We start from the raw sequence: 115,343 nt of genomic DNA, 5'->3' as shown, positions 1-115,343 counted from the left end.
AAGAGCACCATCTTCTTCTTCATTCAGATCAAGGATGGCATTACCAAATGAAGCCGTATTGCCATGCGCTTAAGTCGAGAGGCATTCTCCAAAGCATGTCGCGAAAAGGAAATTGTTACGACAACGCCGTCATGGAGAATTTCTTTGGCATTCTCAAGTCAGAGTTTCTGTATTACAAAGAGTTTGAAAATGTGGAACATTTCAAGGAAGAACTGAAAAAATATATTGAATACTACAATACCAAACGGTTGAAGGCAAAATTAAAAATGAGTCCGGTACAGTACCGAACTCATTTAGAGAAAGCTGCCTAATGAAATAACCGTGTCTAACTTTTGGGGGTCACTTCATTCTCCAGACCTGTTTTTTTACATATATTAGAGATTCACTTGTGCTTCTTGAAATGCCTCATAGGTAACATCATCATACTGAACTGTTCCCTCTGGGTAATAGTCTTGAGTAATTAAATCTATTAGTTTTGGATCCATTGCATGATAGCTTTCCTGTGGTATAAAAAGCATAAGCGCCAGAATTTCACTCAGATATATCAGTAAAGGTTTTATAAATATCTCTCCGGCATTCATCGTTTTAAGTTGTCGAATAACAATGAAAAATGATTCACTCATAACAAAACTTTCTGTACTACTTTCATAATTAGTATTAAAATTTTCAAACTCAACTCGTAATTCGTCTTTGGAAGGAGAGAGAATCATCACTTCTAATACTCCATTGTTTAAATGGTAAGTAACCTGTGCACTGGGATCTACCATTGAAATATACTTCATGAGTTTTTCTTTATATCCAGAATATTCATACATCTTTTTTATGTCCATGACATTCTCTCCTGAATTATGTAGTATGTAAAATCTGTAGCTCCCATCTTAACATATGATTTTAAGAACGCGAAAAAGGAGCAGTCCCGCAAGATCTAAGATCTTTTGGGACAGCCCCTTCAATGATTAACCTACAATACCTGTACGCTCCACACTTTCAACGAAATATCTCTGAACGAACAAGTACAAAATGATCAAAGGTCCCATAAGCAGCAGTACCCCTGTGTTTAGCAGCATAGATTGGTACACCAAGTCAGGTTCCGATCCAAGTGCCATCCCCATATCCATAAGCTGTGTAGACAGAACTTTTACCTTGCTTAAGAACAACGAAACATAGTAACTGTCATTCCACTGCCATACGAACGAGAACAATACAACGGTAACAATCGCTGGAACAGCATTCGGAAGCATGATCCGATAGAAGGTTTTAAATACCCCTGCTCCATCCACCAGTGAAGCCTCTTCAATCTCCTTCGGTATCCCTCTAAAAAACTGTCTGAAAATATAGATATACAGACCATTTTTGAGTCCCATTGCAGTTGCTGATGAGAGCAGGAACGGCCAGAACGTATCGATCAGATTCAGGCTGCTCTTACCTGTTAATACCCCAACAATACCGAACAGATCGAAGTAACGATAAGTCAGATAAAGAGGAATCATAATCGTCTGCGGTGGAACAACAATCGTAAAGATGACGAGCCCGAATAACAGTCCACTCCCTCTAAACTTCAATCGTGCAAACGCATAGGCCGCCAAAGCACATGAAGCCAATTGGATCAACGTCGTTCCTGTAGAAATAAGAAACGTATTTAATAAAGATGACCAATAATCCGTCGCACCGATCGCAATTTTTAGATTATCAAGTGTAAAAGTTTTCGGAATCCAGAGAACCGTCGGGTCGTAAATATCTGTTTTACTACGGAAAGCTACAGATAATCTAAGAAACAACGGGAACAAAATAATGAAACAAAATCCAGTGATTAGTACGGTTCGCACCACAATCCACAGCCAATATTTTGCCTTCTCCTGAGGATTGAATTTGTACGAGATGAAATTCGCATATTCAGTTGGCGATTTCATGGTCTCTTCCTCCTCATTAGTCGTAGTAGAATACCTTTCTGGATATAATGGCTGTTGAAATGCCTAGAATTAGTGCGACCACTAAGAAATAGACCCAGGACATCGCAGCGCTTTGACCGAATTCAAACGAACTAAACGCCGTTTGCGAAATAAGTGTGTTAATTGTATTAGAGCCGAAGGAATCAATAATGGAATAAACCACATTCGTCAAAATCAAAGGTGTCATCATCGGAAATGTCACTTTCCAAAAGATTTCATATCCTGTAGCCCCCTCAATCCGCGATGACTCATACAGCGTTGGCGAGACGGACTGCAAGCCTGCTAAGAATATTAAGATCTGCACACCTGACGAACTGATAATTTCATAAATTCGATCGACAGCACCTGTAATATAATCAACCAACACAGGAGCCAGTCCGGATTCCACCAGTAATTTCTCCAACTCGAAGCTTTGCATTAGGCCACCGCCGCCTTCACCGCCTCCAGCGGGAGTCGAGCTGCCGACAAAGCTGCTAATATCCATATTAGCAATAGCTGCAGATGCCAGGATAACCGGCAAGAAGAATATCGCTCTTGCTAGAGCCCGACCTTTAAATTTCTGGTTAAGCAGCACCGCAGCAAACAGACTAAAAATGATGATGATTGGCACATTCACTAACATGTTCGTTACCGACTCGGTTAATCTCCGGGGGAATTCAGGGTTTGTTGTGAACAACTCCGTATAATTCACCGTTCCCAGATAATCAACTGAAAACCCACCTTCGACTAAACGAATCGAACTTAAACTGAATCGAAACGACTGAATCAGAGGCAAGATGAACAGAAGAATCAAACCAATGATGAGCGGTGTGACGAACAACACGCCCATCCATGCTTTTTTCTGTGCGAGCGTAAGTGGTTTTTTGAGCAATTTATTCACCGCCTTCACCTACCTGATAGCTCTGCGGCTCCATATTTACACCATTGACGGATACAGCCACATCGTTGTAATTGATCGTTATTGTTGTTCCATTCTCAAATGTAGTCTGAACCACACCAGGCGATGGACGTTCATGCGAGGCGATGGTTTCTGTGCGTACATTATTCAAGATCTCACTCACTTCGTTATACTGTGAAACGGCCTCTTCGAACCAATCTTTGTAATGAAGTGCATATAAGTGGTCGAACTCCGTATCCTTCACAGTCGAGGAAGGGCTATGGAACCACTGATAATAAATATTCGAACCCGTTTCAAGTGCTTTGAGCAGCGACAAGCGAGGATTATGAACCTCATCCATATTAAATGGAGCGCCTGCCAAATCAAAGTATCCATGAAGTGCGATCTGGTAAAATGGTACATCCTCGTCAGTCAAATTCATTCGGCTGCTTCGCGTCGGGGAATTGACGATAACATTTGCATAAGGCAAGCTATAAGCGTTACCCCCGTTTACCATCAGTGATCCCGCACCCTTTTTCAGCTTCTCCATTTCTTGCTGAATCACACCAAGCGATTCTTGACGAGTCACCGGACGATCTGGATTGAAATCAGAATTGACCTCGTCTCCCATATCCCTTAAAGACAAGCCTGACAGCTCTAATTTTGAATAGTCTTTCATAAAACCATCGATTTGCTTGGATAACTTGGCAGGTGACAAAATATAATGTGAAAAACTCGTAAGGTCTTTACCATAAGTAACCGGATTGTAGTTGTATACTTTTGCTTTTGCACGATCCAAGAAGATGGCTGACCCGGAATCTCCTTTATATTTTTGAAGAAACGCAGCATCAGGATACAGACCAATGTCATTCTGTTTCGTATAATCCAACAGCTCCTGCAAGTCTTTCTTGCCTCCAAGTGCCCCTACGACCTTAATGTCATCCGGAGATGAATGACGGATTCCATCATTAAACCAACCGACGAATCTCAGATCGATATTGGGAACACCCGCCTGCTTCAACTCATCCAGTAAGGATACCGTTTCATTAAACGTTGTTAATGTCTCTGTTGAATTATAAGGAATCCCTAAGAATGACTTGCTTTTTCGAAACGCCCCTTCGACTTCTAGAATAAACGGAGCATTCTTCGTTTTGTCCAGAGGTTGCAGGTTATGCTTTTTTGCCAAATAAGAACGGTAATGACTTGCCATGCCCGTGTAATCCGCAGCTTTTCCCGATAAAAAGCCATATCTTATCTGTAGATCACCATCAAATTTGTTCTTTTGGAACATCGGTACAGAACTGGTCTTTGTACCAGATGATAAAGTATAGAAATCCATTGATGTGATTTTGAATTCACTGCCCACGGAATTATAGGAATCATTTCGTCCACTTACATCAGCTCGTATACTGGACACGGCGTCTCCGCCCTCAATGATTCCAACCATAGCATGATCATTCTTTTTCAGCCCAAATACGGGTAACCGCGTAATTTGATTCCGCTGAATAATATCCTTCACATCGAAAGTACCATCCGTTCCATAGACCGGCAAATTATAAGGCTCTGCACTCGGCTTGCTACTATTGAGATGAATCAGTGCTCCTGATCCGTCAGGAACAAAGATGTAGCCTTCACCTGTCGTATCCGCTGCACCGAAGAACTTCAGTACCTGGATAGATGCGAGCGGATAAGCGTCATTGTATTCAAGCTCCTGTCCGGGAACAGTTACGATTAAATGCTCGCCATCCAGTGAATATTGCAATGGAATCGTAAATTCTGCATTAGCCACCACTGCTTCGTCTGCAAGTCCATTCTCTTGATGGTCTGCAGCAGCGTCTTCTGCTGTATAACCTATTTCTTCGAACAAGGCAGATACTTCTTCCGCAATATAATCCTGTAGCTTACGGACCTCGTAGACCTTTTTCTCCTCATCGAACCGGAACTTGTATTCTACGCTTTCACGCGTTTCTTGGTCCGGTAATTTATCTAGGATTTCAGTCTGAAACCGTTCTTGACTGATTATCTTTGGAATATTCGCAACACTTTGTTTCACATTCCCAATCTGATAGACGACCTTGACTTGATTCTCGCTTACGTCCACCTTGAACTGTTCCTTCGCAACACTATCATCAAAGCTGTTAAACGTGTTGATCTGCCCTTTCTCGTTATAATAGCTAACGAGCACCTGAGCGGATAGCTCCGATTTATACAATGGAGAAGCTATTTGATCATCATCACGGTTGGCAGGATTAGAAAACCAAGCATAACCATCCCGCTTATCTTTGACGGCGATTTCTGAAGTCAGCTTATTAACATATAAGATAAGCGCTTCTGTTTCAGCAACCTTCTCCATTTCACTTAAAGCTTTCAGCTCCTGCGGGCTATTAGAACTTACATTCTTTACTTCGTTTATCTTTACCGATGTATTTAGGGATTTTGTGTTTGCTTTACTTTGCCCTGCTTCTGTATTTTCGCTAGAGTCCTTCACTGCCTGTGCTGCTTCCGCAGAAGCACTATCCACTTTTAAGTTCCCTTGCAGTCCTGCTCCTGCTGCGATGCTAGTCAGGATTAGCAGGCACAGGAGTCCAGCAATCTTTTTCTGTTTTGCGGCCACCTTTTATACCTCCTTTTTTGCCTGCTACAGCCTGAATGAAATTTCATTATAGATGGAACTAACAAAGCTGATCATCTGCTGCAGCATGCTGAAGAACAATACGCCGAGGAATATAATGATGCCCATAACGACGAGCGTTAGTAGCATGGTAGCTACCGTCTTCCCAGCGGTATACTGGTGCACGGTCATCGTTCCCGTAAACAGAAGCCAGCAAGACCACACCAGAGCAATCGCTTCCATCATATAATAGAAGGAACTCTCATCTACGGTAATCACATTGCTGTATAGCATCTGTGGGATATAGATGATGACTAGCGGGAGTAAAGCATAAGCCGTGGCCATCACAATTTCCTTGAACTTACCCTCTCCGTCCATAAGCGTAGTCAGTGACCAGTTAGCCACACACCACAGCAGGAATGGAAGTATGATAAATTTCAATTCATCCAGAGAATTCAGCAGATCAGGATTGTTATAGTTAATAACAAATCCATTGTATTGCCTTTTCACAATCGTCCCGATCACGAGCAAGAACAGAATGACAATTGCGACCTTAATCCTACCTTTTTTCTCGTACTTCATTTCCCAGAAACCATTAAAAGGATGAATCATCGTATAGAATGGATTTCGTATAATACCGAACTCCTGATAGAATTGTCCATCGGCTTTTTTACGACGGGTCAATTTAAAGGCAGCAATAATCACTCCCAGCAGCAATACAATTGCCAGTACAATCGATCCGAAATGCTCCATTACAATTTCTTTGCGATGTCTCTTAAAAGCTTCTGAATAATACTCCCTGCTGTTACCCAGCTTGAAGTAATCCATCGCTTCGCGATTCTTTCCTTCCTTTAAGAGGGATTTACCTATCCCTATGTAAGCGACATCAAAGTTTGTATTCATCTGGAGCACTTTGTGCCAAGCTGCTGTTGCCTTTTCGTTCTCCCCTTGATTCAGTGCAATCACGGCCTCACGAATCAGGCTTCCGTAGTTTGTTGGTTCGAATATAGATAACCGATTGTTATCCTTATCCAAAACCATCATTTTATCATCTAGGATTTCAATGGCTGACGGTGTCCGGAAGTTACTCTGCTGACTTCCTAGGCCGCCGAAAGTATACAGCAAGTTACCGTCTTTATCATAAGTAAAGATTCGACCTCTCTTGGAGTCGAGTGCGCTGAACATGCCGCCTTGATCTGATGTAATATCTATAAATATAGAATTACCTGAGGGGTTTCCCGTTTCCAGGTTCCCTGTATCACCTTTTGGCGGGAAATATCCTTTACTCCTTAAAATATCGACACCGGAAGGATTCAACCGTTTCAGCGGTTTATCGGATTCTTCCTCTGAAGTTGAGGTATACATAAAGCTGTCAGCATCAATGTCAATATTGTTGAACTCGAGCGGAATAAACTGCTGCATTTGTTCTCGCTGGGCCTTCGTTGAAATCCTTTTCCAGAACAAGTCGATCGGACTGAACTTCACTCGATTCGTTCCAATAAAACCAACAAATTCGCCACCAGAATTAAATTCTAATATCCCCTCATAGGAACCACGACTGATGACATATATCCGTTCAGCCTTATCCACTCCTACCTTAATCGGGACATATTGAAAGCCTTTTCGAAGCAGCGTTGATTTCGGTGCCTCAATAACACTTAAGTACTTACCTTTTTGATCAAATTTCACAATTCTATGGTTTTCCGTATCTGCTACAAAAATATTTCCCTGTGCATCCGCGAACACGCCTTCTGGCTGGTTCAATTGATCCTTTTGACCCTCACGTTCAAATTCTGAAATGACATGAGCTAATTCCAACTGTCTGTTCAAGATGACGATCCGGTTATTTCCGGTATCCGCAATATACAATTGTCCCTCTTGACCGGAATATAAATCCTGCGGTGATGACAATGGACCAATGCTCCAGTCTTCACCATACATTACTTTTTGCAGGTTATAAGGACTCGGTGCAGGCACCGGATCACCCCAGAAAGAATAGCTGTAATTATCACCCGCAGAAACTTGAGTAGGGGCAACCGCGCTGGACAGCAGCATAACGATTAGGATAGCGGTGACAAATCTTGTCATCTGTAAGCCCCCCCTGTTATTCCTTCAGACCTGATGTGGACATCGTCTGTATGATACTGCTCTGCGTAATAATAAACACCGTAATTGGAACGAGCATCATCAAGAATGTAACTGCCGCCACGGGTCCTGTTCTTACCAAGCCGCCACTTGCGATTTGACCAAATACATAATCAACCGTCTTCAGCTGTTCACTGTAAATGAACTTATGGCTAGTAACCGAACCGTTGGTCCAAAGATTTTGCAAAGAAAAAATAATGAGAGTTAACCACGCTGGTCTTACAATCGGCATGACAATCTGCCAGAAGATTCTGTATTCACTTGCCCCGTCAATTTTACCCGCTTCGAGAAGTGCGTCCGGGATTTGTTCCATGAACTGCTTCATTAGATAAAGTCCGAGCGTCATACTGAAAGCCGGGAGCAAGATTGCCCAATACGTATTAATCATGCCCAGATAAGAAATGATCATATAATTGGGAACCTGAGTTACGTACGCCGTGAACATGAGCGACATCACAACGATACTGAATAGAATCTTTCTCCCAGGAAACTGAGTTTTAGCGAGCGGATAAGCGGCAGCTGAGGCAAGAAGTACGTGACCAACAGTACCTACGATCGCAATGAAAAATGTATTAAATACATATCTTGAAAATGGAACCCAGGAATCGCTAAAGATTCCGACTAAGTCTGTAAAGTTCTTGAACGTAGGGTTCCGAACAAATAATTTAGGTGGAAATGTAAAGATTTCGTCAAGCGGCTTAAACGCGTTGCTGATCGTAAATACGAGTGGGAGCGACATGAAGACTGCTACTCCGCCAAGCAGCAGAAACAATATCAGATCCACACCCCAGGATCGGTTCAATCTCTTCGGCATCTTAATAACAAATTTCATGGTCTACTCACCTACTTTTCCAAGAAGCTTCTGTATAACCAAATTGCTCGTGAGCATAATGGAAAACAGCACGGTAGCGATCGCGGAAGCGTAACCCATTTCATAACGAATGGTTCCATAATCGACCAAATGTGTAACAATCGTATGAGCCGCGTAATCCACACTTGGGAAACCGACCAAGAAGATGGAGATCTCCGCTACGGAGAAAGCAGAAGCAATTTGGATTACCGCCCCGAACATCAGCTGAGGTCTCATCGCTGGAAGTGTAATGAACCATAACTCCTGCCAGCGGTTGCGAATCCCATCAATACTCCCCGCTTCATACAATGTACGGTCCACATTTTGGAGTCCCGCGATAAAGGCCAAGAATGCTGTACCCAAGCTGAGCCATAGCTGCACCATAATAAGAATCATAAGTACATATTTGGGATCTTGAAGCCACTGAATTGGCTCTTGGATAAAGCCCCAGTTCATTAAGAAAGAATTCGCGTATCCGTACGAATCACTTGCAAACAGAAGCGTCCAGATTAAATATGTATTGCCCGCAATCGATGGTGCGTAAAGGACAAGTGTCAGAAGTGCGCGCAGTTTCGGTGGCAGCTCATTAATAAGCCAGGCAAACAAGAAACAAGCAATATAGCTGATAGGCCCGGTTATGGCTGCGAACAAAATCGTATTCTTCAAGGCGATAAGAAACACATCGTCCTGAACAAACAGTCTCGCGTAGTTCTGCCATCCGATAAAGTTCGGCGTTTCTAACAGATTGAAGTTTGTAAAGCTAAGTACAAGTGATAACAATACGGGTATAACCGTAAAGGTGAAAAACAATAGGAAATATGGTGCCAACAACACGTAAGCATGTTTGTTTTGCTTCATTAAACTAATATTGCGTTTCCATTTACTCCGGAACATCTGATCAAGTTTCCGTTTACCGGGCTTGTGAAGCCCGGGAACGACAGGTTTCTCTGCGATCTGTTGTTTCACTTAGATCCCTCATTTCTCATAGGGAAGATTAAATTCTTTACGCTTCAGCGTAATCTCTTCATTCATGATTCGAACATAGTTTTCAAGTGTTTCCCGTGGGTCCTCACCCTGAACGACCACTCTACGGAAAGCATTGTCAATATTACGACCCGTTAAGTATCCGCCCGGCACTTCTGGAACACCTTTAGCCCACTTCATCTGTTCTTCGAGCTTACGGTAATCCTGTGTCGGCCATGGTAATTCAGCTAATGCTTCCTTATTAGCTGTTGGGTATCTAGCTGCAGTACCCATGCGAATTTCCATTTGGCGACCGAAGGCAACTTGCGTATCTTTCTCAGTCCACCACTTTAAGAAAGTCCACGCGGATTCTTTATCCGCAACATCTTTAAACATGACGGAGGCTGAACCACTGCTTCCCACTTCTCTGTGCAGCTGTCCATCTGGTGTAATGGTTCCCGGTACCGGAGCAAAGGACCATAGTCCTTTAATCTCAGGTGCAAAGGCGTTCAATTTGTTATACATCGTGTAGTCTACAACCCCGATTGGCATCTCTCCTGTACGGAAACGGTTAGCAAAATCAGCCACGATCGGTATTTTGTAATTCACGAAGAAATCCGTCCACTGCTTAAATTGTTTCATCGCAACTTCGGAATCCAAATCCGTAGACATCCCACCGTCTTTGAATATATTGCCGTCATTTTGGTATAAAAACATGACTAGTGCTGGACTAATTGGTAGAGTAGCGATATTCGTATTCGCTGTCTCATTACCTACGGAGTCGAGCGGTCTTTGCGGAAGTCCGAATTGTAAATTATTTTTTTGTAAAATAGGCAGCATTTCATACACATCATCCCAGGTTTGTGGGACTTCTAAATTAAGCTCATCTTCCAGAATGTCTTTTCTGTAGAAAAGCATTGGGAAGGTTTGCGTTTCAGGAAGAGCATAAAATTTCTCTTGGTATTCAAAAGGAACGAGTGCGCTTTCATTAAATCGCTGCTTTACGGTATCAAAGTCACTGAATTCAGATAAATCCTGTAGTGCACTCCGGCTCGCGTAGTTCACCGGTAAGTCACTACCGATCTGAAGCGCAACATCCGGCCCTTTACCAGCAACCGTCGACGGAAGAATGACATCAGCAGCTACAAGTTTAAGATTGACATGAATATCGGTCTTCGCAGTGAATTGATCATCGATCAATTTTTTAATGACCTGAGCCTGGTCTCTTGCGGAAGTAACCCAGACCGTAATACTCTTCTTATCATCCTGATCTGCGGAGAAATCATCATAGTTTTCATAGAAAGAAGCTAAGAATGCTTTGGAGTCAGTTACAAACTTATCCCACTTCCCAGCCTTTGCTTTTGGAAGCTTAGCACCTGGCGAGCTTACAATGAGATAGTCTAGTCCTAGTGGCTGCTCATTAATTGTCAGCATCCATGAACTAAGTGCACCAACATTCGCTTTATATGCTTCTACCCTTGATGGAACCGTTTCGGGATTATCCGCCATATCCTTAAGCTGATATGCGACCGTATTAATAATCGATGTTTTATCATCACTTTTTCCCGAAGGACCCTCTAACACATCCGCTAAGTTGTATAGTCTTTCACTTGTTTCACGGAAAAGCTCTGTCATCTCCGGTATACGCTGCTCCAGATTATAATCCCGGAATGGATCAGGTACGGTACCGGTATAGCTGATGATTGTACGGTACATGGAGTTAAGCTCCAGAATGGTAGATTCGACAGATCTTAAGATCGGTGCCAAATCTCCGAGGGTAACCTCCATTCGAATCGTATGCTTCCCTTTCTCTAGATTAAAGAGGTAAGGCTCTGCATCGCTTTTGCCCACTACGTTCATCTGCCAATCCGCACTATAAGGGAAAGGGTACGATTGGAGTTCTTTAAATGGTACTTCTCCATCGATATACACGGTGCGAAGTGCTGACATTCCTCGCAAGAAATTTTGTTTATTCTTCAGTGCAATCTGGTACAGTCCATCTTCCGGCACTTCAAATTCCCACTCAATCCACTGCCCTGGTAACCTCCAAGCATATCCACCCATCGCGTTATTCCTAAGTTTGGAGACGTGGAAAGGTTCTACGGCAGGATTGGAGCGGTCGTTATAAGGAAGAAGACTTGGTGTTGATTTATACAAAGTCTCTTCAGCCTGCAGCTTTATGAAAACATCATTAGATGTATTCAGGCTGTCCTTCTTATAATTACTCGCTACTTCATCGTACGAAGGCAATTTATCCTCTTTTGTTAATATCAACTGATCGATGACAAGTGGTTCTCTTACGGAAGTTAAAGTCAGGGTGTGCTTGCCTTCCGAAAAGTAAAAGAAGAAAGGATCCTGATAAAAGCCTGTCGCATCCCTAAATGCTTCATTTCTCCACATTTGGGTTTCCACCTGATTGGGAGCGAGATCATTTCCGCGGTCATCACGATCAAATGTATTCTTTTCATTACTCCAGATCCGGTTAAATATGAAACTCCTTGCTTCATTAAAAGGAATTTCTCCATCAATTCTTAACTCACGTTCAATGTCAGAAGATTTGCCTTCCCCGCTGTAAAAATCCATTCTGATATTGTACATTCCAGCTTGTTTAATCTGTACTTCCCAAGTAACAGATCCAGTCTCTTCCGTGTAAAGCATTTTCCCTTCTCTACCCTTGTAATCTTCCAATATGGCGGTCTCCATGTCATCTGTCTTACTGAAGTTTTCCGCTTCAATGACGACATTCTCCACTGAGGAACCTGTGTTTGTGAATTTGCTCAAATATTCCTCATATCCGCCCTTTTTAGGCGTTCCTCTAATGCTTGTTAGATCAAGCTCAGGTGATATTTGAGGATTGCTGTCTGCCACATCACGATTCGCCCCACCTCTAAAGGAAAAAAACAGGCCTGCTGCAATAATCACCAGAAGCAGTGCTAAGCCTGCTTTCATGATCGGTTTCCGCATGGACCCACCCCTTCTCTTTATGAGGTACCCCTACTTCCTAAATGAGGAGCAGGGGTACATATCCAGAGTTTCTATCCTACAATTATTTTGTATCCGAAAGCATTTTCTTGATATTTGCTTCAAATTGCGGCTTCACTTTATCTACTGCAGTAGCTGGTGAAATTTTACCTGTTGTAATATCCTTCACTACACCTTTAAATAGGTCCCCACCATCTGGAATAGCGTAGTAGGAGATATATTCAATACTTTCTGACATTTGAGCACGTGTGTCCAAAGACTCTTTATTCGGATAAGCCGACTCCCAAGACTGTTTGGATAGCTTTCTTCCTTCATCATGAAGAGAAATTTCATCGTAAATTTTAACGGCTACTTCAGCGTTCTTGGAATGCTTAGCAACCATAAACATGTTACCGAATGGTGTATAAGTTACATGCTTCTCTGCTTTCGGTCCTTTCGGGAAGAAAACATAGCCAAGCTCTTGATTTTTCATGTTCTCAAGCAAACCGCCAAGTTCCCAGCTGAATCCACCATACAGCACACCTTTACCAGCAATGAATTCTTTACCTGCATCTTCTGGAACAGGCTGCATGATTGATTTGTCTTTATTGTATAAATCAGAAACGAATTGGAGTGCCTCTATTGCATTTTCACTATCAAGTGAGAACTCGGTTTCACCATTTTCATTCTTATCTACAGTTGCATTATTTGTGTAGACAAATTGCTCTGTCACGAAGTTCATGGTTCCATAACCGCCTGCTACACCATATACATCCGTCTTTCCGTCGCCATTCGTATCCTTAGTAGCTTTTTTAGCGAAATCACGGAATTTATCCCATGTCCATTCACCTTTTTGCTGTAGTTCATAAGGATCTTCCAGACCAAGCTTTTGTACTAATGTCTTGTTATAGAAGAAACCATATGGGGAAGGAGATGCATCTGTCATACCATATTGTTTGCCATTATAAGATCCGCCGTTCTTCATCCAGCTAATGTATTTAGGATCATTTAAATCAAGGAAATCGTCTACAGGTTGTATAAAGTCTTTATTGACCATTTGTGGGAAGGCCCAGAACAGTTCAAGCAGTACGATGTCTGCGAAAGGTGTTCCGGAAAGAGAGGTTGTTGTGAAGTTTTCTACGTATTTACCGTAGTCACCAAATTTCACAAATTCAATCGTGCAGTTGTATTTCGCTTCAGCTTCTTCGATCAGTTTAATTTGCAATTCTTGTGCAGGGCTTTTCTCTTCTGTAACTAACCTTGGATCAGCATTGTCATACCAGACGCCGATTTTAATCGTTTCACCATTAAGGTCGATTGCAGGTTCTTCTTCTGGAGCTGGCTCTGCTTCTTTATTTCCAGGTTCCTCTTTAGGAGTCGTTGTAGCCGGTTCTTGTGTTGTCTTTGTGGTACCGCCGCCGCCAGCACAGCCAGCGATCAAAAAGGTCATCATCATAATAATGAGTAACATTGGAAGCAACCTAAATTTCTTCACTCGTAAAACCCCCATTTTCATTCGAATTAAGTAATAACCTGCATGAAATTTCGTCAAACTATTGTTAGCGGAATACAGTTAAAAATAACTCCCCCTTTTCGTTAAAAATGCACCCTCGGAAGTATGCGCTTACATTAAAAAACAAAAAAATAAAATGGTATATACGTTGATGTTTATGTATTGGGTATATCTAATACACCATTCATAGCTGTTATTATAATTGGATAAATCTTCTTTGTAAATAGTGAATATACTTAATTTAAATTTCGTGTAAGTAATTATATCTTTTAGTTCGTAAGTGCTTTCATTTACAAATAAAAAAGCTGTTCCCACTTGAGTAGGACAGCTTTTAAAGTGCTCTCATTCATTTTGTCTGCTAATTTCCCTTGGGTGAAACTCAAACGATTAAGGGTTGGACAGTAGAATTTCGCTCCACGAGATGAACAGGTATAATAACCTGCTGGGTCTGAACATTAGTCCCCTCTATTTGCTGTACGATCAGTTCGGCTGCCCGGCGTCCGATCTCATTACAATCTTGGGAAATTGTTGTTATCGGAACCTCTACTAAACGAGATATCATGTGATCATCAAATCCGATGATAGATAACTGCTCTGGGATTCGAACGCCCATATCAATTGCACTTCGCAGCAGGTCTACGGCCAGATGATCATGTTCAGCCTGAATCGCTGTAACCCCTATGTTCAATAGATGTGAAACCATAGATTTATAGAACTCATTGCTGTCCTGATGTTTATCGGCCTCTTCATAAAAATCGGTAATGATAAGCTCAGGGTCCACTGGAATGTCATGATCTCTTAATGCTTTACAATATCCTTGATAGCGATCTCTAACCGAACTGCGATACTCAATACTAATGCTTGATACAAATGCAATTCTCTTATGTTCTAGTTCAATCAACTTTCTAGTCGCTAGATAACCACCGTCCAAGTTATCAGATACAACACTTGTAACCGGCAGGCTTTCTATGTATTGATCAATCATAACCATTGGGTAATTATTCCAATAAAGCGCATTCAAAATATCGATGTTAATCATGGTGCTCATCGGATATAATATAATACCTCGTGAACCAATCTTAGGAACTCTTAACAGCAGTTCCTTCTCTTTGTTCTTGTCCCAGTTGCTGTAATGAATGCTCAAATAATATCCTTTCGAATCAAGATAATCGGAAGCCCCTTGAATATATTCAAGCTCATTCGTTGAAGAGTACGGCAAGATCATAGAGATAATGGGATTCGGATTTGAATTCATAGCAGTAAATTCTGGGAGTATATTATCTTTCTCTTGCTTCTTGACGTAGCTGCCGCTACCCCTTTTCCTGTAAATAAGGCCTTCACGTTCCAACTCAATCAGTGCTCGCTTTGATGTGATTCGGCTAACACCGGATTGTTCAGCCAACTCCACTTCCGTAGGAAGCTGTTGATCTGGCTTGAACTCACCGTTCAATATCTTGGTCCTCAGGTCTTCCATAATAACCAAGTATAACGGTTTATTCTTGGATTGCATTATTCTCACTTCCAGTCTGCCCCATTATTCTAATTCATATTGATTATACCAACTTTAACTCTATTTTCAATAAATATACCAAATTAAACATTATAATGTCTATTAAAAAAACAAATATCTATTTCAAAAGTAGCACGTCTATCTACCTATTGTTGTTGTAAGAAATTTATAAAAATAGTAATCTACAGAAAAATAAAAAAGACATCCCATGGGACGCCCTTTTCCTTAAATCATTTTGTGATAATTAAATAATTCCCTCTCGTGATAAAATTTCCTCTGCAACGAGCTGCCCGGATAAGGTTACAATCGGTGTTCCTCCTCCTGGATTCGTCGTTCCCCCCACAAACCAAAGTCTGTCTAACCCATTCAAGAAATTGGATGGACGTGAAAACGTCTGTTTTGCAGAATTAGAAGAAATACCATAGATCGCCCCTTTGAAAGCCGCTGTATCTTTTTCCAACTGCTCTGGAGTGTAGAATAATTTCACTTCGGCTTCTGATACCCTCTCTAACCCATAGTTCTCTAACTTATTAAGCAGAAGTTTGCCATATGCCTCTTTCTTATCTTCCCATCTCCAGGCAGGCGAAGTATATGGCGCGTTTGCAAGTATGAATAAATTACTGCTATTTTTAGGAGCCCTATCTTGCTCAGAATAACCCGAATGACATATATAGATGGTTGGATTAGATGGAGCCCTGCGATGATGAAAGATATCGTCAAATTCTTTTTCATATTGATCTGAGAAAAAAACATTATGATGCAACAGTTGTTCATATTGTCTTTGCACACCAATTAATGAGACAAAGCCAGATAAAGAAGGCTCATAGGCAGAGATTCGAGAATCCGACATGGAAGGACGATCAGTAGCAACAATTAAATCACGACAAATAGACAATACATCTCCATTGGCAATGGTGACATCTGCCGTCATCGAACCCATATCACTATCTATTCCTTTAACTTGATTATCGTGAATGAGTATTTTATTCACTTTAACGCCAGTAACAATCTTTACCCCAAGTTCTAGAGCTAAGCGCTCAAAGGCAGCTGGTATAGCAGCCGTTCCACCCCGAACACCATATACACCTTGATAGCCTTCCAAGTGCGCCATCATAGCGAAAATGGCAGGGGCTTCAAATGGAGAAGATCCTACGTAGGTCGCATATCTCCCATACATTGCCAGTGTATTCGGATGACGAAAATAACGCCGTAGTAACTTTTGCAGCGAAGTCAGCGGTCGAATGCGAAGAAAAGAGGTTATGAGTTGTGGTCGTAGTTTCGTTCTCAAATCTAGAAGCAATGTGTTAAGAAAGTTCTTATTCGCATGATCAAACAGTTCTTTAGATTCCGCTAGAAATGCTTTTAGATGACGCGCATCTTCCGGACTGAACTCTGCAATCTGATCACACATTAAATCCACACAACTGCTCATATCGACAACCGAACCATCCGTAAAAAAATTACGCGTGTAAGGATCCAGTCTATAAAGTTCCAGATAATCCTCCATCCGACGACCCGCAGATAAAAAGACCCTTTCGAAAGCTTCAGGCATAGTAATCGTACTTGGACCTCGATCAAATCGATATCCACCTTGCTCAACATACTGCAGCTTTCCTCCAACAGTATCTTGTTGTTCAAGTACTGTAACCTGATAACCGGAGTATGCTAATCGTATCGCGCAAGATAGACCGCCTAAACCAGCACCGATCACAATGGCTTTTTTCATGAATAATTCCTCCCTTTCCACTGATAGCCCTGATGTGTATAGGCTCCGCGGCAGGAATCCAAAGCAAGAACCAGTAAAATCGTCATGCTGATCGGCAGAAGAACAGACAGCCACACAGATTGTCCATTTCGTAAATCGACCACACATTTTATTCCCATGCCAAGCAGCGTGCAGACGCCCGACCACACGATCCATTCTGCAGCAACGGCTGCATTATCGGGAGAGATAATATACTGGAGTGTAGAAAGAATCAGTATGAAAGGAGGTAGAACATACAGTAACGAATATAACGTTAATATGACCAATAAAAGCGCACTGCTTCTTCCGATACCTGGAAATATATTTTTCCTGTATCCATCCCATACTTCTCTACCATTATGGTACATCCGCATGCTTACCAGCTTATGAACGTCCGCTAAGGTAACCGGTTCTCCTGCTTCTTTCATTCTACGTGCTAATGCGACATCATCCACGAGCTGATTAGCAATAGCTTCATGACCACCACATTTTAGATAACTCTCGCGATGCACAAACATAAAGGCACCATGCGCTGCCACAAATTTAGGATCTTTTAAAGCCCGAACAAACTTCACCGGTAAATGACATGCAACTACAAACGTCATTAAAGGTACTATGAGTCGTTCAAGTGTAGTTTTCACCTTTTGATAAGGGAATCCGGTAATCAACCCGCGACCTTGTTTCATAGCAAATTGCATAGTCGAGGATATACAGGTAGGAGAAAGTCGTGCATCTGCATCCATAAATAACCACCAATCTCCTTTGGCATAACTTGATAATTGATGACATGCAAATACTTTGCCTGCCCATCCACTTCCAAGTTCCCTTCCTTCAATTAACCGTACCCTCACATCATTAATAGCAATCGATTTTACGATTTCTGCGGTTCGATCATCTGATCGATCATTGAGCACAAGAATTTCAATATTAATATAATCACTTTGAAGTACAGCGTTTAAACACTCTCCAATATTGCGCTCTTCATTTCGCGCGGGAATCAGAACAGAAATAAGGGGAGTAGATTCTTGTTTGTTCTCAGACATTGATCTCTTGATCTTGGGAAATTGCCGAACGTTCCAGATGACAAATAAGAGCTGTATCACAAGAGTAATCAGAATCACTTGAAAAAGCTGTTCCAATGCTTCAACCTCCTTTGGGCAGCGTCAAATATATCATTTGTTGAATATCCCGCTCGAAGGATGGGTACAAAAGGATCCACGTTTGTAATCTTCTCCTCTATTACTAAGTTCCGGTGTTTCTCAAGCTGCTTCTCTAGGGAGACGCGTACTCTCTCCACAATGTTTTTTCTCTCCAATTCGTCCCATGCGTCTAACATTGGATCTCCAACCCAAATAGAAGCCTCAGGTTTTTGATGTTGTACCAAAAAAGTTAGCATTGTGACAGGCACCACAGCTGTATTCGGACATTTCGCAAGCAGGTAGCCAATACCGGATTGTAATCGAAGAGGGCGGATATCCTGATGATAAATTTCACCTTGAGGGAACAGCCATACACGACCTTGGTTGCTTAGCAATTTCTCTGCGTAATGAAGTGATTTCCAAATTCCTTTTACTGATGATTTATCGATTGAAAAAGCCCCTATTTTGCGAAAAAAACGATATTTATTCATCTGTTTCTCATCCATCATCATGTAATGATCCCCGGAAGAAGTTTTACGTATGACATGATAGACCAAAAGCCCATCCCACCAACTGCTATGATTCATTACATAAATAACAGGCCGTTCCATTTCAAACCAATCCAGTTCTCCCCGAAGCGTGATCTCGTGAAAATAACGTCTTAATAAATAGTGTTCATTATAACGCTGGAACACATATTCAAATCCTTTGCGTTTGTTCGCCTCGATCAAACCACAGCACCCCCTCAGCTACTGCTACACCTATTAGGGAAATGATAAAGGGGATCATCAGACCTTCTTTGACAGCCAAAATTCCAAACATCAGGAGCATTCCCTGGTATAATCTCCCTGACTCCGCCTTAGGTTTCACTCCAGTCTTCCGAAGAGGATACAAGAAAGAGAGCAGATATGCAGTTCCGAACCAAGCCGCGAAGTTCTCCCAGGGTACTCCTGCATATATGCCTTTCCCCTCCCACATCCAAAAACCTCTGGCAAATGCAACGGGATCGAGCACAAGATCGAGCAACAACGCCCAAAAGCCAACCTGCAGCGCTCGAATCCAGTTCGTTGTTGAGGTTGATAAAAGAATGGCTGAAGACATAACACCTACCCATGCAAAACCTATAGCAAATGGCACTCTTTCTCCAAATATACTCAACGTGTTACTGTAATAATAGGATCCAAAGGGATATCCCGTTCGTGTACCGACGGCTTCAAGTATATATGTAACAAGCCCTATCAAAACTGCCCGAATAGCTATAGCATATGTTTTACTGCCTCTTAGACCTTTCTTATTTTGAAATTGATTCTGGTTTACCAACTCAAGCTGTAGTGCATAAATAGCAAAGAACACTAGAAATAATCCGTTAGAAAAATGTAAAAAGTCTGGGACCTTGAAGCTAAGCATTAATATTAACCCTACTGCATACCAACCCCAGAATAAATATCGAAGTATCATGATACAGCGCTACTTTCTTTATTGAACACGGATATACCAAAGCGACGGGCTACCGAAGTAAGTATTGCGGCTTTCTGCAAGTTGCTAACATAAGCTCGTTCAGTATATATGCGATATTGGTTGTGTTTAACAGCATCCAGTATCGCTGCATAAAATCGGGCTGCGAGTTCCACGCTGAATCCGCTTGAGCTTGGATAAGAATCCAGACCACGTAAGCCTAACTCAAACCAGTACCTGGCCAGAGAATCCAGTTCGTGAATAAGATCCTTAAATGGCTTGTTGATTACACCGTCAGCAAACTCCTTCTCGGTATATCCATATTTCTGCATCATTTTCAAAGGAATATACCTTCTTCCCCTTGCCTGATCTTCACCTACGTCCCTTACGATATTAACAATCTGCATCGCTTTACCGAGGTAGATTCCCGATTCTGTAATACTCGCATCAGGTGATTCATGCAAGACTGGCAGAAGCATTTCACCAACCGTACCAGCGACAAGGTAGCAATAGTTTTCTAACTCCTCCATGGTGTTATAGTGTGTCATAACAAAATCACGTCGCTGCCCTTGCATCTGTTTATAAAATGGCTCTTTTGTCAGATTTGGAAACCGACTGAACAGCCAACGAAGTGCCGGCCAGATGAAGTGACCTTCTGCGCGATCTAACTGATCCAGATGCCCTTCCAATTCATCAATTGAGTAAGAAGCCTTATGTGGCTCATCCACAGAATCATCAATCATACGGCAAAATGCGTAAATCACATACACTGCTTCTTTTCGAGGAGAAGGCAGAAAACTGAAAGCTTTATAAAAAGTAGTTGATCCGTCACGAATCATATCCTCACATTTTGTCAAACTGATCGCATGCTGCATGCATTTCTCTCCTTTGTCAGATAGTCTGCCAGAAGACGTGCTCCTTGCATGACGATGGGAACACCGCCTCCAGGATGAACGGAAGCACCTACACTGTATAAGTCCTCGATTTCAGGATAAGGAACGATTTGCGGTCTAAACACAGCGGATTGACTCATGCTGGGAGCAATTCCAAAACTCCCTCCCCGATACATCCCTTCGCGTTCTGCATCATCCGGATTACGTACATCCATCCAGCATATCGCTTCTCTAAGGCCTGGAAATCCGCGCTCTTCCACTTGTTCAAGAACATAATCGACCCATGTACTTTGGACATCCTCCCATACCACATCTCCAGCAGGTGGCACGGGAACAAGCAAATACATAACGCTTTCTCCTTCGGGTGCAGCTTCATGATCAAGCGCAGTTGGATAAAATGAATATATTGCAGGTTCTTCTGGTATTTTCTTATCTACAAATAACTGACGTAACCCTTTATTGAGCGCTTCAGGAAGAAAGAATTGATGAATACCAGCTTTCTCCCAGCGGCGGTTTAGTCCTAAATAGATGAGCAGGCAACCGGATGAAGGTTCAAAGCGCTTCGGACTTCTTCTGCCTGCTCTCCTTCCATGATGCGAATCAAACCGATTATTGAAAGTTTGATATGAGTGATCCAAACGCCTCTCTCCATTAACCTTATCGGGTAGTAACTCAGCCAAATAAGGAAAGTCCCCATTAAATACAATAGAATCATGTTTAAAAAGCTCTCCACGTGAGTAAATTCCTTTGCATGAACCGTTTTGTAGGTATAGTCGATCCACTGGTGAATTGATTTTGATGTTTACTCCTCTAAGCTTAAGCTCCTCATGAAGCAGCTGAACTAGCCATGCATAACCACCACGAAGATACCAAACTCCGAATGCGTGCTCAGCGTATGGAATAAGCGTATATAATGCAGGTGATTTAAACGGTGCACCTCCTATGTAAAGAGTTTGGAGTGAAAAGGCATCTTGGAGCCTTTCATCACTGAAATAATCAGCTGCTAATGCACGTACGCTTTTAAAAGCTTTCATACGAATAAGTAACTTCATGTTATGCCAAGTATAAAAATGGGATTTCTGCATAAAAGGTTTATTTAAAAACGCATCTACTCCGCTATAAAATGCCTTGCCCATATCCTGCATGTATCGTAAATAGCCTTCTTTTTGTCCTGGAAAAACTCGATCCAATTCCTCCAGCTGCTTCTCTTGGTTCCGATACTTCTTAAAGGTGGTTCCATCCGAGTAATGAATAGTATATAGAGGATCACATTCCATAAGAGGCAATCGGGAACGATCGATCCCCCCCTCTTCCAATATCCCTAACAGCATCTCCGGTAGAAGAACGATAGTAGGACCGCGGTCAATCCGATATCGACCTGTTTCATCTACTTGATAAGCTAGACGACCTCCAAGACTGGACACTTTTTCATAAATCGTGACTTTATAACCCCTATTGCTTAGTAACAGCGCCGTTGTTAACCCACCAATGCCAGCTCCAATAATACCTATCTCCATACAGGAACCTCCTTTGGAAATTTGGATGCAGTAGGCAAAATAAAGCCTGCGCGTTGATCCTCTTCCATTAACAAATTCACACTAATTCGTGCAGACTCCCATATCGTCGGTAGTCCGCTTCCTGGATGGGTCCCTCCACCAACGAGCCAGCAGTTTCCCAGCTCTTCAAACCGATTGTGAGGGCGCAGATGCATCATTTGATCAAGCGAATGTGAGAGATTAAAGGTGGCACCTTGATAAACATGAAACCGTTCTTGCCAATCTAAAGGTGTGACCATTTCTTCCATCTCGATGCGAGAAGATATCCCCTTCAATTCCGGCTCACACTCAAGCCGACGCAGAACTTGCTCTCTTACCCTGCTCTTTTCCTCCTGCCAGTTGGTTTCTCCACTCAAGTTAGGGACAGGCATTAAGATATATAGGGCTGTTTTTCCCGGGGGAGCCATCGTCGGATCGCTGATTCCAGGATTATGCACATAAATTGAAGGTTCTTGAGAAAGCACACCAAGCTTGGTGATTTCATTTACATTCTTCTTATAATCATCCGAGAACAGAATGGTATGGTGCGGTATATTCACCGTCCCATCAATACCTAAATACAACATAAAAGTGGAACAAGAGTATTTTTTACTCGCAACACGTTCAGGGGAGTACTTTTTGAGCTCGCCAGGTTCGAAAAATTGTGTCATTGCTGTAGCAAAATCCGCATTAATAACAACGTGATCCGCATCCATTCGCTCTCCGTTCTCTAGTTCCACACCGATTGCTTTACCGTTACGGGTTCGTATTTTTTTTATCCCGTTACTCGTTTCTACCTTGCCTCCATATTCTTGTATAACCTCGGCCATTGCATCACAGATCCGATTCACTCCTCCGATCGGATGAAACAGACCATACTCGTGCTCTAAATAGGATAAGATCGAAAATGTTCCTGGACATTCCCAAGGCGACATCCCCAAATATTTCGCCTGAAATGTAAAAGCATATTTGAGGCGTTCGTCTGTATAATACTTCGACAATCTGCCGTACACCGTATCTAGGGCATTAAGTTTTGGTAAAGCTTTGAACACGTCCGTCCGTATGTAATCTGTCAAACGAGAAATTGGTCGTTTTAAAAGAGGCGCTATACGATCAAATTTCGTTTTTTCATCAATCATGAAACGGCTGTAACCCTCCCCATTTCCAGGGAACTGCTGCTCAATGCGTTCTTTCATCACCTCACGGTTCCGAGTAGCATCAAAGTTTATGTCACCAAATTTAAGTCTATATAAAGGATCAAGTTCAACCATCTCTACGTAATCGTGAAGTGATCGATCTACAGCAGCAAATAATTGTTCTAAAGATTCCGGCATCATAAGAAATGTCGCTCCCCGGTCAAAACGATAGTCACCCATTTCAACACGGGAGGTGCGTCCGCCAATAAAAGGCTGCTTCTCATAGATAGTGACTTCATACTCACTGCCAGCTAGCAGCATACCTGCCGCTAATCCTCCTGGTCCTGCACCTACGATAATAGCTTTCCTTTTGGATGTCATGCAGCCCCTCCACCTTCTATGTATAATTCAAATCTCTATAATTAACCCTACGGTAAATATACAAACATTGTACAATGATGTATATAGTTTGTAAACAGAATCAATTTATTTTACTGATGCGGATATTCATTAAAAAAAAGCTTCTAAACACAAAAAAACAGCCATATGTTTCTTTGGCTGTTTTTTGAATGGTTAACGCATCGATAACTATTTCAAAGCACCCATAATTAAGTGCAAAGCACTCTCCTGTTCATGCGGCTTGAACACGATTAGCTTTTGATTGCGGTTGTAATGAATAGCTGTCTTCTCTGTTCTTATCGTCTTTAAAGCATCCAGGGCAAATTTAACATTACATTTAATCTCGAAAATGTCGTTAGTGGCACTTTCTAAAACAATATTCTCATCCATATATCCATTATCACTCTGACAAGATATCCTAAGGTGATCATTATTTATTTGCATGGTCGTAATGAACCCCATACTGCTATCAGAGATGATCATGGATCTTTCAAGCGAACGTAATAATTTGGGGGTCGATACAACCACTTTGGAGCTTGATTCCATGCTGATCATCTTTTCGATATTAGGATACTTTCCTTCCATAGGAGTTACCGCATAGGTGAGTGATCCTTGTTTGAAAAGCATACGTTGCTCGAGAAAATTGATATGTACAGGTAAATCATCTTTAAGAATATGTTTAATATCAACTAAAGCTTTACCTGATATTATATTCTCTGCAGATACTCCGCTGGCTAACATCACGGTCATTCTTGCTACACGATGTCTGTCACAAGCCGTAAAACAAACCGATTTATCATTCAGTTTAATATGAACACCCGTTAATAAGGGGTTATCTTCGCGAGAAGAAACAGCATAAATAGTTTGGTTAATCAAAACTTTTAAAACCTCTCCATTTAATTCAATCGGTATACCACTATGGTCCAGACGCACTTGAGGATATTCGCCCGCATCCATTCCAACAAGTCTAAAATTCGAATCTCCTGAGACGATATGAACACAATCGTTTTCTAATAACTCTACCTGAATCCAATCCTCGTCCATTTTCTTAATAATTTCAAACAGCTTGTCAATAGGTAAAACAACTGAACCTGATTTCATAAATGTAAACTTATCTTTACTTAGCTCGTATCTCATCATATTATTGGAATCTCCACCGACTAATATCATTAGCTCGGGATCTACCGTAATAAAAACGCCGCTAAGTATAGGTATTGACTTGGAATTAGCTATTTTAGAGATATGCTGCAAGGGTATAAGAATCTCATCTTTCGGAACTTTAAACTTCATGGATTTACCTCCAAATTCTCTGAGAATCCCTTTTTGCTTCCTCTTAATCCCCTATCACTTCATAATGCTCTACCGTTGGAAAAGGATCATAAAAATGATGCAGCATGCTCTTCCACTCTTGATACTCCGCTGAACCCCTAAACCCAATTGTATGATCTTCTAGACTTTCCCACTTTACAAGTAAGATGTATTTATGATCGTCTTCTATACATTCTTGTACTTCATGACTGATATAACCCTTCATGCTGGCTATTATCGCCGATGCTTCTTTGATAGCCTTCTCAAAAGACGGTGTTAAACCTGGTTTAATATTCAAAATGGCAACTTCCAATATCATAAATTTACCCTCCTAAATTAGAGTGGTTATGCTTGTACTATGATATCCAATACTTCATTCGGGTTTTCTGCGATATAATTCGGATGTTCAGATAGCAAAGCTTGTTTTGAATCCATCCCCCAAGTTACCGCAATGACCTCGACATTCATTTTCTTACACGCCTGAATATCCCGCACTTCATCGCCTATGTATAATAAGTCTTTACTAGACAAACGATTAGTTCTCATATACTGTCTGAGCGATTTATCTTTACCGAATAGACCATTCGAGGACTTGACCTGTGTAATGCAGGCTACTCCTTGATGCTCCATGTATTCAATTATGTTGGATTCTGAGTTTGAAGTAATAATCGATATGGTATATCCCTTCTCACTCAATTTATTAATGATTTCTCGCATGCCTTCAAAAAATAGAAGTGACTTTAAATGGAGTTTATACTTGCTCTTAAAATCCCGACTAAACTTTCTAATTAATAGAACTCTAAACATCGGAACATTCAATACCTTAATCTTCTCTCTTAATGAGAGGTTCATCATATTTCGGTATTCGGTTGGATCTATCTTATTAAACTTATACTGGTCGGCAAGCTCATTATAAACTTTCACAACAACTTCAACGGAATTCACTAATGTCCCATCAAAGTCAAATACAATATGCCTTTTCAATTCAATACCTCTTTTATCTTTATTTTTTCGTCATGATGATAATCCCTGTTGACCAATCTAATTTAAGCAGATGAAAATCCTTTCTCTGCTCAAGCTGTTCAATTAATGCTTCGACCTTAGCTTCATGACCATCAGGCCAGTTTGGCTGCTGATTTAAATCATCGATTATGTAGATTCCATTGGGCTGCACCATATCTAACACTTCTTCGAGCAAATAGAACTTACCAGGCCAAGTGTCCGCAAAAATAATATCAAACTTCTTATCACGATTCTCCTCAATAAACACTCCGCCGTCGCATACATGAAAGTCCACTCTAGGATCCTGAATGGATTCTTTTGCAATACTAGCAAATTGTTCATCAAACTCAACGGTAGTAAGGACCGACTGATCGTCCATACCTTCTAAAATCCATGTCGTAGAATAACCGGCACCCGTACCTAATTCCAAAATACGAGCTTTTGATTTTGCCGAAACAAGCATTCTTAATAAGTTACCCGTCAAATTATCACAGGACATGGTGAACCCTTTTTCATTGGCCATAACTTTAATTTTCTCTGCTGTTTCTGGAATGATTATATTTCTTTGATCATCCATAAATTCACCACTTTCATCGGATAGATTTGATACCTTCCTGCGATTAACCGCCAATTATTCAGTGCATGAAATCAATGTTATACGAATTATATATGAATTTGGATTTTCGCAACAGGTCAAATGTTAATAACGATATTGAAAATCCGGCCCTTAGGTTCTGGCAGAAAGTCGAGCAGCCTGCACAATCGGCACAGTAAAAGTTAGCTTTCAACCATCTCATGGAGCGACACGACATGAGGCAAGCCGGTTTATGGAAACTGCCTACTCGTTTATTCGAGCGATAAAATGAAAATAGGGCGCAACAAAAAAGCAGACGATTTTTAAACCGTCTACTTTTTGTTGATTTATGCTATATAATGAGCATTACTCAACACGGCCAGCCTGTGCTTTTCTTATTAACCGCCGGGCAAGATACATATTCAACTTGTATTTTCTTACTCGCTAGTTGATTGTGCTAAGTCAGAAGTTTATTTGGCTTTCCTCGCAGACCGCAGATAACGTAGATAGAATATGATTATGATGAATAATTATTTGCTCCGCAGATAAATTCTCATAATCATATGTACTATGAACATCCGAAGCTAATTCGCAAGTAAAGCCAAGAGAATATGCGCTTTTAACGGTAGCATCTACGCAGTATTCAGTTTGCACACCACAAAAAACCAAATTGGTAATTCCCCTGTTCCGAAGCTCTTTTTCCAAGTCAGTGTTCAAAAACGAATCCGCATGATACTTAATTATTTGTATATCATTTTCATATGGAGCAACCTCTGGATGCACTTGCCATAAAGGTTGATTCTCAGCTCGTGGAGAATCACCTTTCTCAGTATACAAAATATAGAAAACAGGTGCATTGGCCCGCCTAGCCTTTGTAAGCAAATTCTTTGTGTGTTCGATCAGTTCCTGTTCATTACTTAGCGGTTTACCACCATAATCTTTCCAAACAAAAGGCATAATCTGCATGTCAATAACAATAAGTGCTTTTTTCATAATAGCTCCTTTTACTTACAGCCATTCCTTTGGATTATACATCTCGTGTAGTAGCTGTTCATTAAAATTTTCAAGTGGTATCATATTGATTGTTTCTCATGTTCTGTTCACGGTTGACTCCTCCACAACCCATGCTGTGTACAATAGAAATACAAAGTACCACCGTACATTTTAGGGATTCGGATTTCTGGCCCTTGCTCTGGATAGAGCCGTGTTAAGAGCATCTTATCAGGCGTAACATAAGCAATAAAGCTGATGTAATGTGTCCGTGTCATTTCATGAGAAAATGTGATGTAGTAATCAAACTCTATTTCCTCTACATGTAAACAATGCTCTTGATCTGTAGTCTTCGGCTCCAACTTATCGAGTTTTCGCCCACAACAGGATATTTCTGCATCTCCTACAGAAGTCAGGACTCCACCACAATTGGGACAGACAAAAAACTTAGTTCTTTTCATATTTCCTCGATCATCCTCATTTGGCTGCAAATCGCCAGCCAATATTTTTTCAATATTGACACCCAGTATTTCAGAAAGCTCCGGCAAAAGAGAAACATCTGGATTCCCAAGTCCACGCTCCCATTTTGAAACGGCTTTATCACTGATATTCATTCGTGTAGCAAGCTGTAATTGGGTCATGTTCTTTTCCACTCGTAGTGAACGGATCAATTTACCGATTTGACTGCTATCCATCTAGACCACCTCTGGTTTTTATAATGCCGTCCCATATGTAAAAATACAATAAACGCTCCGTAGAGTCTGCTAATGCTCCAAGTAAATATATATTATTTCGAAAAACCTGCAAGCAGGGTAATGGTATATACACTTGCAGACAAAATGCCCACTATATAATATGAATGCAACAACGCCGCCTATTTCTCCAATGGGCGGCGTTGTTGCGATTATTTTCGTTTGATATACGCTTTAAAAATCCACAGGCTTTTCGTTCATCCCAATCTGCTAGCCATTATTACCAAAGCAGGCTAATGGTTAACAAATTAAACAACGCTAATGGAAGGATTGGATTGAATCCTGGATACGGTGGCCGTGGTGGCGGATAGCCTGGATGAAATGGTGGCCGCGGTGGTGGGTAACCAGGGTAAAATCCACGTGTACTTCCTGGATCAATGTTCAAATATACATATTTTGTATCTACACCTACAACAATTCCTTCGATGACTTCATGATCTACCGTCTGCACTCGTACTTTACGATTCATTGCATTTTTCATCGTATGGTGGACGTTTTCCTTGTGTTTAAGCATAGAGTTCGCAATATGTTGGTCGCATTCGTATACGACTTGGTGACTCGGATATGTCGTCATACATTCACTCCTTCGTATTATCCTTGCTCTCACTATATGCGCACGCCCATGAAAGGGTGTATGCCTATTCATGAAGGTTTGACGAACAGAACATACGGGTATAAGTAAATACTAGGTATATCCAAGAGGAGGTTTAGGTTAATGCAAGATATTCAGTCCGAACAAGGACGTTTTTTCATAGGTGAAAATGGAAATACAGTCGCTGAAATTACATATTCGTCTCTAGGTGACCATGTGATTAACATTGACCACACCTTTGTTTCTCCTTCTTTACGAGGCAAAGGAATTGCCGAACAGCTAATTCGAAAAGTAATCGAGTATGCCAGAGCCGAAGGCTTAAAAATTAATCCTTCTTGTTCTTACGCTGCCCATCATTTCAACAAATTTCCCGAAGATCGGGATCTGTTACATTAACAATCTGAGATTTATAGAAACAAAAAAGGATTGTCCTCTGACAGTCATCTTTAGATGATTGTCAGGGGACAACCCTTTAATTCGTTATGAACACCACTAGAAGATTCGATTTGCACCATTATATTTAGGACCCCAATAGGAGCTGTTTAAATTTGCAATCGTAATTCCTTTGCTAGTAGCGGAAATAAATTCATTATTACCAATATAAATACCTACGTGAGATGTCGAAACTTTATTCGTAATAAAGAATACAAGATCTCCTTCTTTCAGATTGCTCTTCGAAACAGGTGTTCCGTGATTTTCGTGCAATGAAATGGAACTGTGAGGCAGACTAACGCCCATTTTTCCATACACATATTTAATAAAACCGGAGCAATCGAATCCTGTGGATGGCGAAGAACCGCCCCATACATATTTAACGCCTAGATGCTTCTTAGCTTCTGCTACAACTTGCTTTCCTTTAGAAGTGCTTGTAGCAGATGCAGTATAAGCAGGTTTATAGGTTTTTCCATCTGTGCTTAACATAGCAATATTGTTCTTCGAATCCCAATTCAACGTGAATCCGAAAACATCGGTTACAAAACGAAGTGGTACAAATGTACGTCCTCCAATAACTCGCATCTTCGTATCCATTTTAACTTCTTTTGAGTTCACAAAAGCACTGCTGGAATTGGATTTCAATACGATCGTTTTGCTGCCTTTTTTAATCGTTACTTTAACTATGTATGAGTTGACCTTCTCATATTTAACTGTAGCTCCTAGCTTATCACCAATCATACGAATCGGTACTTGAGTATATCCATTACTGTCAACGAATGGAGTCTGATCTGGAAAATTAACTAATGAATCATTGATTTGAACTTTGATAGAAGATGTAGCTGCACTAGCAAAATCAGGACTAAGAACAAATGTAGAAGCTACAATCGCCCCAGTTAATAGCATTTTTTTCAGTATGTTATTCATGATGTTATCCTCCCTGTTGCTTCCGAGGTTAGTTGACGGATTCGGGAAGAGGTATTCCCTAGTTTATCGGATAAACATTCACCCCATATAAAGCTCCCCCGTACCAGACGTTATGCTCGACTGGATTCAGCTGTTTGTAGACCAAGTGACTTATATAAAGTTAACATATCTTAAAGGGGAATTTACGTCTAAATTGTGTCCGTTTCGTGAAAATATGAATAGATTGTAACTATTTGAAGTCAATTTGATACTTTTTCGATACCTATTTATGACATGGGAAATATTGAAAAGGTTTTATCTGCAGGTTTACGGTTATCCATCTTGACTTTTACGAATAAAAAAACATATATTAAAGCCATACCCTCTTATAAGGAGAGATTTTGATGTCGGTGAGCGTTCTTAACTAACCAAATTTCATAAGATTGGAAATTCCTTGGTTTGTTCATAGTCCGAAATGGCTATGTCTATTTTCTTATGGATTTTTCCATCTATGCAATTAGTTAAGAACTGCGGATATCAATTGAAGCCCGGGAGGTCTATCCTGTTTTTTGGCGTCTATTCATCCGTGCTGACAGTTCAGCACGGATTTTTTAGGAATATGGCTGATTATTTAGCGCTCAAAGCCTATTTCTATCGTGATGTCGAAAATATAGGATGGCCGATCTAAAGGCAGAGAGTGAACCTAAGGTTCATTCTCTGCCTTTTTTTTGTTTTCCGGGCTGTTTCAAGGAACATACAGATTAAAGAATATTAATAAGGAGCTGGAAATCAATGAATTCATCAACTTTAAAACAACTGCAATACGACAAGGTAAAAAGTGAACTAGAACGTTTCGCTGTCTCTTATCTTGGAAAAGAACACATTCGAAACATGCAGCCACTTACACAGCTTAAAACAATACGTCATCAGCTTGATCAGACCCATGAAGCAGGAGCATTACTCCGTGCCGGTGCTAGTGTGCCTATCCCATCACTGGAAGGAATCGAACCCGTCCTGCAACTGTTAGGAACAGGTTATGTGCTTAGTGAACGAGACTTTTCCCATATTCAACAATTTCTGCGTAGCTGCAAGCAACTGATTCGTTATATGGCTAATAAAAGTGATATCGCTCCTACTATCGCTGCATACGCTTCGTCGATGTATGAGCTTTCGTCCCTTCTATCAGAAATTGAACGATGTATTTACAGTGGCCGTGTAGTCGATGCTGCAAGTAAAGACTTAGCGAAAATCCGCAAAAAAATAATGGTGTCCGAAGAACGCATAAAGCGAAAACTGGATAGCTTGCTCCATAAATACCGCGATATTATGCAGGAAAGTCTAGTTAGTAAACGTAATGGAAGATATGTTCTTCCAATAAAGAAAGAACATCGCAGGCTTGTAAATGGAGTCGTGCTTGATGAATCTGCAAGTGGCCAGACAGTCTACATTGAACCTAACGATGTATCTAGTCTCCAGATGGAACTAAGTTATCTACGTTCGGATGAAGCACGTGAAGAAACTAAAGTTCTTAGTGATCTAACCGCGCTGGCAGAGAAATACGCTCACGAATTAAAATTAAATGCAGATACCGTAGGAATGTACGATTTTATTATGGCAAGAGGAAAATATGCGTTAATGATCGGTGGAAGAGATGTAAAGCTTAATGATCAAGGAATCATCGCTCTCAAACAGGCGACGCATCCCCTGCTCGGTTCAGAAATGGTTCCGCTCGATTTTGAGATTGGCCATGACTATAAGTCCCTTATCATCACCGGACCGAATACAGGTGGTAAGACTTTAACACTAAAAACGGTTGGTCTATTAACGATGATGGTACAATCAGGACTGCTCATTCCTGTAGATGAAGGTAGTGTGTGTAGCGTATTTGAACAAATCTCCGTCGATATCGGTGATGGGCAGAGTATAGAGCATGCCCTAAGCACCTTCTCAGCGCATATCAGAAACGTCAATCATATTTTACAAACTGCAAATGACAAAACATTGATTCTGCTGGATGAAATGGCTTCAGGCACTGACCCAGGGGAAGGGGTCGGACTTTCGATTGCTGTGCTTGAAGAGCTTTATCGACGCAGATCAACGGTCGTGGTAACAACCCACTTTACCGAAATCAAGAACTTTGCTACTGTAACCTCAGGTTTCGAGAACGCACGAATGGAGTTTGATACGGAAACACTTGAACCGAAATATCGATTAAAAATCGGTGAAGCTGGACAAAGTTACGCTTTTGTCATTGCTGAGAAGCTAGGAATTCCAGAAGCCATCATCACTCGTTCTCGCGAAATAGCCGAAGCTGGAAGAAGTCATGAAAGCATCCTCTTCAGACCCGACAGTATATCTGCGGATAAAACAGAATGCCCAGACAAAACGACGCTTCCTGATTCCATACGTGAAGGGCAATATAAGAAGAGTGTGCGTTCAGAGGAGAAAGTGACAAAATCAACGCTTCGAGCGGAAGCAGAACAACAGGAGACTCCTCCTAAGATCACGCCCTCCTATCAACTTGGAGATCTTGTATATGTTTCCTCAATGAAACGGACTGGTATTGTATGTGAAACGATGGATTCTCGAGGTACGATAGGTGTGCTCATTCAGAAGAAAAAATTCAAGATCAATCACAAACGTCTGCGCCTTCATATTGCTGGCAAAGATTTATATCCGGAAGACTATGACCTAGATATTGTTTTTGAAAGCAAAGAGAACCGTAAGAAGCGTAAGCTAATGAACCGTAAACATGTAGAAGGTCTAATCATTGAAACCAAACCAGAATCCTAAGGAGGACATAAATATGATCAGAACAGAACAAGTCCAAGACTACTCTCAAGTCGATAAGCTGCTACGAAATGCATTTAATGGAGATGAAGAGGTTCATATTGTTGAACGTATTCGTGCACAGGGTGATTACGAGCCGAATTTATCCCTTGTTGCTGACAATGACGGAGCTATTACGGGTCACATTATGTTCAGTTACGCCCAGCTTATAGATGGTCAGAAGTCTTACAAAGTCGCTGGACTCGCACCGCTTGCTGTAGATCCTTCTTATCAGCGTAAAGGTATCGGTAGCGCTTTGATCCATGAAGGACTAGAGAGATGTCGTCAGTTTGATATTCCTTTAGTATTTCTTATCGGTCACCCTGAGTACTATTCTCGATTTGATTTCGTTAAAGCGGTGGATTATGGTTTTGAATTAAAGCAATTCGAGGTACCCGATGAAGTATTTATGGTTTATGAAGTTCAAGCAGGAGCTCTGAATCGCTATAAGGGCGAACTCCGTTATTCCAAAGCATTTTTCAACCAGGAATAATGAGGGCCGGAATATCTAAACGCTAGAACTTCAACAAATAAACCTCAAGCAGATGCTGTGGCAATATCCTTAGTAAATGTTGTACAATAAAGCTTAAATGACTATTTGAAGGATGGTTTTCAACATGTATTTAGCTGATGATTGGAAAGATTATGAAGTTATAGATACCGGAGGTGGAGAAAAGCTCGAACGTTGGGGTGATGTCATTCTGCGTCGTCCGGACCCGCAAATTATTTGGCCGCTTCACAATGACAGTGGAATATGGAGAAATGTACATGGCCATTATCACCGCAGCTCGTCAGGTGGCGGGAATTGGGATATGAAGAAGCAGTTGCCTGATCGCTGGAGCATCTCCTATGACCAACTGAAATTCCACATTCGTCCGACAAACTTTAAGCATACTGGCCTTTTCCCGGAACAGGCTGCTAACTGGCGCTGGATGATGGACAAAATTGCTGATGCTGGTCGTCCAATTCGCGTGCTAAATCTGTTCGCTTATACTGGCGGAGCAACTGTAGCGGCTGCATATGCTGGTGCACAAGTCGTTCACGTTGATGCAGCAAAAGGCATGGTGCAATGGGCGAAGGAAAACTTAGCTTTGTCTGGACTCGCAGATCGTCCTGTTCGATTCATTACAGACGATGTGTTCAAATTCGTGCAGCGTGAGCAGCGCCGTGGTAACAAATATGATGCGATCATTATGGATCCCCCTTCTTACGGCCGAGGACCGAGCGGGGAAACATGGAAGCTGGAGCAAAGTTTGTATCCATTCCTTGAGAGCTGCCTTGAAATTTTGTCAGACAATCCTTTGTTTATGCTGATCAACTCCTATACAACTGGAATTTCGCCAACTGTATTGAAAAATATGCTGTCCATGACCATGCAGCCAAGATACGGTGGCAGCATAAGCGCAGGCGAGATTGGACTTCCTATCACTAACTCCGGTCTAAATCTTCCATGCGGAATTTTGGGCCGTTGGGAGTCTTAAGATATGACGTATACGAACGCCAAATATCCTGAGATACCCATTATATATGAGGATAATCACGTCCTTGGCGTCAGCAAACCGGTGAATATTCTATCACAGGAGGATTCATCCGGAGATCCGGATATGCTCACGATTCTCAAGGAAGATATAAAGGTTCGTTACAACAAACCGGGAAATGTATTTCTTGGACTCGTACACCGACTTGATCGCCCTGTCGGAGGTGCTATGGTATTCGCCAAAACCTCTAAAGGGGCCTCTCGTTTGTCCGAAGCCGTTCGTAGCAGGAACTTTAGGAAATTATATGTAGCGGTCGTTCATGGACGACCGAAACAACAGACAGGCCGGCTGATAGATACACTTTACAAGGACAGCCGCAGTAATACTGTCAGCGTTGTTCCTAAAGGAACTGAGGGTGCCAAGGAAGCGATTCTTGATTATTCCGTTCTGGAGACTGCTGGCGGCCTTAGTCTCGTTCTGGTGGAGCTACATACAGGAAGACCCCATCAGATCCGAGTTCAATTAAGCCATGCCGGCTGCCCTCTTTATGGTGATCAAAGATATGGTAAGGGATTCAGCAAATCTGGTCAGCAAATAGCACTATGGTCGGTACTTGTTGGATTTCCACATCCCGTAACCAAAGAAGAAGTACGAATTGAAGTAATTCCTCCGGACGTACATCCATGGAATTTATTCAATTCCGATCGGATTATTAAAGAAATTAAGAACCATCAATAACCCCTTATTGGCCGAGATCCTATCCATGGATTTCGGCTTTTTATTGTCATTTCATCACGTCACACCACTGTCAAAACCTCTTAAAAACCAACAAATTAAAAGATATTCCCCCTAATTTAGACGTAATTCTCCCTTTACTTATTTGAATGATTATTTAAGAATAGTTATTATAAATTCCAATCGATTCCAAACTTGGATGGAATATAGACTCTTTAATAGAGTTTATATAGAATTACCAGCTTCTTTTTATACTTGACGGAGGTGATAGCGCAACAAGAATAACACAGCATTACTTAGCATCATTAGCTAACACTATTTTTCTAAAATCCAAGGAGGTATAGTTAATGACAATTTCTTCAGGACAAAATTACAAGCGCTTACATTTGAATCCGGTCTACATGGTTCTTGGTTTCTCACTAATGTTCTTAGCCGTTATGGCAATCTTCTCAAGTAGCGCATCTGCTCATGGATATATTGAATCTCCTGCAAGCCGAGCTGCGTTATGTAAAAGCGGAGAGAATACAAACTGCGGAAACATCCAATATGAACCTCAATCACTCGAAGCAAAAGGGAATTTTCCCGCTGCAGGACCGGCTGATGGAGAAATTACAGGCGCAGGCGTTTTTCCTGAGTTATATGAGCAAACACCAACCCGCTGGGCGAAAGTAGATATGAATGGCGGAGCAAACACATTCACTTGGAAATTAACTGCAGCACATGCTACGAAAGAATGGAAGTATTACATTACGAAAAAAGGCTGGGATCCAAGCAAACCTCTCGCTCGTGCGGATCTGGAACTGTTCTGCTCTATCGATGATGGTGGAAAAAGACCAGATTTCACAGTATCACACACTTGTAATGTTCCAACAGACCGCAGTGGTTATAACCTGATTCTCGGCGTATGGGAAATTTCAGATACTGGTAATGCATTTTACCAAGTGATTGACGTTAATCTAAACAATAATGATGGTGGAGGCGAAACTCCTGCACCAGATACTCAAGCTCCTACAGCTCCTGCAAACTTGATGTCTACTAGCACTACAGCTACAAGCGTTGCGTTATCATGGAGTGCAGCAAGTGATAATGTTGGTGTAACAGGATACGATATTTATAAGGGATCCACTCTGGCCGGCAGCGTTGCTGGCTCTGTATTAAACTATACGGTGAATGGATTAACTGCAAATACGGCTTATGACTTTACAGTTAAAGCTATAGATGCAGCAGGTAATGTATCGTCCGCTAGTAATGTCGTAACAGTTACAACATCTAACGCAGCAGCAACTTATCCGGATTGGAATGCAGCAACTTCCTATGTGGGTGGTAGCAAAGTTACTTATAACGGTGTAAACTATGAAGCCAAATGGTGGACTTTAGGCGAAACACCTGGTGAGGCTGATGTACTGAAGGTACTTCCTTAATATCATTCTCTTCCTTTACTTAGCTGTGTTAGACTCCCATTGATGAAATAGGAAGAAGAACACACAACAAAATGAAACTGCCAGTTGCCGAAATTCATCGGCGACTGGCAGTTTATTTTCATTAAAAATAATTGAATTATTCCGGTGCTATCCATTTATGATGATTATTTTATATATTCTGAGTGAACATCCTTCATCATCATAGTCAAGGCACTTTTAGACTCAAGCCGGAAAGTGAGTATTTCTGTGCCCTTCAAATTTAGAGATACATTCTCCATCTCCTCACTATCATTAAACAAAACAATCGCAATCGATCCATCTGTATTTTTAAACGCTACCGATCGAATCAACTCACTGCTCGAGGATGAGGATATACGCACAGCTTTCGGTCTTATACATTTACTGAAATGCGCCAACGCATAGTAATCGAGCGTGTAGGTAAGCTCTATAGTTTGCTGGTTTACGGTCACTATACCACGACAGGTGCTATTCCCGAATCCTGGTACAGTTGGTCCATTCTTCTCATCCAAGGCCATATTCCATAGTACATAGGATTTACTATAGTTCCGAAGAATTTCGATCCCCGTACGCATCACATTGGAGAAAGCCTGTTCAAATGGTGGAATCCACTCCCCGCCCGATCCTTCCGTAAAATGAACCTCCTTGTTCGGGAATGCTTCGAATACTTCCGATTGAGCAGACGGTTTGCCTCCATACCAATGCCATGCGACACCATCCACCGCATCACCCGCTTGCTCCAGCACTGTGAGTGGATAGTCTGGTTTATCCCAGTTATGATCATAACAGAGGATTTTCGTGTCGATATTGTTTTTCAGGAATTGCGGCTTCAGATGATTTTTAATAAAATCACTTTGTTCTTCAGGCAGCATGATCATGCCAGGGTAATGTCCTGGTGAATAGAGTGCTTCGTTCTGGGGCGTAACGGCATAGATAAATAGCCCCTTCGTGGCATACCCCTGAATATAACGTACAAAGTAATCAGCATAAACCGAGTAATATTCTTTCTTTAGCTCGCCGCCAATCATCGATCCGCTTGTTTTCATCCAGCCCGGCGGACTCCATGGTGAAGCCATCAGCTTGATTTCAGGATTTATTCGCAGCGCTTCTTGAAGCAGAGGAATAATATCTTCTTCATCATGTGAAATGGAGAAATGCTTCAGCTCTATATCGGACTGGTCCTCCGGCATATCATTATAACTGTAGAAGTTACGAGCATAATCAGATGCGCCCATCGGTTGACGTAAAACAGACAATCCGATCCCTTCTTTCGCATCGAACAACTGTGTCATAAGTTCTGAACGCTGTTCTGCATCCAGGACCTGATGTATCAGATAAGCAGAGGAATCCGTAAAGGAAGCTCCGAAGCCATCCAGTTCTTGAAAAGTCTGCGTTTCATCTATAACAACTGTTTTCAGCTGCGCATCCTGAGATATAGGCGATAGCTGCTCCTTGGTTTTCTGGATGAATAATTCTTCTTCACCATTTGACTGATAGATAGTGATGTCCAGCATGTTGTTTCCCTCCAGTTTTCTTTATTTCTTCCTATCCCCTGGCTTATTTCAGCCCCAGTTTTTCCTTATTCGCTTTCATCTTCTCGTTGCGCACTTCAATGATTTTATCCCAGTTGTTATCGTCCAAAAACTTCTTATATTCATTTAAAAGGCTATCTAATGTAGCATCATCCTTCGACCGAATCATACTTACAAGTGTTGTGTTCCACTTCGTATTGATAGCCGTCAGTGAGCGTGCTTCCGGTGTCCCTTGATCAGGATTGATATTCTCCAAGATAAAGTGCGGTGTCAGCTTTCCTTTGCCCCACTCTTGCATTTGCTTGATAGCTTCCGGGAATGCATCTCCACTGAGGGCTTTATGACGATCATGACCAAAGAACATGAACTCACCCATACGATAATCCTTTTTAAAGGTATCTGGATTGTTTAATTGAAGCTCCTTAACTTCAGGTAAGAACTCCACGGTGCCATCCGCATTGACTTGATAAGTCTCGCCTTCGATACCATAGTTCATTAGCATTTGTCCTTCTTCGCTTAACAAGTACGTAAAGAGCTGAATGGATTTAGCTGGGTCTGCATTGTTTTTCGTAATAAAACTGATCATCCAACCTGTGATACCGGATTGATTCAGGGTAGGAGCATTTCCAGCCGTGCTTTGAGGCCCATCAATCGCAATGTACTCCTTGCCTTTATTGTTACTGTAAAAACTTTGCAGATTACCGCCTTGCTGTGGTGTACCATCCAGCATGATCGTTGCATATTTGCCTGCCTTTACTTTCTCTTCAAAAGTCGTTCCGTCATCAGCAAAGCTGTCATCACTAATAGCTCCGCTGCGGTATACCGAATTCAATGTTTTCACCCAAGTCAGATAATCTTCATCCAGGTTACGGTTGTAGAATCCACCATTCTCGTCATCCAACGGTACGCCGATAAAATCTTGAAACACGTCACCAAGCGATCCAGTTCCTTCCCCAATAGAGTTGAAACCAAATGGAATCAATGCTGGGAATTGCTTTTTGATATCACCGAGAACAGCCTGAAATTCTTCTGTTGTGCCCATGGAAGGTTTACCTAACGCTTCATATACATCCTTACGAATGATAAATGCGGTTTTAGCAGGTATATTTCCACTATCATAATCTTCCTGTGTATTGGAGTAATTCGGATATCCATAGGTTTTTCCATCCTTCAATTGGAACCAGTTGATGGTATCCTGTGCTGCTACTTTATTGAAATAAGGATCATATTTCTCAGCAAGATCATTTAACGGTAGTGCCCATGTGGCTGCTTTTTGAACAACCGGAGAGTTGGAGTCAAACGTTGTGATCAGATCCGGCATCTCTCCGCCAGCAAAAAAAGTATTCAATTTGGTATCGTCGCCCGTAATAAATTTGATATTGATATTCAAATCTTCCTTGATTTTCTTCGTTACAACGTCTTTGCCAAAGTCTGTGTTCCACCAGTCAGCGTTCACGTACCAAGTCAGTTCAGTTGTCTCTTCTTTCTTATCTAATTGCCAAGCCGGTTTCTCCGCGTCCGGTGTATAACGATCTTCAATAGATACCCAATTCTCCTTCTTGGAGCTGGATTTGCCTCCTGATCCACAGCCACTTACTACGAGTACAACAGCCATTAATGCGGTGAAAAGTATGAGTCCTTTTCTTCCAAAAGCTTTGTTCATCTTAACCATTCTGAACCCTCCCTTTTAATTAAAGCGCTTTCTTGAAAGACCTTACCAAACTTGTTTCCTTCTCCTCACTCCCCGGAGCTATATCTCTACTCTTTTACTGCCCCGAGCATCATTCCAGAAATAAAGTACTTTTGCAATATTGGATACATCACAACAATTGGCAGTGTTGTTACGACAATTGTTGCTAGTTGGACCCCTTTGGTGGTCGTTTGGATTGCTACTGAACCGATATTTTGCATCGATTGTGTCTGAGACTGCACAATAATTTCATACAACATCATCTGTAAGGGATATAGCGATTGATCAGTGATATACAATTTGGTCGTCATAAAATCATTCCATTGCCCAACTCCATTAAATAAGGCAATCGTGGCCATTGCCGGCATGGATAGAGGAATAAATATACTCAGAAAAATCCTCCAATCGCCGCCGCCATCGATCTTTGCTGACTCTTCCAGTGAATCTGGTACATTGCGGAAGAAATTCATCAGAATGATGACATCGTAAAAGCTTAAGAGAGCTGGAATAATATAAACCCAGAAACTGTTTAACAGTCCTAAGTCTTTCATCAATAAGTAAGTCGGAATCATCCCACCTGAGAAAAACATAGTGATAACACCCATCGCAACATAGAACTTGCGGCCGCGGACGTACTTCTTGCTCAAGCCATAACCCACCATGGCACAGAAGAACACGTGTGTGATGACCCCGATCACTGTCTTGGCAACTGAGATGAAGAATGCCTGCCATATGTTTTCATCCCTGAACACAGCCTGATAATTTTCAAGAGAGAACTCAGTAGGCCAGAAGATAAACCCACCTTCGGCAAGTGACCTGCCCGAGCTGAAGGATGAAACGATAACGTTCCATAATGGAACAACTATAATGATCGTAAACGTAACCAGTAAAATGATATTGATCGTATCAAACACCCGGCTATCGAGATCCCCTTTTGCTGCTTTCAAATTCACCGTAATACCTCCCTCTGTATGACCTATAGGACGGATTGATTATCGTTTAATTTACTGGTCACCTTATTTGCCGTAACGAGCAAAATAACAGAAATAATGGATACACCTAAACCCACGGCGGTGGCATATGAGAAGTCACCTTGTGTCATACCCATCCGATACACGTAAGAGTTAATCACTTCTGCCTTTTCCCGGTTTTGTGAATTCATCAAAACCAAGGTTTGATCCAAATTTGAGCCCAGTAAACCGCTTACAGTAAGAATCAGATTTAAGCTAATAATCATTTTCATGTTAGGGATCGTGATGTTCCAGATTTGTCTCAGTCGACTTGCACCATCAATTTTTGCTGCTTCGTAATATGTTGGATCAATCTTGGCCATGATCGCCAAGTACAGAATCGTTCCCCAACCTGCCTCTTTCCAAATATCAGATAAGGTCGCAATCCACCAGTACTTACTCGGGTCGAGTAAAATATTTTGAGGTTGTGAAATTATGCCAAGACCTAGCAGAATTTCATTGAATAAGCCAGAAGTTGAGAACCAGGTAATGAGCATTCCACCTAGTACGATCCAGGACAAGAAGTGCGGCAGATACGAAATCGTTTGTACGAACTTTTTAAATCGCCCCATGCCTACCTCATAAATCATAATGGCCAGAATTATTGGAATGACAAAGCCAATTGCTAATTTCAAAAAGCTAATGCCTAATGTATTGATTACGGAATCCCAAAAATATCTGTCAGATAAAATGATTTTAAAATTATCAAAGCCAACCCATGGAGCAGAATCCAATGTATCAATCACCGTGTAATTTCTAAAAGCGATCGTTAAACCATAAATCGGTATGTAGCAGAAAATAAACATAAAAATAACTCCCGGGAGAATCATCGACTGAATCTCCCATTGCCTTTTAAAATCAATTAGGAATTCTTTCACCCTTTGCCCCATCGGCTTTTTACCAGATGGCTGAACTGTACTTTTCCCGGATGACTGAACTGTTGCCGTTTCGCTCACCTTCTTCGCCCCCTTCTCTAACTTCACAGCCAATTAATAAAAACGTTTTTATTTTTTCCGAAAAACCCCCTGTTTTTATTTTAAAAAAACAGATCTGAAATGATCTTGTTATTTAATCCAGATCATTTCGATCGATCTTCACATGACTAGAACCTCGCACAACAAGTTCACCCGTTAATTTTTGAAGCATTCCTTGCTCTTTTTTCTGAATTAAACGAACCAGATGATTAACAGCAAGAATCCCCTGTCTGGCAATCTGATTTCTTACGGTCGTTAAAGGTGGTGTAAAATACTGCGCTATATCAATATCATCAAAGCCCACAACGCTGATATCCTCCGGAACTTCATAGCCGTGGGATTTTAAAGCTCGGATACATCCGATTGCGCTGACATCATTACCGGCTAGAAAAGCATCTGGCACCTTGCCAGGATGTAAGTGAATAAAAGATTTAACGGCATTATAAGTGCCCTCTTCCTCAAAATAACCTTGTAAAATATAATCAGGATCTAACGGGATTTGATGCTCACGAAGTGCCGCTAGGTATCCTTCCCTCCGCTGAACACTGTCAAACATCGTATCTACACCAGCTATATAAGCAATTTTTTTGTGTCCCAGGCTGATTAAGTACTTTGTTGCTTCATAGCCAGCTTCATAAGAGTCGAATATCACACTTCCCATGTTTTCGTTTTGCAAGATCCGATCCAGAAAAACAGCTTTAATTTTATCTTTTTCCATAGCAGCAATGTCGTTATCATCAACTCTTAGCTCTTCGTATATAATGACTCCATCTACACGCCTACCTAGAATATTGCTCATAATGATCTGCTTATCCTTCGTGACAAATACATTCAGTCCGTAGCCAAGACGATCACATTCACGTGACATGGATTCAACAAGTGTATAAAAGTAAGGTCCTGATACACTTGTTGTAAAAAAGCCAAGCATCATGGTCTTCCCGGACTTTAACTGCTTGCCGTTTAAGTTCGGCACATAATTTAATCGCTTCGCCACTTTCAAGACATGTGATTTTGTCTCTGGATTCAGTACATCTACATCGTTCAAAGCATTGGAAACCGTAGAGATGGAAACTCCGGCTTCACGTGCAACATCTTTAATCGTTACTTTCCCCATATCCTTCGCCCTTTTCTATAAAAACGTTTTTACATGATAAAATTACCATAAAAACGTTTTCGATACAATCCTTATTTCAAAAAATAAATTTATACTGCTCTACCTTACTCGAAGTTATCAAACTTCTACTGTGGTGATGTGCTACATAAACAAATCCCATAGAAGAACCTCCATGGGATTATGAATTCATTTTGTATAGGATAATACAATCGTTTTGTGCTTGCTAAAAGGTTTTTAGCCCACTTCCTGCGGAGCAGCACTAACCTTTCCAAGAAGATATACAAGGAGCTGCTGATTATGTAAAGAAATCCGGTTAAGAACATGCGATAAATAATCATCTCTGACCTGCATGCCCCTTAATACTTCCTCACGCCCACGTAATGAGATCGTAACCCATACAATCCGTCTGTCTTTCTCATCCCGCTCCCGAATAATCAAATCATTCTTCTCCATTCGGTCAAGCAGCATCGTTACTGCAGCAGGACTAGTAGCGAGATAAGGAATGAAATCGGAAGGCTTCATCCTCTTCTGCTCCTCCAGAACTTCCAGGACTGTGAGCTGAGCTTCGGTCAATGCAGGTGCAAGACCATTCTCCATATGAAGTTTATAGTCTTTGGCCAACTTGGACCATACTTTAGCGAATTCGTTCGTATGCATGATTTATCCCTTCCTCTCCGAGAAAAATACGAATATTCAGCTTAGAAGATATCAGATGATGTTCCTTGAATTTCCAGTATTTTATATGATTAACTTTCGTCTCAACAGCCTAATTTTCCTGCTAATTCTAATAAAAAATATAATATCCAAACATACGACAAATGCCGATATCCCTTTACTGACAATACTTTCAGCTTCTCTCATACTTTCGACAAGAAACGTGCAGCCCACCTAATAAATCACAATCGACACCGCCGCTCTAACCTGCTTAATATAGAAAAAAGACACCTGATTCCTAGTCCGAAATCAGATGTCTTTCAATAATATTTATAAACCGTGTTACTTATTCTGTAGCATTTTTCTTAAGCTCGGGGGTTAAGAGCAGATCTGTAATTTCACCTTTCTTACCCACATCGGCGAGCAGCTTACCCGTTGATTTGCGTTCGCTGATCGGAGCTTGCTCAGAATTAAATGCAATGGCGGTTCCTTCACGACTATAAGCAATAATACGAAGAGTTTCTCGACAATAAAAAGCACCTGCGATGCTGCTACCATTCGGTTTAACACGCTTGCCTTCCTTGAATTCGAAGGTGACAATACCTTTTCCACCTCTGCTTTGGATAGGATAGTCAAGGAGCAAGGAACGCTTGCCGTATCCAAGATCGGTTATCGTCAATACTTCACCTTCGTCCTCCATAACCCACAGGGCAGCAGTCACTTCATCTCCATCACGAAGCTGGATACCTCTTACGCCACCAGAGACACGTCCCATAGCGTTAACCTCTTGCTCTCGGAAACGAATGCTCATGCCATCTTTGGTAATTAGCATAATATCTTTCGTTCCATCACTTAACACAACGGAGAGAACCTCGTCTTCCGCAGCAACTTTACAAGCTGCCACAGCGCCTGTCCGTTTGGTTGCGTACTCCTTCAGTTCCGTCCGTTTCACTTGCCCTTTACGAGTAACGAATACAAGTGTCTTGCCTTCCTCTTCGAAATTCGATACCGGAATGACAGATACAATCTCATCCTCTTTCGCAAGTTGAATAACGTTTACAATAGCTGTACCGGCATCCTTCCACTTATATTCTGGAATTTGGTGTACCGGAAGAAGGAAATACTGTCCTTTTTGGGTGAAAATGAGCAAATTATCAAGCGTGTTGACCTCTAGCAGGCGAGTTACATAATCGCCTTCCTTCACTCCTGAACTATCAGGCTCCCCACCGGAGCGTGTGAATGACAGCATGCTTGTCCGCTTGATGTAACCGTCATTGGACAATGTGACCAACACGTCCTCTGCTGCAACCAAAACTTCGAGATTCACCTTAATTTCTTCTACTTCTTCTTGAATGAGAGAGCGTCGTTCAATACCGTACTTATCACGGATTTCCATTAGCTCTTTACGGATGACAGAGACCAGTTTCTTATCATTGTCCAGAATCGCACGCAGGCCCTCAATCTTCTTCATCAATTCATCCAGTTCCTTCTGGAGAGAATGAATCTCAAGATTCGTTAACCGATAAAGCTGGAGTGTAAGAATGGAATCTGCCTGGCGCTCTGTAAATCCAAACATCCATTGCAAGTTATTCTGAGCATCTTGGCGGTTTTTAGACGCCTTAATGGCTGCAATCACTTCATCAAGAATATTAAGTGCCTTAACGAGCCCTTCCAGCACGTGTGCACGATCTTCCGCGCGTTCTAGCTCATATTGGGTACGGAAGGTGACAACTTCACGCTGATGCGCTATATAAGCCTCTAGCATCGGTTTCAGACCTAACTGCTGAGGAGCTTTGTTTACAATGGCAACCATATTGAAATTGTATGTGACTTGCAGGTCCGTCTTTTTGAACAGATAAGCGAGAATACCATTCGCATCCGCATCTTTTTTCAGTTCGACAACGATACGAAGACCTTCACGTCCGCTTTCATCACGAACCTCAGCGATACCATCCACCTTTTTCTCAAGACGAATGTTCTCCATTGCTGTAACGAGACGAGATTTAACGACCTGGAATGGAATTTCGGTAATGACGATCTGCTGCTTACCGCCGCGAAGCGATTCAATCTCCGTCTTCGAACGCAAGTATACTCGTCCCTTGCCTGTACGATAAGCATCCTCTATTCCACTACCACCCATAATAATACCACCGGTTGGGAAGTCCGGGCCTTTAATGAAAGTCATAATTTCATGAAGTTCAATATCTGGCTTCTGCATGACAGCGATACAAGCATCGATTACCTCACGTAAATTATGAGGAGGAATCTCTGTAGCGAAACCTGCTGAAATCCCGCTCGTACCGTTAACAAGCAAATTCGGATAACGCGAAGGAAGAACTACCGGCTCTTTTGCCGTATTGTCGAAGTTATCCTTGAAGAGTACTGTCCGTTTCTCGATATCCCGAAGCAATTCCATCGCAATAGGAGACAGTCGTGCTTCGGTATAACGCATTGCTGCAGCTGGATCATCATCCTGGGAACCCCAGTTTCCGTGACCATCTACAAGAACATGTCCCATCTTCCATGGCTGAGCCATACGGACCATCCCCTCGTAAATAGACGAGTCACCGTGAGGGTGGTAGTTACCCATAACATCCCCGACAGTCTTGGCAGATTTACGATACGGTTTATCCGGTGTGTTACCGGAATCATACATCGCGTAAAGAATACGACGCTGTACTGGCTTTAGACCGTCACGCACATCCGGGATTGCACGATCTTGAATAATATATTTAGAGTACCGGCCGAAGCGGTCACCCACCACCTCTTCCAGATAAGCCGGCAAAAATTGTTCTGATAAACTCATGACTTCACCTTCTATTCCTCAAACTCTGCAAAGTTGACATTTTCAACGATCCAGCGCTTCCGGGGATCAACTTTGTCCCCCATCAGTGTTGATACCCGCCGTTCCGCTTTCGCTGCATCCTCAATCTGAACCTGCAGCAAAGTCCGGGTTTCCGGATTCATCGTCGTTTCCCACAATTGATCTGGGTTCATCTCGCCCAGACCTTTATAACGCTGAAGTTCAAATGTTTTGAACTCCTTCAAATAATTCGCCAGCTGTTCTTCGGTCCAAGCATATCTTACGGTCTGCAGTTTGCCTGACTTACTAGAAATTTTATAGAGTGGCGGCTGTGCAATATAGACACGGCCAGCATCAATTAATGGTTTCATGTACCGGTAGAAGAACGTGAGCAGCAACACCTGAATATGTGCTCCATCCGTATCAGCATCGGTCATGATAATAATTTTCGAATAATTGCTGTCTGAAGCCGTAAATTCATTACCAATTCCTGCGCCAATCGCCGCTACAATCGCACGGTATTCATCATTTTTCAGAATATCAGCAAGCTTCGATTTTTCCGGATTCATCGGTTTACCCTTCAGTGGCAGAATCGCTTGAATCTTGGAATCCCGCCCTTGCTTAGCTGATCCTCCAGCAGAGTCACCTTCCACGATGAACAGCTCTGTACGGGAGAAATCCTTGGACTGAGCAGGTGTTAGCTTACCACCAAGGTTGGAGCTTTCACTTCGCTTCTTCCCTGTACGCATTTCATCACGCGCTTTGCGTGCTGCCTCACGAGCCTTGGAAGCTTGAATAGCCTTCTTCAACAAGGTCTGTGCGATCTGCGGGTTTTCCTCTAAGAAAATCTGCATTTTCTCAGTAACGATACTATCCACCGTACTACGTGCTGACGCACTGCCCAGCTGGTCCTTGGTCTGACCAACAAACTCCACCTCGGACATTTTGACACTGATGACAGCCATCATGCCCTCACGCAGGTCATTACCCTCCAAGTTCTTATCTTTCTCTTTCAGGAGATTGTTCTTACGGGCATAATCGTTCATGACACGTGTGTAGGCTGTCTTAAAGCCTGTTTCATGCGTACCCCCGCCACGCGTCGGAATAGAGTTTACGAACGATGCTAACGTCTCTGTATACCCTGCGTTATATTGCAGTGCAATCTCTACTTCAATATCATCTTTTTCCGCATAAAAATGAATTACTTCATGAAGAACGTCTTTCCCTTCGTTCAAAAAAGAAACGAATTGGCTGGCTCCACCTTCATAGAAGAATTCATCATGATTACCGCCGCGTTCATCCTTCAGCACAATCCGCAAACCAGAGTTCAGGAATGCAATTTCCTGAAGCCGCTCTGCTAGTGTGTCGTAATTCAGCTGTATACCTGATGAAAAGACACGGGCATCTGGCTTAAACGTTACCTTTGTGCCTGTCTTGTTCGTATTTCCTAGAACCTCAAGTCCGCTAACCGGCTCACCAACATGCTCGATTCCTTTTTTGTCCAGCCAATACTCAAAACGCTGACGATGAATTTTACCATCACGATAAATTTCAACTTCTAGCCATTCTGACAGAGCATTCGTAACCGAAGCACCTACGCCGTGAAGGCCACCAGACTTCTTGTATCCTGAACCGCCAAACTTACCGCCAGCATGGAGAATGGTGAAGACCACTTGTGGTGTAGGAATACCTGTCTTATGGATACCAGTCGGTATTCCCCTACCATTATCGTATACTGTAACGGAACTGTCTTTGTGTAAAGTTATCTCTATTCTCGAGCAGTACTTCGCAAGATGCTCATCCACCGCATTATCTACGATTTCCCACACCAGATGATGCAGACCTGACGAGCTTGTGCTGCCTATGTACATGCCTGGCCGTTTGCGTACAGCAACGAGGCCCTCGAGCACTTGAATGTCGTCAGCATCGTATCCCGAGCGGCCATTTAAACCGTTCTGTGATGACTCTGCAAACCTATCGATCTGTTCGACCATTCATGCTCCTCCTTCATATTTCTCTTATAACGGGGCTTCAGAACCCCAAAATGCAAACAAATGTTTTGTATACCTCGTCCATTTTAATTCAAGATGTCCCGTTTCGTAAAGACGGTGAATGAAATGATCACAGATATGGCAGCCCAAACGGCCAAAACAGCCAGTGAAAAATTCAATGTCATCCCTTCAATGGGTGGTAATGTTCCCGATAAGTAATCAGTAACTTTTAGATTAACCATAAATAAATATTTTGCGCTATTCCATGCTGAAGCCATATTGGTTAATATGTTTCCAGCTATTAGAGCAGCCATCATGATAACAATGCTTGCAGCCGTGCTCCGTACAAGCACAGACACCATAAATGCAAGCATAGCTACAACCAGGCTGACAAACCAGATCAAGCCGCCTTGCATCCAAATATACTTCCACTGCGGAACTGCATGGACTGCTGACATATCGACATCTGATCCAACGATTGTAAATCCGGTAAATACAGGAAGTTCAAATCCTTTATAACCGAATGCAAGCCCCGAAATCAAGTAAGAAGTAACAAATGTCGCCAAAATAATTAATGAAACGAACATCAGAAGCGCAATTAGCTTGCTAAGCAGTACCTTCCATCTTTTTACTGGCCTTGTCAACAGCATCTTGATCGTACCGGTTGTTCGTTCACCCGACACAATATCAGAAGCAATGGCCATTATGAGTAGCGGAATAAACAAGGACACAGCGTTGTTTAAAAATTCCCGAGTGAAATTGACTCCGTTCGGCTCATTCGGATTAACATCATGTTCGAGATAATACTGCATCTGCTGTATAAATATTTGACGGTATCTTTTCCATTCCTCAGGAACTCTATCACTACCTAGAGAGTTCTCATTGTCAGTAATCCGCTGCTGCAACTCCAGTCGCCAGTCACCGTTAAATTTGCCTTGACTACGTTCTGCTGACTTCATCTGAGCATATGTAAACATCGGTACAAGAACGAGCAATACCAATAGAATAACGTAAAAGCGTTTTTTCTTCACGATTTTAATCGTTTCATTCTTTACAAGCGGCAAAATGCTACTCAATGCTCTCACCTTCCGTCATCTGAAGGAACAACTGTTCCAGCGTAGGGTTGATACGGCTCACACCACGAACTTCAACGCCTGATGCAACTAACTGTTTAACCGCAATGGGTGTGCTCTCTTCTTGAATCCGTGTCACAATCGCCTCAGGAGGCATTCCTGCCAATATGGAATCATCAAGCAGAACCTCTGGGTTGTCCATTACAACACATGAGTCAAGCTTCCGCAATACCGCTTCACCAACATCTGCGGGGGACAAATCCCAGACTACATATCCAGTGCTACCAGCAATCAGTTCGTCAACTCCACCAACTGCAAGTACTTTGCCTCGACTAATGATCGCGACACGATCACAGAGAAGCTGAATTTCACTAAGCAAATGACTGGATACGAATACAGCCAAGCCTTCCCCGGCGAGCCTATGAATAAACTCCCTCATTTCCTTAATCCCTTTCGGATCGAGACCATTTGTTGGCTCATCCAAAATTAGAAGTTTCGGTCTTCCCAAAAGTGCTTGTGCAATACCGAGTCGCTGGCGCATGCCAAGGGAGTAGGTGCTTACTTTATCATGAATTCTCTTATCCATCCGAACAATGTCGACCACTTCGCGTATTCGATCATCATTTATCCCTGGCTGCATTCTCGCAAAATGCTCCAGGTTTTCAAAGCCTGTCAAATAGCTATACATCTCCGGATTCTCAACAATAGATCCGATATAACGGAGCGCCTGCTCCTGCTGCCTGTTTACATCATAACCGCACACTTTAATTGTGCCTTTTGTAGGCTTTATTAGATCAACCAACATACGGATTGTTGTTGTTTTACCTGCGCCGTTTGGCCCGAGAAAGCCAAATATTTCTCCCGCTCGAATGTCAAAACTAACATCCTGTATGATCCATTTTCGTCCGATTTTCTTCTTAACATGCTCCACTGACAGAATAATATCTGATTCTACATCCTTCATCATACCTTCTCCCTTCCTATTAGATTAAAGGATGCCTTGTACAATCCGCTTCGCAATCGCATCATAGCCATTACCATTTGGATGAAAGTGATCCGAGGATAAATAAACGTCCAGTTTTCCTTGAAATAGATCAAATGTAGGAACCATCACCATATTAGGATCTTGGTTGACCGCCAATTGAGCAGCATGATTCCAGGTCGAGACCACGATATTACCAGGCAAGAGCAATTCCTGTAAGTCAGCAAATGGATTATAGAGACCTATATAGATAACTCTCGCCTCCGGATTAATAAGCCTAATATGCTCAAGCACTTGTTTAAGACGCTCTGTGGCTTCAGGTAGTGCTTTCATGAGTTGCTTGGGATCCAGTTCAATATTTCCTTCCTGAACGTTCTCCATCAGACCACTTCCGCGGAACAAGTCATTGGCCCCGATCGACAAAAGGATAAGGTCCGCCTGCTTTAGTGCATATTGAACACCTTTCTCCTCAAGCTTCGGTAACAGCCCCTCAGTGGTCAGACCGTTTATTGCAAGATTATTAAGAAGCTCACTCTTCCGTCCGCTGTCATTCAGCATCTGAATGCTTCTACGAACAAAACCGCTGCCTGTATTGTCTCCAGTCCCTTTCGTTAAAGAATCCCCAATCGCAGTAATCTTCAATTCTTCTGGCAAAGGATGAGTCTCAGTGGGCTCAGTCCCTTGTGAAGGTGTCTGCTCCGGTGTAGTCTCTGTTGATTCTCCTTTATCGCTAGCGGGTCCTGATTCTACTCCAGAAGATGAGGCTGCCTGAGGTGAATTTATGTCTTTAAAGGCATAAATAAAGCCGATAATTAAAATAACGGTTACGATTACAGAGACGGACGCTGTAATTCGCCAAATCCATTTCGATGAATTCATGAGGTCGTGCTCCCCCCAATTAAGTAATTGTATAGCAGTGTATTTTAGCCAACTGGGTGACTGTATGTACATTAACATAAAACTTATATGTAAAATTTGCAAATGAGCCCAACAAAACTACGCAAAAAAGCAGGAGGCATATTCCTCCTGCAGATTTTTCATTATCCAGTTCGATTACTGGCTAATAAATTCTTGAACCCAATATCCGTTGTAATAACCGACACCGATCATTGTAAAGTTAGGGGACAAAATATTTTTACGGTGACCTTCACTATTCATCCAAGAGTTCATCACTTCTTCAGGAGTACGCTGACCCTTCGCAATGTTCTCTCCAGCATACTTATAAGAAATACCATATTGTTTCATCATATCAAATGGAGAACCGTACGTTGGAGAAGTATGGCTGAAATAGTTGTTGTTGCTCATATCCTTCGCTTTATCTAAAGCCATGCTTGTCAATTTTTCATGAACAGTCAAAGGTTTAAGTCCTGCTTTAGCACGTTCTTGATTCACAAGGTCTACAACTTGACTTGCAAAAGTCGATTTATCTGCCGAGCTTGACGAATCATTTGATGTACCATTAGACGGAGTAGATGGCTTGTCCGGTGTTGATGGTTGTTCAGGCTGCGGCTTGGTAACTGGCTTCTGAGTAACCCATTTGAAGTTACCGTCAATTCCTTGGCTTTCTAAAAATTGTTGTATCTTTTGCTGCCAGCTTTGCGCGCTCTCTGTTTGAGAAGCAGCATCTGCGGATGCAGGAAGCATAATACCAATGGATAATACGGCTGCAATACCGCCGCTAACAAACTTCTTCATAAACGATCTATTCATAAATCTCATCCCCTTAACAATAATTAGGTTACAATTTTGTAACTAAAGACAATCACATTGTAACATAATTGATACCTGCATCCATCCTTCAAAAGTTGGAAAAGTGAAAAACACGAAAAAAAAAGACCATCCTAAGCAAATATCGCTTAAGATCGTCTTTTTGAAAGCCTTGTACAGAGTTACACATCATAGTTTACAACATAGTTTTGAAGTTCTGTATTGTAATAACCGATACTGTATTCCTTTACATTTCTTTGATCATCATAGGAATATCGTGATCTTTTCAATAGCTGCTTTCCATTGCTGATTCGGAGTATATCCGCTATATGCTCTGGTGGAGTCGACACATCAAATTCATCTCGTAGTTTGTCGAGTGAAATATTCTGTTCCTCTAACAGTTCATATAGCGATTGGGCATTTAAATCGGATAACTCCAAATCACCAATCGTATCCGTCAAATAATGCGTGTAATAAATATAGGGTACGTCATCCAGAAAATAAACACGTTCAAGACGAATGCAGCGTTCCCCAAATAAACGATAGGACTCAGTATCCACATCGCAAGAAATTGTTTCTGCACGCAACCATTGTTTTTGAATTCGATGACCTTCTTCAACTAAAATTTCGGTAAACCTTTTCCACTTGGACAGCTTGGAAGTCGACGTAATGCGTATCACTTTCGTTCCTTTTCCACTGCCTTTTTCAAGATATCCTTCTTGAACAAGCTCTTGGATTGCATTTCTTACCGTAATCTTGCTTACACCAAACTCTTGCTCCAATTGAGGCTCAGAAGGAATATTGGTACCTAGGGCATACTCACCATAAAGGATGCGATCCTTTATTATATTTTTGATTTGCAAATACAATGGCCTATCTTTGCGCGATAAGCTCACAATACATCCACTACCTTTCTACATCGCCTACGGACTCCGTCATAGCACGGAGAATATCTGCTTCTGATGCCATAGGAGTATCTCCTGACACCGTATGAGCGAGCATACCAGCAACAGCGGCAAATTGTACAGTTTGATTTGGATTTAGCCCTTCCATTTCACCATGGATAATACCGCTTGCAAATGCATCCCCGGCCCCGATCCGATCATAGACCGAGAAAGTAAGCTCATCCGAAAACACGAAATGATCATTCTTGAACAAGAAGCCGCGCAGAGTATGCGTATTATTATGATTAACAGCCCTGTGGGTTCCTGCAATCACTTGAATATGATACCGCTTCGCTACAACAGGAATCAAGTCTATAAGCTGATCTTCACGCTCAATCTTCTCTGTTTCCAGTCCTAAAGTAAATAATGCATCTTTTTCATTCATGATTACGATATCCGCAAGCTTTAACATATCTTCATAATGCGGTTTTGCCTTCGTGTAGCCTTCCTCGCCCCATAGAGAAGGTCGATAGTTGCAGTCAAATATAACCGTTCCTCCGTGCTCTTTCACCGCTTGTGCCAAGGACTTCATATGGCGTCGTACACCATCATTCATGGCCAGTGTGATACCACAGAAATGAACCGCATCTATGCGGCTGGCAATATTAGCATAATCATATTCAGATTCAGGTGCTGTGTTAAAGCTGCTTTCCAAGCGATTGCTATACGTTACACGGCTAGACCTGGCACCAAAACCATTCTCTAAGAAATACATGCCTAAATAATTGCCGCCTCGATGTATAAACGTTGAATCAACACCTAGTTTTCTCAAGTATGCCGCAGCAGCATCGCCAAGTGAATTGCTCGGCAGACGGGAAATAAGATATCCTGTATGCCCATAGCGAGATAGTGCCGATATGACATTAACCCCTGTGCCTGAAAATGTATAGTTTAACGTATTTCCTTGTGAGAGCAGATCATAACCCGGCACCTGCAAACGCATCATGACCTCTCCAAAGGCTGCAATAATTTTAGGCATAATCGTCCGCCAACTTCTTCATAATCGAAACCAATTCACGTACATCTTCAATATTCGTCTTTCCTGTTTCCTTATCAATAATTGACGAGTATACATGAGGAATCACTTGCGGTACGCCTGCCTCTAGAGCGATACGAAGGATAGGCTCAAAATTCTGCATGTCAATTCCACCCGTAGGTTCCAACGCAAATCTTTCCTCCGCGCAGCCCTCTGCAACAGCACGGAATTCATCTTCACGGCTAAGTCCTTGCATCGGGAAATACTTCAAAGCATTGCCCCCCATGTCCCGCACGAGAGCAATTGCTGATCGAATCGGAATAATCGCAGCTTCACTCTGTGCAGCACTATATGGACCTGTCGATATATTCACGAATCCAGGGCGACCTGTAGGAGATACTAAGCTATTAATCCAGCTATCTTGATCACCTAGATTGGCACGGGTTGCTCCTACAGCCGGAAATACCTGATTAATATGACTTCCAGGATAGTGTTTGGCAATTTCTGCGACAACCGCAGCTTGACGATTATCACCTGCGCCGAGTCCGATCGAAACTGCTTCATCTATTTCCTTACCATATAATTTCATAGCTTTAACCGCTTCTTCTACCGTTGCGTAATCTTTGGACAACACTCCTACAATGACGAATCCTTCTGCTGCTTCAAAAATTTCTTTCGCGTTCTCGATGTCCTTAGCTAATACATTTAAAGCGACACGACCTCTGTAAAATCGTTTAGATATATTCGACATGTTAGCGTCCCCCTGCTAATTCACTTATTTTAGATTGGATAACAAGAATATCATCGCCCATTAGCGAACGTGGGTCGATATCAAAATATCCTTGTCTAACTCCATAATCTCGAGTATAGATTGCAATCTCACCAGTCTGAAGCCCCTCTGCTACGTCCCTTGCTGTTATCCCCGTCTTCGCAGAATCAATCTGAATTCTTCCACGATAAATAGCCCGACCTGCTTCATCTTGGACAATGGACACAGATACGCCTGGAATATCATTTAATGGCATCAATTTCTGAAGTTCAGCTTTTTCAAATTCGCTATTGTCACCTTTCACGATATACTCATCAAGCGCTTGTAGTAAGCCAAATGTTGTTTCTTTTCCAACTTTCATGCTGCGTCCAATCCCGTGAAGTTGGACCTTCAACCATTCGATGTAAGCTCGCTTTCCACCCACAATACCGGAGGTAGGACCTTCAATCGCCTTGGAACCACTATAAATTGCAAGATCTGAATACTTCACATATTTATGAATATCTTCTTCTGCTGCAGCATCAACAATGAGCGGAACACCGCGGCGCTGAGCAACCTCCCAAGCTTCTTCCACGGAAATCATGTTCTTCTGAACAGCGTGATGCGATTTCACATAGAGAATTGCTGCTGTCTTATCGGATATGGCATCTTCAATATGCTCAGCTCGCCCCTCATTGGCATAACCCACTTCAAGTAACTCACCACCACCCAAATACACCATCGTTTCGACGGGAGCTCCATACTGCACGTTATGACCTTTTAAAATGATGATTTCATTTTTATAAATAGTGTCCTGGTGCAGACGTTCACTCAACCTTCGATTTCCTTGTGTTACGATCGCTGCAACGGAAAGTGCAATACCGCTCGAAGCAGAGTTCACCACGACAGCAGCCTCTGAACCGAGTATTCGTGCTATGTAATCCCCTGCTTTATCAACCAAATCCGCAATCTCTACATAACTTTGTCCACCCTGCTTCATCGCTTCCATAACGGAATCCGTAGGAGCGGATACACCCAGTATACTCATGCGTCCACTGGCATTGATGACTCGTTTAAGACCGTACTTTGCATTCAATGATTTCCCCATTGACAACCACTCCCTTTGCTTCGATTACTTGATCTGTGACAACGGCTTCGCCTTCAGAATCAATGAGCTCGAAATGTCCTTTTTTAAGTGTAAACAGCGTCAGATTAGCAGGCTCACCCACTTGAATTCGTCCGAGTTCAGGTCTACCTAACCAGTCAGCGGCATTTGTTGTTACAGCCGCAATGATCTCTTCAAGCTTATAACCTAAATATAAAAACTTAGAGAGCACAAGCCCCATACTATATACTGGACCATTCAGACGATTTCCTCTATAAATATCTGTACTGATCGTATGGAACCCAATACCGTGCTCTTTAGCTGCTTCAGCCACTTTAAATGAGAAACTGGCTGTGCCATGCCCAACATCCAGACGAACACCTCTATCGATGGCATCCAAAAGCACTTGAAGCGGCTTACCTTCAGCATCAAACAGATTGTTCTTCTTTCCATTTAGATAATGTGTTATGACATCATCTCGCTCCAATAAAGGTATGACTTCCTCGATATCCGGAGGACCTGATCCAATATGAACCATTAATGGGAGCTTTGTTTCGCTTGAAAGTTCTCGTGCTATTCGTAGTGGTTCCACTCCACTATCGCCAACCACACTTCTACTGATTCTCGCTTTTAATCCAACAATGAAATCTTTATGCGTCCGGGCCGCTTGCAGAACCTTTTGCCGATCAATCCATTCCATGTTCGACAATTCATCAACTCTTGCAAGACCGATCCGCGAAATATTCAAGAACGCATATACGCGGGTCTTGGCCTGCTCGCTGTTCGCAGCCAGATCGGCAATCCGATCTGCACCGCAGCTTCCGGCGTCCACAATCGTTGTTACACCCTGCTTAACACCGATGTCATCCATCTCATCTCCATAAGGATCAAACTCTGGAAAGGCATGAACATGCAGATCGATCCAACCGCTCGATACGTAAGCACCCTTACCATCAAAGACGCGATCTCCCTTGCCCTCCCCGACCTTTGTTAGGCCGGCGATTTTACCTTGTTCAATGATGACATCCATCTCTTCTCCACTCACACGTTTCACGTGAGAAAGTACGATTCTTTCATTCACAGGTATCATCACCTTTTTATAATATAACGTTATAATGTTTAAGGTTATCACGGGTCTAATGCAATGTAAACATAAACATTATAATGTTTGGAGAAACGTCATTATCATAAAATGAAACACCAAAAAAACTTAGACCTCATCTCCTAGGCCTAAGTTTTTAAGGAATATCTCCTTACTTCTTCGCCGCATATTTACGCATATCAAACGCCACGGCAACTACAATAATCAGACCTTTAATAATAAGCTGCCAGTAAGGACTAACCCCGATAAAGGTTAAACCATAATTGATAACAGTAAAAATAAGCACACCCGCCATAACACCAGGAACCGTTCCGATCCCCCCCGTTGTGGATACACCACCTACAACACACGCTGCAATAGCATCAAGCTCATACATATTCCCGTAACTGTTGGTTGCGCCGCCTGTTCTGGCTGCTTCGAGTACTCCAGCTAACCCATAAAGCGATCCAGCAATGGCATAGATGATAATCAAATTACGAGCCACATTGATTCCAGATACACGCGCGGCCTGTATATTACCTCCAATCGCATACATATTCTTACCTAGCCGAGTCTTGTTGAATATGACCCACACTACAAAAGCAACCGCAATCGCAATTAGAACAATATAAGGAATTGTAAAATTCCCCGCTCCAATAAATCCCGTGCCGAGATTTTTAGTGAAATCTGGACGAAGACCGCCGATCGGTTGTGAGTTATTCGGCTCAATGTCAAAATAGAGCGAGTTCACTCCCAGCACGACGACCATTGTCCCGAGTGTAGCGATAAAAGGTGGAACATTAAACTTCGCAACAATTACACCATTGATCAAACCAAATATTAAACCAGCGAGGACAGCCAGGATCACAGGTATAAAGAAGTTCAACTCCGGTAAATCAGGAAAAAAAGGATTAGAATAATCCGATCTTTGTAGCATGGATGCTGAGATAACAGCTGACAACCCAACAATTCTTCCTGCCGACAGGTCCGTACCACCGGTAATCAGAACAAAAGCGACACCGAGCGCAATAATGGCTCTAGTTGAAGACTGTATTAGCACGTCCCTTAGTGACTGTACCGAGAAAAAAGCCGGATCATATAATGTAATACCAAGGATAAGGGCAACCAAAACCATATAAATAGCGTTCTCTGACGCAAAATTCCGCACCTTTAATGTGTTCATATTCTCTCTCCTTCTACCTCTGACTAGTGCTGGGCGGCCAATCGCATAATGACCTCCTCATTCGCTTCGGCACCATCTAAAATTCCAGTCAGTTTGCCTTCAGACATGACAAGAATGCGGTCAGACATGCCTAAGAGCTCAGGCATTTCCGACGAGATCATAATGATGCTTTTCCCTTGCTTGGCCAGATCAGCAATAATGCTGTAGATTTCAAACTTCGCACCAACATCGATACCGCGAGTCGGTTCATCAAGTAGCAATATCTCAGGTTCAGTGAGCAGCCATCGTGCTAATAGAACCTTTTGTTGATTTCCTCCCGATAAATTCATAATCCTCGTTTTCTGGGAAGGAGTTTTAGTCCGCAGCTTCTCGACCATCATTTTGACGTCTACTTTTTTCTTCTTTTCATCCAATAGTACATAGAACTTTCGATAACGCTTTAAATTAGCGACAGCCCCATTCTCGTGAACAGAAAGAACAGGAAATATTCCCGTTGAGCGTCTTTCTTCAGTAAGTAGTGCAATACCATGTTTCTTCGCATCCTCTGGGGATTTGATCTTGACCGGTTTACCATTCAGTATCACGTTACCTGATGCAATATCCCGTAGCCCGAACAACGCTTCAATTAATTCCGTACGCTGTGCGCCTACCAAACCACCAACACCAAGAATTTCTCCTCGCCGTAAGTCAAACGACACATTCTGAAACGATTTGGTAACAACCGAAGACAGATTGCGAACCTCGAGCAGAACATCACCCGGCACATTATCCCTTGAAGGGAAACGCTGCGTTAGATCACGCCCAACCATTTTAGATATAATCAGATCTGTCGTTAAATCTCCTGCCGGCCAAGATCCAATCTTTCTGCCATCCCGCATGATTGTAACTTCATCCGATATTTGCAAGATCTCTTCCATCTTGTGAGAAATATAGATGATTGCTACTCCCCGCTGCTTCAGGTCCCGAATGATTCGGAATAAATGCTCAACCTCAACACCCGTTAAAGATGAAGTCGGTTCATCCATGACAATGACACGTGAGTGATAAGACACTGCCTTCGCAATTTCTATGGACTGAATCTTCGAAACCGATAACTTTCCTACATTGATATCGGGATCAATATCGATGTTAATTTCTTTGAACAACTTCTCAGTATCTCGTCTCATTTTCTTATGATTCACAAATTGGATAGGACCAAGGCCTGAAGTAGGAAACCTGCCGAGCCAGATGTTTTCCATAACACTGCGAAAAGGAATCGGGTGAAGTTCTTGATGGATCATTGATATACCTAGGTGGAGTGCGTCCTTCGAATTTCGGATATCTACTTTCTCTCCATTCAGCCAAATCTCGCCACCATCTGGCGAATACATCCCAAACAAACACTTCATTAGAGTTGATTTACCTGCACCATTCTCACCCATAAGTGCATGTACTGTACCGGGACGAACTTTAAGAGTCACTCCATCCAGTGCCTTAACCCCCGGAAACTCCTTTGTCATCTCGTTCATTTCAAGGATAAACGGATGTTCTGTCATGCTCCTTGCCTCCTTCGTGTCCATACTACGGCTTCATTGAAGCTCTCCATTTGAGCTCCTAAAGCCGCATATGAGCTAAAAGAAAGGAGCGAACTGCTGTCCGCTCCTCATCTGCTGTCCTGACTGGAGACTATTATTTCGCGTCATCCATATTGTCTTTCGTAATTTTTTTATAAGAGATCCAGATATACTGATTGTCAGTAATGTCAAATCCCACATTATCCTTCGTTGGTGTTTCTCCTTTAGCTAGCAAAGAAGCTAGCGTAACAGACGCCTTACCTTGGTTAACCGCATCGTTCAGAACGGTTCCAAGCATCGTTCCGTCTTTCAATGCCTCAAGAGCAGGAGCTGTTGCATCTACACCAACAACCGGCATCGTTTTATCTCCAGTGAAATACCCTGCCGCTTTCAGCGCTTCGATCGCTCCCAGTGCCATATCATCATTGTTCGCAAGCACAGCTTCAATTTTGTCACCATGTGCACCGAGGAAAGCAGCCATCTTTTCTTGCCCTTTCACACGATCCCACATACCGGAGTCCTCAGCGACTTTTTCCACTTTGATCCCGGCGTTTACAATCGCTTCAACGGAAAACTTAGTTCGAAGCTCCGCATCCTGGTGTCCAGGCTCACCCATCAACATGACGTATTGGAGAACGCCATCTCCGTTCTTATCAGCCCCCGGATTGGCTTTCCAGTAATCAACGATCAGCTCACCTGACATCGTTCCGGATTCTTCAGCTTTCGCTCCAACATAATACACCTTATCCCATTTCTTCATATCCTCAGGCAAAGGTTCACGATTAAGAAAGACAACTGGCGTATCTGCTGCCTTCGCCTTATCGATTATGACTCCGGCAGCGGTACGATCGACCGGGTTAATAAGCAGCGCATCTGATTTTTTACTAATAAACAGATCCACCTTATCGTTCTGTGTCGGCTGTGAATTCATACTGTCAACGATATCAACGCTAGCAATGCCTTTGGCATGCTCTTTAATCGAATTCCTGACTCCCGTCATAAAGGTATCATCGAATTTGTATATCGCGACTCCTACTTTAGGTTCTTTCCCTCCGCTTCCTTCCTTCGTTCCATCACTGGAACAGCCAGCAAGTACACCACCGAGCAGCGCACCGGCCAGCAGTACGGACGTAACTTTTTTCATAGACGATGACCTCCTGTTTACTATGTATTTATCGGTATATCCTTTTGCTTACGCTTTCATTATTACGGATTTAAAGACTTAACTTAATACAAAATTCTCACCTGTTTTATTAAAATTCTCATGCTTTTTACTGTACAAACGGAAACAGTTGTTTCTGGTTCTCCGGCCACAACATATTATCCAAATCGATCATTTTGGTTGGAGTTTCAACTCGTTCAGGAACCTTCCGTCCATCGAGCGCCTCAACCGCATGTTGAACGGCAAGATATCCGTTACTGAATGGATTCTGAATCAAGGTTGCTTGAATCGTGCCTTCTTGCAGCAGTTCAATGATCTCAGGTGTACTATCAAAAGTAACAAGTTTTATCTGTCCTCCGAGTCCAAGTTCTTTAACTTTGCGAGCTGCTCCCACCGATGAGACGCTGTTAAGCGTAACAATTCCGTCTAGATTATGAGTTTTAATCATTTTGCCAGTAATATCTGAAGCCAAACTTTCTTCTGAGCCACTATAGCCAACTTCCATCACTTTTATTGCAGGAAACCGTGATATATAGTCCATCAATCCCTCCATCCGTTCGGCTTCATCATAAGCACCTTTAACAAAACTCACTACACCGATTTTCCCAGATTGACCGAGCAAATCGACTAATCGCTGGCCCACCTTCTGCCCGGCTTCGTAATTATTAGCCCCGATCCGAGTTTCGACTCTTGCCGAAGCCACATCCGCATCAAGTGAAATCATAGGAATTCCATTGAATGCTGCTTTGTCTGCAGCTTGTCCAAGTTCCATATAGTCACTTGCAGCAAGCACAATGGCATCCGATTTGTTCGTAATAGCGTCTTCTACCATTTGGATTTGTCCCTCGATATCATCCTCACTGTCTGGAGCCTTGAAGTTCAGCTGGATATTATACTCTTTGGCAGCAACAAGAGCTCCCATCTTTACGGTATTCCAGTAATCTCCACGATGCATCTTCACGATCATATCGATGGTACGTTTTTTATTCTGGGCTTCCTCCTTTGGATGTTCTCCCGAACAGCCAGAGATTCCGAATATCACAACGATGATAAAAACAATTCCTATCCAGCGTCTCACGAGGTTCTCCTCCTATCCGAATCAGGCTGATTCCACACTGCAGGAATTTTGACGGTTACCGTTGTGCCTTCCTCTCGCTCACTTTGGTAATGAAGGCCAAACCTCTGTCCGTAGGCTAAACGTATGCGTTCATTCACGTTCTTAACACCTACTCCTGATCCTTTGCCTCCCTCTGATTCACCCAGCAATATTCCATTCAGTTTCTCTGGAGACATTCCAAGTCCATTATCCGAAATCGTAAATCGGACCGTCTCATTGACCAAGGATGCCTGGATTGTTATCAATCCCGGATCATACTGCTCTTCCAAGCCGTGAATAATCGCATTTTCAACGAGTGGCTGTAAAATCAGCTTCAGAGTTAGGCAGTGAAGCACTTCTTCGTCTGCTCTAATAACAAACTGAAATTTGTTCTTGTACCGGATATTTTGAATGATCAAATAATTACGCACATGCTCAAGCTCATCCCTGACAGTTATGATGTTATTGCCCTTGGCCAGACTGATTCGGAACAATTTCGATAAGGAAGCGATGGTCTTTACAACTTCCTCGTTTTGTCCTCGCTCGGCCAGACGGATTACCGAATTGAGCGTATTGTATAAAAAATGGGGATTAATTTGTGCCTGAAGTACATCCAATTCGCTCTTTCGTTTGGCTTCCTGCTCCAGAATAATCTGCTCCATCAATTCCCCAATTTGTTGGACCATCAGATTAAAACGGTAGGATACCCGCTCAACTTCGACAAATCCTTTTACATCCACAGGCGAGGAGAAATCTCCTCTTTCTACCTGTTTAACGGATTTTTCAAGTCGGAGAATCGGCTGAGCTATTTTTGCAGATACAAATATAGAAATAATGATGACAAAAGCCAGAACTGCGGCAATAAACCATATTAAAAACTCTCCCAAATCCCTCTTCGTTGTGACAATTTCGGCTGGATAGGAAACACCAACAATTTTCCAACCGATCGGCTCGACAGATCTTACCGTAATGTATCGTTCTTCACCTGTTGACATATCGGTATAATTGCCAAAATTATATTTGAGCGCAGGCTCCATATTCTCATATTTCAACCCAGCGTAGATCAGCTGCTGCTGAGGATGGTATACAATGTTACCAACGGAATCGGTTATGTAGGCATAACCTTTTTTACCAAGGCTGACCTGAGAACTAAGTTCTTCAATCGTACGAAAATTAATGTCGACCATTAATACTCCTTTTTTCGTTTCACCGTAGGCTCGATAGGTAATGACTCGACTCATGGAAACGACCCATTTATATTGACCTTGATAAAGGTTCTGAATATGAGGAGCAGAGATCGACAATTCATATGGGTTTCGAACTGAAGTCTCAAACCAGCTCTGTGAAGTAAGCCTAGTATTGTTCATCATTTGCTGTGCCGGTACATTTATAACTGGTTCTCCTTTCAACGTAAATAACGCAATAGACACCAAATCCTCCCTAGTTTCAAGAAGTGTCGTCAACTGACCTCTCAAAGATGAATTGTTGTCCGTTCGCTTTCCATCAAATTGATCTTCCACCACCTTATAAATATCTTGCATTCCCTTTACGTACGTTTCCAAATTACTGTTAACTTGCTCGATAATCTGCTGAATATTTAAATAGGCGTTCTCTTCAGCTGTTCTGGAGAACTTATCGTATAGCATGAAGCTGACGACCAGTACAACAACCATCGTAATGATTGAGAACAGAAATGTGATCATGACCTGAATACTACGTAAGCGAAAGGAGAGCAACCTTGATAAAGAACCAAACTGATGAAAAAAACTCTTAGCCTTTCTTACCAATTAGCTCTCACCCTTCCCCAGAAACCCAGTATTCTTTTGGCGACAGTCCAAAGGTTTTACGAAAACAAAAGCTGAAATAATTCGGATCAGAAAATCCGGTTTTTTCGGCTATTTCAAATGCTTTTAAAGATGTCGTTCGCAGCAATTCCTTTGCTGCATCCATTCGTACCTGCATGAGATAGGTAACAAACGTCATTTTGGTTTCTTTCTTAAAAATAGCGCTGAAATACCCTGTGCTAATGTGCAGCTGCTTACACACCGTACCTATAGATAAGCTGCTGTCCGAGTAATATTTATGTATAAACGCCTTCGCCTCTTCTACAGCGATTCGCGTGCTGGACTTGCGTTCGATTTCGAAATTGCAAGCTAGCTTATCGCATATCGTTTTCAAGCGGTACCTAAGTTCGTCTGGTCCTGAATATGAAGTAATCTCTATTAGCGGATTCATCTCTGATCCGAACAGATCTAGGGGATTTCCACCACTTTCTTTTATCAGTCTAAGGATTACAGCGATAATCTCCAGCCAATAAATCTGATAATCCTGAACGGAGGCAGTCTCCATAATCCGATCTTCAAACAGCGACGAAATTACAAGGCTTCGTTCTTCCTCTGATCCCACTTTAATGCTGCGAATAAGTCTTTGTTCGTTCCGTTCATCAAGTGCCAATACGTAGGGTAAAGACTTTATAGATTCCACATCCTGGATCCAGATGACCCTGTTGTTACCAAGAACAAGCCTATAATCAACAGCTTGTCTTGCTTCACGGTAAGATAAGTACAGACTGTCCGCCCCGCTCCTGATCGCTCCAACACCGATGGTCACCGTTAGCTTCAAAAATCTCTCCACCTTTTCTCGGATGACTTCAAGCAGTTGAAAGGAACGCTTGTTTATGAATTCGGTGTCTTGATTATTCTTCGTAATGACAACAACTTCTTCACCCACTAAAAATACGAAATCACGATCCTCACTATCACTTAGCTCATAAGCAATATTTCGAACGGCAAACAGTTGTAAATTCTTGTTGCTTTTGTTTCGAAGAGACAAGCCCATTCTGGATTCAGCTGATAGATCATCCACTATCGATATGTCCGGCGAAATAACTGCTGTGATATAAGCATCTTCTGTCAGATTTATTCCAAAAGTATCACACTTCGCCCTTATCTCTTCTGAAGCCATTCGGCTTGTCATAAGCTCGGCCAAAAATAGCTCTCTTAATATGGGTAAACTTCGTTGCACATGTTCTTTAAGTTGAACTATATTTTCTTTTTGTGCCATTTCCGCTTCAATCTGTTCCTTTACTTTCAGTAAAATCTCTATCAATTCATGTGATGAGAAAGGCTTCAAAACATACTCATCAATTTGTAATGTTATCGCTTTACGGGCGTACTCAAACTCATCATATCCTGTAAGAATAATGATTTTGGTTAACGGATAGTTTTCTCTAATCCATTCTGCTAGCTGTAAACCGTCCATAAAAGGCATTTGTATATCTGTCACGACGACATCGGGCCTGCTTCGTTCAATCATTTCCATTGCCTCATGACCATTCTCCGCACGATCAGTAACGATGTACCCGTTACTTTCCCAATCAATTCTCTCCATCAAACCTTCTCTAACATCCGCTTCGTCATCGACCAATAATAACTTCAACAACAGACCCACATCCTTTTACTTGTTACGTCCTGACTTTATATAGTTTCTTAGTAAGTAATCACAATTTATGATAGTGATTTCCAAGGTATATTCTGTATGGCAGGTTCTGCTCCCTGCAAAATAAAAAAAGAAACGGCCTATTCTTCAAAATAAAAAGAATAGACCGCTTCTTATGTGTATGTACACTGCCCAAAAAGAGAAACCCGTTCCCATATGTCGGGAGCGGGCTGGAAAAAAGGAATGCTACAGTTCTTTTACGAACTGATAGCGAGCCTTTTTAAATCCAATATGCTCAAAAAATGCATGTGCCGGGTCTTCACCTTCCCGGTTGCCGCTTGTGAGAAACAAGAGGTTGCTTCCTTGCTGCCTTCCCCATTGCTCTGCACCGCTCACCAATCGTTTGCCGATTCCTTGGTAGCGGCAGCTTGAGGTAACAATCAACGAAGTGATTTGAGTGACCATTCCGGTCTTTACGAAGGATTTGACTTGACGAAGCATCATCAGCCCTACTACTTTACCATCAAGCTCTGCAATCATATTGCAGTACAGCGGGTTGGACGCCATCATCTCCATCCGTTCGCGCATTACACTCGGTGTAGTCGGATAATTCAATTCGCGCATCAGAGACGTGACAGATTCCAAATCTTCCTTCTCAAACGTTCGAATCAGCAGTGCAGGCGCAGACAAAACGCTATCCATGCTCATTATACCCTCATGCTTCCCTTCTCCTATGATATCTTCTCCACTCTCTATCTATTTTCGTAGTTTCTGAGAAAGATTGCAAGAGCAATACGACAAATTTCTACCTAATCTATCAAGTTTATTCTACCTGTTTTTACAAAAACTTGTATTGCGCTTCAATTAGCCCGTGATAAGTTCCCTTCAAATTCATAAGCTGGGCATGATTTCCTTCTTCTATAATTTGTCCATGGTCTAGAACTACGATTAAATCAGCATGTCTGATCGTGGATAATCGATGTGCTACAATGAATGACGTTCGACCTTTTAGAAGCACCTTTAAAGCATCCTGAATTTTCAGTTCCGTCTCGGTATCAATACTGGCAGTCGCTTCATCCAAGATAAGAATTCGAGGGTCTGCAAGCAGCGCTCTTGCAAATGATAGCAGCTGTCGTTGCCCCATAGATAACATATTCCCTCGTTCTTCAACTTCCGTATCGTACCCACCAGGCATATTGATTATAAACTCATGGGCATCAACCGCTTTGGCGACTTCTTCTATTTCTTCATCCGTTGCATCCAGTCGACCGAATCTGATGTTGTCACGGATGGTTCCAGAGAATATAAACGTATCCTGCAGCACAATCCCAATTTGATGGCGAAGACTCTCCACCGTAACGTCACGGATATCATGTCCATCAATCGTAATCTTGCCATCCGTTATATCATAGAATCTGCTAAGCAAGTTAATAATCGTACTCTTACCTGATCCTGTATGCCCTACGAGCGCTATCGACTGACCGGCTTTTACGTCTAGGTTGATTCCCTTAAGCGCCTGTCGTCCTTTCTCGTATTCAAACACTACATTTTCAAGTTTGATATCTCCCTTAATTTGTGGGAGTTTCTTAGCATTTGGAGCATTATCAATATTAGGCTTCTCGTCAATAAATTCAAAGATTCTCTCTGACGATGCCATAGCAACTAGCAACTGATTATACATTTGACCTAAGCGGTTAATCGGCTCCCAGAAGTTCCCTACGTAGTTCGAAAAAGCGATGAGAAGACCGATTGTCAATTCACCATTCTGAATTAAGCTAGCTCCTAACCAGAATAGGATCAATGATCCAAAGCCGCCGGTGATTTCAATCAATGGGCCGAACGCCTGGTTCATGGTTGAAGCTTTATCCCAGGATTTTTTGCTGTCCGAGTTCATATGATCGAAAAACTTCATGTTCTCTTCTTCCTGCGTATATGCCTGCGTTACCCGTATCCCTTGAATCGATTCATTCAAGTGAGAGTTGATTCGTGAGTTCTTCATCCGAACTTCCTGCCAAGCTCTGCGGATTTTTATACGCAGTGCCGTTGAAATAAAGAACATAATAGGTACGGTTACGATTACAGCCAGACCTAATTTCCAGTTAATAAAGAGCAAGATGATAACGATACCGAATAATTGAACACAGTCGATCAATAAGTTGACGACACCGTTCGTGAACAAGTCCTGTAATGAGTTAACGTCATTTGTAACCCGTACAAGAACGGATCCAGCAGGTCGTTTGTCGTAAAAGTTAAATGACAAACGCTGAATATGCCGGAATAGATCTGCCCTCAAATCATAAATGACCCGCTGGCCAATAATATTCGTGTATTTAATCCGGAATATGCCTGTAATATACTGAATGATGTAGAGTACCAGTACACCAATAGTAATCTTATACAGCATCTGCAGACTTGCTGCTCCGCTCTCAGGCGCGATCGCTTTATCAATCGCCTGACCCGTCAGGTATGGAACCGTAAGCTTGGTGATCGTACCGATAATCATAAGTATGATAATAAGCGGAATCATCTGTTTTGCATAAGGCTTCATATAAGATATTAGCCGGGTTAACTGCTTCCAGTTAAATGGTTTCTCTATAACATCATCATCTTGATAGACAAAACGTTCTCCCGTTGTAGCTGAATCATTGCTTGAACGAGATACCTTCTGTTTAGGCTTCCTCTCCATATTCAATTCCGCGCTCATGCTTTCACCTGCCCTTCCTCATGCCCTGATGCTGTTCTGCGGGCAATGAGGTCTGCATATTGAATTTTGTACACATCCTGATAAGGACCTTCTTCATGAATCAGATCATTGTGTTTACCACGCTGAACCACTTTACCTTCATTAAGAACAAGGATTTCATCTGCATGACGAAGTGATGAAATACGATGTGCAATGATAAACGTTGTTCTTCCCCTCATAACTTCCTGGAATCCGGATTGAATTTCATGCTCCGTCTCCATATCAACGGCACTCGTAGCATCGTCCAATATAAGAATCTTCGGATCTTTCAGCAACGCCCGGGCAATCGCTATACGCTGTTTCTGTCCACCGGACAGCCCCATACCGCGCTCTCCCACGACCGTATCATATCCTTGTTCCATTTCCATAATGAAATCATGAGCCTTCGCCAGCTTGGCTGCGCGGATAATTTCATCCATAGTTACGTTCTTCATACCATAGGCAATATTGTTACGTATGCTGGAAGAGAACAAGAAAGTTTCCTGGAACACGGTAGCAATTTGACTGCGTAAGCTACGAATCTTTATATCCTTAATATTGATGCCATCAAGCTTAATACTTCCAGAGTTCACATTATAAGCATGCATCAGAAGCTGGATAATCGTTGATTTACCTGAACCCGTTCCCCCAAGAAAACCGATTACGGACCCTGGTGGCGCATTCAGGTTAATATCTTTTACAGCTGCTACTTTATTACCGTAAGCAAAAGTTACACTATCAAACACAACATGACCTTTAACTGTGTTCGGATCAAGTACAATCGCGTTATCACGATCTTCTACATCAATTGGTTGGTTAAGCAATTCCAACACACGCTCACCGGAAGCCTTAGATTGCGTGTAGTTATTAATGTGGAACCCGATGCTCCACATCGGCCCGATGATATACCACATCAAGCTGAAGAAAGCGACCAACTCACCAAGCGAAAGCTCTTTCTTTATAACCATCGTTCCACCTGCAAGAAGTAATACAACTACGCTGATGTTAGCGAACAGTTCCATCAGCGGGAAGAATTTCGCCCACAGGGATGATGCAAAAATTTGATTCGTCTTGTAGCGCTCATTTCTTCCGGAAAACTTCTCCACCTCGTGAGGTTCACGAGCAAAGGATTTAACCGTACGAACCCCAGTAATGTTCTCCTGTACAGCGGTCGTTAACGAGCTAAGCGCCAACCGCATTTCTTGGAAAGCTGGGTGAATCTTGGATTCAAACTTAAGCGCTGTCACAAGAAGGAATGGCATACTAACAAGCGTAATCAACGTAAGCTTCCAGCTGATCGAAAACATCATAATAGATCCAAAAATCACCATGAGACCAAGGTTCAAAATCTGAGCAAAGCCGAAGCCAATAAACATCCGGATCGCTTCGAGATCACCCGTAAGCCTTGACATCAAATCACCAGTCCGTGCTGTGTCATAGTAACGGAATGACAAGAATTGCAGTTTTTCATAACAGGCGTTCCGGAGCCTATATGCTAAGAAGTTACCGAGGCGCCCTCCAAAATAACCGTGTAAAAACTGCATACAAGCTTTCAATGCCACTACCCCTACAACAGTAAGTGCGAGTACAGGTACAATACTATAATTTCCTGGCTGAATTGCATCATCAATCAGCCTTTGCAGCAGGTTAGGATACACGAGTCCAAGTGCGGTCGCGATCGCCAGACACAGTATGGAAAGAAAGAGATAGCTTCGTTTCTCCCAAAAGAAGCCCTGCAGTTGCCTGAGAACATTCATGATTTTCCTCCTTTGGATTATTTACGTTCAGTTATGTAGCATTTATGAAGTTTATCATCGACCTGTATAAGCGGCAAAGAGAATAAAACGTCATAAATGAGCTAATGGGACTTAAACTAGTCAATTAGTGCAACTTTTCCTACTTTCATGATTAAATAGTCGGTAATTCTCGATAATCCTGAGGATATGAAAACAGGTCCGTTTTTCCATATCAGATCGATAAAAATTGTAGTTTTAAAGTCTTTTTGAAGTCATTTATTTGGGATTTTATGTAATTTAATTATGTTATTCATCCTGTATGAACGCTACTTTCAATATAGGATACAAAAAAAGGAATCCGGGATTGATCAGCCCGAATTCCTTTTAAATTGTTTTTAGATGTATCCCTTATCTTTTCCGCTCCATGAGCAAAAGTTCATGAGCCAATGTACGCCAAATATCAGATGACTGTCCGTCCTCTAAGGACACAACCATGGCGCTCAGCGTCTCGTTCAATTGCTCCTGTAAAACGTCTGCATGCATTAAGAGTGATCGCTTAATCTCTTGTTCGTAATGAGATACGAGCTGAGTTTCACGCTGCTTCGCAATAATCGCCACAGATTCTTTTACCTTTGGCTCTGCTGCTTCACGGAGCTTCTGACTTCCGTTTCCTTCAAAGAAGTGTTTCGGATTCTTGAAGTGCGGCCAATAGGAAAGCCAATCCTCACCTAAGGACAGATCGGTTTCTTCCAAACTTGGGGTTGACCATTCTGCATCCTGACGAATAGAAAGCTCTACACCTTCTGTTAAGCTTCTGATAGCATCGGCCGTCTGACGGGCAGCATCCTCGGTCAATTTACGTCCCTTCTGTTCCAATCGAAGCGTAGTTGCCCAAAACTCCTGATCAAGTTCTAGCGAAAGCGTGCGTTCTAAGTCCCGCCCGCAGGCTGCAAATGCCGATTTCAAACTGCCGGCATCCTCTCTAAGTACGGAGGGATGGAACGCTTCTTGAAAGAATCTCCCCATCGCATAATCAAGCCGTTGTCGTACATGAAAGAGCAGCTCCCCGCACTCCTGAGTTATTTCACGTGTCATATCCATTACTTTCAGGGCAGAGAAATATTCCTCCGCTTTTAAACGAACCTTCTCAAGTCCTGAAATTCGCTGTCTCCGGGTATCTTCATCCTGTTCAGCAAGCTCAGCCCACGCTTCTACTCGGCGCCGTGCCGACGATATTTCATCGTAACCAGCTCTCAGGGATAGGCCAGGCAAATCCTCAACAGCAAAACGATCAAGCGCAGTCTCAAATGGGATAAAACCGGAAGCTTCAAGCTCCTGCTCATGACCATTCAGCTTACCTCTCAGTGCAGATAAACTGGAGACCGGATAAATATGCGGGTTAGCAACTCCACTGCGGACAAGATTCGTACGCACGTGGGAGACAACCTCATCCAATTCGTCAGAAGAGGATGCTAAATCAGCAGCGTTTACGACAAAGAACATTTTATCAAGTGTAAAACTGTCTTTTACTCGGCCAAGCTGGGACAAGAACTGTCTGTCAGCTTTGGAGAAAGCGTGATTGTAATAGGTGACGTATACAATTGCATCTGCGTTTTTGATGTAGTTGAACGTGACACCCGTATGACGGGCATGAAGAGAATCCGCTCCCGGTGTGTCTACCAGCACGACTCCCTGCTCTGTTAAGGGACAGCTGTAATATAAATCGATTCCATCAACAAAACAGGATTTGGTCTCATCTGCGACAAAACCACGATATTCCTCCATACCTACCGATTCGATCGTCCCGAGCTTTGTATTCATGCCTTCCCACCCAGCTGCCGCAGCTTTCAGGAAGCCGTAATGCGGCAGTCCAGCAGGATGCACACCTTCCGGTGTCAGAGCCTCTGCGGTCTTCCTCCAGCTCCCTTCATTCGGCTCCGGTAAGCCCAGCACACTAAAGGAATACTTGAGATCATCCCACCAGATATCTTTCGTCTTCATACGGACAGCAGCTGTTCCGTGAGGATACTCTTCTGTCGGTACGACGATCCGGTTCACCGCCGCCGTAGTTGGATGCGGTGATACCGGTAATACCGATTCGCCAAGCAAAGCGTTGGCGAATGAGGACTTGCCCGCGCTAAACGCTCCAAATAGCGCGAGCGTGAACGAGCCGCCCGCTAGCGCATCCGCGCGGGCGTGCAAATCCCGCGCGGGCGACGCCAGCGCGGGATGCGGCGCCAGCAGCGCCGCAGCAGCACGCAGCTCCGCTGCCGCGGCTTCAAGCCGCTGGCGCCGGCCCCCGGCCGCGCCCTGTGGCGCGCTGCGCCGGGGCGCCGTGCCGCTGTTCCCCTGCTGCAATGCAGGGGAACCCGCGCTTGCTGCGGCCTGCGGAGCCGCAGCAGGCTCCCTCACCTCCGGCAGGAGGCCGGGGGTGAGGGAGGTAAGCGGCGGCACCAGCTGTGCCGCCGCAAGGGCCCGGTCTGCTTCCGCCTGCTGCAATACAGCATAGCGAGCGGAAGCAGACGATTGCGCCAGCAGCTCCGCACGCTGGCGCGCAAGAAGCTCCAGGCGGACAGCAGCATCGTCCGCCGCCAAGACCCGTACGTTGTCGGCAAGCTCTGACAACGCACGTCGATAGCTGCCCTTGATTTCCTCGGACAGCAGCTTACAGTAGTTAAGCACATACTCGCCGGAAAGGACCGCATCCGAATTCACTGTGCTTGTAATACTCTCCACGGAAACAACGGGAACAGGCAGCAGTGAATTCGTCATCGTTTCCCATTTACTGCTCCAAGCTTCAAATCTTTCAATAAATGGCCGAATCAAATTTCTAACATGCCAATCCACTTGAGCTGTAACTTGCTCAGATAAACGTTTATGGAATATATCGAGTCTCCGTGACTTTTCTTCCTCCGTTTTTGCAGCAGCAAACAAAAATCCTTTTTTAAACCCACTTTTACGGCTCTCTAAAAATGACAATGCTAAATCTCGAATATCCGCTGGCATCAAGTTAGCATTGGCAAGCAGTGCATCGCCCTCACGGCGGAGTTCAACTCTTATCTCATCCGGGAAATTCTCCAAACGAATCTGTTCTTGCTCCAGTTCTTCGATTTGAGCGTTTAGTGCAGCTGCAGCTGCTTCCCCACCCATCTCCGCCAGCAATTGTTCCTTCTCTTCCTGATGACTTCGGAGATAAGCTTCAGCATGCCGATCCGCAGCGTGTCGCATCGAACAAGCCACACTATAATCTAGAAGTACTTGCCTCTTGTCTAATAATTTTCCGATGACTGACTTCAAGTCCACCCACTGGTTATAAGGATGATCCCACACCTTAAGCGAAACACACAGCAATCCATTATAGCGGACTTTCCACTGTGCAAATGCCTTCTTTACATCTTCTAAATAGGAGGATAATGCGAGCTCTTCATCACGATGTTTATCGATCTGGTTCACAATCAAATACAATGGCTTTCCCCAATCGGATAAACTTTTCGCAAATAACAGATTACTCTCGGACTGCACATGATTGTAATCCATCACATAGAACACGACATCTGCCATATGAAGCGCAGAATGCGTTGCTTGCCGATGCCCATCATCTGTAGAATCTACACCAGGAGTATCCATCAAGACACCATTCGGTCCAAGAATGGATATATCGTCCCAAACCTCGATAGCAGAGTACTCTCCACCTTCTTTACAATATGCAGCAAGCTCCTCGGTACTTACATTCAGCGTCTCACCAAGTCCACCATCAGGTCGATGAATAACCGCCTTTGGGATGCCGTTTCGAATGGTCACTACATTAGCACTTGTCGGCACTGGACCCGACGGCAGCACCTTTTTCCCGCAAAGAGCATTAATCATACTCGACTTTCCAGCTGAAAAATGTCCACAAAATGCAAGGGTCAACTCACCTGCGGCTTGTTTGCGAATTAAATCCCCAGTCAGAGCCGCGGAGGATTCATCATTCCATCCCAAAAAACGATCTCTGGCAGCCTGTAAAGTGCCGATGCTGTATCCGGTTTCATGATCAGTCACTACCTTCAATGTCATCCTTCTCTCCTATCGTTCTTATCTATAATAAATGTCACATATTCTCAGATCATTTCATTGTAACATTGCCGGAGCCTTAATGAAATCACCAGTCCTCTGAGAAAATAAAAAAAACGGCCCTTTTCAGGGCCGCATTTGTTCAATTCAAGCTCGATCTTAGGAAAGAGCTGCGTTTTCTGCTTCAGGAATAAGAATTTCGAATACATTTCCATGCTGCAGAATGGTCAAACCTCTCGATTTATCGCGCATAACAACAACTTCTGGTTTTTGAGACATACGCTCCAAATAATGTTCTGGAGCCTCACCCGAATTGCTGTAAGTTACGCCTTCCAATTCTTTTTCTTCATTTTCTTCCAGTTGGCTCTCCACCACTTGTTCAAAAATGTCAGAGAACAATTCAAAGTTGTCCGTGTAAACCGAGATGCATTTCATAATTTAATCCCATCCTCTTATTCTGTCTATTTCTTGCTTGTTGCGGTCTGTTCCTTATTCTTCCTGACCATGGACGTTTTCATACGCTTCTTACCTTCACGGCATACATCTAGAAGCGGACATATCTGGCATTGTGGATTCTGGGCTTTGCAGTGGTATCTGCCAAAAAAGATAAGCCTGTGATGCGTTAGAGTCCATTCTTCACGCGGTACCCGTTTCATCAACTTTTTCTCCACTTCAAGCACACTATCTTTCCACCCAGCTAAGCCGAGACGCTTGGATACACGCTCTACATGAGTATCCACTGCGATAGCAGGTACGCCAAAAGCGTTCGATACGACCACATTCGCGGTTTTTCGCCCAACTCCAGGCAGCTTCACCAGCTCATCATGGGCTTCGGGCACTTCTCCACCATATTGATCGATTAATAATCGACACAGATTTTGGATATGTTTAGCTTTATTACGGTATAGTCCGATCCGCCTGATATCTTGCTCCAACTCTTCAATCGGTACCGAAACATAATCCAACGGTGTTTTATATTTCTGAAACAGATCCTTAGTTACTTTATTAACTGTTTCATCCGTACACTGTGCTGACAACAAAACTGCAATTGTCAGTTCAAAAGCATTTTCATGATGTAATTCGCAGTGTGCATCCGGAAACATGTTTTCTATCGTATCAAGTATATGCCGTACCGTGGCCGAGTTCATAACAAGATCCCTCCCGCAAAAAAAAGTCTTGATGCGACAAAGCCCCGCATCAAGACGGTGTTTCTCGTGTATTTCCCATGTGATAACTATTGTTTCACGATCTCTACAACCGTCCCGTTGTTGAAATACAGTACAATATTATCATTTTCTTTAAGGGATTGCACGGACAAGTTCTGGTCTTTTTCATGAACATATAAATTTGATGACGCTGGGAACCGATTATTTTCGGTTGTATATGAACGTTTTACATATACATCACCGTTATCATAACGCCAGTAAGAACGGCTTAACGAATCCAAAACCTTAACAATCGTCGTTCCATCAATATCCTTACGAACTTCAACTCGATCATTGCCAGTAAGGCTGTTCAAATTCGTAGAAACGACTCCTCCACGAATCACTTTCACTTTTCCAGCAGTACTTACTTTCTCATTAGCACCATTAAATGCTTTTACCGTAATTGCTCCGCCTGCTGCATCAACCTCTACAATTTGACCAAGTGTAAGTTTTACATACTGCACAGAACTCGCTGTCGTACCAACAAAGTTAACATTAATCAATGTTCCAGCACGAAGATCATTCACACGAATGGCTTGACCATTCTCGTCAGTCAGCACTGCTTTATCCGTGTAAAATTCACTTGTCACGCCTTCATTCTTAACTCGAATGCGGCTTAAAGCCGGCTCTGTAGATACAACTTCGAATTGAAGCGCTGATTTGGTTTTTAAACTGAACAAGCTATCTTGATTGCTTGATAATTGTGCTTGTACTTCGTCTCCGATTTTAATATCAGAAATGGAAGCAACCGGCTTGCTGTACAGTTCAACTTTTGGCGAATTGTATGGAATACTGATGCTTTGTCCATCATCGGTCATAATCGTAATCGTTTTGGTTGATGTGTTAATGTTCGTAACCTTACCATCATGCTTATAAACAACTTCTAGTGTGAGTGCACGGTTACCAATGTGAGTCACATTCACCTTACGTCCTGCCCCTAAAAGTGCTTCAACAGAAGCCAAACTACTTCCAGCTGAAGAATCAAGCTTTGTCTTATCATCCAAAATGATAACTTTTGGAAGGCTCTTATCATCACTAACCATCAACCAGCGTTTCTTGGCATCGTAAGAAACGACCGTTACGCCGTCCATACGTTCCATTTGACGATTCAGAACTTGAATCTTAGTAATCTTTTCTTCTCCGTTGATCGTCAGTTCAACTTGGTCACCCGAGGTAGCATCAGCAAGAAGATCCCCCAGTACCGGTTGTGCAATTCCGCTAATAACAAGCTCTGGCTTTTCCACCAAAAACTTCGTTTCCAACTGAGAACTGTTACTCCGCTTATAGGTAATTGTTCTACCGTTACTCTCTACATTATAGAGCATAGCAGTGATCGTCCGATCTACACTTTGGCTTACCTCTACCTTTTGCAACACACTGTTCTTCACGGTAATGCTCACAACAGAACCCGCCTTCAGTTCGGATGCATTAAGAAGTTGGTTCTGATATTGGATCAACGTACTATCATCCCATTTAAATGTATCAACCACGTTACTTGTCGTATCTTTGAAAGAAATCGTCTTGTTAACAGTATCAACAGACTGGACAATTCCGCTTGCCGTCTTGTTAACTAAGCCATTCTTCACTCGTATGGAAACAATTCGCTTTTGCGGAGAGAACGTTTCACGCTCAACCGTAACGATGCTACCCGATGCCATTGTATTCGGATCAATCTTTACACCGTTCTGATCAAGGAACACGGTATTGGCATCATAAGTCAATTCTTCAAACGTATTGTTGGAATCAAACCAAATAACGTTATTCGGAGACAGACGAGCATATGTCCGTTCTAACGATTCAACCATCTGTGTTGGATCTGTAATTTCTACATATGCTGCTCTACTGTCCTTACCAATGACGATGACCTTCGTATACGGTTTAATGTCCGAGTTCGACAATCTTTTGGTTGAACTTTTCTCAAAATAAGTTGTCGATCCATCAAGTGTAAACACACTTGGTTTTCCATCGATATAGATTTCGAGTTTTCCGTTATCAACGGATGAAACATAACCTTCATACTGATTATCATAATTCGTCTCAATATGAGCTTGCGCACGACTTAAAAATGTCGCCAACTGTGCTCTTGTGACGGCACCCTGTGGATCAAATCTATTTCCGCTAACACCTGTTACCAACCCGAGGTCTACGGCTACGTTAATATAACCAAGCCGATCTGCGGAAATTTTGGCGTTATCCGCAAAGCCCGTCGATTTATTCATAGCTGCATTTGCATCAGCTGTGCGACCAATAGCTCGAACCAATACTTCCAGTACCCATTCACGGGATGCTTGCTTTGCTCCCCAGGTAACTTTAGTATCCGAATAGCCAGATTCTTTTTTCTTGTCGAGCAGGCTTTGCTGAAGCGCCAACTTTACATATGGAACTGCATAATTACTTACTTTCATATTTGTCGGTAATGTCGTAGTCGAGCCGGCACTATCACCCGCTTTTTGATTTAGGAAGCGGATCGCCATCGTTACTGCTTCTTGCTGGCTCACAGGGTCATTAGGTTTGAATTTTCCATTACTCCCCACAACAATTCCCTGTGCCGCTAATTGATAAATATACTTTTCTCCCCAATAACCTGATTTAACGTCAGTGAAGAGACTTGATGTTGAAGCAGAAGTGCTCACTGCCGATTGTTCACCAGCGGCAGCAGCGGTAGTTGCTCCTGCTCCAAGTACCATCAGTCCGGCCATGACGGCGGAGACCACTTTTTTGGAATGATATTGTTTGTTTCGATTAGATACCATTTTGTTTCCCCTCTCATATCTGCTGTTTCCTCAATATTCCTTTATTCGACAACAGATCGTGATCTCCTTCAAACCGTCATTACCGAGTTTCAGGATTTTCTAATTCAACATGCCCCATCAAGCTCTCTACTTGTTCGCCATCTACAAGCAATTGAAGAGATTTTACTTCCTCAAATTGAAAAAAGGTGTTCTTTAGCGCATCAACCGCAAAGGTTTCTCCGCCTGCTCCAAAGTGTGCTTCAGCCGGAATATGGAGATCAAGCGTCAGTTTCCCGCTTTCAAAGGAAAAAGAGTTCAGATCAACCAATTCCCAAAGAGGAACTAACTCCTCGTTATCGCTTGTTTTCAAAGCATTAAAGGCCGCTTCATACTTCTCAATATCTTTTTCAAATGAGATTTCGGCTTGTCCCTGGGTCAGCTTCAACAGCTCCGGATCGGTGTAGTATACCGTGATCGTTTCTGTTTTTTTGTCGTTTGGTGCAGTCTCATTCGGTGATTGGCTGTTTCCACCTGCTCCATTTGTTACTCCTGCTCCGTTGTTGCCTTCTGTTGCTTCTCCCGAGTTTTCACCAGGTGCAGGCGTCACTGTTGTGTTTTGTCCTGTTGTATTTTCTGGTGCTGCTCCGGGCTTTTGTCCGCAACCGGCACTAAATACCATTACTGCTGCAAGCAATCCCAAAGTCCATATTTTCTTGTTCATATGCCCACCTCCTGAAATCTTTACTGATTTATTGAACTTTTAAATATTCTTTCAAACCTACAACTACAGATTCTGCAACCTGGTTTTGAAATGTCGTATTAAACAGCTTGCTTTCATCATTTGTGTTGCTGATAAAGCCTACCTCAAGCAGTACAGCAGCCATATTCGTTTCTCGAATGACATGGAAATTCCCGTATTTAACACCGCGATCTTTGAGCCCAGTAGCTTTAATTAAATACTTGTGAATGGTATTCGCTAAGGCTTTACTGGAATCCCGGTTATAGTAAGTTTCTGTACCTGTTGCTGCTGAAGGGCCACTATTCGCATGAATCGATACAAACGCATCTGCCTTCAGATTATTAGCGATTTTCACTCGGTCCTTCAGTTCCAGGAAAGTATCATCACTTCGCGTCAAGACAACGTCGATGTTCTTTTCTTTTTCCAAAAGCTTTCCTACTTTAAGGGCAAGAGCAAGTGCAAAGTCTTTTTCTTTCTTACCTGATGAACTTACGGCTCCTGGGTCATGCGCTCCGTGTCCTGCATCAATGACAACCAGTTTCTTGCCATTAGTACCTGGTTCAGTTGTTGAGGCATTCAGATCCACAATGAAAACCTTAGACCCACTACCAGTTCCAGAAAGAGTATAGTTCTTCGCTTTATTAAGATCGATAACAATTCGTACGGTAGAAGGGCTATAACTATAAAGCGAATATCTAACTAATTTGACATCTGGGTAACCCGTAACTTTCAATTCACCAGTGCCAGTATCATTAATGTCATTGTTACTGCTGAAAGATTTAGAGAATTTGGCGTTCTCAACATCAATTACAATTCGGTCAGGGCTTGTCAACTTCATTATTTTCGGATTAACACTACCTGAAACAGCTACCATCAGACGGTTATCACTGAAACTAATACCATTGATCGTTGACAAACCATCTTCACCTTCGTTTGGAATGTTTGTTGATGGGGTAATAAGATATACTGCTTTTTTCTTATTATCCCACTTAACGTTCAACCCCATCTTTTCACTGACAAAACGGATAGGTACAAGCGTAGTGCCACTGCGGAGCACCGGCGCTTTACTCATCACCGTACTTTGTCCGTTAATCTTCGCAATCGTTTTTCCAATGACCATTTCAATTGTATTTGAGCCACTTTTAACAGTCACGGTTTGAGTTGCCTTACTCCATTTTACGGAGTAGCCTAAGTTTTCGGAAATGACACGAATCGGCACCATGACCGTCCCATTTGTATTTTCCACCTTTACATTTGAAGACAACTTCAATTCACTGCCATCCAGATAAATCTTGGCACTGTAAGAACTCGCATCTGCACCTTTAGGAAAGGCCACCATAATGACAAACAGAAACAATAAAAAACCGAACTTCTTCATCATTCACCCCTACCATCCTATTGTTTTGCCATAGATTGGCGTTTCTGTACTCGGCCTGTCCGACATTACCTGACAAACTATAGACGCTTCCTATTCATGAAAGTTGCGGAATTATTCCCTTTTTACTAGAAAAACTCCCATTTCTATAAAGAAATAGGAGTTTAGTCTTGGATAATTATGAAATATTGATATAAATTTTAACAACTAGCATTCATTAATGGCGGGTCATCGGATGTTCAAGATCGACATGTCCCATAAGACTCTCGATCTTGTTGCCTTCTACCAGTAACTCAATAGATTTCACTTCTTCAAACTGAAAGAATGTATTTCTTAGAGCTTCAATAGCAAATAGTTCTCCACCAGACCCTAAGTTTGCTTCATCAGGTTTCACAATATCGAGCGTTAATGCCCCCTGATCAAATTTCACTGACGTCAGCTTAATTGACTCGTGCCACAATGGCACTAGTTGATCATCTCCACTTTGTTGAAGACCTTCAAATGCTTTAGCATATTTATTCTCTTCATCCGTAAATGCAATTTCTTTCGAAGACTTTTTCAAATCTAAAAGTTCAGGATCTGTATAATAGAGCTCGATGGTAGCTTTTTTCTCCTGTGTACCTGCGTTACTACTGTCTGTCTTTCCATCTGTTGTCCCTGGCGTATTACTTGGGGTTTGTCCCTCTACATTAGTATCGACAGGTGTTATCTCTTTATTAACTACAACGTCTTCAACGTCCTCAACTTGTTGAGACGGTTCCTGAGACGGCTCAACCGGGGCCGCCGCTGGCTTCTGTCCGCATCCGGCGCTAAGAGCCAGGACAAGTGCCAACAGACCCGTAACCAAATACTTTCTGTTCATAGTTTGTTCCCTCCGTGTTCAAAATCTCGTAATGATTTATTGTACTTTAAGATATTCTTTAATACCACTTACGATACCTTTTGCAACACGATTTTGAAAATCATCATTAAATAATTGTGCTTCATCCTTTGAATTACTTAAAAAACCAATCTCTAGAAGCACAGCTGGCATCTTAGTTTCTCTTGTAACATGAAGGTTGCCATACTTTACTCCGCGATCCTTTAGACCCGTCGCTTTAGCAAGATGTTTATGAATAATATTAGCAAGCTGAGTGCTTGTCTCCCGTGTATAATAAGTCTCCGTTCCGTTCGGACTGCTAGAAGTATTACTGTTTCCGTGGATGGAGACAAATATATCAGACTTTAGATTGTTTGCAATTTTAGTCCGGTCGCTCAGACTCAATGTGGAATCGTCACTTCTAGTCATAATTACATCAATACTCTTCTCTTTCTTTAGTAAAGCTTCCACTTTCAGAGCAATGGATAGATTCAATGCTTTTTCATGTTTTCCAGTCACACTAAGTGCTCCTGGTGCGCTGCCTCCATGACCTGCGTCAATGACAACAACTTTCTTACCTTCCGTTCCTATTGGCGGGGTCGGCTCCTCCGAATCCTGTGCATTAAGATCTATAAATACGAGGCCATCATTCTCTGAAGAAACCGAGTACTCCACTGGGCTTGTCAGATTAATAACGACACGTACAGTTGAAGGAGAATCACTAAACAATGCATATCGGATAAGCGACACATCCGGATAATCTGTTACAGCCAACTCACCACTATTTTGGGTGTTTAAGGTATGTTCATAACCAAAAACTTCAGAGAATGCCGTATTCGGTAAATCGATAACAATACGATCAGGAGCATTTAACTTAAATACATTCGGTTTTACATTTCCGCTTGTTGCGATCATAAGACGATTATCGCTGAAACTAATAGCGTCAACAGTTGCAAGTGTACCTGGTGTTCCAGGAACCGAAGGACCGACAGGATCTACAGGCGCAACCGGTGATTCGGTATCAGGTTCAACGGAAGGCGATCCCTCTTCGCCCTCGAACCAAGGATCACTCACACTTCCTGATGATAGATAAACAGCTTTCTCTTGGTTGTTCCATTTAACATCCATTCCCATCTGACTACTAACAAAGCGAAGTGGTACCAAGGTTGTCTTCCCACTTAGGACTGGCGTAATATTCATACTTACCTGTGACCCATCAATATCTGCGGTCTTACTGCCAACAACCATCTTAACTGTTGTTATGCTGTTCTGAACCGTAACGGACTGACTTGATTTCTCCCAATCAACTTTGAACCCTAAGTTCTCAGATACAACCCGGATCGGAATTAAAATATTGTTGTTTACATTAGCCACTTGCACACCGGACGTCAAATTCAGCTGCTGCCCATCCAAGAAAATCTTAGCACTCGATGAAGCAGCATCTCCTGCTTTTGGAAACGCTAGCAAGAAGACTACTAAAAACACTAGAAAACCTAACCTTTTCATGAATCCACCTCTATCATTCTATGTTTTCGCAAAAGCAATTCAGCGTTCCGCTGCAGGTAATTGGACATATACCGACATGGGAATGAAGTCCGTCCTATCAAGAAGCTGTATATAATATCCATAATAACAGAAAAAACTTCCATTTCCTACATCGGAAATGGAAGTTTAATAATCTTGTAACCTTTTGTAGATTAACTTGAGAGATTAGGCGAACAAACGGTCTGCATGCTTTTTCTCATAAGCATCGATTTCGCTTTCATGCTGTAAAGTCAGGCCAATATCATCTAACCCTTGAAGCAAGAACTGGCGACGGTGCTCGTCAAGATCAAATTCAATGCGCAGATCTTTTCCATCGGATATCGACTTGTTGTCTAAATCAACAGTCAACTGATACCCTTCCTGTGCTCTTGTGCGTTGGAAGAGATCTTCCACCTGCTCTTCAGACAATTTAATCGGCAGAATACCATTTTTAAAACAGTTGTTATAGAAGATATCTGCAAATGATGGTGCGATAACGACACGGAAACCGTAATCCATAATCGCCCAAGGAGCATGCTCACGTGAAGACCCACAACCGAAGTTAGCTCTGGAAATCAACACAGACGCTCCCTCATAACGCGGCTGATTCAGTGAGAAGCTATCAATGACAGCTCCCTGTTCATCAAAACGCCATTCATAAAATAGGAATTGTCCGAATCCTGTACGCTCAATACGCTTAAGAAATTGTTTTGGGATAATTGCATCTGTATCAACGTTTACCCGATCAACAGGCCCAACGATACCCGTAAGTTTAGTGAATGGTTGCATAGTATGTTCCCCGTCCCTTCTTAGACTACTGCTTCTTCTTTAATAAAATTCCAGTCACGAACATCCACAAACCGTCCCTTTACTGCTGCTGCTGCAGCCATAGCTGGAGATACAAGGTGAGTTCTACCGCCACGACCTTGACGTCCTTCAAAGTTACGGTTGGATGTCGAAGCACAGCGTTGTCCAGGTTTCAACACATCCGGGTTCATAGCCAGACACATACTGCAGCCCGCTTCACGCCATTCGAAACCAGCTTCTGTAAAGATCTTATCCAAGCCTTCTTTCTCAGCTTGAATTTTAACACGTCCAGAACCAGGAACGACAATAGCAGTTACATTCTCAGACACCTTATGTCCTTTTGCTACAGCAGCTGCAGCACGAAGATCTTCGATACGTCCATTCGTGCATGATCCGATAAAGACATAGTCGATAGGAATTTCTGAGATAGGTGTTCCAGGTACAAGAGCCATATATTCAAGTGCTTTTTCAGCAGCTTTTCGTTCATTTTCTGTTGAGAAATCAGCAGGATTTGGAACCGTTGAAGAAATATCAGTACCCATACCCGGGCTCGTTCCCCAAGTTACTTGCGGAATCAAAGTTTCAACATCAAACTCAAGAACGGTATCAAACGCCGCTCCTTCATCAGTTACCAGACCCTTCCAAGAGGCGACAGCACTGTCGAAATCCTCGCCTTGCGGCACATGCTGGCGTCCACGAAGGTATTCAAAAGTCGTCTCGTCTGGTGCGATCATTCCCGCTCTAGCTCCACCTTCAATAGACATGTTACATACCGTCATACGCTCTTCCATCGTCAAATCGCGGATTGCTTCACCTGTGTACTCAATAACATAACCTGTAGCAAAATCCGTTCCATACTTCGCGATAACACCAAGAATCATATCCTTCGCGGTAACACCTGGATTGCGTTTACCTACAAAACGAACTTCCATCGTTTTCGCTTTAGCTTGCTGTAAACATTGTGTTGCCATGACATGCTCAACTTCACTTGTACCGATACCGAAAGCGAGTGCACCAAAAGCACCATGCGTAGAAGTATGGCTGTCACCACAAACAATCGTTTTACCTGGATGTGTCAAACCAAGCTCAGGACCCATTACGTGAACAACACCCTGGTCAATCGTATCCAAATCGTACAGTGTTACACCGAAATCGCGGCAGTTCTGAGTCAATGTGTCAATCTGTTGTTTAGAGATAGGATCTGTAATGTTGTAACGATCCTTCGTTGGAACGTTATGATCCATTGTAGCAAATGTCAATTCAGGACGGCGCACCTTGCGACCGCTGAGGCGAAGCCCTTCAAATGCCTGCGGCGAGGTCACCTCGTGAACCAAGTGCAGGTCGATATACAGAATACCCGGCTTACCTTCTTCCTGATGAATGACGTGGTTATCCCAAATTTTTTCGAACATCGTCTTTTTACTCATCATATTCACCCCATTAATTCGATCAAAGTGAAAAGAAAGATTTACCTTCCTTTTCGATTGATAGTAATATATCATCTCCTGTCTCATTGATCCAAGATATAAAATCTATAAAAGCAATAGGTATCATCTATAAGTCGTTTTTGCTTTTCAAATATAGGAAATTACCTATATAATATTGTTAGAATAATAGGTAATGCCTATAACGGAGTGATAATGAATGGAATTTAGACAGCTTCAATATACACTGCAAATCGCCGCAGACAAAAATTTTTCCCGTGCTGCAGAGAAATTACACATTGCTCAACCCTCGCTCAGTCAACAATTATCGAAGCTGGAAAAGGAGCTTGGCGTCCTGTTGTTTCAGCGCAATACGAGCACGGTGGAACTGACACATGCTGGCGCAAGTTTTGTTGAACACGCTCAAAAAATTATGGACTCAGTAGAACAACTCCGACAAGAAATGTCCGATATATCACAACTTCGTAAAGGAAAGGTTGTCGTTGGCAGCATGCCAATTACCGGCTCACACTTGTTACCAAGAGTTCTGCCAGCGTTTAAACAATCCTATCCCGATATCGAAATCACATTAATGGAAGACTCCTCATTGAATCTTGAAAAATTGACTGCAAGTGGTAAGGCTGATCTTAGCTTGCTTTCTTTACCCCTGACTGAGCCTTCGCTTTCATGGGTTCCTGTCGGTGTAGAGACGATCGATCTTGCGGTGCCACCAGAGCACCCGCTCGCACTTCGAGCGCACAAACACCCGACAAAGCCCGTATCTCTGCAGGAATTGAAGGATGATTCTTTTATTCTGTTAAAAAAGGGACAAGGATTCCGGCAAATTACTTTCGACCTTTGTAGAGACGCTGGTTTTGAACCTAATGTTGTATTTGAAAGCAACAATATCGAGACGATACAGTCGCTTGTTGCAACAGGTATGGGTGTTACACTCGTCCCTCACTTCATCGCCCGGGCAAAGCGAAGTGAATTCATACCCGTCTATTTAAAGCTTGCTGAACCGGTCCCAAGCCGCACATTAGTCATTGCTTACCGCAATGGGCGTTATTTATCTAAAGCTGCTGATGCTTTCATTGAAACTTTCAAGGGAGTCATGGACGCTCTTGCATCTGAAGGAGATACACATGAAGAATGAAGCATTTTTATCTGAAGCAGCCGGAGCAACTACTATTAGTGAATGGGAAAAAGCTTTAAAGGATTATAATGTTTCCTTTGAACAATTGCTTCCTAATAACGAGAAAAAAATGCTCGCACTAAAGGAAAAAGATTCAGAACAAATTGAATTAACAAAAAATTAGAATGGACTTCAATAAATAAATAAATAAATAAATAAATAAATAGCCAGTCGCCGGATTGATTACCGCGACTGGCTATTAACTTGTTTCATACCTGTTTAGAAATGAGGGCTGATCCCCCATAGAAGAATCTCTTTAATTTAGAATACTATTTACGCAAATTATGCTTATCGATCATCCGGTTTTGATTATCCGTGATATGTGCCTTTTCTTCTATGGCAGATTCATGCCCGTTACTTCCGCCTGCTATATCTTCAACAAAATTACGAAACTGCTCTTTCTGCTCTTCCATACTTGCTTGGTTGTCCTTGTTTTCATTGTTGTCAGTCATAGTATTGGGACCTCCTTTATAACGGAATACCCATAGTATACCCGCTCGTCAGGAGATGAAACGGCATTAGACTCGATATTTGTTTTATATCACCATTATTTTATGCTATATAAATTAGGTCTACGGTCTTCAAACACCGGAATCCTCTGTCTTACTGAATCTGTGAGAGAGCTGTCTAAGGTTCCTGAAACAATCGTCTCTTCTTCCCCGCCTTCCGCGACGATTTCTCCCCACGGATCAATGATCATTGAATGACCAAAGAAAGATGTATCACCGCTATCTCCTACACGATTGCACGCAACAACATACATTTGATTCTCTATCGCTCTGGCCATAAGAAGTGTTCTCCAATGATGCAATCGCGGATGCGGCCACTCGGCTGGAACAAACAATACTTTAGCTCCCGCTAAGGCAAGGCTTCTCGAAAGTTCCGGGAATCGAATATCATAACAGATCGAAGCTCCCGCTATCAGCCCTTCCTCCAGTTCGAATGTTACCGCCTGATCTCCAGCCTGCAGATGCTTTTCTTCATCCATTAGGCGGAATAAGTGCATTTTGGAATAATTAGCAATCTGCTCACCCTGCCTGTTAAATATGTACATGGTGTTATAAATATGATCCCCTATTTTTTCAGCGACTGATCCGCCTACGATTTGTACATTATGCTTCTGGGCAAAATCGCTCAAACTTTCCTTCGTTTCTTTACCATCCTCATCTGCAAGTTCCTGAATCCGATCAAGTGCGTAACCCGTGTTCCACATTTCTGGCAAGACGAGAATATCAGGCTTAGGATTAGCTTCTACAGCTTTCTCCATTAGAGCGAATATCCTTTTCTGATTTGCTGCAGGATTCCCCACTTCAATATAAGACTGAATAAGTGCAATATTCATGATGCCTTTAGCCCCTTCCATATGTATGTATAACTTACCGTACAATAATAAAATTGTATAAATGTTGTATTACATGAATTGTAGTCATCATAGCCTCATAGGCTTGTAATTTCAATATCCAAACCCTAAATCTCTCTATACAGCTCGGATAAATCGTGTTAAATTATTTCTTAATTCTAAAGGATCTATCATAAACTATCCTGCAGACTCACATTCAGAACCGGAGTGATATATAAATGACTAACACGAAAGAGTCCTTTTCAATACAGCCAGCAACCATCATGTCTACACTACCAACTCAATTCTTCGCTACCCTTGTATCCAAAGTTAATGATCAGGTCGCACAAGGCCATGATGTTATCAATTTAGGCCAAGGTAATCCTGATCAACCAACACCTTCACATATTGTCTCAAAATTGAAGGAATCCGCCGAAAACCCTCTTTACCATAAATATTCACCGTTTACGGGATACACATTCCTCAAGGAAGCCATAGCTAAGCGGTATAAAGAAGATTACAATGTCGATTTAGATCCAGAAAGCGAAGTAGCCATTCTGTTCGGTGGTAAAACAGGTCTAGTTCAGCTGCCTCAAATATTACTCAACCCAGGAGACCTATGCCTCGTGCCGGACCCAGGTTATCCTGATTATTGGTCAGGTGTAGCTCTTGCACGTGCTGAAATGAGTTTTATGCCATTACGTGCTGAAAATCATTTTTTACCAGATTATAATGCGATTTCTCCTTCCGACTGTGAAAAAGCCAAACTAATGTTTCTGAACTATCCCAATAATCCCACTTCGGCCACCGCACCTCTTTCATTTTATGAAGAGACCGTTCGGTTCGCACAAAAGCATGGTATAGTCGTGGCAAGTGATTTTGCTTATGGTGCGATCGGTTTTGACGGACAACGTCCGATCAGCTTCCTCCAAACTCCTGGAGCCAAGGAAGTCGGATTAGAGTTTTACACCTTGAGCAAAACATATAACATGGCTGGATGGCGCGTAGGTTTCGCCCTCGGAAATGCCAAGTTAATCTCTTTAATCAACCAGTTACAAGATCATATTTATGTTAGTCTATTCGGTGGAATACAAGCTGCTGCGGCTGAGGCACTGACCGCTCCACAACAATGTGTAGAAGATCTTGTTCGTCAGTATCAGTCCAGACGTGACGCCTTTTTTGATGCGATTGCTGACATCGGTTGGAACGCAGTAAAACCTGCTGGGTCATTCTTTAGCTGGCTGCCTGTGCCTGAAGGGTTTACTTCTGTCTCCTTTTCTGACCTTCTCTTAGAAAAAGCTCACGTCGCCGTCGCCCCTGGGGTTGGATTCGGAACACATGGTGAGGGGTACGTCCGGATCGGCTTGCTTAGTAGCGAAGATCGTCTCCGTGAAGCTGCTGAGCGCATCGGGAGACTTGGACTTTTCCGATAGGGTTTTTATTTTGAAATCAATGGTTGCTTGTGGTATTCTTTCAAGTAGTGCAATAATTCAATACATAAACGCGTTGACGGGACCAGTAAGAAAGCTTAGTGCACGTTAAGAGAGCAAATTCCTTAGGCTGTAAGAATTTGCCGTGGCAACTTTCCGAATCCTACCCCCGAGCGGCCTTGCCAGAACAGGCAGGACAGTTCCTTCTGTTACAAGGACTCAAGCCGGATGAGATTCTCATCAATAAAGGTGGTACCGCGGAAGTCAGAACTTTCGTCCTTTGATATAAGGACGAAAGTTTTTTTATTCTATTACAACATTAGATAGAGGAAGTGATAGCGATGCCGTCACGCATCGTCGTAAAAATCGGAAGTAGTTCCCTGACAACTGTCGAGGGAGGCTTAAATCTAGAGGCTATCGACTTTTATGCTGGTGAGCTTTCAGCTCTCCGTGAAGCGGGACATGAAGTACTGCTCGTAACCTCTGGGGCAGTTGCCGCTGGTTTCCGTAAGATCGGCTATCAGATTCGTCCAAGACTCCTTCATGAGAAACAAGCCGCTGCAGCCGTTGGTCAAGCTCTGCTCATGCGTTCTTATCAAAATGCTTTTGCAGCACGAGGTCTCATTGCAGGACAAATATTGCTGACTCGAACCGATTTTGCGAATCGTAAACGGATGAATAACGCCAGCATGACTATCGATGAGCTTCTGAAACAAGGGGTTATTCCTATCATCAATGAGAACGATACCGTTTCGATTGATGAGCTTAAATTTGGAGACAACGATACGTTGTCCGCCTTGGTTGCAAACCTTGTTCGTGCTCGCCAGCTCATCATTTTGACCGATACCGATGGATTATATACAGCAGATCCCCGAAAGTCACCAAATGCTCAGCGATTTGATGAAGTTGAAGAAATAACAGATGAAATTTACGCCCTTGCAGGAGGTGCTGGTTCAAGTGTCGGCACTGGCGGAATGCGATCAAAGATTGATGCAGCAAAAATCGCCACACGCGGTGGAGTTCCCGTATTTATCGGTAAAGCAAACGAGCCGGGGGATCTGATCAGTGCACTGGAGACCAAAGGCAAAGGCACTTACTTTGCCACACACCTTTCCTCTCTGCCAATGAAGAAGCAGTGGCTTGGATTTATGTCTTCCCCAATTGGTCGGATCGTCGTAGACGATGGGGCTCAAGAAGCGCTGCTTCATGGTGGTCACAGTCTGCTGCCTGTTGGTGTGAAGCGCGTGGAGGGCAGCTTCCATGCCGGAGACGTGGTCGAAGTTATCAACAGCAAAAATGAGAGTCTCGGACGAGGTATCGTCAACTATGATGACGATCAACTTCAAACTATCGTCGGTCTGCCAAGTGGAAAAGTCATCACCACAATCGGCGAAGTTCCTCGCCTTGAAGTCATTCATCGTGATGAGTGGATTACGTTAAAATAGAAAATAAGGAGGAATAATCCATGAGTGAAGTAAGAAGTAAGGCGGGTCTAGCCAAAAACGTGACTTCCATACTTAACAAACTGAACACGACACAGAAAAATGAAGCTCTTCTAGCAATGGCCGATGCGCTTGTAAGCCGAACAGCTGACATTATTGAAGCTAATAGCGAAGATCTGCGCCGGGGTAAGGAATTAGGAACTTCCCCTTCCCTGCTGGACCGGCTCGCTTTAAATCCTTCCCGAATTGAGGCCATTGCAGAAGGACTCCGTCAAATCGTTCAACTGCCAGATCCGGTAGGAGATACGCTTGAGATTATTGAGCGTCCAAATGGATTAAACATTCGTAAAATCCGTGTGCCTCTCGGCGTGATCGGCATCATCTATGAAGCGCGTCCCAACGTTACGGTTGATGCAGCAGGCCTGTGTCTTAAAACGGGGAATGCCGTTGTACTGCGCGGCGGTTCATCAGCCCTTTCCTCCAACAAGAAAATTGTTGAGGTACTTCATGAAGCGATGTCCCAAACGGCTCTTCCTAAAGACGCTCTACAGCTGATTGAAGACCCGAATCGTTCTTCCGTTGATGAAATGTTAAAACTGAACGGACTTCTGGACGTTATTATCCCTCGCGGCGGAAGCTCTCTTATCCAAAATGTCGTTATGAATGCGACAGTACCTGTTATTGAGACTGGAGCAGGCATATGTCACACATTTATCGATGCATCCGCAAATCCTGTAATGGCAGAAAACATTAGTATCAATGCAAAAGTACAGCGCCCTTCCGTGTGTAACTCGATGGAAACACTGCTTGTTCACAAAGACTTTGCCGATGTACATTTAGCTGAGCTTGCACAGAAATTACGGGAGTCGGATGTCGAGATTCGTGGTTGTGCAGAAACGATAAAGCTTGTACCCTGGGCAACAGAAGCCTCGTCAACAGATTATGCAACCGAGTATAATGATTACGTACTGAATATCAAAGTTGTAAACAATCTGGAACAAGCTATGGATCACATTGCTTCATACGGTACGAAACATTCAGAATGTATCGTTACAGAATTACAGGATAACGCAGAGCGTTTCCTACAAGAAGTGGACGCCGCAGCCGTATACCATAATGCATCTACTCGCTTTACGGATGGATTCGAATTCGGTTTCGGTGCTGAGATAGGAATTAGCACGCAAAAGCTACATGCACGTGGTCCAATGGGATTACCTTCTCTCACATCCACCAAGTATATCATTCATGGCAGTGGTCAAATCCGTCAATAAAATTCAAGAAGGAGGAACAACTTATGTGTCAAACTCCCCAGAATCGACCTTTAATTGATAAGGCAATCACCTTCTACGGTGCAGGCTCCATGGCGGAAGCTTTAGTTCGCGGACTAACCAGCCGTTCGGTTATGCGCCCAGAAGACATAACCATGCTAAACCGAAGCAATATCAAGCGTCTAGAGGAACTACAAGATCGCTATGGTGTGAAAGGAAGTAATGATGACCAAGAGAAATTGGAGATTTTAAAAGCATCTCCTGTCATCGTACTTGCTATGAAACCTAAAGATGCCGCAAAAGCTCTAAAAGAACTTGGACCGATTCTATCTGATGATCAGTTGATCGTATCTATCATTGCTGGTCTTTCCATTGAGACTACACAAAATTTGCTAGGTAAGAAGCAACCTATCGCTCGGACAATGCCGAACACTTCAAGCTCCATTGGACTTGGTTCAACAGGGATCTCTTTTTCCAAAGAAATTGATGATAACATGCGTCAGCTTGTCATGACTTTGTTTGAAGCGGTCGGCGATGTCACGGTTATCGAAGAAGACAAGATGGATATCTTAACCGGCATTTCAGGAAGCGGCCCAGCTTACTTCTATTACATGATGGAAGCTATGACTGCTGCTGGTATCCGAGGAGGACTAACGGCGGATCAGAGTAGAGAACTTACACTTCAGACCATCATGGGAGCTGCCCGTATGGTGCAAGTAACCGGCGAACATCCTTCTGCGTTACGTGCAAAAATAACATCACCGAACGGCTCTACACAAGCTGCACTAGAAAGACTGGATCAAGGCGACTTTTTCGAAACGGTTATTGCTGCTGTAAACCGTTGTGCCGAGCGCTCTCGTGAAATGGGCGCGGTGCTGAAAGGACAAACATCATGAGTAAATGTATAGCGACCTACCGCATCTACGATGACCATGCTGATTTCCGTAAAAAAGCCGACTCAATTGCGATTGGTATGACTGTAGGCAGTTGGACGGAGCTTCCTCAAGCTAAACGGGATTCCCTAAAGAAACACCTTGGCGAAGTTTACGCCATAGAGGTTCATGAATCACTAGGTAACGAGCCAGGGGGCAGATATGCAGATATCCGAATTGCATACCCTGACATTAACTTTAGTCGTGATATTCCTGCTCTCCTCGTTACGATTTTCGGAAAAATATCGATGGATGGGCGAATCAAGCTCATATCTCTGGATCTTTCACCGGAATTTCTGTCTGGTTTCCCGGGTCCCAAATTCGGTATAGACGGGGTTCGTCAACAACTGGGCGTTTACGATCGTCCGTTGTTAATGAGTATCTTTAAATCCGTCATCGGTTTAAATGCGGACGAGTTAAGAGAACAATTTGTTCGGCAGGCTCGTGGCGGAGTCGACTTGATTAAAGATGATGAGATACTGTTTGAAAATGAACTCACGCCTATTGCAACCCGTGTTAAGCTGTGTATGCAGGCAGCAGCGGAAGTCGAACAAGAAACCGGCAAGAAGCTCCTATATGCTGCGAACTTGACCGGTCGCACCTCCGGGCTAAGAGATCAAGCGCTACGGGCAATCGATGCAGGAGCGAACGCACTGCTCTTCAACGTGCTGTCTTATGGATACGATGTACTTCAGGAGCTTAGTTCCGACCCTGAAATAAACATACCAATCGCCGCACACCCTGCACTTGCCGGTGCGATTTATCCATCTCCGCATTATGGGATTTCTGCACCTGTACTGCTTGGACAATTGATGCGCTTAGCGGGAGCAGACCTTGTTCTCTTCCCTTCTCCTTACGGATCAGTAACGATGCCTCGTGAGGAAAATCTCGCCATCCGTGATGAGCTGCATAAAGCTGATCTCGGAGTGAAACGCAGCATGCCAGTCCCTTCTGCCGGAATTCACCCAGGACTTGTCCCTAGGATTATTAGTGACTTCGGAATGGACGTCGTTGTTAATGCGGGTGGCGGTATCCACGGACATCCGATGGGAACAGAAGCCGGAGGACGCGCTTTCGTACAAGCTATTCAGGCAGCTATGGAAGGAACATCTCTTACCGACTATGCAAAGGATCATCCAGAGCTGAACGCTGCTCTTGAAATATGGGGAGGATAAGCATGACATCCAGAAAAACACCGATTGTTTTTTGCGATTTCGATGGAACGATAACCGCAAACGATAACATCGTTGCCATCATGAAACATTTCAAGCCGGAAGGTTATGAAGAGATCATTAATGCGGTATTGGACCAGAGCATTTCTATTCGTGAAGGCGTTGGGCGCATGTTCGCCTTGTTTCCTTCCTCTCGAAAAGATGAAATCGTATCTTATGCCTTGGAACAAGCAGTCATCCGTGAGGGCTTTGCTGAGTTTCTGGACTACTTGAAATCAAAAGACATTCCATTCTATGTTACAAGCGGCGGAATCGACTTTTTTGTTGATCCACTGCTTAAGCCGTTCGACATTCCAGCGGATCATATTTTTTGCAACAGTGCGGTCTTTGATGGCGACCATATTCAGATTACTTGGCCTCATCCATGCCAAGATCCTTGCTCCAATGATTGCGGAATGTGCAAAGTGACTGTGATAAAGGATTACCCTGCCGAGAAATACACTAGAATCTTGATCGGAGATAGTGTTACAGATTTTGAAGGTGCGAAGAAGGCCGATCTTGTCTATTCCCGATCCACTCTTACAGAGCGTTGCGAAGAGATTGGCGTTAATCATGTTCCTTTCGAAACTTTCAATGATATTCTCGAAGATATGAAACATAAACTGAATCAGGGAGTGCTGTGATATGACTTTTTCTGAAATCCCGCTAGAACAAAAACAAACAGCGCTTAGCGAACTTCGCGAAGTGAAGGAATTGTTCGCATCACGCGGCTGGTTCCCTGGAACAAGCGGTAATTTATCCGTACGGGTAGGAGAATATTCCCCAGAACAATTCCATTTCGCGATTACAGCAAGTGGTAAAGACAAGTCAGTACATACACCTGAGGATTATCTCTTCGTCGACCAAGATGGTCGTCCGTGTGAAACAACCAATCTTAAACCGAGTGCGGAAACACTAATTCATTGCGAAATATATCGAAAAACGGGATGCGGAGCTATTTTCCATGTTCATACGATTGATAATAATCTGATTAGTGATTGGTATGGTGAGCAAGGATATGTTCCGGCTCAGGGAATTGAGCTTATTAAAGCCTTTAACATCTGGGAAGAAGATGCAGCGATCCGCATTCCTATTCTTCCGAACTTTGCGGACATCCCTAGAATCGCAGAACTTGTACCAGATGCACTAGACCCTGCAGTTCCGGGCATACTGCTTCGGAATCATGGTATTTATGCTTGGGGTAAGAATTCGTTTGAAGCCAAGCGTCACTTAGAAGCCTTTGAATTTATCTTTGAGTATACGTACCGTCGTTTATTACTGAATGCAACACGGACATCCTCTGTACAATCTTAATTTTCTATATTCAAAAAAAAGTAAAGCGAGCTTAATAAGCCTCGCTTTACTTTTTTTCGTTAATCTCCTGCATTTTTAATCTATCACGTTCCCATTTAGATCGCGCACAACCACTTTTATTGAAGAAGGCGCGGATACCGTTACATCAAGTTGAGGGGAACCACCATTCAATGCATAGCGTGGTGGTTCTGCTACGTTTACGTATAGAATATTTCCAGCTAACTTCGTCTCGATTAGAGTAGACATGTTATCCCCTTTGATCAACTCTTCATCCTTTGTTAGCAAACTCCCAAACACAAGCAGCTTGTTCGAACTGCTGGCATCTTTCTTCACGTTATACATGTAACTTCCTTGAACTATGATTTTAGTTACCCCTGAGGGGACATCCATGTTAATTTCCGGAATTTGAACCGTCTTATATATAGCTCCTGTTTCACGGCGTATATGATCCATAATACCGGTTGAGCTAAGCGCAGCCATTCCGATACAGCAAATGGTGAGGAATCCGATTAACAGAATACTGAACACATCGTATTTCACGAATTCCCCTTTTCGGAAAAATAACGTATATCCTACAATCTCTATACCGAGAAGTATAAATATGATCGGCCACCATTTCAGAGCCGTGTCAAACACCTCTACTCCCTTCCACTGGGATGTTAGAACCAACAAACCGAGCAAGAGTAGTGAAATTCCCATGGACAGGGTTCCAACTCGCCACTGTCGTCCCGCCGTTGTCCTCGCAGGCTCATAATCCGCTATATGACTATTCTGATTCATGTAATGACGACCCCCTCTGGACTTATCTTTTTTTCGAACCAAGCATCAATTTAATTCCGCCGCCAATGAGAACGATCGATACGATTGCCGTCTTCACATAATTACGGATTAGATAACTGATATGCGTTTCAGGAAATAGCGTTTCTAAGTAAGGCAGGATAACACTAGTAAAGATAAAGTAAATCCCCAGTAATAATAATCCCAGTCCAAGCCATTTCTGGTGATTAACAAAGCCTTCGATCACAGGTTTATCCCGAAGTGGCTCGCGTCCATAACGACTAACCTGTTGTAGACCGTCAAAGAAACAATAGAACCAAATCAGTGGAATAAGGAACATAAACAAAGTAAGTCTCAGTACATCCATGATATAAATACTACCTAAAAATAGTACCATCATCTGTAGACCGCGCTTCTGGAGGCCTAGATACATCTGTCCCGCTCCCGGAAAAGCAGAGAGTAGTGTAGCGAACACTTTGCTCCGTCGTCCTTCTTCGCGGCTCGTTTCCAGCTCCTCAAACAATGTACGATCTTTGATCAATTCTCCGGCCTGTTTACGGTGAACCAGTTGCACGACATCGAACATACAGTATAGCCAGATGATCGGCAGCATACCAAGAAACAGTAGAAACACAGATTCATGCGTTAAACCCGTAAGAAACATTAAGATCGTCGCCAGTCCAAAAAATGAGATGAGAAACGACAATCCTCGCTGCATCAGTCCAAGATGTAAATGCCCTAATCCAGGAATAATGGACAGCAGAATCGTGTAGAATCGTTCAGAATCTTCACTCTTGTCCTGTGGTACCGTCATGGGTCTTCCATATTCATCATGCACGATTCTAGTTGGCGTATATCTTAACAAGGCTATCAACAAATCAAGCATACTAATCCCCCATATGAATAGGGCGACGATAATCCCGAAAATTAACGGTTCATCATCACTAGACGCAATCGCCAAGACAAAGGCGGCCATCAATATCCCAAAAAACATGACAGGGTAGACTAATGCTCTCCCTCTTCTCCCCCAGTAGTAATGGCCCAGCCCTGGGATGACATTCATAATAAATGCAAGCCCTTTATTGCGTTGTGGTTGCACAATGCATCTTCCTTTCATTTTATCAATTGATTATTTATCAAGGCTTCAACTGATCCAGCCAATTTGTCGTCTTTTCCATTAATTGTTCACTATAAGAAGGAGACGAAGATAGTTCTGCCTTAGGGTTCTTACCTTCTGGAAACAATCGATCAAATGCTCCGGAGAACATAAGGACTAGCGTAATGGATGCAGCAACTGTATAGTGAAACACTGATTTTTCATACCAGCGACGCGGCCGATCTAATGAGATTGGAACGGGTTGGCTACGGTATGGAACGATTGTCTCATTAGACAACACCCGATCCACAAAGGTCTCCGGATGATTCATGACAGGCAGCTCGCTGTCCATTTCAGACATGACCTGCATATACACTTCCAATACATCATCATTGGACAGCATTAAAGCTTCCCATGAGGCTGCTTCTTCTGAAGAGCATTCTCCCTTTATGTAATTGGTTGCTCGAGATCTCCACTCTGAAATTGTTGTATTCATCTCCAATCATCCTCCTTCCATGTGTTTCGGATCCATTGTCTGGCTCTGTAAAGCTTAGATTCCACCGTTTTTACTGTCACTCCAAGTTCAGCGGCAATTTGTTCATAATTTTTTTCATCCAGATAAAAAGCGGTTACTACCTCTCGATGATTATCCGGAAGTTTCAACACTTTGTTCCTCAACTCTTTTTTCTTTTCCTTGCGGATCAATAAGTTTAACGTATCCTCATCTTGGGAAGGAATCCTATCAAGGACTTCGCTATTCTCACCTTGTTGCTCAGGAGATCTGCGAATAAGTTTACGTTTGATATCAATCGATTTATTTAGTGTAATGCGAGTAATCCAGGTCTTAAATCCTTCTGAACGGTATTGGGGGAGAGCTTTGTATACCTGAATAAAAACTTCCTGTGACGCATCTTCAGCTTCCTTGACATCATGGAGGACCGAATAGGCTGTATGGAATACATGCTTGCTATATAAGTTTACAAGTTCCCGAAACGCTTCCTGCTCGCCCTGCAAAATACGTGTGATTAATCTCTCTGTTTCAATCGCTCTCCCCTCCTTCCCACAATTAATAGACGTATACATTTATCTTACCCCTGCACTTTTTTTAAAAAATAATAAAAACAAAAAAAGAACGTCTCCCGACGCTCTACTTAAACGAATTATGATGTAAAAAAGTCTGTGGGTTTTATTATTTATTGTCGAATAATTTATGCGTAGTCCAATTAGCAGTTATACCAGTTACAGGAACACCGATAAGTACCAGTAATATCATTGAGAGCAGATCCGTAATTGGAGGCTTCCACGGCACAAATGTATCCCAGATCCATCTAAATATTAGGAAAAAGAGGATCATATACACGATTAACATCACTGCAAAAACTACTTTCTCTTTACGACTTCCCATAAACATCCTCCCCTGGTGTCAAATATACATATTTATACAACGATATCATACTCTCCAATATTATTGAACAAAGTCCCTACAAAAGATTTCCAACAAAAAAAGAACAGCTCCGACATCGTCCAGCTGTTCTTTTTGATATTTGTGTGTTTATTTCAAGAAAACTCTACATTTCCTCATATAGATTCGTGGATAAATAACGTTCACCACTGTCAGGCAGAAGAACAACAATATTCTTATCCTTATTCTCTGGCTTATTCGCGAGCTGCATAGCTGCATAGGCAGCTGCACCGGAAGATATCCCAACAAGCAAACCTTCAATTTTAGCTAGCTCTCTGGCCGTTTCAATCGCATCATTGTTACTCACAGTCATAATTTCATCAACAAATTGTCCATTAAAATTTCCAGGAATAAAACCGGCGCCAATCCCCTGAATTTGGTGAGGGCCGCGTTGCCCTCCAGAAAGTACTGGGGAATCTGCTGGCTCTACAGCTACAATCTTTACGCTTGCGTTCTTTTCTTTCAGTACTTCACCTACACCTGAGATGGTTCCGCCTGTGCCCACTCCTGCAACGAATATATCGATCTTACCGTTCGTATCCCGCCAAATCTCTTCAGCAGTCGTCTTACGGTGAATAGCTGGGTTGGCTGGATTCTCGAACTGCTGGGGAAGGAATGCTCCTGGTGTCGTAGCAACGATCTCCTCAGCACGTTTGATAGCACCTGCCATACCTTCATTGGCAGGGGTTAATATAAGTTCCGCTCCAAGCGCAGCAAGCAGTTTACGTCGCTCCATACTGAAGCTTTCAGGTAGTGTAATAATAAGCTTATACCCCAGTGCAGCAGCTGCAAATGCAAGACCCACACCTGTATTCCCGCTTGTCGGTTCAACGATAATAGAGCCAGGTTTCAATAAACCTTTCTCCTCCGCATCCTTAATCATAGCGAATCCAATTCGGTCCTTCACACTGCCTGCCGGATTGAAGTATTCTAATTTAGCAATCACTTTACCTTGCAATTGATGCTCTTTATTAAAGTTAGAAAGTTCAAGTAACGGAGTATTTCCGATGAGTTCAGTTATATTTTTTGCAATTCCATTCATGGTATTACCTCCAAATAAATAGTTGACACTATCCTCCACTTTACCATTCATAGAGCCAAAAAACAAAAACCTGCATAAACAGGTATATAACTAGATCTTCTAAACTCAGATTTAAAGTATCATCCCGCTTAGTACAAAAAGTATGTTCATCGTAAAGTGCATCACCATCACTGGTAGCAACCCTTGTGATCTGACTGCCGTCGCAGACATCATCATTCCGAATAATGCAAATAAGAGACATATCCACCACGAAAACCCCAAATGCAAATGATAGAAACCAAACCCTATACCAGCGATAATTATTCCCCTAACTTCACCAACCACTTGAACATAACGACTAAGTATATATCCCCGCCACAGGAGCTCCTCAAACACTGCATTAATGAAAGCGAAGCAAACGGCATAAAGCACGAGTAATCCTAAATCAGGTCGGCTCCAGTCAATCATCCAGATAAATATCATCAAAGTGACAGCTATGAAAATCAAAAGAAAGCGCCATATCGGATCAGAGATTGGTCCTTTCAAAATAAAGGGGAAATAAATGCGGTTGTTCCACTGTCCTACAGCCAAATACTTCGTTTTCTTATCTCTAATTATAATAAACCATATGAGCATTCCGATTAAACTTAAGCGAGATAGAATGACACCCCACTCGGTATGATGTATAAATGATGCCTTAATTATATTACCGACATTAACATATACTAAATAACCAATGAGATATAACAAGCAGATCTTCGCAGACTCTTTTACCTGTGTTGTTTTAGTCCAAACAATCAAACCAGCAAGATATGCACCCCATACTATAATTATATAAAATGGGCTCACTTGAACCAAAGTAACCGACACAACAAACAAAAACAATTGCGTTACCCAAATATTCTTTTTAATCCAGTCCGTCAAAGGGTTCTCTCCTATATCTATTAAATTATTTCAAAGATAGATTACTATCATCATAATTTTCGAACATACTTATATTCTTCAGGGTATGACCCCTTCCCTTCATTATGATCCTTGCGAAACGCAAAGAGGCAGCCCCTGGTCAATTGACCTAATGGGACTACCCCTTACGTTATAAATTCAACAGTTATTTTTTATTTTTCGATTTATTTGATTTTTCTGGATCTCCAATAACGATCCCCAAACCATTCGTACCGATGTATACACGACCATAGACTCTAGGATCTCCAGTAATCGTACGATTAGCAGCACCAAACTGGTTATCATCATCATTGATTCGAGTCCAGGTCACACCCTTATTATCAGACCGATACACACCGTATTTATTATTGATTTTTGCATAGCTGTAAAGCGCCATATATTTCTGTCCTGGAGCAGCTTTACCAAATCCAATAGTAGCTGCTTCCTGTACGTTGTTGACCTTAGTGAAGGTTACTCCCCCATCTGTGGAGTGCCAAAGCCCAAATGGACTAGAAATATCGCTGTTATCTTTTGCCGAAGCAATCCAGATATCACCTTCATTCCCGGGAACAGCTTTGAACTTACTTGTCATTAGAGTAGGCAAGCCACCAGCCTTAGATATTACAAAGCTTGCTCCACTATCGTTACTTATATAGAATTGTCCATTTGCCATTCCATAGAACTTCCTAGGGTTTACACGGTCTGATGAAACCACCGCTCCTTCTGGAATTCCTTTTGATGCCGTCCATGAGCGGCCCTGATCCAACGAAAAGCTAACAAGACGAGGTGATGTGTCAGTAATGCCCTTTGGACTCCAAACTACACTTGAACCATCTGCACCTACGGCTACCCATCCACCTTCTGTTTTATCTTCGTCAGTTGCATTCCAAGCATTCACAACTGGGGTCCAGGTCTTACCGTTATCCAATGAGATCCCCATCCGAGCACTTTTACCTTCAGCGTTACCGACCCGAACAACGATATTCGGATTTAACTCGGCATAATCCAAGTCCGTGCTGTTACCGAGATAAGGATTCGTGATCATCTGTGGTGCTTTACTCAAATCCTCATGTCGGAATCCCCCAATATCGCCCATAGAGCTGATAAGTGATGCACCAGAAGGAGGACTGATCAATCCAAGAATAGCCGTTTCCTCAATTCCTTCAGCTTGAACCGAGATTTTGACGTCCTCATTATGATCAAGCGAAGTCATATTGTTCGTTCCATATAATGTTGCACCTGTTCCATACATGACTCGGTCTGAATTGAAAGGATCAATTTCAAGGTCACCTATCATCCAGCCAAGCTTAGGCGAAATCTCTGGGAGACTCTTTTCTTCTCCCCAATCCAGCCAAGGAGCCAAAGAATAGTCAATCGTGAATTTATTATCACGAACTGGATCTTTTGAATAATCCAAGGTCCATAGTGAATTCCATGTCTTTCCACCATCTGTGCTGCGGTATATATTATCATCCGGCCACCATTTGTTCAGCGTGGCGACCATTAATGTATCCGGGTTATTGCGATCAACCGCAAGCCCACCATATGGATTATCTGTGTTCCCTGTCGGACTGATATCGGTCCATACACCGGTCTTTGTATCATATTTCCAAACCGAACCTTTGCCGCCTTCATAAGGGCCAATAAATTCGTTATATGTGATATACAGTATGCCGTTCGATCCTAATACCCCGTGATGCGGCATAAATTTCTGGTTTGGTTGACCGGGTAAAGGCTCCCAACTCTTGCCCCCGTCCGTACTCCGATAAATACTGTTGTCCGTATCTGCCACACCAACATAGATCGTTTGTGTTGCATGTCCTTTTTTCCCTGTTGACTTATCAAAAGTCACCCATGCTGGTCCGACGATATCATTATAATAATCTTTCACATTGCCTACAGCCGTAAAGCTTGTGACTTTATTCCAAGTCTTCCCGTAATCGATACTCTTCCATAATCCATTCCCGCTTCTTGCACCTAAATACAAGATTCGGTTATCGTTCGGATCAACTGCCAATCGCTCTCCCATCGAACGTCCTGGCATATTACCACCAAGTTTAAACGGGAGCTCCGTACGTTCAAATGTATTTCCTTTATCCTTTGAGCGAAGAATGACCCCATTCATATCTGTCCAGTCGTTAGAATATGTTCCCGATGCAATATAAAGGCGGTTCGTATCTACTGGATCCGTAGCCAAACTCTCCACACCAAGCATATTCCATTCGTCAAAACTAACAAAACTCATCAGTTGTTTCCACGTCTTATCTGCTGGATTCCAGCGATAAGCACCACCCATATCTGTCCGTGCATATATCAAATCTTTTTCACTCGGATTAAACACAATTCCGGGAATAAAACCTCCACCGACCACTTTAGCACGATCCCATTGATATTTTTCTTTCTTTATTTGATTGGAACCATGGGGGGGCTTCGTATTCCCCGTTGGTTTTTTGGCCATAGCGGTGCTTCCAACAGATAGCACGAGTGCTGCGACTACAGTTAAACTTAGTATTTTTTTGAACATTAGTTCGCCTCCCTATAGAATAAGCTTCTCGTAAATTACAATTTCATCAACCAATTGTAATTCCATAAATTTCATGTATTTCAAATCACCTCTCTTCTATGAACCCCATATAAAACACTGAGTATAAGGTTCTTCATCACACTCTTGTAAGCGATTACATAGTTAGAAACAAAAACAGGATACGCCATCATTCTACCCATTTTAAAAACGTATAACTACCATACAAATTGAATAACATTTCATATGATAATTAGCCATTTTTGTGAGTGAACGATATCGTATCCAAGTATAATTCGCCTTATTCTAGCAAAGTGATGTTATATCATCTCGCAATTTCAACCATACTAAATACCTGAAAAAGTTCCTGCACAGTCTTCACTTGTATGGTTGGTCTAGCTGCCGTTATCTCTTCTTCTGTTCCATAACCAAAGCCTACGCCTACAGAATGTATATTGTTGTTATGTGCGCCGTGTATATCGTGCTTCCGGTCACCAATCATGATTGTATCTTCAACATTTAGTTGGTAATTCTCTATGATGTATTGAATAATTTCCGACTTATCTGAACGGGTTCCATCAAGCTCACTTCCGCAGACATACGTAAAATATGAATCTAATTGAAAATGAGATAGGATGGTTTCTGCAAATACATAAGGTTTTGACGTAGCGACAAACAAGGATCTCCCCTGCGATTTCAATACCTCAAGTAATTCAGGAATTCCTGCATAGAGCTCATTTTCATATATTCCGTGTTCCTTGAAATACTCTCTATAATATCCAATGGCCTCCCAAGCTTTATCGCGTGAGAATGAATAAGTTTCCATGAAAGTAACCTCAAGCGGAGGGCCAATAAAGAAGTTCAATTTCGTTAGATCTGGTTCGATAATGTCAAACTTGGCAAGAGCATGTTGAACAGCTTTCGTAATACCGACCTTCGGATCGGTCAGCGTGCCGTCAAGATCAAACAGAATATTTTGATATGTAACCATATCTTATATCGCCTCCAGAAGGTTCTTAATATCCAGTAGATCATCGATGATATACTTGGGATTCTGTCCCTCTTGTAATGTTAGTCTTCGTCCATTATAGAGACAAAAATCGATCCCAGCGTTTACAGCACCTGAATAATCGTCAGTCAAGGAATCACCTATATATAACACTTCCTCTGCATGAACTCCCATAGACAATAAAGCATGTTCAAATATCCTTTGATCCGGTTTCCAGCAGTTAACTTCGTCCGACATAACAAGCACATCAAAATAGTGAGCTAGTTTCCCTGCTGTAAGTCGCATGCGCTGTGCCTCTCCAATACCGTTCGAAATTACTCCCAATTTGTATTGACCGTGAAGGAGCGCTAAAACTTGTTCCGCATTCGGTTCTAAATGACAGGTACTACAAAACGAATCCCAGTATGTCTTTGTAATAGCATGAGGCTTTGTATGTATATGATTGAGTGTTTGGAAGGTATCTGTGAAGGAATGTTCTAAGACTTGATAAATGTTATGATTATTCTCGTTCCTATTCATCCAGTATTTAAAATTAATAGGGCCGAAGATCGACCAAAATGCATCCCATTCGAAAGCCTCATCGATTGTATGATCAGTGAGTGCCTGTTTCATACAGTGTTGTACACTCAGGTCATAGTTCAACAGCGTATTATCCAAATCAAAAATAACTGCCTTATATCCCACTTATATCCATCTCCTTCCTGTATAAATAATAACCTAACTACTTCTTCAGCTCTACATTAAGTTTCAATTTTAATATAAATAAAAGAAAGACCTTATCATGTTCTTCCCTCGTAAATTGAGAAGCATCATAAGGTCTTCTTGTTAAGTTCATGTGAACCAATATTAACACGCTATCAAGTCACAGACTTTATCAATCTTCGTATTCGTTATCGAAATCTTGATCAATGGACAGGACTTTACCCGTAGCCGCATCAATATCGACATCAGCTTCACCCTTAGCTGTTCTCAGATCAACTTCGTAAATGTAGCGATTGTCATCTTCATCTAGTTCGACTTTGATCACTTTACCACCACTTACATTTTTAACAGCAATGGCAGATGCCTCTTCAGATGTAATCTTAACTTCTGCAGGTACTGTATCCAAATTGTCACGGTCATCGTCATCATCGGAATCTTGATCAATGACAGCTAGTACTTTTCCTGTCACAGCATCAACATGCACATCAACATCCTTGCTCTCTTGCTCGATGTCCACCTCATAATAAACCTTACCGTTTTCACGTTCAAGTTCTACATCTTCAACATAACCATTAGCCGCTTTTAACGCCGCTGTCTTTGCCTGTTCGACAGTAATATAATTTTTCGCTGTTGTTGCGTTCTTAGCATCTGTATTACTGCTTGCACCTACCACAGCTGTACCACCAACCAGCATCAACGCGGTTAAAGCACCAATCCACATTTTTCTTCTCATCATTTATTTCCTCCCTCGAAATATCTCATATTGTTGTCTACGTATAAAGAATACCCAACTCATATGAGAGAGCGGAAAGAGAAACATTAGAAATTCATGAGAAATGATTAAGTTTCATTAATCGCCTTTTAATTTGTTATCCTACTCATCATCATCCCAAGTAACTGAACGGATAGCTCCGGATATCGCATTGACTTCCACTGTCGCTTCACGGCCATCCTTCAATTCGATATCTATAAGATAATACGGAATGCCATCATCAGTATCACGGAGATCCACATCGTCTACCTCACCAGAAATTTCGCCAAGAGCAATATTTGACGCTTCCGTTTCCGTCAGCAATCTGGCGGATTTGTCTTTTTCATCTTCTTTAGGAGTGGTCGGTATATTCTTAGATGAAATTGTTTCACCCGTATATGGGTCTAGAGTGATCTCTTTCCGATCACCAGCTTCCTCCTTGACCACAGCCTTATAAACCTGCTCTCCATCTTCTTTAACAAGCTCCAGCCGATCAATTTGCCCTTGAATACTTGACTGTAGCTCTGCCTTCACCTGCTCGCGACTTAATAGTGCTTTCTGTTCAGCATCAGCCGTCTTTTCGAGTTGTTGAATCGAATCGATCGTACCTAAGCTTCCGTTAAGCGATACTTGATACAAGCCGTTCTGAGAGCGAAGCTGAATCATGTACATTCCATTTTCAAATGTAGTCTGCTCTATTTCTCCCGGATATTGATTTAATACGACTTGTTCAGCCGCTTCCGCTGTCAGCATTGCTTGTTTCGTATTCCAAGGCTGCCATATTATTAGAGTTACAATAGCAGCAATTGCAATAATTCCGGCAATCCAGCTCCTCCATATTCTTCGTATATTCACCTGTAACACCTCTTAGTCACTTCTTTGTTCTACCAGTATATCTAGGAAAGATTAGATTCCCATGAGAAGCCAGACTTATTTCACGTCAGATCCGTTCATCTTTGAGCTATGGCGTTTACCACTAGGAAAAATAATAGATGCTGTTGTTCCCTTATCAACCTGGCTGTCCAGCTCAATTCTAACACCAATAGCTCCTGCGATATCTGCGGCTAAAGAAAGACCAAGACCTGATCCACCTTCGCCTGAGCGGCGTGTTCGGGCAGGATCAATCCGATAAAAACGATCAAAAACCTTATCCAGCTCTTCCTTAGGAATACCGATACCGCGATCTATAACACGTACCCAATACTCACCAGGGTTGCCATCAACCTGAACCGTGATTAAGGCATCACTATATTTGCGAGCATTGTCTAACAAAATAAACAAAAGTTGTTTAAGTTTGCTCTCATCGGTTTCTATTAAAATCGTGTTTTCGCCCACAAAGTCGATATCGCGATGGTATGCTTTTTGAAAAGCTCGGACAGACTCTGCAACGGTTTTGGTTATATTCACTTCTTCAAACTTTACGTTCCATTGTTCAGGCTTTCTTGCCAGCATCAGGAGCTGTTCCGTCATTTCACGCATTCGAACGGATTCAGATAAAATTGCCTCAACAGCCTCATCAAATAATTCCGGACGGTCCTTCCCTCTACGTTTCAGTAAGCTTGCATAACTTTCGATAATTGTGATCGGTGTTTTGAGTTCATGCGATGCGTCTGACACAAAGCGTTCTTGACGTTCAAAGCTTGATTCCAGCATATCAATCATCTGATTAAACGTCTCACCCATCTCATTCAATTCGTCTTTTGACTGCTTCCCCAGTTTTAAACGTTTAAACCGACCACTTCTCAGAATATCCTTCATCGTTCTAATCATAGAACTAATTGGATTCATCATGCGGTTTCCTAAAACTCGGCTTGATAGAATTGCCGGAATAAGCGCAATGATTGTCACTATGATGAGAACTGTCTTTAGAACTGAAAGACGGTTCTGCGTTTCAGCCATACTTTCCATAACCTGAACATTAACGACTTCACCATCAGACCAGATCACAGGTACTGAAACATAAACATATCCGGTCGGTCCAACATTTACGATATCAGTCTTACGTTCTTTTTCATAAACGTATTTCTGACCGCTAAGATCTACCTTCGAATCAGATGTCGTCACCGTTTGAGAGCTCGTACCGTCAGGTCTTACAATTCGCAGCATTCCATCCAGCGGGGCATAAGCCCGGAGCAGATCATCCGGTGGTATGGAGCTAGCGGACTGCTGTACACCTTTCACAATCGACGCTGCTTCGGCTTCTGTCCGCTTTATTTCATCACTGACGGACATGCGCTCGAACAGAAAATATACCGAGACGTTCACCGCAATGAGCAATACAGCGAATAAGACAGAAGAATACAAATAAATTTTACTTCTCAGCTTCATAATTACTCCTTCAGGACATATCCGACGCCTCGTACGGTATGAATGAGCTCAGGAGACCTTCCTTGATCGATCTTCTTCCGAACATATCGGATATACACGTCCACGACATTGGTATCCCCGTAATAATCGTATCCCCATACCGCTTGTAAAATCTGTTCTCGATTCAGAACTTGCCGCTGATGCTTAAGTAAAAATACGAGCAAATCATATTCTCTTGGCGTAAGCTCGATAACCTCTCCATCACGGATGACCTCCCGCGTATGCTCATTCAGTCGCAGGTCAGCTGCAGTCAACCATTCTTCTTCTGCCTTTGAGGCAATAGCAGTACCCGATTCAGCGGTCGTTAAAGCACTCAGACGGAGCGTTGCACGAATACGAGCCAGCAGCTCCTCGATCTGAAATGGCTTGGTCACATAATCATTCGCTCCAAGATCAAGACCGGATACCTTGTCCTCGACGGAGTCCTTCGCCGTTAGTAAAATAACCGGAGTGCGTGAGTCGTGCTGCCTGATACGCCTAAGCACCTCAATACCACTCATATTCGGCAGCATAATATCCAGTAAGATCAAATCCCATTTTCCTGTGCGATATAATTCCAATCCGTCAGAACCCGTATAAGCCTTACCTACACGGTATCCTTCATATTCGAGTTCGATTTCGAGCAAACGTGCAATTTTCTCTTCATCTTCAATAATTAGTATTGCTTCGTTCATCATCTAGTCCCCTTGTTAGCCCATCTATCTTTATTATTACCTAGTATACAATAAACCCAGCACCAATTTGGAGCTGGGTTACGAATCTATATAACGCCGACTACTGTACAAACTCCTCGGCCACTTTTATTAGTTTTTCTTTCGAAAGATTACTCTTGATTGAACTTGTAATATTATACTCAAGATTATTTTTCTCATCGACCCATCTCAAAATTTGATTCACATCGTAATCAACTTTATCCTTTTGATTCGTATACTGGACATAGATCATTTCTTGTCCTTTAACCATTACTTTTTCCACTATATCTTCATCTGTATGAGAGATCTGTTGCTTTTCTTCAATTCCAGCACGCATCAATATTTGTACATTAATATGATCTTCAAAACCTTTTCCTTTCGTGTATATTAACCATATGGAACTTGTTGAAGGTGATTCTAGGGCTTTCACAAATACTTTTTTATTGTTCGTAGATGCTTCTGCCTGGCGAATCAATTCTTCTTGTATTTCATAATAAGCCTCAGTTGGGCCATGCTCATCAAATACACCTACAGGCATACCTAAATTGACTATATTGCCTTCATCAAAGGTATATTCAGTTAAGAGACGGGAAGGTAAAATAGTCGATGGTACACCTCTTTTACTAACTTCCGATTGCAGTGTATTCAGATTACCCAAGGAAAGAGGAGTTGTTGAGAATTCAAGGAGTTGATTAGCTCCACGGGTCTCTTTTTGTAATTTATTGATATTTTCATCATGAATGTAGTACACAATATCTTGACCAGGTAGAGCAGAGCGCTGTGCAATACTTGAATATGGAGATATTAAGCTGTAAAGTTTTTCTACTTTATGATCCTCAGGAAAAGTTTCTTTAAGCTTGGTCTCAAGAACCACATTCCCTTCTGTATTTCGGATTTGAAAATACTTTGAGGCTCCGTAAGCAGTAACGGTAAGGGATGCCACCAATATAATCGAAGCTGCTGTAACAAGTGGTCTTTTCCATAGTTTTAACCTCGTCTGTTTTTTGGGAAGCCTCGAAATCCTCTCCATTACATTCGTTCTTACATTGATTTGAGCGCTTGTCTGTCTCTCATAACTTCTTAACTTCTCTTCCACATCACTTCGATGAAATTCCAATGTTGCTCACCCTCTCTTTCAATAATCCATCTTTTTATTTTTTGTAATGCACGGTTATACCGCTTTTTTATCGATTCCGGTGTTTTGTTCATAATCTGGCCAATCTCGTTATAACTTTTTTCTTCGAAAATACGTAATACAAGTAGATTTCTTTCCAAGGAAGATAATCTTTTCAGGGCACATTCAAAAGGTTCACTGAATATGTATTTCTCAACCTCTTCCTCTGTGCTTCTGTATACGTTATTATCCGAACTCAGCAAAGGCAGAATACTTTGAAAAAAACGTGCTCTTCGAAGTATATTTAAACAATGGTGATAGGCGATTTTATACAACCAAGCCGAAAATGATGTATTCTGCTGAAAGGTATCCAGTTTTTGAAAGGCTTTAACTAAAATATCTTGTACCGCATCTTCAGCATCCTGTCGTTGATCTAGCAGCCTCCAGCAATACATAAAAATCTTCTGTTGATATGCATCTACAATAAGACTATAGGCTTGTTGATTCCCCTGTAAGACCAGTTCAATCGCATTCTCAACTGCCTGATCTACATTTATTGGATTGTTCAAAAAAATCGAGCCCTCCTTCCACAGAGTATCAATAACAATGCTTTCATTATGTAGAACAAATGAGTATGTAAAATCGGGACAAAAAATTGCGTCTACAAGATAGATTATCACACACAAAAAAGCACGCCCATAAAGGACGTGCTTTGATTTATCTACCTAAGTTTCTGAACTTCTGCGTATATGCTTTAGCATCCTGTGCTGTCCGCACCCGATTTCTGCTCCATTCTAGCAGTATTCGGTCAATATACCGGAAGTGAACCTTACCAGCAAACACCGCTTCTTTCAGAGCCAATAAGATCAGCTCATCTGGATAACGATCTTGATCAACCCAGCCTGAGATCGTCTCAAGCTCCATGGGAGATAAAGGTCTGCCGAATTCTTTTTCAAAAATACTAAAGAGATTGCGCTCCTCCTGCTCAGGTGTTGCATTAGATGGAGCTGGTGTGTTATACCGCTGATACGTATCTAAGCCCGCGTCGCCATTACTTTTGCGATTAGTTTCAGCAAGCTTAGCCCTTCCAGCTTCCTCTTCGCTCTCTCTGGCAAGATATTGTCCCAGCTTAGCATATAACCCGCTAAGGTTATAACGCTCAAACTGGATGCCCCGCTCTTCATCTACATGCTCATCTATACCAAGCAATCCTTCTTTCATCAGCTTCTGCAACGTCATAGCTATCACTTCAACATTAGCTCCTGTCACATGCTGTAGTTCTTCGAGTGAAGGAAAACTGTTGTGCTCGACCTGCTGAAAACCAAGCAAGTGAATTAATAGTATGCACTCGCTGCTGTTCAAACCGATTGCTCGGTAATAACGAAGTAATGCGTAAGGGATTACGGCCATCCCCTGATTCATGCCTGCAGATGCGCCCGCTGCCCACGAGTTAAAATCACCGGCACCGTTAGCGTGATTCATCGATTCTCTCACGCTTATGGATATAACCGATACAGAGTACGAGGGAATGGAATTGTTTCACGAACATGGTCCAGACCACAGATCCAAGCAACGGTGCGCTCTAAACCGAGACCGAAACCGGAGTGTGGAACCGTGCCGTATTTACGGAGATCCATGTACCATTGGTACGAATCCATCGATAAATTATGCTCGTTAAAACGTTGTTCCAGCAGCTCTGGATCGTCGATACGCTGTGACCCCCCGATAATTTCTCCATAGCCTTCAGGAGCGATCATGTCAGCACACAATACGACTTCCGGACGGTTTGGATCTGGCTTCATATAGAAAGCCTTGAAGCTAGCAGGGTAATGAGTTATAAATACAGGCTTATCATATTTCTCAGCAATAGCCGTTTCGTGAGGTGCACCAAAGTCTTCACCCCAAGAAATTTCATGGCCCTCGGATTGCAGGAATTCGATCGCCTCATCATAAGTGATCCGAGGGAACGGAGCTTGGATTCCTTCCAACTTCGAAATATCTCGTCCGATCGTTTCCAGTTCCTTACGACAGTTCTTCACAACAGACTGAACAACATGACTGATGAACTGCTCTTGAACGCGAAGACTTTCTTCATGATCTGTAAATGCCATCTCCGGCTCAATCATCCAAAATTCGATCAGATGGCGACGCGTTTTGGATTTCTCAGCACGGAAGGTTGGTCCGAAGGAATACACTTTACCAAGTGCCATCGCAGCTGCTTCCATGTATAATTGTCCACTTTGCGTCAGATAAGCATCTTCATCGAAATATTTCGTGTGGAAAAGGTTCGTTGTTCCTTCCGCAGATGTTGGAGTCAGGATCGGAGGATCAACGAGTGTGAATCCATTAATATCGAAAAATTCTTGAATCGCACGAATGATCTCCGCACGAATAACTAGAATGGCACGTTGTTTCTGAGTACGAAGCCATAGATGGCGATGATCCATCAAGAAATCTACGCCATGCTCTTTTGGTGTAATTGGATAATTTTCAGTAAGATGAATGATCTCAATACCCGTTACAGTCATTTCGTATCCGGATTGACTGCGAGGCTCCTCACGGATGATTCCTGTAACATATAGAGAGCTCTCTTGTGTCAAGCTCTTAGCATCATTCCATACTTGTTCAGGAACTTCGCTTTTTACAACAACGCCTTGGATATAACCGGTTCCGTCACGCAGTTGAAGAAACTGTATTTTACCACTGGAACGTTTGTTGTTAATCCAAGCGCCAATCGTAACCGTCTCCCCGACGTGTTGGTTAACTTGACGAATCACACATTTGGTGGACATGCATTAATCTCTCCCTTTGACTCACAATAATACTATTTTGAAGCTGTTACAATGCGGTGTGTATCGCGGGCGATGACCAATTCTTCATTGGTAGGAATAACGAGTACTTCCACTTTAGAATTGCTCGTAGAAATACGACGCGGATCTCCTGAACGAACTTTGTTCAGCTCCTCGTCTACTTCAACACCTAGGTAAGTCAACTGTTCAAGCACTCTTTGACGCAGAACAACAGAGTTCTCGCCCACACCGGCAGTGAATACAATAACGTCCACTCCGTTCATGGCTGCTGCATATGATCCAATATATTTACGTACACGGTACTCATACATATCGAAAGCAAGCGTAGCATTCGGTTCGCCTTTCTCCATGCCTTCAGTAATTTCACGCATGTCACTGCTTATTCCCGAGATAGCGAGCAAGCCGCTGTGCTTATTCAGCATGGAATTCACTTCATTAACGGTCAGCTCTTCTTTGTTCATCACGTAAGGTACAATGGCAGGATCCAAGTCACCACTACGTGTACCCATCATTAGACCTTCAAGTGGAGTCATACCCATAGAGGTATCAATGGACTTTCCTCCCTTAACAGCAGTAAGCGAAGCACCGTTACCGATATGACAAGTGATGATCTTCAAATCCTCGATCGGACGATTAAGGAATTCCGCTGCTGCTTTACTTACGTAATCATGGGAAGTACCATGAGCGCCATAACGGCGGACTTTATACTTATTATAAAGAACTCTAGGAATTGCGTACAGATAAGATTTTTCAGGCATCGTTTGATGGAAAGCTGTATCAAATACAACGACCTGAGGTACACCAGGCATATTCGTTTCAGCTGCTTTTATCCCCATCATTGCAGCCGGGTTATGCAGCGGTGCAAGGTCGAACAAACGACGGATTTCCGCTTTTGCCTCACCATTCACAAGAGCAGATTCTTTGAAGGATTCACCGCCATGCACTACACGGTGGCCAACAGCTTGAATTTCATCAACTGAAGAAATTACCCCATGTTCCTCATCAGTGAGCATGCCAAGCACTTTGCGGATCGCAGTCGTGTGCTCCAGAATCTCACTAACTTCGGTTACCTCCTGTTTTCCAGTCGGTTTATGTGTCAGGATAGAAGAATCCATCCCGATTCGTTCAACCAGCCCTTTAGCAAGTACCGATTCATCTGTCATATTGTACAACTGGTATTTAAGCGAGGAGCTACCAGCGTTAATTACGAGAATATTCATACACGGTCACCATCCTTGTCGTACTTAAAGAAACCTTCTTCCGTCTTCACACCAAGGTGGCCTGCACGTACCATCTTTTTCAACACGGTTGATGGACGGAATTTAAGCTCGCCGTATTCACGGAACATACGCTCTAGTGCAGCTAGTACGGAATCCAGACCAAAACGGTCGGCCATCTCCAATGGACCATATTGGAAGTTGTATCCGATTCTCATCGCATCATCGATATCTTCAGCTGTTGCAACACCCTCTTGAATGAGATGAAGAGCTTCATTAATCAAGAGACAGATCATTCTACTAGTCACAAAGCCTGGAGACTCGTATACCATGATTCCTTTCTTATCAGTTACTTCTTCTACAAAGCGTTTCGTTTCTGTGAATGTCTTGTCCGAGGTTTTCAATCCACGAATAATTTCTACTAAATCTACTTTTGCTACCGGGTATATGAAATGCAAGCCAATAACTCGCTCTGGATACATCGTAGAGCTTGCAAGCTCTGTCAAACTTAGCGAGGATGTGTTGCTGGCTAATATAATATTACTTGGGCATACTTGATCAAGCTGTGCAAATACTTCTTTCTTAGCTTCAAGATCCTCAGTAATTGTCTCAATCACCATATCGCAGGCACTTAGTTCAGCAAAATGTGTTACCTTTTGAATGCGTCCGAGAATTAACTTCTTCTCCGCTTTCGTAATTCCCCATTTTTCGAGCTGTTTGTCGAGACTTGTCTCAATCATTTCATAAGAATAGTCCAACTTTTCTGGGTTTTTCTCTACCAGCATAACATCGAGACCTTTGGCTGCCAGCATCTCAGCAATGCCTTGGCCCATAGTCCCTCCGCCTACAACGCCGATTTTTTTGAAGTACATGGTTTCTGCTCAACCCTTTCCTTTATCTCTATACTTTATTGTACCCTTATTTGTCGAAAAATACATTATACAGGCACCAATATATAATCATATCTTAGCATGACAAAAAAGTAAAAAAAAATAACCAACATAACAATTTATGCTGGTAAAAGAGAGTTTTCACTAAATTGACATCTGAATTGATCTCCGGATAAAATTTCCTCTCTCATTAGTATATTTAGAGAGTTGTCAAATATCGCTCTGTTTTGCTCTAACAAGTATTTTGTTCTGTTCATCAAGTCTTCCAGAATCATATTATTCTCTTTCATCAATTCTTCTGTTGTAACCATATTCATATTGATGATACCAAGTGAAGTAAGCCCTGACTTCATCATCGTTTCTACAATGTTAAGTGATTGTTCAAAGTCATTACTGGAACCTGTACTGCGTCCGCCGTAATAAATTTCTTCAGCCGCAGCTCCTCCAAGTGCAATCATAATTTGCTCTTCCAAAAATGTTTTCGTATAGAGATACTGCTCTTGCTGAGGATTGTGACGAACATAACCAAGTGCTTTCCCCCGAGGGCTGAGCGCAACTTGCTTAACGCTTCCTGGACGGACAAGTTCAGCCATGATCGCATGTCCCAATTCATGAATAGCGACTCTTTTCTTCTCTTCTATGTTCGACTCACGGTCAGAACGCTCACCCATCATAACCTTATCAATAGCCGATGATAAATGACGCTGCTGAATAACCTCTTGATTCTCACGCATGGCATAAATCGCAGCTTCATTCATGACACTTTCAAGTTGTGCACCCGAAAAACCATAAGCTTCTTCCGCGATTTTTTCCAGATCAACATTTGAATGCAGTGGCTTATTCCCTGCATGTAGCTTCAAGATGTGAGTACGGCCCTTTTTATCAGGAAGATCAACCTGAATGTGACGGTCAAAACGTCCTGGACGAAGAAGCGCACTGTCGAGCATCTCTTTTCTGTTCGTAGCGGCAATAACTAGAATCCGTGGCGACTCCGTAGTAAAGATCCCGTCCATCTCAGTCAACAACTGATTTAATGTCTGATCATATTCCCTCTGCTGTCCGCCTTCCCGCTTACCGCCAATAACATCTATTTCGTCGATAAAAATAATAGCGCTTTGCTTGTTCTCTTTAG

At 42.5% G+C, this 115,343-nt stretch carries 101 protein-coding genes, 1 riboswitch and 1 other annotated feature (2 of these 103 only partly in view); of the genes, 17 read left to right on the top strand and 84 right to left on the bottom strand.

Annotation, left to right across the window (positions count from 1 at the left end):
* The coding region annotated (locus ACFQV5_RS24920) for an IS3 family transposase (RefSeq protein WP_379251089.1) crosses the window boundary (this coding region is incomplete at its 5' end): on the top strand, nucleotides 1–311 show 311 of its 603 nt. 292 nt of the annotated region lie to the left of the window's left edge.
* 63 nt (nucleotides 312–374) lie between these two features.
* On the opposite strand, the gene ACFQV5_RS24915 is transcribed toward ACFQV5_RS24920, so the two are convergent.
* The 24 genes from ACFQV5_RS24915 to ACFQV5_RS24800 all read right to left on the bottom strand — a co-directional run bounded on the left by ACFQV5_RS24915 (nucleotide 375) and on the right by ACFQV5_RS24800 (nucleotide 28,880).
* Entirely contained in the window at nucleotides 375–830 is a 456-nt protein-coding gene (locus ACFQV5_RS24915) for a hypothetical protein (protein ID WP_379251087.1), read from the bottom strand.
* A gap of 126 nt (nucleotides 831–956) precedes the next feature.
* On the bottom strand, nucleotides 957–1,910 hold the full coding sequence (locus tag ACFQV5_RS24910) for a carbohydrate ABC transporter permease (protein WP_379251085.1): 954 nt from the start codon (nucleotides 1,908–1,910) through the stop codon (nucleotides 957–959).
* Nucleotides 1,911–1,926: 16 nt separating this feature from the next.
* On the bottom strand, nucleotides 1,927–2,829 hold the full coding sequence (locus tag ACFQV5_RS24905) for a carbohydrate ABC transporter permease (protein ID WP_379251083.1): 903 nt from the start codon (nucleotides 2,827–2,829) through the stop codon (nucleotides 1,927–1,929).
* Complete coding sequence (locus tag ACFQV5_RS24900) at nucleotides 2,822–5,440, bottom strand: DUF5696 domain-containing protein (protein ID WP_379251081.1); 2,619 nt, start codon at nucleotides 5,438–5,440, stop codon at nucleotides 2,822–2,824. Before ACFQV5_RS24900 ends, ACFQV5_RS24905 begins: the two co-directional genes overlap by 8 nt.
* Before the next feature lie 24 nt (nucleotides 5,441–5,464).
* Nucleotides 5,465–7,525, bottom strand: coding sequence for a YIP1 family protein (locus ACFQV5_RS24895; protein ID WP_379251080.1), 2,061 nt, complete (start codon nucleotides 7,523–7,525; stop codon nucleotides 5,465–5,467).
* A 16-nt stretch (nucleotides 7,526–7,541) separates the two neighbouring features.
* On the bottom strand, nucleotides 7,542–8,414 hold the full coding sequence (locus ACFQV5_RS24890) for a carbohydrate ABC transporter permease (RefSeq protein WP_379251078.1): 873 nt from the start codon (nucleotides 8,412–8,414) through the stop codon (nucleotides 7,542–7,544).
* A 3-nt stretch (nucleotides 8,415–8,417) separates the two neighbouring features.
* Entirely contained in the window at nucleotides 8,418–9,326 is a 909-nt protein-coding gene (locus ACFQV5_RS24885) for a carbohydrate ABC transporter permease (protein ID WP_379251173.1), read from the bottom strand.
* A gap of 81 nt (nucleotides 9,327–9,407) precedes the next feature.
* A complete protein-coding gene (locus tag ACFQV5_RS24880) occupies nucleotides 9,408–12,359 on the bottom strand; it encodes an extracellular solute-binding protein (RefSeq protein ID WP_379251076.1) in 2,952 nt (983 codons plus the stop codon).
* Nucleotides 12,360–12,441: 82 nt separating this feature from the next.
* Complete coding sequence (locus ACFQV5_RS24875; RefSeq protein ID WP_379251074.1) at nucleotides 12,442–13,851, bottom strand: ABC transporter substrate-binding protein; 1,410 nt, start codon at nucleotides 13,849–13,851, stop codon at nucleotides 12,442–12,444.
* 397 nt (nucleotides 13,852–14,248) lie between these two features.
* On the bottom strand, nucleotides 14,249–15,379 hold the full coding sequence (locus ACFQV5_RS24870; RefSeq protein ID WP_379251072.1) for a GntR family transcriptional regulator: 1,131 nt from the start codon (nucleotides 15,377–15,379) through the stop codon (nucleotides 14,249–14,251).
* 244 nt (nucleotides 15,380–15,623) lie between these two features.
* On the bottom strand, nucleotides 15,624–17,105 hold the full coding sequence (locus ACFQV5_RS24865) for a phytoene desaturase family protein (RefSeq protein WP_379251070.1): 1,482 nt from the start codon (nucleotides 17,103–17,105) through the stop codon (nucleotides 15,624–15,626).
* Nucleotides 17,102–18,262 (bottom strand): glycosyltransferase family 2 protein, encoded by a 1,161-nt coding sequence (locus tag ACFQV5_RS24860; RefSeq protein ID WP_379251069.1) that lies wholly within the window; start codon nucleotides 18,260–18,262, stop codon nucleotides 17,102–17,104. Before ACFQV5_RS24860 ends, ACFQV5_RS24865 begins: the two co-directional genes overlap by 4 nt.
* A complete protein-coding gene (locus ACFQV5_RS24855; protein WP_379251068.1) occupies nucleotides 18,241–18,993 on the bottom strand; it encodes a lysophospholipid acyltransferase family protein in 753 nt (250 codons plus the stop codon). Before ACFQV5_RS24855 ends, ACFQV5_RS24860 begins: the two co-directional genes overlap by 22 nt.
* Nucleotides 18,962–19,720, bottom strand: a complete 759-nt coding sequence (locus ACFQV5_RS24850; RefSeq protein ID WP_379251066.1) for a carotenoid biosynthesis protein — start codon at nucleotides 19,718–19,720, stop codon at nucleotides 18,962–18,964. The genes ACFQV5_RS24855 and ACFQV5_RS24850 overlap by 32 nt, the downstream gene beginning before the upstream one ends.
* The gene (locus tag ACFQV5_RS24845; protein WP_379251064.1) at nucleotides 19,717–20,592 is read right to left on the bottom strand and encodes a phytoene/squalene synthase family protein; all 876 of its coding nucleotides are present in this window, start codon (nucleotides 20,590–20,592) and stop codon (nucleotides 19,717–19,719) included. Before ACFQV5_RS24845 ends, ACFQV5_RS24850 begins: the two co-directional genes overlap by 4 nt.
* A complete protein-coding gene (locus ACFQV5_RS24840; protein WP_379251062.1) occupies nucleotides 20,571–22,127 on the bottom strand; it encodes a phytoene desaturase family protein in 1,557 nt (518 codons plus the stop codon). The genes ACFQV5_RS24845 and ACFQV5_RS24840 overlap by 22 nt, the downstream gene beginning before the upstream one ends.
* A complete protein-coding gene (locus ACFQV5_RS24835) occupies nucleotides 22,118–23,662 on the bottom strand; it encodes a phytoene desaturase family protein (protein ID WP_379251060.1) in 1,545 nt (514 codons plus the stop codon). Before ACFQV5_RS24835 ends, ACFQV5_RS24840 begins: the two co-directional genes overlap by 10 nt.
* 207 nt (nucleotides 23,663–23,869) lie before the next feature.
* The gene (dnaN, locus tag ACFQV5_RS24830) at nucleotides 23,870–24,970 is read right to left on the bottom strand and encodes a DNA polymerase III subunit beta (protein WP_379251058.1); all 1,101 of its coding nucleotides are present in this window, start codon (nucleotides 24,968–24,970) and stop codon (nucleotides 23,870–23,872) included.
* A gap of 43 nt (nucleotides 24,971–25,013) precedes the next feature.
* On the bottom strand, nucleotides 25,014–25,307 hold the full coding sequence (locus ACFQV5_RS24825; protein WP_379251055.1) for an antibiotic biosynthesis monooxygenase family protein: 294 nt from the start codon (nucleotides 25,305–25,307) through the stop codon (nucleotides 25,014–25,016).
* A 26-nt stretch (nucleotides 25,308–25,333) separates the two neighbouring features.
* A complete protein-coding gene (locus tag ACFQV5_RS24820; RefSeq protein ID WP_379251053.1) occupies nucleotides 25,334–25,972 on the bottom strand; it encodes an HAD hydrolase-like protein in 639 nt (212 codons plus the stop codon).
* A 19-nt stretch (nucleotides 25,973–25,991) separates the two neighbouring features.
* Complete coding sequence (locus ACFQV5_RS24815) at nucleotides 25,992–26,567, bottom strand: O-methyltransferase (RefSeq protein WP_379251051.1); 576 nt, start codon at nucleotides 26,565–26,567, stop codon at nucleotides 25,992–25,994.
* 459 nt (nucleotides 26,568–27,026) lie between these two features.
* Nucleotides 27,027–27,557: a cysteine hydrolase family protein gene (locus ACFQV5_RS24810; RefSeq protein WP_379251049.1), complete on the bottom strand. Its 531-nt coding sequence runs from the start codon at nucleotides 27,555–27,557 to the stop codon at nucleotides 27,027–27,029.
* A 107-nt stretch (nucleotides 27,558–27,664) separates the two neighbouring features.
* On the bottom strand, nucleotides 27,665–28,249 hold the full coding sequence (locus ACFQV5_RS24805; protein WP_379251047.1) for a helix-turn-helix domain-containing protein: 585 nt from the start codon (nucleotides 28,247–28,249) through the stop codon (nucleotides 27,665–27,667).
* Between the two features lie 277 nt (nucleotides 28,250–28,526).
* Nucleotides 28,527–28,880 carry a hypothetical protein gene (locus ACFQV5_RS24800; protein ID WP_379251045.1) on the bottom strand — a complete coding sequence of 118 codons (354 nt, stop codon included), beginning with the start codon at nucleotides 28,878–28,880 and terminating at the stop codon, nucleotides 28,527–28,529.
* Between the two features lie 141 nt (nucleotides 28,881–29,021).
* On the opposite strand from ACFQV5_RS24800, the gene ACFQV5_RS24795 reads away from it, so the two are divergent.
* Nucleotides 29,022–29,294 carry a GNAT family N-acetyltransferase gene (locus ACFQV5_RS24795; protein WP_379251043.1) on the top strand — a complete coding sequence of 91 codons (273 nt, stop codon included), beginning with the start codon at nucleotides 29,022–29,024 and terminating at the stop codon, nucleotides 29,292–29,294.
* Nucleotides 29,295–29,390: 96 nt separating this feature from the next.
* Here the strand turns inward: ACFQV5_RS24795 and ACFQV5_RS24790 are convergent, their stop codons facing one another.
* Nucleotides 29,391–30,257, bottom strand: coding sequence for a C40 family peptidase (locus ACFQV5_RS24790; RefSeq protein ID WP_379251042.1), 867 nt, complete (start codon nucleotides 30,255–30,257; stop codon nucleotides 29,391–29,393).
* Nucleotides 30,258–30,261: 4 nt separating this feature from the next.
* A riboswitch (cyclic di-AMP (ydaO/yuaA leader) is annotated at nucleotides 30,262–30,399 on the bottom strand.
* 348 nt (nucleotides 30,400–30,747) lie between these two features.
* On the opposite strand from ACFQV5_RS24790, the gene ACFQV5_RS24785 reads away from it, so the two are divergent.
* The 6 genes from ACFQV5_RS24785 to ACFQV5_RS24760 all read left to right on the top strand — a co-directional run bounded on the left by ACFQV5_RS24785 (nucleotide 30,748) and on the right by ACFQV5_RS24760 (nucleotide 36,699).
* Nucleotides 30,748–30,924, top strand: coding sequence for a hypothetical protein (locus ACFQV5_RS24785; RefSeq protein ID WP_379251040.1), 177 nt, complete (start codon nucleotides 30,748–30,750; stop codon nucleotides 30,922–30,924).
* Between the two features lie 104 nt (nucleotides 30,925–31,028).
* The gene (locus ACFQV5_RS24780; RefSeq protein WP_379251038.1) at nucleotides 31,029–33,029 is read left to right on the top strand and encodes an endonuclease MutS2; all 2,001 of its coding nucleotides are present in this window, start codon (nucleotides 31,029–31,031) and stop codon (nucleotides 33,027–33,029) included.
* Between the two features lie 13 nt (nucleotides 33,030–33,042).
* Complete coding sequence (locus ACFQV5_RS24775) at nucleotides 33,043–33,558, top strand: GNAT family N-acetyltransferase (RefSeq protein ID WP_379251036.1); 516 nt, start codon at nucleotides 33,043–33,045, stop codon at nucleotides 33,556–33,558.
* 124 nt (nucleotides 33,559–33,682) lie between these two features.
* Nucleotides 33,683–34,546, top strand: coding sequence for a class I SAM-dependent methyltransferase (locus ACFQV5_RS24770; RefSeq protein ID WP_379251034.1), 864 nt, complete (start codon nucleotides 33,683–33,685; stop codon nucleotides 34,544–34,546).
* Nucleotides 34,547–34,549: 3 nt separating this feature from the next.
* Nucleotides 34,550–35,281: an RluA family pseudouridine synthase gene (locus tag ACFQV5_RS24765; RefSeq protein WP_379251032.1), complete on the top strand. Its 732-nt coding sequence runs from the start codon at nucleotides 34,550–34,552 to the stop codon at nucleotides 35,279–35,281.
* A 344-nt stretch (nucleotides 35,282–35,625) separates the two neighbouring features.
* Complete coding sequence (locus tag ACFQV5_RS24760) at nucleotides 35,626–36,699, top strand: lytic polysaccharide monooxygenase (protein WP_379251030.1); 1,074 nt, start codon at nucleotides 35,626–35,628, stop codon at nucleotides 36,697–36,699.
* 164 nt (nucleotides 36,700–36,863) lie between these two features.
* Here ACFQV5_RS24760 and ACFQV5_RS24755 read toward each other — a convergent pair whose 3' ends face one another.
* The 36 genes from ACFQV5_RS24755 to leuC form a co-directional block, all read right to left on the bottom strand.
* Entirely contained in the window at nucleotides 36,864–38,231 is a 1,368-nt protein-coding gene (locus ACFQV5_RS24755; protein ID WP_379251028.1) for a glycoside hydrolase family 30 protein, read from the bottom strand.
* Between the two features lie 43 nt (nucleotides 38,232–38,274).
* Nucleotides 38,275–39,921 carry a type 2 periplasmic-binding domain-containing protein gene (locus ACFQV5_RS24750; RefSeq protein ID WP_379251026.1) on the bottom strand — a complete coding sequence of 549 codons (1,647 nt, stop codon included), beginning with the start codon at nucleotides 39,919–39,921 and terminating at the stop codon, nucleotides 38,275–38,277.
* 86 nt (nucleotides 39,922–40,007) lie between these two features.
* Complete coding sequence (locus ACFQV5_RS24745; RefSeq protein ID WP_379251025.1) at nucleotides 40,008–40,892, bottom strand: carbohydrate ABC transporter permease; 885 nt, start codon at nucleotides 40,890–40,892, stop codon at nucleotides 40,008–40,010.
* A 23-nt stretch (nucleotides 40,893–40,915) separates the two neighbouring features.
* Nucleotides 40,916–41,905: an ABC transporter permease gene (locus ACFQV5_RS24740; protein WP_379251023.1), complete on the bottom strand. Its 990-nt coding sequence runs from the start codon at nucleotides 41,903–41,905 to the stop codon at nucleotides 40,916–40,918.
* A 112-nt stretch (nucleotides 41,906–42,017) separates the two neighbouring features.
* Complete coding sequence (locus ACFQV5_RS24735; RefSeq protein WP_379251021.1) at nucleotides 42,018–43,037, bottom strand: LacI family DNA-binding transcriptional regulator; 1,020 nt, start codon at nucleotides 43,035–43,037, stop codon at nucleotides 42,018–42,020.
* Between the two features lie 234 nt (nucleotides 43,038–43,271).
* On the bottom strand, nucleotides 43,272–43,694 hold the full coding sequence (locus ACFQV5_RS24730) for a MarR family winged helix-turn-helix transcriptional regulator (RefSeq protein ID WP_379251019.1): 423 nt from the start codon (nucleotides 43,692–43,694) through the stop codon (nucleotides 43,272–43,274).
* A 343-nt stretch (nucleotides 43,695–44,037) separates the two neighbouring features.
* Entirely contained in the window at nucleotides 44,038–46,497 is a 2,460-nt protein-coding gene (gene gyrA, locus ACFQV5_RS24725) for a DNA gyrase subunit A (protein ID WP_379251017.1), read from the bottom strand.
* An 11-nt stretch (nucleotides 46,498–46,508) separates the two neighbouring features.
* The gene (parE, locus tag ACFQV5_RS24720) at nucleotides 46,509–48,488 is read right to left on the bottom strand and encodes a DNA topoisomerase IV subunit B (protein ID WP_379251015.1); all 1,980 of its coding nucleotides are present in this window, start codon (nucleotides 48,486–48,488) and stop codon (nucleotides 46,509–46,511) included.
* Between the two features lie 83 nt (nucleotides 48,489–48,571).
* Entirely contained in the window at nucleotides 48,572–49,561 is a 990-nt protein-coding gene (locus tag ACFQV5_RS24715) for an ABC transporter permease (protein WP_379251013.1), read from the bottom strand.
* Nucleotides 49,554–50,522 (bottom strand): ABC transporter ATP-binding protein, encoded by a 969-nt coding sequence (locus ACFQV5_RS24710; RefSeq protein ID WP_379251171.1) that lies wholly within the window; start codon nucleotides 50,520–50,522, stop codon nucleotides 49,554–49,556. Before ACFQV5_RS24710 ends, ACFQV5_RS24715 begins: the two co-directional genes overlap by 8 nt.
* A 24-nt stretch (nucleotides 50,523–50,546) precedes the next feature.
* Entirely contained in the window at nucleotides 50,547–51,419 is an 873-nt protein-coding gene (locus ACFQV5_RS24705; protein WP_379251012.1) for a GDSL-type esterase/lipase family protein, read from the bottom strand.
* Nucleotides 51,420–51,593: 174 nt separating this feature from the next.
* Nucleotides 51,594–52,250, bottom strand: coding sequence for a CAP domain-containing protein (locus tag ACFQV5_RS24700; protein ID WP_379251010.1), 657 nt, complete (start codon nucleotides 52,248–52,250; stop codon nucleotides 51,594–51,596).
* 179 nt (nucleotides 52,251–52,429) lie between these two features.
* Nucleotides 52,430–53,143, bottom strand: a complete 714-nt coding sequence (locus tag ACFQV5_RS24695) for a GntR family transcriptional regulator (RefSeq protein ID WP_379251008.1) — start codon at nucleotides 53,141–53,143, stop codon at nucleotides 52,430–52,432.
* Nucleotides 53,144–53,153: 10 nt separating this feature from the next.
* Entirely contained in the window at nucleotides 53,154–54,170 is a 1,017-nt protein-coding gene (locus ACFQV5_RS24690) for a sugar kinase (protein WP_379251006.1), read from the bottom strand.
* Nucleotides 54,163–54,918: a 2-dehydro-3-deoxy-phosphogluconate aldolase gene (gene dagF, locus ACFQV5_RS24685; protein ID WP_379251004.1), complete on the bottom strand. Its 756-nt coding sequence runs from the start codon at nucleotides 54,916–54,918 to the stop codon at nucleotides 54,163–54,165. The genes ACFQV5_RS24690 and dagF overlap by 8 nt, the downstream gene beginning before the upstream one ends.
* Nucleotide 54,919: 1 nt before the next feature.
* A complete protein-coding gene (locus tag ACFQV5_RS24680; protein WP_379251002.1) occupies nucleotides 54,920–56,023 on the bottom strand; it encodes a DgaE family pyridoxal phosphate-dependent ammonia lyase in 1,104 nt (367 codons plus the stop codon).
* Complete coding sequence (locus ACFQV5_RS24675; protein WP_379251000.1) at nucleotides 55,989–57,101, bottom strand: amidohydrolase/deacetylase family metallohydrolase; 1,113 nt, start codon at nucleotides 57,099–57,101, stop codon at nucleotides 55,989–55,991. Before ACFQV5_RS24675 ends, ACFQV5_RS24680 begins: the two co-directional genes overlap by 35 nt.
* Before the next feature lie 172 nt (nucleotides 57,102–57,273).
* Complete coding sequence (gene mglC, locus ACFQV5_RS24670; RefSeq protein WP_379250998.1) at nucleotides 57,274–58,284, bottom strand: galactose/methyl galactoside ABC transporter permease MglC; 1,011 nt, start codon at nucleotides 58,282–58,284, stop codon at nucleotides 57,274–57,276.
* A gap of 23 nt (nucleotides 58,285–58,307) precedes the next feature.
* Nucleotides 58,308–59,819, bottom strand: a complete 1,512-nt coding sequence (locus ACFQV5_RS24665) for a sugar ABC transporter ATP-binding protein (RefSeq protein WP_379250996.1) — start codon at nucleotides 59,817–59,819, stop codon at nucleotides 58,308–58,310.
* A 133-nt stretch (nucleotides 59,820–59,952) separates the two neighbouring features.
* Nucleotides 59,953–60,981: a galactose ABC transporter substrate-binding protein gene (locus ACFQV5_RS24660; protein ID WP_379250994.1), complete on the bottom strand. Its 1,029-nt coding sequence runs from the start codon at nucleotides 60,979–60,981 to the stop codon at nucleotides 59,953–59,955.
* A 127-nt stretch (nucleotides 60,982–61,108) separates the two neighbouring features.
* A complete protein-coding gene (locus ACFQV5_RS24655) occupies nucleotides 61,109–62,077 on the bottom strand; it encodes a substrate-binding domain-containing protein (RefSeq protein WP_379250992.1) in 969 nt (322 codons plus the stop codon).
* Nucleotides 62,074–63,798: a sensor histidine kinase gene (locus tag ACFQV5_RS24650; protein ID WP_379250990.1), complete on the bottom strand. Its 1,725-nt coding sequence runs from the start codon at nucleotides 63,796–63,798 to the stop codon at nucleotides 62,074–62,076. The genes ACFQV5_RS24655 and ACFQV5_RS24650 overlap by 4 nt, the downstream gene beginning before the upstream one ends.
* A 91-nt stretch (nucleotides 63,799–63,889) precedes the next feature.
* The gene (locus ACFQV5_RS24645; protein WP_483874813.1) at nucleotides 63,890–65,545 is read right to left on the bottom strand and encodes a response regulator; all 1,656 of its coding nucleotides are present in this window, start codon (nucleotides 65,543–65,545) and stop codon (nucleotides 63,890–63,892) included.
* A gap of 234 nt (nucleotides 65,546–65,779) precedes the next feature.
* Nucleotides 65,780–66,241 (bottom strand): GNAT family N-acetyltransferase, encoded by a 462-nt coding sequence (locus ACFQV5_RS24640; protein WP_379250986.1) that lies wholly within the window; start codon nucleotides 66,239–66,241, stop codon nucleotides 65,780–65,782.
* A gap of 130 nt (nucleotides 66,242–66,371) precedes the next feature.
* Nucleotides 66,372–68,219, bottom strand: a complete 1,848-nt coding sequence (locus tag ACFQV5_RS24635; protein ID WP_379251169.1) for an ABC transporter ATP-binding protein — start codon at nucleotides 68,217–68,219, stop codon at nucleotides 66,372–66,374.
* 14 nt (nucleotides 68,220–68,233) lie between these two features.
* Entirely contained in the window at nucleotides 68,234–70,012 is a 1,779-nt protein-coding gene (locus ACFQV5_RS24630; protein WP_379250985.1) for an ABC transporter ATP-binding protein, read from the bottom strand.
* A 387-nt stretch (nucleotides 70,013–70,399) separates the two neighbouring features.
* Nucleotides 70,400–74,047, bottom strand: coding sequence for a dynamin family protein (locus ACFQV5_RS24625; protein ID WP_379250983.1), 3,648 nt, complete (start codon nucleotides 74,045–74,047; stop codon nucleotides 70,400–70,402).
* A 156-nt stretch (nucleotides 74,048–74,203) separates the two neighbouring features.
* Nucleotides 74,204–74,479: an NAD/NADP transhydrogenase alpha subunit gene (locus ACFQV5_RS24620; protein WP_379250981.1), complete on the bottom strand. Its 276-nt coding sequence runs from the start codon at nucleotides 74,477–74,479 to the stop codon at nucleotides 74,204–74,206.
* 26 nt (nucleotides 74,480–74,505) lie between these two features.
* Nucleotides 74,506–75,192 (bottom strand): endonuclease III, encoded by a 687-nt coding sequence (gene nth / locus ACFQV5_RS24615; protein ID WP_379250979.1) that lies wholly within the window; start codon nucleotides 75,190–75,192, stop codon nucleotides 74,506–74,508.
* A gap of 86 nt (nucleotides 75,193–75,278) precedes the next feature.
* The gene (locus ACFQV5_RS24610; protein WP_379250977.1) at nucleotides 75,279–78,002 is read right to left on the bottom strand and encodes an S-layer homology domain-containing protein; all 2,724 of its coding nucleotides are present in this window, start codon (nucleotides 78,000–78,002) and stop codon (nucleotides 75,279–75,281) included.
* Between the two features lie 79 nt (nucleotides 78,003–78,081).
* A complete protein-coding gene (locus tag ACFQV5_RS24605; protein WP_379250975.1) occupies nucleotides 78,082–78,702 on the bottom strand; it encodes a GerMN domain-containing protein in 621 nt (206 codons plus the stop codon).
* A gap of 28 nt (nucleotides 78,703–78,730) precedes the next feature.
* Nucleotides 78,731–80,098, bottom strand: a complete 1,368-nt coding sequence (locus tag ACFQV5_RS24600) for an N-acetylmuramoyl-L-alanine amidase family protein (RefSeq protein WP_379251167.1) — start codon at nucleotides 80,096–80,098, stop codon at nucleotides 78,731–78,733.
* A 214-nt stretch (nucleotides 80,099–80,312) separates the two neighbouring features.
* Nucleotides 80,313–80,957: a GerMN domain-containing protein gene (locus tag ACFQV5_RS24595; protein WP_379250973.1), complete on the bottom strand. Its 645-nt coding sequence runs from the start codon at nucleotides 80,955–80,957 to the stop codon at nucleotides 80,313–80,315.
* A gap of 36 nt (nucleotides 80,958–80,993) precedes the next feature.
* Nucleotides 80,994–82,460, bottom strand: coding sequence for an N-acetylmuramoyl-L-alanine amidase family protein (locus ACFQV5_RS24590; RefSeq protein ID WP_379250972.1), 1,467 nt, complete (start codon nucleotides 82,458–82,460; stop codon nucleotides 80,994–80,996).
* Nucleotides 82,461–82,664: 204 nt separating this feature from the next.
* A complete protein-coding gene (leuD, locus tag ACFQV5_RS24585) occupies nucleotides 82,665–83,267 on the bottom strand; it encodes a 3-isopropylmalate dehydratase small subunit (protein ID WP_379250970.1) in 603 nt (200 codons plus the stop codon).
* Between the two features lie 20 nt (nucleotides 83,268–83,287).
* A complete protein-coding gene (gene leuC / locus ACFQV5_RS24580; protein ID WP_379251165.1) occupies nucleotides 83,288–84,712 on the bottom strand; it encodes a 3-isopropylmalate dehydratase large subunit in 1,425 nt (474 codons plus the stop codon).
* 217 nt (nucleotides 84,713–84,929) lie between these two features.
* Between leuC and ACFQV5_RS24575 the strand changes: the two genes are divergently transcribed.
* Entirely contained in the window at nucleotides 84,930–85,865 is a 936-nt protein-coding gene (locus ACFQV5_RS24575) for a LysR family transcriptional regulator (protein ID WP_379250968.1), read from the top strand.
* Entirely contained in the window at nucleotides 85,855–86,028 is a 174-nt protein-coding gene (locus tag ACFQV5_RS24570; RefSeq protein ID WP_379250966.1) for a hypothetical protein, read from the top strand. The genes ACFQV5_RS24575 and ACFQV5_RS24570 overlap by 11 nt, the downstream gene beginning before the upstream one ends.
* 145 nt (nucleotides 86,029–86,173) lie before the next feature.
* Here ACFQV5_RS24570 and ACFQV5_RS24565 read toward each other — a convergent pair whose 3' ends face one another.
* Nucleotides 86,174–86,356 (bottom strand): hypothetical protein, encoded by a 183-nt coding sequence (locus ACFQV5_RS24565; RefSeq protein WP_379250964.1) that lies wholly within the window; start codon nucleotides 86,354–86,356, stop codon nucleotides 86,174–86,176.
* A 95-nt stretch (nucleotides 86,357–86,451) separates the two neighbouring features.
* Nucleotides 86,452–87,246 (bottom strand): carbon-nitrogen family hydrolase, encoded by a 795-nt coding sequence (locus ACFQV5_RS24560; protein WP_379250962.1) that lies wholly within the window; start codon nucleotides 87,244–87,246, stop codon nucleotides 86,452–86,454.
* 236 nt (nucleotides 87,247–87,482) lie between these two features.
* Between ACFQV5_RS24560 and ACFQV5_RS24555 the strand changes: the two genes are divergently transcribed.
* From ACFQV5_RS24555 to ACFQV5_RS24525, 7 genes are all read left to right on the top strand, one after another.
* The gene (locus ACFQV5_RS24555) at nucleotides 87,483–88,676 is read left to right on the top strand and encodes a pyridoxal phosphate-dependent aminotransferase (RefSeq protein WP_379250960.1); all 1,194 of its coding nucleotides are present in this window, start codon (nucleotides 87,483–87,485) and stop codon (nucleotides 88,674–88,676) included.
* A gap of 64 nt (nucleotides 88,677–88,740) precedes the next feature.
* Nucleotides 88,741–88,957: a binding site (T-box leader), on the top strand.
* Between the two features lie 57 nt (nucleotides 88,958–89,014).
* On the top strand, nucleotides 89,015–90,118 hold the full coding sequence (gene proB, locus ACFQV5_RS24550; protein WP_379250958.1) for a glutamate 5-kinase: 1,104 nt from the start codon (nucleotides 89,015–89,017) through the stop codon (nucleotides 90,116–90,118).
* A 20-nt stretch (nucleotides 90,119–90,138) separates the two neighbouring features.
* Nucleotides 90,139–91,386, top strand: coding sequence for a glutamate-5-semialdehyde dehydrogenase (locus tag ACFQV5_RS24545; protein ID WP_379250956.1), 1,248 nt, complete (start codon nucleotides 90,139–90,141; stop codon nucleotides 91,384–91,386).
* Between the two features lie 23 nt (nucleotides 91,387–91,409).
* A complete protein-coding gene (gene proC / locus ACFQV5_RS24540; protein WP_379250954.1) occupies nucleotides 91,410–92,279 on the top strand; it encodes a pyrroline-5-carboxylate reductase in 870 nt (289 codons plus the stop codon).
* Nucleotides 92,276–93,490 (top strand): 2,3-diketo-5-methylthiopentyl-1-phosphate enolase, encoded by a 1,215-nt coding sequence (locus ACFQV5_RS24535; protein ID WP_379250952.1) that lies wholly within the window; start codon nucleotides 92,276–92,278, stop codon nucleotides 93,488–93,490. The genes proC and ACFQV5_RS24535 overlap by 4 nt, the downstream gene beginning before the upstream one ends.
* Nucleotides 93,491–93,492: 2 nt before the next feature.
* On the top strand, nucleotides 93,493–94,170 hold the full coding sequence (locus ACFQV5_RS24530) for a 2-hydroxy-3-keto-5-methylthiopentenyl-1-phosphate phosphatase (protein WP_379250950.1): 678 nt from the start codon (nucleotides 93,493–93,495) through the stop codon (nucleotides 94,168–94,170).
* Nucleotide 94,171: 1 nt separating this feature from the next.
* Nucleotides 94,172–94,840: a methylthioribulose 1-phosphate dehydratase gene (locus ACFQV5_RS24525; RefSeq protein WP_379250948.1), complete on the top strand. Its 669-nt coding sequence runs from the start codon at nucleotides 94,172–94,174 to the stop codon at nucleotides 94,838–94,840.
* A 75-nt stretch (nucleotides 94,841–94,915) separates the two neighbouring features.
* On the opposite strand, the gene ACFQV5_RS24520 is transcribed toward ACFQV5_RS24525, so the two are convergent.
* The 21 genes from ACFQV5_RS24520 to ACFQV5_RS24420 form a co-directional block, all read right to left on the bottom strand.
* A complete protein-coding gene (locus tag ACFQV5_RS24520; RefSeq protein ID WP_379250945.1) occupies nucleotides 94,916–95,620 on the bottom strand; it encodes a hypothetical protein in 705 nt (234 codons plus the stop codon).
* A gap of 22 nt (nucleotides 95,621–95,642) precedes the next feature.
* Nucleotides 95,643–96,716 (bottom strand): hypothetical protein, encoded by a 1,074-nt coding sequence (locus tag ACFQV5_RS24515; RefSeq protein WP_379250943.1) that lies wholly within the window; start codon nucleotides 96,714–96,716, stop codon nucleotides 95,643–95,645.
* Nucleotides 96,717–96,753: 37 nt separating this feature from the next.
* Nucleotides 96,754–97,209, bottom strand: coding sequence for a hypothetical protein (locus ACFQV5_RS24510; RefSeq protein WP_379250941.1), 456 nt, complete (start codon nucleotides 97,207–97,209; stop codon nucleotides 96,754–96,756).
* Nucleotides 97,206–97,796: an RNA polymerase sigma factor gene (locus ACFQV5_RS24505; RefSeq protein ID WP_379250939.1), complete on the bottom strand. Its 591-nt coding sequence runs from the start codon at nucleotides 97,794–97,796 to the stop codon at nucleotides 97,206–97,208. Before ACFQV5_RS24505 ends, ACFQV5_RS24510 begins: the two co-directional genes overlap by 4 nt.
* Before the next feature lie 106 nt (nucleotides 97,797–97,902).
* Complete coding sequence (locus ACFQV5_RS24500) at nucleotides 97,903–98,118, bottom strand: hypothetical protein (protein WP_379250937.1); 216 nt, start codon at nucleotides 98,116–98,118, stop codon at nucleotides 97,903–97,905.
* A 163-nt stretch (nucleotides 98,119–98,281) separates the two neighbouring features.
* Nucleotides 98,282–99,217, bottom strand: a complete 936-nt coding sequence (cysK, locus tag ACFQV5_RS24495) for a cysteine synthase A (RefSeq protein WP_379250935.1) — start codon at nucleotides 99,215–99,217, stop codon at nucleotides 98,282–98,284.
* A gap of 111 nt (nucleotides 99,218–99,328) precedes the next feature.
* Nucleotides 99,329–100,120: a CPBP family intramembrane glutamic endopeptidase gene (locus tag ACFQV5_RS24490; RefSeq protein ID WP_379250933.1), complete on the bottom strand. Its 792-nt coding sequence runs from the start codon at nucleotides 100,118–100,120 to the stop codon at nucleotides 99,329–99,331.
* Nucleotides 100,121–100,304: 184 nt separating this feature from the next.
* On the bottom strand, nucleotides 100,305–102,662 hold the full coding sequence (locus ACFQV5_RS24485; protein WP_379250931.1) for a xyloglucanase: 2,358 nt from the start codon (nucleotides 102,660–102,662) through the stop codon (nucleotides 100,305–100,307).
* Between the two features lie 322 nt (nucleotides 102,663–102,984).
* A complete protein-coding gene (locus ACFQV5_RS24480; RefSeq protein WP_379250929.1) occupies nucleotides 102,985–103,650 on the bottom strand; it encodes an HAD family hydrolase in 666 nt (221 codons plus the stop codon).
* A 3-nt stretch (nucleotides 103,651–103,653) separates the two neighbouring features.
* Nucleotides 103,654–104,352, bottom strand: coding sequence for an HAD family hydrolase (locus ACFQV5_RS24475; protein ID WP_379250927.1), 699 nt, complete (start codon nucleotides 104,350–104,352; stop codon nucleotides 103,654–103,656).
* 190 nt (nucleotides 104,353–104,542) lie between these two features.
* On the bottom strand, nucleotides 104,543–105,106 hold the full coding sequence (locus ACFQV5_RS24470; protein WP_379250925.1) for a PepSY domain-containing protein: 564 nt from the start codon (nucleotides 105,104–105,106) through the stop codon (nucleotides 104,543–104,545).
* 138 nt (nucleotides 105,107–105,244) lie between these two features.
* Nucleotides 105,245–105,976, bottom strand: coding sequence for a PepSY domain-containing protein (locus ACFQV5_RS24465; RefSeq protein ID WP_379250923.1), 732 nt, complete (start codon nucleotides 105,974–105,976; stop codon nucleotides 105,245–105,247).
* 75 nt (nucleotides 105,977–106,051) lie between these two features.
* Nucleotides 106,052–107,449 (bottom strand): sensor histidine kinase, encoded by a 1,398-nt coding sequence (locus tag ACFQV5_RS24460; RefSeq protein WP_379250921.1) that lies wholly within the window; start codon nucleotides 107,447–107,449, stop codon nucleotides 106,052–106,054.
* A 2-nt stretch (nucleotides 107,450–107,451) separates the two neighbouring features.
* On the bottom strand, nucleotides 107,452–108,162 hold the full coding sequence (locus ACFQV5_RS24455) for a response regulator transcription factor (RefSeq protein WP_379251163.1): 711 nt from the start codon (nucleotides 108,160–108,162) through the stop codon (nucleotides 107,452–107,454).
* A gap of 100 nt (nucleotides 108,163–108,262) precedes the next feature.
* Nucleotides 108,263–109,276, bottom strand: a complete 1,014-nt coding sequence (locus ACFQV5_RS24450) for a DUF4367 domain-containing protein (RefSeq protein ID WP_379250919.1) — start codon at nucleotides 109,274–109,276, stop codon at nucleotides 108,263–108,265.
* Nucleotides 109,261–109,863 carry an RNA polymerase sigma factor gene (locus ACFQV5_RS24445; protein ID WP_379250917.1) on the bottom strand — a complete coding sequence of 201 codons (603 nt, stop codon included), beginning with the start codon at nucleotides 109,861–109,863 and terminating at the stop codon, nucleotides 109,261–109,263. Before ACFQV5_RS24445 ends, ACFQV5_RS24450 begins: the two co-directional genes overlap by 16 nt.
* A gap of 148 nt (nucleotides 109,864–110,011) precedes the next feature.
* Entirely contained in the window at nucleotides 110,012–110,776 is a 765-nt protein-coding gene (locus tag ACFQV5_RS24440) for a DnaD domain-containing protein (RefSeq protein ID WP_379250915.1), read from the bottom strand.
* A 14-nt stretch (nucleotides 110,777–110,790) separates the two neighbouring features.
* Complete coding sequence (asnS, locus tag ACFQV5_RS24435) at nucleotides 110,791–112,086, bottom strand: asparagine--tRNA ligase (protein ID WP_379250913.1); 1,296 nt, start codon at nucleotides 112,084–112,086, stop codon at nucleotides 110,791–110,793.
* A gap of 32 nt (nucleotides 112,087–112,118) precedes the next feature.
* A complete protein-coding gene (locus tag ACFQV5_RS24430) occupies nucleotides 112,119–113,324 on the bottom strand; it encodes an acetate/propionate family kinase (RefSeq protein WP_379250911.1) in 1,206 nt (401 codons plus the stop codon).
* Nucleotides 113,321–114,193: a 3-hydroxyacyl-CoA dehydrogenase family protein gene (locus tag ACFQV5_RS24425; protein WP_379250909.1), complete on the bottom strand. Its 873-nt coding sequence runs from the start codon at nucleotides 114,191–114,193 to the stop codon at nucleotides 113,321–113,323. The genes ACFQV5_RS24430 and ACFQV5_RS24425 overlap by 4 nt, the downstream gene beginning before the upstream one ends.
* A 137-nt stretch (nucleotides 114,194–114,330) precedes the next feature.
* On the bottom strand, nucleotides 114,331–115,343 hold the 3' portion of the coding sequence (locus tag ACFQV5_RS24420; RefSeq protein WP_379250907.1) for an AAA family ATPase. 490 nt of this gene lie beyond the right edge of the window; 1,013 of the gene's 1,503 nt are visible here — the last part of the coding sequence; the start codon falls outside the window, past its right edge — the gene reads right to left on this strand; the stop codon is at nucleotides 114,331–114,333.

The sequence above is a fragment of the Paenibacillus sp. GCM10028914 genome (assembly GCF_042666275.1).
Classification (GTDB): domain Bacteria; phylum Bacillota; class Bacilli; order Paenibacillales; family Paenibacillaceae; genus Paenibacillus_AQ.
The sequence above is the reverse complement of the archived record's forward strand: the minus strand, read 5'-3'. Positions and strand labels throughout refer to the sequence as shown.

Bases quoted from the DNA above. Each gene is read 5' to 3' on its own strand.
- ACFQV5_RS24545 (WP_379250956.1), top strand. From the start codon at position 90,139: ATGAGTGAAGTAAGAAGTAAGGCGGGTCTAGCCAAAAACGTGACTTCC.
- ACFQV5_RS24775 (WP_379251036.1), top strand. From the start codon at position 33,043: ATGATCAGAACAGAACAAGTCCAAGACTACTCTCAAGTCGATAAGCTG.
- ACFQV5_RS24605 (WP_379250975.1), bottom strand. From the start codon at position 78,702: ATGAACAAGAAAATATGGACTTTGGGATTGCTTGCAGCAGTAATGGTA.
- proC (WP_379250954.1), top strand. From the start codon at position 91,410: ATGTGTCAAACTCCCCAGAATCGACCTTTAATTGATAAGGCAATCACC.
- ACFQV5_RS24735 (WP_379251021.1), bottom strand. From the start codon at position 43,037: ATGGGGAAAGTAACGATTAAAGATGTTGCACGTGAAGCCGGAGTTTCC.
- ACFQV5_RS24680 (WP_379251002.1), bottom strand. From the start codon at position 56,023: ATGGGGAAATCATTGAATGCAAAGTACGGTCTTAAACGAGTCATCAAT.
- ACFQV5_RS24660 (WP_379250994.1), bottom strand. From the start codon at position 60,981: ATGAAAAAAGTTACGTCCGTACTGCTGGCCGGTGCGCTGCTCGGTGGT.
- ACFQV5_RS24815 (WP_379251051.1), bottom strand. From the start codon at position 26,567: ATGGATGATCAAAGAAATATAATCATTCCAGAAACAGCAGAGAAAATT.
- ACFQV5_RS24520 (WP_379250945.1), bottom strand. From the start codon at position 95,620: ATGAATCAGAATAGTCATATAGCGGATTATGAGCCTGCGAGGACAACG.
- ACFQV5_RS24700 (WP_379251010.1), bottom strand. From the start codon at position 52,250: ATGAATAGATCGTTTATGAAGAAGTTTGTTAGCGGCGGTATTGCAGCC.
- ACFQV5_RS24865 (WP_379251070.1), bottom strand. From the start codon at position 17,105: ATGAAAAAAGCCATTGTGATCGGTGCTGGTTTAGGCGGTCTATCTTGC.
- ACFQV5_RS24530 (WP_379250950.1), top strand. From the start codon at position 93,493: ATGACATCCAGAAAAACACCGATTGTTTTTTGCGATTTCGATGGAACG.
- ACFQV5_RS24430 (WP_379250911.1), bottom strand. From the start codon at position 113,324: ATGAATATTCTCGTAATTAACGCTGGTAGCTCCTCGCTTAAATACCAG.
- ACFQV5_RS24845 (WP_379251064.1), bottom strand. From the start codon at position 20,592: ATGCAGCATGCGATCAGTTTGACAAAATGTGAGGATATGATTCGTGAC.
- ACFQV5_RS24825 (WP_379251055.1), bottom strand. From the start codon at position 25,307: ATGATATTGGAAGTTGCCATTTTGAATATTAAACCAGGTTTAACACCG.
- ACFQV5_RS24910 (WP_379251085.1), bottom strand. From the start codon at position 1,910: ATGAAATCGCCAACTGAATATGCGAATTTCATCTCGTACAAATTCAAT.
- ACFQV5_RS24710 (WP_379251171.1), bottom strand. From the start codon at position 50,522: ATGAAGGATGTAGAATCAGATATTATTCTGTCAGTGGAGCATGTTAAG.
- ACFQV5_RS24690 (WP_379251006.1), bottom strand. From the start codon at position 54,170: ATGCCTAAAATTATTGCAGCCTTTGGAGAGGTCATGATGCGTTTGCAG.
- ACFQV5_RS24635 (WP_379251169.1), bottom strand. From the start codon at position 68,219: ATGGAGAGGAAGCCTAAACAGAAGGTATCTCGTTCAAGCAATGATTCA.
- ACFQV5_RS24425 (WP_379250909.1), bottom strand. From the start codon at position 114,193: ATGTACTTCAAAAAAATCGGCGTTGTAGGCGGAGGGACTATGGGCCAA.
- ACFQV5_RS24480 (WP_379250929.1), bottom strand. From the start codon at position 103,650: ATGGTTACATATCAAAATATTCTGTTTGATCTTGACGGCACGCTGACC.
- cysK (WP_379250935.1), bottom strand. From the start codon at position 99,217: ATGAATGGAATTGCAAAAAATATAACTGAACTCATCGGAAATACTCCG.
- ACFQV5_RS24440 (WP_379250915.1), bottom strand. From the start codon at position 110,776: ATGAATCACGCTAACGGTGCCGGTGATTTTAACTCGTGGGCAGCGGGC.
- ACFQV5_RS24455 (WP_379251163.1), bottom strand. From the start codon at position 108,162: ATGAACGAAGCAATACTAATTATTGAAGATGAAGAGAAAATTGCACGT.
- ACFQV5_RS24620 (WP_379250981.1), bottom strand. From the start codon at position 74,479: ATGAAATGCATCTCGGTTTACACGGACAACTTTGAATTGTTCTCTGAC.
- leuC (WP_379251165.1), bottom strand. From the start codon at position 84,712: ATGAGTAAAAAGACGATGTTCGAAAAAATTTGGGATAACCACGTCATT.
- ACFQV5_RS24570 (WP_379250966.1), top strand. From the start codon at position 85,855: ATGAAGAATGAAGCATTTTTATCTGAAGCAGCCGGAGCAACTACTATT.
- ACFQV5_RS24885 (WP_379251173.1), bottom strand. From the start codon at position 9,326: ATGTTCCGGAGTAAATGGAAACGCAATATTAGTTTAATGAAGCAAAAC.
- ACFQV5_RS24765 (WP_379251032.1), top strand. From the start codon at position 34,550: ATGACGTATACGAACGCCAAATATCCTGAGATACCCATTATATATGAG.
- ACFQV5_RS24640 (WP_379250986.1), bottom strand. From the start codon at position 66,241: ATGAGCATGGATAGCGTTTTGTCTGCGCCTGCACTGCTGATTCGAACG.
- ACFQV5_RS24880 (WP_379251076.1), bottom strand. From the start codon at position 12,359: ATGCGGAAACCGATCATGAAAGCAGGCTTAGCACTGCTTCTGGTGATT.
- ACFQV5_RS24460 (WP_379250921.1), bottom strand. From the start codon at position 107,449: ATGAAGCTGAGAAGTAAAATTTATTTGTATTCTTCTGTCTTATTCGCT.
- ACFQV5_RS24525 (WP_379250948.1), top strand. From the start codon at position 94,172: ATGACTTTTTCTGAAATCCCGCTAGAACAAAAACAAACAGCGCTTAGC.
- parE (WP_379251015.1), bottom strand. From the start codon at position 48,488: ATGGTCGAACAGATCGATAGGTTTGCAGAGTCATCACAGAACGGTTTA.
- ACFQV5_RS24760 (WP_379251030.1), top strand. From the start codon at position 35,626: ATGACAATTTCTTCAGGACAAAATTACAAGCGCTTACATTTGAATCCG.
- ACFQV5_RS24630 (WP_379250985.1), bottom strand. From the start codon at position 70,012: ATGAATGTTCTCAGGCAACTGCAGGGCTTCTTTTGGGAGAAACGAAGC.
- ACFQV5_RS24835 (WP_379251060.1), bottom strand. From the start codon at position 23,662: ATGACATCCAAAAGGAAAGCTATTATCGTAGGTGCAGGACCAGGAGGA.
- ACFQV5_RS24895 (WP_379251080.1), bottom strand. From the start codon at position 7,525: ATGACAAGATTTGTCACCGCTATCCTAATCGTTATGCTGCTGTCCAGC.
- ACFQV5_RS24805 (WP_379251047.1), bottom strand. From the start codon at position 28,249: ATGGATAGCAGTCAAATCGGTAAATTGATCCGTTCACTACGAGTGGAA.
- asnS (WP_379250913.1), bottom strand. From the start codon at position 112,086: ATGTCCACCAAATGTGTGATTCGTCAAGTTAACCAACACGTCGGGGAG.
- ACFQV5_RS24470 (WP_379250925.1), bottom strand. From the start codon at position 105,106: ATGATGAGAAGAAAAATGTGGATTGGTGCTTTAACCGCGTTGATGCTG.
- ACFQV5_RS24790 (WP_379251042.1), bottom strand. From the start codon at position 30,257: ATGAATAACATACTGAAAAAAATGCTATTAACTGGGGCGATTGTAGCT.
- nth (WP_379250979.1), bottom strand. From the start codon at position 75,192: ATGAACTCGGCCACGGTACGGCATATACTTGATACGATAGAAAACATG.
- ACFQV5_RS24890 (WP_379251078.1), bottom strand. From the start codon at position 8,414: ATGAAATTTGTTATTAAGATGCCGAAGAGATTGAACCGATCCTGGGGT.
- dagF (WP_379251004.1), bottom strand. From the start codon at position 54,918: ATGTCGAATATATCTAAACGATTTTACAGAGGTCGTGTCGCTTTAAAT.
- ACFQV5_RS24505 (WP_379250939.1), bottom strand. From the start codon at position 97,796: ATGTATACGTCTATTAATTGTGGGAAGGAGGGGAGAGCGATTGAAACA.
- ACFQV5_RS24565 (WP_379250964.1), bottom strand. From the start codon at position 86,356: ATGACTGACAACAATGAAAACAAGGACAACCAAGCAAGTATGGAAGAG.
- ACFQV5_RS24705 (WP_379251012.1), bottom strand. From the start codon at position 51,419: ATGAATTCATCGAAATGGATTTGGCGAATTACAGCGTCCGTCTCTGTA.
- ACFQV5_RS24795 (WP_379251043.1), top strand. From the start codon at position 29,022: ATGCAAGATATTCAGTCCGAACAAGGACGTTTTTTCATAGGTGAAAAT.
- ACFQV5_RS24625 (WP_379250983.1), bottom strand. From the start codon at position 74,047: ATGACATTGAAGGTAGTGACTGATCATGAAACCGGATACAGCATCGGC.
- ACFQV5_RS24785 (WP_379251040.1), top strand. From the start codon at position 30,748: ATGCAATTAGTTAAGAACTGCGGATATCAATTGAAGCCCGGGAGGTCT.
- ACFQV5_RS24770 (WP_379251034.1), top strand. From the start codon at position 33,683: ATGTATTTAGCTGATGATTGGAAAGATTATGAAGTTATAGATACCGGA.
- mglC (WP_379250998.1), bottom strand. From the start codon at position 58,284: ATGAACACATTAAAGGTGCGGAATTTTGCGTCAGAGAACGCTATTTAT.
- proB (WP_379250958.1), top strand. From the start codon at position 89,015: ATGCCGTCACGCATCGTCGTAAAAATCGGAAGTAGTTCCCTGACAACT.
- ACFQV5_RS24500 (WP_379250937.1), bottom strand. From the start codon at position 98,118: ATGGGAAGTCGTAAAGAGAAAGTAGTTTTTGCAGTGATGTTAATCGTG.
- ACFQV5_RS24755 (WP_379251028.1), bottom strand. From the start codon at position 38,231: ATGCTGGACATCACTATCTATCAGTCAAATGGTGAAGAAGAATTATTC.
- ACFQV5_RS24840 (WP_379251062.1), bottom strand. From the start codon at position 22,127: ATGGAGATAGGTATTATTGGAGCTGGCATTGGTGGGTTAACAACGGCG.
- dnaN (WP_379251058.1), bottom strand. From the start codon at position 24,970: ATGAAGTTTAAAGTTCCGAAAGATGAGATTCTTATACCCTTGCAGCAT.
- ACFQV5_RS24750 (WP_379251026.1), bottom strand. From the start codon at position 39,921: ATGGTTAAGATGAACAAAGCTTTTGGAAGAAAAGGACTCATACTTTTC.
- leuD (WP_379250970.1), bottom strand. From the start codon at position 83,267: ATGCAACCATTCACTAAACTTACGGGTATCGTTGGGCCTGTTGATCGG.
- gyrA (WP_379251017.1), bottom strand. From the start codon at position 46,497: ATGAGTTTATCAGAACAATTTTTGCCGGCTTATCTGGAAGAGGTGGTG.
- ACFQV5_RS24850 (WP_379251066.1), bottom strand. From the start codon at position 19,720: ATGATACTTCGATATTTATTCTGGGGTTGGTATGCAGTAGGGTTAATA.
- ACFQV5_RS24590 (WP_379250972.1), bottom strand. From the start codon at position 82,460: ATGAAAAGGTTAGGTTTTCTAGTGTTTTTAGTAGTCTTCTTGCTAGCG.
- ACFQV5_RS24510 (WP_379250941.1), bottom strand. From the start codon at position 97,209: ATGAATACAACAATTTCAGAGTGGAGATCTCGAGCAACCAATTACATA.
- ACFQV5_RS24595 (WP_379250973.1), bottom strand. From the start codon at position 80,957: ATGAACAGAAAGTATTTGGTTACGGGTCTGTTGGCACTTGTCCTGGCT.
- ACFQV5_RS24780 (WP_379251038.1), top strand. From the start codon at position 31,029: ATGAATTCATCAACTTTAAAACAACTGCAATACGACAAGGTAAAAAGT.
- ACFQV5_RS24665 (WP_379250996.1), bottom strand. From the start codon at position 59,819: ATGACAGAACATCCGTTTATCCTTGAAATGAACGAGATGACAAAGGAG.
- ACFQV5_RS24600 (WP_379251167.1), bottom strand. From the start codon at position 80,098: ATGAAGAAGTTCGGTTTTTTATTGTTTCTGTTTGTCATTATGGTGGCC.
- ACFQV5_RS24575 (WP_379250968.1), top strand. From the start codon at position 84,930: ATGGAATTTAGACAGCTTCAATATACACTGCAAATCGCCGCAGACAAA.
- ACFQV5_RS24810 (WP_379251049.1), bottom strand. From the start codon at position 27,557: ATGAAAAAAGCACTTATTGTTATTGACATGCAGATTATGCCTTTTGTT.
- ACFQV5_RS24560 (WP_379250962.1), bottom strand. From the start codon at position 87,246: ATGAATATTGCACTTATTCAGTCTTATATTGAAGTGGGGAATCCTGCA.
- ACFQV5_RS24555 (WP_379250960.1), top strand. From the start codon at position 87,483: ATGACTAACACGAAAGAGTCCTTTTCAATACAGCCAGCAACCATCATG.
- ACFQV5_RS24800 (WP_379251045.1), bottom strand. From the start codon at position 28,880: ATGACGACATATCCGAGTCACCAAGTCGTATACGAATGCGACCAACAT.
- ACFQV5_RS24730 (WP_379251019.1), bottom strand. From the start codon at position 43,694: ATGCATACGAACGAATTCGCTAAAGTATGGTCCAAGTTGGCCAAAGAC.
- ACFQV5_RS24870 (WP_379251072.1), bottom strand. From the start codon at position 15,379: ATGCAATCCAAGAATAAACCGTTATACTTGGTTATTATGGAAGACCTG.
- ACFQV5_RS24915 (WP_379251087.1), bottom strand. From the start codon at position 830: ATGGACATAAAAAAGATGTATGAATATTCTGGATATAAAGAAAAACTC.
- ACFQV5_RS24610 (WP_379250977.1), bottom strand. From the start codon at position 78,002: ATGGTATCTAATCGAAACAAACAATATCATTCCAAAAAAGTGGTCTCC.
- ACFQV5_RS24535 (WP_379250952.1), top strand. From the start codon at position 92,276: ATGAGTAAATGTATAGCGACCTACCGCATCTACGATGACCATGCTGAT.
- ACFQV5_RS24485 (WP_379250931.1), bottom strand. From the start codon at position 102,662: ATGTTCAAAAAAATACTAAGTTTAACTGTAGTCGCAGCACTCGTGCTA.
- ACFQV5_RS24650 (WP_379250990.1), bottom strand. From the start codon at position 63,798: ATGATCACATTTCTGTTCTCAATCATTACGATGGTTGTTGTACTGGTC.